Here is an 87238-nt window from a genome sequence, read left to right as displayed (position 1 = left end):
GAGGGGTTCATTTGGAGACGGATATAGAAGGTAAGTCTGTTTTGTTTAGTTATGATGGGAAGAATATTCATCGGAAGTATATTTAAAGCCACCTATTTTAGGTGGTTTTTTGTATGAATTGGTTTCTACTTTAACCTGCAAATCTGATTAGAATTTTGTCAATTCTTATTCAACATAATGGAAGTTTAGTTGCATTAGAAATGTTAATATAAAGTATTGAAATTAAAAGAGTTTATAAATAATAAAAATGGAATCCACACGCATAAAAGTGTGGATTCCATTTTTATTTGGATCATTAAATTTTATTCGATTTGTTTATCCTTATACTTTCGTACGGCAAATGTCACGATAAGATGGAGTTACAAATGTAAACTCATTTGACTAATATACTTTCTTAATATAGTAAAGATAATTAAAAAATACGTAAATATTTTTAAGGTGAATTATCTTAATATTTTTTATAATTTGAATAGAGCGAGTACTACTTGCTTATTTTTTAAACTATCCTTGCATCGAATGATCTACTATCACTAATTTCAAGAAAATAGGAGGAGGAATAATTTTGAAGTTTATTGGTTTTTTGGCGGTAATTCCTTTTATTGGATTTCTAGGAGGAATTCCTTTTGTGAATAAAGTTAACCCTTATATTTTGGGAATGCCTTTTTTTCTTTTTTGGATTGTAATATGGGTGGTTATTACATCGGGAATTATGGCGATTATATTTAAACTAGATCCTAAAAATAGGAGGGAAATTTAGTAATGAATGTCGCACTTCTTATTATCATTGCATCTATAATTTTTGCACTTTCAATTGGCATTAGAGCGCGGAAAGGTAAAGATATGAACCTTGAACAGTGGACAGTTGGGGGTCGAGGTTTTGGTACGATTTTTATCTTTTTGTTAATGGCAGGGGAAACGTATTCGACTTTTACCTTTTTAGGAGGAAGCGGTTGGGCATATGGTAAAGGTGGCCCTACTTTTTATATATTAATATATGGTACATTAGCATTGATTATGTCGTATTGGTATGTTCCAGCTATTTGGCGATATGCAAAAGAAAAGAAGCTATTGTCACAATCGGACTTCTTCGTTAGTAAGTATAATAGTCCATATTTAGGTGTCCTTGTGTCAATTGTGGGTGTAGTCGCTGTCATCCCATATCTAGTTCTTCAATTGAAAGGTTTGGGCAGTATTGTTTCAGAGGCATCTTACGGAGCGATTTCTCCAACAGTAGCAATTTGGATTGCAGTTATTGTTCTTACCATTTATGTGATGGTCTCAGGAATCCATGGTTCTGCTTGGACAGCAGTTGCCAAAGATATTATGATCCTAGGGGTTACCGTATTTTTAGGAATCTATTTACCGCTTCATTATTATGGTGGGTATCATCACATGTTTGAAGCAATCGATACAGCGAAGCCAGGGTTTTTAACTTTGCCTAGTAAGGGATTAAGCATATCATGGTTTATCTCTACGGTTTTGCTAACTTCTCTTGGTTTCTATATGTATCCGCATGCATTCGGCGCAATTTATTCAGGAAAAAGCGAAAAAACGTTCCGCAAAAATACAATTATTATGCCACTATATCAGCTTATCTTACTCTTTGTGTTCTTTGCCGGTTTTGCCGCAATTCTTCAAATTCCTGGTTTGAAGCCTGATGAGGTTGATCTATCTTTATTACGTCTCTCTAAATTAGCTTTCGACCCATGGGTAATGGGAGTGATTGGCGCTGCAGGAGTACTCACAGCATTAGTGCCAGGTTCGATGCTATTAATGTCTGCGGCTACTTTGCTGGCCAAAAATGTATATGGAGTATTTGTACCTTCAGCTACTGATAAGCAGATTGTAAGTTTGGCTAAGTATTTAGTACCTGTAGTAGCTCTTGTTTCATTATTTTTTACGTTTAATAGTGGTACGATTGTCGCATTATTATTAATGGGGTCCAGTTTGGTTACACAGTTGTTTCCAGCTATGATATTTAGCTTAATGAGAAATAATTTTGTAACGAAGCAAGGGGCATTCGTGGGAATCATTATGGGGGTTGCTACGGTAGCATACATTACCCTTTCACAAAGCACTATTGGAACACTGTTTCCTTTACTTCCACAGTGGGTGAAGGATATAAATGTGGGGATAATAGCACTTACTATAAATGTAATAGCTATGACCGCTGTCAGCGTAGCCACAAAGAATAATAATGTTTCTAAAATGAAGAATGATGAAATTGCATCGTGAGGTTAAAGGTTCAAATTCACATTTAACTTAACGGAAAAGGATCTATTCGAGAAAATAAAGTGCTTAGACTTGACCAAGTTTAAAACATAATCCTTTCACAGAAAATAGAGATCCTTTCGTTTTTTAAAACCGCACAGAGATGTGCGGTTATTATATTTATTCTTTTAGGACATGAACATCATAAACCCTGTGTTCCTTCTTAAGTATGTTTTTAACGTCATTTGAACATTATGTGCATTGCGAATCTCCAAATTAGAGCAACAACAATTTCGTATTCCCAGCTTAGATTATCAAACTAAAAAGTTAATAATTAGGTAATACTTTTTTCGTGATTTAGAGTCTGATAGTTCATTTATCCGCAACTACTTAACTAAAGAACTCGTAATGAGTGTGAAAATCATAATTTTTCAGTGACTTGTAGTCCTGTTTAACTACGTTTTAACTTTCATTTACTGTGGTGAATTCAAGAATGTTCTTTTATTTAGGATAATTTGATTATCACTAACTAAATTGCTAAAATAGAAATATTACAATGTGTGTAAGGCACATTAGGAGGTAACAAAAATGGAACAAGGTAAAGTAAAATGGTTTAATGCAGAAAAAGGATTTGGATTCATCGAACGTGAAAATGGAGATGATGTATTCGTTCACTTTTCAGCAATTCAAACTGATGGATTCAAATCATTAGATGAAGGGCAAGCAGTAACATTTGAAGTAGAACAAGGGCAACGCGGTCCACAAGCAACTAATGTTAAAAAAGCATAGTTAACTCAAAGAAGTCGGATTCTATCAAGTAGAATCTGACTTTTTTTATATATAAAAAACCCTTATTCATAAATAGAAAAAGGGTAAAATCTCACGTGGATCTTGATAAAGAAAATGGTTTAAAGTATTATAGCCCAAATAAAATGAATATACAAATATCTACAAAATATCATTTAAAGAAGATAGTAGTTTGTTAAAAATAGATTAACTTGTTCAACTAAGGATTAGCTAGTTGAACAAGAAATTAAAATTTATTGTCTTATTCGGAAAATCATTCGGACTTTTATTACTTATTTTTAACGTTATATTCTATGGAGATTAAATTAATAATTCCTACAAAAATTTGTAATTTAATTGAAGTTACAGGAGATAACCTCTATTGTATCGAATTAATATAATATTAGAAGGGAGATTAGAAAATGAGTAAAGAGAATCTATTAAAGAGCCTTCGACTTGCAACAAGAGGAAATTTCTTTTTAATCAACATTAAAAACTCCTTGGAAAATGATACAAATATGATTGAAAAACTGGCTAAGGAACTAGAGCTAGATGGATTAATTAAACTAAAAGAGTGCACACAGCTAGAAGATTCACTCTTTTTAAGTGGAATACTTAAATATGCATCCAGTTAAATTGGATGCTTTTTTGACGTTGAATAAATCAAGGATATTAAATAGATATAAAATGAACATTACTGAAGGACTCAATATATCACATTTGGTGTATTAAGTTATCATTTATTTAATTTTATTATTAACATATATTATTAATGGAATTTAAAAGGTGTAATAATAGCATAGAACTAAAGGGGCTTTACTATTTACTTAATATAAGGAGTTTTGTTTCATACACGAATTGAAAATTTGAAATTCTGAAATCTTCATTAACGTAAGTTTAAATTATTATTTCTTACCCAAATAATAGCTCTTTGGCCTGAATTTCTGGGATCCCTTTGACTAATCCAAGTTCGCTTATAAATATTTTACTTGCGTTACTTAACATCTGTTTTTCACTTGAATTAAGAGGTTTTTCTTTATCTATGCGCATTAAATCACGTACTACTTCAGCGCCTTCTTCAATATTACCTGTTTTCATTTTCTCAGTATTTAGCTTAAATCTTTGTTTGTAAGAAAGAGAACGATCAGATTCTCCACTATGAAAATTTTTTAATATGTTGTCGAGCGTATATGAATCAACGACCATTCGAATTCTGGAATTATCCATTTTCGAAATTGGAATCATTACTTCCATCTTTTTAATGAGTAATCTTATAATAAAATACTGTTGTATTTCACCTTGTACTTCTTTTTCTTCGATAGATTCGATTACACCTGCACCTTGCAAAGGATAAAAAATATTATCACCAACTTCAAACATAATCTATACCTCCATTTAATTACTAACCTATATAAGCATAACACTTAAAACTTTTTTGTCAAAACAATTATTATATAACCAATAAATAGGTCGTGTCAATAAGTTTTTAGAAAGTGCTTTCATTTTCAATATTGATTACAAAAGACAAAAAAGAGTTACTTAGTTGATTCATGTTGTTCAGCTAAGTGTCAGATTAGTTGCAAAAGGTATAGATAGAAATTAGTTAAATTGAATATATTATAGGTTAAGTGAGGATTACAATTTATGAAATTAATTTGCAAAAAGTGCAATATTGAGATTTCTAAACATGTAACTAAATTACAAGATTTAACACTGAATGAGAAAACTGGAACAATAGGATATGACTTAATAATCACGAAATAGGAACCGAAATTCAGACTATATGCGACGATTTATATCTTTAGATTCTAATTTAGTTAAATTCATTTAACAACTTAGTCAAAATCAAATACAACTAAACGCATGCGTTGTTGCATAAGGAAAACTGACATAGGAATAAGTAAATGACATCGTACGAATGGAAAATAAACAGCAATCTTCCAAAGGATAAATTTAATGATAAAATAAAACCAAATATGAATGTGAAGGAAAGAATAGAATGTATCGAATTGCTTATGGAGAAAATAAAAATCAATTTGGAGACTTAAGGTTGCCTTCAGGTAATGGCCCTTTTCCTGTTGCAATTATTATTCATGGAGGTTTTTGGCGAGAACAATTTAAGCTAGATCAATTGGATAAATTTGCAGAAGATTTAACAGCCCGAGGTATAGCCACTTGGAATATTGAATATCGTCGGGTTGGGCAAAAAGGAGGAGGTTGGCCAGGTACTTTTCTTGATTGTGGTCAAGCGGTAGATTTTGTTCGAATTCTTGCTGATTCCTATCCACTTGATTTACAGCAGGTTTTCACGATTGGACATTCTGCTGGTGGGCATCTAGCCTTATGGACTGCTGCAAGACATCAACTGCCTCAAAATAGCATTCTAAAAAATACCAAAAATCCATTGATGTTGAAAGGTGTAATTAGTCTTGCGGGAGTATCCGATTTGGACCTTATGTACGAAATTCATCATCTAAAAGAATTGAATACAGAAGTAGGAGAAAATCCAACACGCGATCTAATGGGTGGACCTCCAAATAACCTTCAAAATAGGTATAAAGAAGGATCACCAATTTCTCTCTTACCCATTAGTCTACCACTTGTCCTTATTCACGGTTCACTAGATATTCATGTGCCGATTCGTATTAGTATGGAGTTTGCAAAAGCTGCAAAAGCTGCAGGTGACAATGTTATTCTTAATACCATCCAAGACGCGGACCACTTTAAAATCATTAATCCGAAATCGGATGCATGGCATGTAGTTATAGAATCAATATTAAACTTGTTAAATGAATAACTAATCTTAAAATAAGGAATTTAACATAAATTAAAAAGATAAAACATGGGAAAATGTTAGAAATCAGCTAGTTGTTAGTAGGGTAAATGGCGGATTCCCATATATTGTTGTTCAAGAGGGCGATTATTTAAAAAATGGGGAGCTTTATTTAAAGCATTCCTATGAAAATATGGAACTTGATGTGAAGTATGTTGAGAAAGTAATGCCTTATATTCATCAGTTATGGGGTAGAGGAGTTCATTTGGAGACGAATATAGAAGGTAAGTCTGTTTTGTTTAGTTATGATGGGAAGAATATTCATCGGAAGTATATTTAAAGCCACCTATTTTAGGTGGTTTTCTTAATGGATTAGGAAGTTTAATGCGAGCATCGTATAAATTGGAAGGAAATGTGTAAAGTATAAAATGATTAAGGAGAGTTATATAACTTTCTTTTTCTAGAAAGCTCCTTAAAGTTAACAGTCTAAGATGAATGATTGAATAATAAGTTTTATGGTTAATAATTCACCTTTTTTAAATTTGTATGCTCAACTAGTACAGATTTGTTAACAATTAGAATGAAGTATTTTAATTTAGCATAAATTTGATAGTAATGTTACGGAACTTTTGCGAGGGGGATTTATAATTGAATATAACAAATGGATTAGTTATCCTTGGATTCGTATTTGCTGCCTTAGTACTTTTAGTTTTGATAATAGGTATATTATATTTGTTTATTATTGATCGTAGACAGAAGCAGCATCCAATACTACGTAATTACCCCGTAATAGGACGAGTAAGGTACTTCTTAGAAACTATTGGACCGGAGTTACGTCAGTATTTATTTAACAATGACTTAGAAGGTAGACCTTTTTCTAGGGATGAATATGAGCATATTGTCAAAAAAGCAAAATATAAACGAGATGTCCTTGGGTTTGGGTCTAAAAGAGATTTTGAAGAAAAAGGATATTATATTAGAAATACGATGTTCCCAAAACTGTCAGAAGAATTAAAAATGGACCAAGAAATAAACGTTACAACAAACCGATATTTATTGATAAATGAGCCTTTATTTACACAGAAGGAAGAACGATTAGAAAAGAATGAATCACTTGCATATTTGTTGGATGATAGTGATGCAATAGTGATCGGTAAAAATACAAGGTATCCTTTTATCGTAAAAGGTCAGATTGGTATGTCAGCGATGAGCTATGGCTCCTTAGGTGAAAATGCTATTACTGCACTCTCAGAGGGGTTAGCAATTGCGAAGGGGACATGGATGAATACAGGTGAGGGTGGTTTGTCGGAATACCATCTAAAAGGTGGTGTTGATATTATCATGCAAATTGGCCCAGGTTTATTTGGAGTTAGAGATAAAGAAGGTAATTTTAATTGGGATGCATTGATAGAAAAAAGTAAAATTCCTGAAATAAAGGCTTTTGAACTGAAACTAGCTCAAGGTGCTAAAGCACGTGGTGGGCATATTGATGGCGAGAAGGTAACAGAGGAAATTGCTAGGATCAGAATGGTAGAACCATATAAATCGATTGATAGTCCTAATCGTTTTCGAGAGTTTCAAGATTTTCCTACTTTGTTTGACTTTATGGAACAAATCCGAGAACAAACAGGAAAACCTGTAGGAATGAAAGTGGTTATTGGAAGTAGTGATGAAGCTGATGAATTAGCAAAACATATAAAAAGTACTGGGAAGAGCCCTGACTTTATTACTGTAGACGGTGGTGAAGGGGGGACGGGTGCAACATACCAAGAACTGGCGGATAGTGTAGGGTTGCCAATTAAATCTGCATTACCATTATTGGATCATGCTTTAAGAAAATATGGTGTTCGTGACCAAGTGAAAATAATAGCTTCAGGGAAATTATTTTCTCCAGATCGAGTAGCAATTGCACTAGCAATGGGGGCTGACCTTGTTAATATCGCAAGAGGGTTTATGATTACGGTTGGTTGTATTCAAGCATTAAAATGCCACTCCAATGCATGTCCAGTCGGTGTGGCCACAACAGATCCTGATTTACAAAAAGCCCTTGTCATTGATGAAAAAAAATATCGAACAGCGAATTATCTAATTTCAATGCGCGAAGGTTTATTCCGATTAGCTGCGGCTGCAGGCTTGGATTCCCCAGTCCACTTTCAAAGCGAACATGTCGTTTACAAAGATGAGAAAGGGAAAGTGTGGTCTCTTAAGGAAATTTATCAATCTATGGTAGAAAAAGCAGAATAAAGCCTGTTACCAAGTTTTTTAGACTCTTATTTTCTATAAATTCCATAATGATTATCCAATATGAGTTTCGTTTTATTCTTCTAAAGAACAAGCATGTAGAGAATTTGTCTACATGCTTGTTCCATTTACGGATATTATATACTAAGCAATTTGTTCTACTCTACACTTTTGGCAAAGTGGATATTCAGATAAAAAAGAAGTCATTTTTTGCTTCATTTCTTCAAATGAAATACCGTAATAATATAAAGTTGTATGTTCTGTACCTTCCCAATAACTATAAAATCGACCAGAACCATTTAACAGTTCATCAATTTTTTCAATTACATAATTAATATCACAGTTTTGATACACTTCTTCTGACAATTCGGTACCATTTAAATATAAAGATAGACCTTCAAGTGTTCCAACAGATTGTTCGAACCCATCGGCTAGCAGAAAAGAACCCTTTGGTACGCCAATACGATCAATAATTTGCAGTAGTTTATCAAAGTTTTCCATTTTGTTATCTTTAAGAAGAATTTCTATATCGCAAAATTCTATTTCGCCTGTTTCCTGTTGCATCGTTCCACCACCATCTGTGGTTCCACATTTACTAGACTCTAAAGCTTCGTTAATAGGGTCCTCGAAAAACTCACCGCGGTCAATAGGTAGTAACCGTGCATTAAGTTGCAATGTTAAATGAAATTTTTTATTTCCCTTTTTTTTAAATACATCAAACAGTCCCATTCTTACCTCCACAAACTTTTAAATTTAAACGAAATATATAGCTCATTTTTTTCACCTTTTCATATTATAAACTTTTGCTTAAGTAATTGAAGAATAAAAAAAGAAAATCCTAAAGGGAAAGAATGTTGCCAATCTACTGACAGTGTTGAGGTTCGTGAGCTAGAATCGGACAGGCTTTAGAGACAAATATTGAAAATAAGTCTATTATTAAAGCCACCTTTTTAAGTCTTTTTGTATGAGTTATTATCTAAAATAAATTAATTACCTCGCTGATCTAGTAGATTATTTGAATAAAGACAGGACTACTTAAACTGTTAATAGAATAAATAAATATGAGTTAACTTTAAGTAAAAAAGGAGCTGTTTTCATGGGAATGATCGCTCGAAAATATAAAACTATTTTCTTTTTTTGATTATCATCGTAAATTTACTCTATATAACTGTAGATAATACAAAAATAGAAAATATTATTTCAATTGTAACTCTTGGCATCGCAATAATACTTTATTTTATAAAAACAAGATATGATAGGAAGGTCGTTAAAAAGAAATGATATAAATCGTATTCAGTTTTTTTTGTTTAATCATAATCACATCACATTTTTTGCCACTAAGATTAATGCAACTCTAACATTAATAGCAATTATAAACGCAGAAAAGGGATAGCTAAATGCAATCCCTTCATCTTAATTTGGCTATAAAAATTCATTGCTTGAAGAAAGTTGCTATCTGTTTTTATTAAGTGTCTTCTTCACTTTTATACTCCAAAATATCACCCGGCTGACAATCCAAAGTCTTACAGATCGCTTCTAATGTTGAGAAGCGAACAGCTTTTGCTTTTCCATTTTTCAATATGGAAAGATTCGCCATAGTAATTCCAACCCTCTCCGAAAGTTCTGTTAGGCTCATTTTCCTTTTTGCCAACATCACATCTACATTTATGATAATCGCCATGATAGTCACCTCATATCGTTAAATCATTTTCTGATTTTATATTAATAGCTTCTTGTAAAAGTTTTTGAAGAACTGCAGCAAAAACAGCGATTACCATGGAGGCGAAAATAATGACAAAATCCATTGGCATGACACTAGGTGGGTCAATTTTTTTCGCCATCAGATAGTAAAGTGGCATACCTAGTAGGTACAAGGCACTGATCGTAATGGCACAGTATTTTATTTTTTTTAAGGCCTCTACTGATAATTCCGAGAACGCTTGGCTTTTATCAATATAGCCTAACAGTTTAAAAGCTTGATACAGAGCAAAGTAAAAAGGGATCGTTGCTGCGTATATATCAATTAAAACAAGCGATTTCATATAAGTAAGATTTGGATACAAATCTCCAGCAAAATTCGCGAATTTAGGCACCAAAAATACGCACAATGCAAGAACTGGGATTCCTATAAAAATAACAGCTATTTTTAAAAAGAGTGTCGTAGCTTTTTTCATAAAGCACCTCGTTAATTAAATTTTCCACAAAATAAATGATAGGTTGATTTTATCACGTGTCTTATCGTTTTTCAATAAATCATTATTGTTTTTTATTATATTATTATTGATATTAAATATTCTATTGATTTTAGAAAAAACATATTATATTAAAAATACCGGGTTCTTTTGAAGGGATAAAAATTAAAAAAGAACGATACCTCATTTGAATAAAAAAACATCAAGCAAAATAAAAAAATGTATTTGTTTAAGAGAAATAATTTGCAGAAGAGAACTCAAAAATTATAGAGAAAGTGTAAAATTCCCCCGAATTACAAAAATTGATAGGTTAGATATAATTAATTTGTTACTGCATTTATAAGTTAATTAGAACTATATGGGGATGAATTTGATGAATCAAAAAAACATAGTAATGATGGGGACTAAAAAAGAAATTTTAGTAGATATAAAAAAACTATATCGGATTAAGCCTGTAACTTCGATCATGGTTACAATTTTAATCGCTTTCATGTTGGTGCTATTAATAGGAACTGCTATGGCCTTTGGGGAAAATATAAAATCAAATTATTTGGGGGCTTTTAGCAATTTGTTCTTTTTATGGAACGTAGGATTTGGTCTATTTCAATTAATTTGGCGATTTTCTACCTCTCGAAAGATAAATAAATTGCTATTTCCTAAACTCGAACAGTTTATAAATGAAAGTGATGAAAAAAGTTACGAGGAAACTGAAATAGAAGTATATGAAATAGTTAAATCAGCATATAGAGGCTACACAGAAAAGTATAATAAGCTTAATAAAATTTACTGGTTAAGTATAAAATTGAGTGTTATTTTGACTCTTATCGGAGCAGTAATAATTTTGCTTTTTAATTTGAGGTGATAATTGATGAAGAAAAATATTGTAACAATCATTATGTATGGGCTAGGTATAGTAGGTTTGATCATGACATTATTTATTGTTTATATGAATTTTGATCATCCATTTGCCATTAAATTTGTATTTGGTTATGTAATTTTTCTTGGTTTATTCCTCATTTATGTCTTAGCTTTAACATTAATAAATTTAAAAAATATAAAGTGGATTGATATACGAAAAAGGTTATATAAATTTATTATTACTTTAGGTATAAGTAGTTGTATTGTATTTATATTTTTATATTTAAAACAGCCTTCAGAAATAAATTTTGATAGTATTTTATCAACGTCTATATCTTTTTCATTTGTTTTTATTTTTTCGGATTTACCATTACTGAGAAAAAAATAAAATATGTGTTAGTTGAACATTGCGAATACTGCTATAGCGGTCTTTTTTTACAGTTTAGAACAATTAAAAATGTCTAGTAAATTTAAAGAAAATGACTTTACTACACCAAAACTGGGTAATGAAAAAATTCGCCGATCAGTTGTTTCTTTGAAATTATTATTCTGAAAAAACTGTTGACAACTCCGTTTCTCATCCGTATAGTATTATTTATTATAAAAAATATTCAGAAATGTTTTTCAAAACGCAAAGATCAGGAGTAGTAAAAGATAATTGTTCGGTTAAGAGAGCTGCGGGTTGGTGCAACGCAGTCCAATGATACTTTGAACTTGCCTGGGAGTGGTAAAGCGAAAGTTTAGATGTAATCTATTCTCGAGTTTTAACGATTGACCTTCGTTACAAGGTTTTTAAAGTAGGGTTCGTAAAGAGCCAATGAGAGTGGTACCGCGGTGAGCTTAAGGCATGTCGTCTCTTTTTTCATTTGATTATGAAGAAAGAGACGATATGCCTTTTTTGATTTTTTAGGAGGTTAGGATATGGAAAAGGACAAGCGTAATTTACAAAGGACAATGACTTCAAGGCATATTACGATGATGGCGTTAGGAGGTGCCATCGGGGCTGGTTTATTTAAAGGAAGTAGTTCAGCAATTGATATGGCAGGCCCATCGGTACTAATTGCTTACTTGATAGGAGGCATCATTCTTTTATTCATCTTGCAAGGTTTAGCTGAAATGGCGGTGCGTAATAGCGGTGCAAGAACGTTCAGAGATCTTGTCCAAACTATTTTAGGAAAGTATCCTGCCTATTTCCTTGATTGGATTTATTGGAAAATGTGGGTATTAAACATCACGGCTGAATCAGTTGTTGCGGCCATTTTCATTCAATATTGGTTGCCTAATTATCCAATCTGGATGCTGGCATTAGCAGTTTCTGTGTTAGTTACAACAATCAACTTGCTATCTGTAAAGGTTTTTGCCGAAACGGAGTACTGGCTTGCATTAATTAAAATTACCGTCATCATTGTATTCATAGTGGCTGGCTTAATATTGCTACTTGTGAATTTTGGTGATCATAAAGCAGTCGGTTTCTCTAACTTAACTGACCATGGCGGATTCTTTCCGAATGGACCAAAAGGTTTGATCACGGCAATGCTAGTAGTAATTTATTCATATGGTGGTACAGAAATAATTGGAGTTACATTAGCAGAAACGAAAAATCCCGAAAAAGTGGTTCCAAAAGCCGTTCGCAGTACATTGGTTAGAATCATCTCTTTCTATATCATTCCATTTTTCATTATCGTTAGCTTAATTCCTTGGAACAAAGTAAATGGGGTTCCTGAAAGTCCGTTTGTGATGGTATTTAAAATGATCGGAATTCCAGGCGCAGACCATATTATGAACGCCGTTGTTTTAATAGCTATTATTTCATCCATGAACTCTGGATTGTATGGTTCATCCCGTGTTCTGTATACGCAAGCGGTGGACGGTCGCATTCCGAAAGTCTTTTCAAAATTAACGAAGAAAAAAGTTCCTGTTTATGCAATATTAATGTGTACTTCCACATTATTTGTCGGTGTGCTGATTTCTTTATTTGCTGGAAGCAAGACATTCGATTTCCTGATGGGATCACTGGGGTATACCGTATTATTCATTTGGTTGATCATTGCCATTGCTCATTTGAAATCACGTAAACAGCCAGCTGTAAAACCAAGTGCCTATTCGGTTAAATGGTTTCCGTATACGACATGGGCTGCGATAATTGCCTTAGTTATGATTCTAATCGGAATCATTTTCACGACACCTGCAATCGTAACGATTATTACACTTTGCATATACATCTTTATTACTCTAACGTATGTATGGAAGAATCGTCTCCACAAAAACTAGTAGAAGTGATTATTAGTAATATTTAAAATAGATTGATTGCTAGTAAGCCTTGAGGATGTTAATGCATTAATACACTTATTTTAGACTTATACTTTAATAAACTGGTGCTTTACTTTAAATAATGATGTAAAGTGGGGTAGAGGAATACAGTAGAGAATAAGTCTGTGTTGTTTAGTTATTATGGGAAGAAGTTCAATCGAAAGTATATAAAATACCACCTCTTTAGAGGTGGTATTTTTTTCTTCATCGAACAAAAAGTTGAAGCCATTCTTGTTCTGTATGTAGTCTCCCAATAACCTGTTCAGCTTGTTAATAATCTTAGATATTCCAACCTTTTTCAAAAGCATAAAAATCCAATATTTTTTTGTATTTTTCACCATATCTCTCTAAAAGTTCAGACTGAAGATCTTTTTCAATATGCTGCATGATTAGATCATGGTAAAAAGCAGTCTTTAACATTCCAACAACTGATGGATGGTCAGTCTCTAAGGCAGTGAGTTTTGTTGAATTTCCAAATCCACCAATTAAAGCTTTCTTTGAATCGCATAAGATTGAAAAATTTCTTAAATTAGAGATACTCCAATCTTCACTTCGTAAATGGACAAAAATGTTCTTAAGCGTTGTTTTACATTCTCCAATTGTAATGAGAATCACATTGACACCTCTATTTTCAGCATCAATTAAGTCATCCTCAAACCAATGTAAATCTTCTGACCAAATGTCTATTACAATGAAATCTTCTGCATTGGCAATAATTCGACGAATAGTTGTACTTAGTTGCTTATCTCCTTGCCAGTTATAAAAAGAAGGAGCAATTATAGTTGGAGATTTTAATTGGTTTACTAATACTTTTGTTACTTGTTCAAATTCTGATTGTAAATGTTTTGTTAATTGTTCAATAGGAACAGCATCGTATCGAGCCGGATCTCCTTCTATGCATCTACAAGCACCTTTGTCCGTTAATGATCTCAAAGCAGAATAAACATTAGTACGAGAAACCGACACTCTTTTAGCTACTTCATAACCAGAAATTCCAGGCTCCTCATGTAATGCTAAATAACAACGTGCTTCAAGGTCAGATAATCCTATTTTTTTTAAAAGTTCAACCATATGTACCTCCTTTTACAATATATTTATTTTTTGTTGTTAATTGTATATGAGTATATCTAAATACTACTAGATTGAACAAAATAATCAAGCTATACAACGATTCATAATTTTTAAGTTTTTAATCTTTATATGAATGCTTCATGATTGAATAGATTTGTTTGATGTGTAGTAGTATCGGAAAATACTCCTGTTGTTAAAATAAATATTGATAATATTCTGAAAAATAACTATAATACATTTTATAAGAGTAGTATTATGTAATACTACTTAATTTGAAGTTGTTTTTAATTTGTATTCAAATGGAAAAAGGAGGAGAGAAGTGAGTTTAATAATTTAAATGAATCCTTAGGTATCCAGAGAAATGGAGGCGTTTACATGATAGTTGATAGTGAAATAGGTAAAACAAAAAAGATACATTTGAATTATGGTGATGATCAGTGGCAATATGGAGAATTGCGTATTCCTGAAGGTCCAGGACCACATCCTGTAGTTGTCGTTATTCATGGAGGATTTTGGAAATCGATATTTGCGGCAGATTTAATGGATGCCGTTGCGGAAGACCTTTCAAAACGTGGACTAGCAACTTGGAATATTGAATATAGACGGGTAGGCAATAGTGGGGGTGCTTATCCTGGTACTTTAAAGGATGTTGCTAATGCTACAGATTTTTTAGAAACAATAGCCGAACAATATTGCTTAGATTTATCAAAAGTGGTTGCAATGGGCCATTCAGCTGGAGGTCAGCTAGCTTTCTGGTTAGCGGGGCGTTATCGTTTACAAGAAGATAGTATATTAAAAACTTCCAGTGCTCCCCTATTACTTAAAGGTGTAATTAGCTTAGGCGGCATAATTGACTTAGAACTTATGAATAACCTAATCAATTACAAACAAAAAATAGTAAAAAATATGAAAATAGATAACCCAGTAACTGACTATGTAGGTGGTACACCAATTGAAGTGCCTGAAAGATATGTCGAGGTTTCACCAGTTCAATTGCTTCCGTTAAAAGTTCCCCAAGTATTGATTCATGGTGATTTAGATGTAAATGTTCCAGTAAAATTAAGTGCCCTATATAAAGAACTTGCTGAAAAAGCAGGTGATCAAGTTAAGATGATTACGTTACCTAATGTAGAACACTTTGAAATTATTGATCCAGATTCAAAGGTATGGGACGGTATTGTTAATGAGGTTAGGAATTTATTGAAAGATTAAAAAAATAGGAAAAGCCAATAAAGGAAGGGGAGTAATAATAGATGTCAAATGCAGTAAGGAAAGTATGGGGATATAAATACGTTATACTGTTTATCGTTTGGCTACTATATATAATCAATTACTTTGATCGTGTGGCAGTGTTAACTTTCTTACCATTTATACAAAAAGATATGAATTTAACACCAGTCCAAGTTGGACAAATCGCTTCTACCTTCTTTTTCGCGTATGCGATTGGTCAAGTTACTTCAGGATTTTTAGCTGATAAATTCGGACCCAAAAAGGTCATGAATGTTGCCATAATTGTATTTACCTTAGTAAGTGTAATCACTGGATTTGTCAAAAATTTTACTCAGTTTATTGCTTTGCGAATAGGTTTAGGGTTCGGGGAAGCGCATCATTTTCCACCTTCGGCTAAAGCAATTAGTAATTGGTTCCCCTATTCAGAACGCGGTAAAGCACTTTCAATATTTAATACATCCAATTACGTTGGCTTAGCACTTGTACCGATTGTCTTAACTAATCTCTCTGCTTCTTTATTTCATGGTCAGTGGAGACCGATATTCTTTACATTAGCCATTCCTGGTGTAATTGGTATCTTACTACTTTGGTTATTCTTTAAAGATACACCTGAAGAAATGTATAAAAAAGGCAGAATAAGTAAAAGTGAATTAGACTTTATAAATCAGAATAAAGGGGCAACTCTACAAGTAACAACGAAGGAAAAAGTTAACCACAAGATTTACTTGAAAGATCGTACCTTCTATGTAATTTGCTTAATGATGTTTTGTCAAATCGGTATTCTTTGGGGATTCACAACATGGCTTAGCACTTTCTTAGTCCAACAACACAACTTTAATATTAAGGAAATGGGGTTTGTCTCAGCATTACCTCCAATCATTAGTATCATCAGTATTCTAATGGGTGGTTGGTTGATGGATAAATTTAACAAAATGAAGCCAATTGCTCTAATTGCTTATATTGGATGTATTCCCGTGCTTTGGATGCTCGGATCTGTTAGTAAGGGAAATACACCAATGCTATTAACTTTACTATTGGCTTCAGGATTTTTTGTTGCATTTAACTCCGGTTCTCTTACAGCTGCACTTCAAAAAAGATACCCTAGTGAAGTTGTCGGAAGTGTAACGGGAATAGTTAATGGTTGTGGTCAGTTGGGGGCATTTCTAACCCCGTTAGTAGCTGGTTATCTAATAACTGTTCGTACAGGTGGAAGTTTTGATTTCACTAAAGTATTTATATTTTTCTCAGTCCTTGCAGCGATCGCAGCAGTAAGTGCTCTTTTCCTAAAAGAAAAACCAGTCCAAACAAATGAAATCGTTAAAAACGCTGTAAATAATCAGATTGTATGAAATAGATTTTAGTTTAATAAACAGCAAAAGTAGAGGTGAAATATCCCGTTATGCAATTAATTAGCGAAGGTATCGAAAAAATGAAAGGATATGGCATTTATCAAGTAACAATTCCATTACCTTTCTGGAATGATAATGTTCATTGTTATTTAGCACGTAGAGATGGAATGTGGACAATCATCGATACGGCAATGGATCGCAATGAAACGCGCCTGGCCTGGAATGCTGCGTTTACTGAATACGGAGTCGAACCGAATCGTGATGTTGAGCGTATCTTGATAACACATCATCACCCTGATCATTTTGAATACGCAAGACAATTACAACAGCAAACTGGAGCGAATGTTTTTCTAAGTGAGAAAGAACAAGTAGTCGCACAGAATAGTCTAGATGCAGAATCTTTTTCAAGATTTTATTTATCAGCAGGCATGCCACAGGAACTAATAATGCAGCTACAACCTGTAAATACATCAGCAAATAGATTTCCAAACAACATGTGTACCATAGAAACAAATAGACTATATCCAATTGGTGAGCTTCTTTTTGAAGCCATACAAATGCCAGGTCACTCGGATGGACATATCTGTTTTTATAATAGTGAGGAACAGATTCTTTTGTCAGGAGATCACTTTACTAGAGAAACGATTCCTTATATTTCATATCATGGCTACGGAAATAAAAATCCATTTAGCGAGTATCTTGAAACATTAAAACAGATGCAATTAATGAAAATATCATTAGTTCTACCAGGACACGGTCCCATTTTTAATGATGCACAAGTGCGAATTAACGAATTACTTCATCACTATGAAGAACGAATTGGTTTCGTACTCGAGCAAATTACAGGAGAGATGAGTGCATATCAAGTATCAAATACTTTACTTCCAATGAGGTCAAATGTGCTAGAAAAATGGATAGCACTAGGAGAGACAAATGCCTATTTAAGTTATCTAGTTGGAAAAGGTGAAATTCGTGAATATAAAGATGGGGTTCAAAATAAATATGTAAGATCGTAAATTATATATTCAGAACTGATAAGTACACCTAAGTGTATGAATTTCTTAAAATACGTTGGAAACTTTACACTATATTTCTATTAAATTTAGAAGAATATTTAATATCTTTTAGAGAAAGAAGACTGGGCAATTTATTTGCACATCTTCATCAGGGGAGAACTAAATCTAGATTCAAATTAGGCAATCGAATTGAATTAGTATCTGAGACAGATTGTAATAAAAGTAGAGAGAAGCTAAAAATTTTAGCTTCTCTTTTTTGTTTTTTATTTCAAAATGTTTTGTCAGAAAAAAATTAATTTCGATGTGTTTGTTATATTGAGAAAAGTTTAATTAAGTATCTGGAAGTTTTATTCCGGCTTTTCCAAGTCGATTTAGGAAAAATAAGATTTTCTTATTAAAGTTTTTCAATTATTAATTTTACCTGAAAATTCTGATTACGTATAATGAAATCAATAAATAGGGAAGGGGATAGAAAAAAGTCGAAAGTTGGTAGATTGTGCGTTCTTATTAATGAAAAATCGAACAATTTCTATCAATATAAACAAAATATTTATAGGGAGATTGGTGAAATGGGGAAAAAGAGTAAAGTTTTAAAAAGTTTTACTGTTTTAGCATTAACATCGAGTTTTATATTAGGTTCACTTGGACATGTAACCCATAATACAAAAGCAGCTAGTCCGAGGAATGTAGATGATATTCTTGCAAATTTATCTTCTGAACAAAGAGCAGCCCTTAATCAACTTTCAACAAATGAAGAGACTGGTCTTCAAATTTCTTCTGAGACTGATTTAAACTCTTCAGATCAAACAAGTGTCATAGTCGAGTTTAGTAATAAACCGTCAAAGGTTGCACAAATCGAAGCAAGTGTTGAAGGTCAAACTTTAACTGATTCTGAAGCTAATAAGCTAGTCGATCAGGACCATGAAACGTTTTCAAATGATGTAAAGAACATATTAACGGGCGATCATAATAAAAAAATAGATTATAAGATTAATCGTTCATATAAACATGCATTTAATGGTGTCTCAATGAGTTTACCGGCAAATCAAATTAGAAATCTATTGAAATCAAAAGCTGTAAAAACGGTTTGGAGTAACGAGAAATTTTCGATTGATCCTCCTGCAAAAGATAGTGAACAGTTAAGAACTGATGAAGCAAAAGTAGCGAATTATACACCATATGATGGTTTAGATCGTTTACATGCGGAAGGTTTTACTGGTAAAGGAATAAAAGTCGGAATTCTTGATACCGGAATGGATTATAACCACCCAGACTTAAAGGATGCATACAAAGGTGGATATGATTTTGTTAATAACGATAATGATCCAATGGAAACGACGTATACGGATTGGGTGAAGGCTGGAAAACCTGGGTCTCAAAATGGAGCGGATTATTATACTGAACATGGTACACATGTTGCTGGCATTATTGGTGGACGTAGTGTAGCAAACAGTGAGTTTAAAACAGTTGGCGCAGCTCCAGAAGCAGACCTATATGCTTACCGAGTACTTGGCCCAGGTGGTGGTGGAACAAGTGAGGCGATCATTGCCGGAATAGATCGAGCAGTACAAGATGGTATGGATGTTATTAATATGTCGCTAGGTGCTACAGTAAACGATCCACTATTTGCAACTTCGATTGCTGTAAACAATGCAGTATTGAGTGGTGTAACAACTGTTGTAGCTGCAGGTAATAGTGGCGATAAAATGTTTACACTAGGTTCACCAGGAGCTGCTGCATTAGCATTAACTGTTGGAGCATCTTCAATTGCCCTTGATGTTTATCAATATGCAGGTACACAAAATGGAAAGAATTATACAGTAAGGCAGCTAGCGAGAAGTTATAAAGATGATCTTACACAATTAAAAGGGAAAACATTCCCATTAGTGGACGTTGGATTAGGAAATACGTGGGAATTTAGCGGGAAAGATGTAAAAGGAAAAATTGCTTTCATTAAACGGGGTTCGATTGCATTAATTGATAAAATCAAAAATGCAAAAGCAAATGGCGCGGCTGGAGTACTTATGTACAATGATGAAGCAAATAAAGCTGAAGGGCCAATCCAATCATTCTTAGGTGAGTCAGCTGATGCAATTCCTTCATTTTCTTTATCAAATGATGAAGGTTTAGCGATACAATCTGCATTGAAATCGGGCATATCAGATTTCACATTCGGTGATTTTTCAAAGGTGCAAACAGCTTCTGATGAATTAGCTATGTTCAGTTCAAGAGGGCCAAGTCGTGTAAACTACGATATTAAACCAGAAGTAACAGCACCTGGTGTTTCAATTCTTTCAACAGTTCCGTTTTATGTTAATGATCAAACAGTAGATGGAACACATACAGACGATTATAAATATGCGTATTCACGTTTATCAGGTACTTCAATGGCTACACCATATGTAGCAGGGGTATCGGCATTATTACTTCAATCAAATAAAGATCTTAATCCAGAAGATGTTAAGTCGATTTTAATGAATACAGCAGATCCGTTATCTAAAGATTATAGTGTATTCGAGGTTGGAAGTGGACGTGTAGATGCGTATGAAGCTATTCACTCAAATGTTGAGTTAGAAGTTAATGACAAAACGCCTACGATTATTAATGGAAAACAAAAATCTATCAAAGAACTAACAGGGGCAATGAGCTTTGGATCTTATGGATTTAATGGAGAAGACATTTCTGACTCTAAAACTGTTACATTAAAAAATCGTAGTGAAAAAGCAAAAACATTTAATGTAAATGTGAAATTCCAAACAGGTTTAAGAGGGTCAAAGGATGAAGCAGTAAATGGAGTAACATTAGAGGGACCAACTTCAGTCAAATTAAATGGTATTAACCAAAAGTCGATTAAGTTTAACTTAAACATTCCGAAAACAGCTGAAAAAGGAACATACGAAGGGTATATTACTTTCACGAATACAACAGATCCGACTGAAACATACCAAATTCCATTTGGTGGACGAGTTGTAAACGAAGGTATTGATAAATTTAACGCTGATAACCCTATGTTTGGTACAGACATAGCATGGCCTGAAAATGCATATCCATTTTTGGATATTACATTCACTTTAAAATCACATATGAAGACACTAGACCTTGTATTACAAGATCCAACTACGGGTGAGGATCTAGGACTAGTAGGATCATTTAATGCGATGGCAGTAAATGAAAATCAAGAGTATTATACTCGTGCATTTAATACAATTTACTACCCATTTACAGGTGATCCGAAAAATCCAATTAGCTCTCAACCAGCATTTGCAAAAACAGGTCACTATAAATTGAGACTAGTTGGTACAAACGATCAAGGAAAAACATTCTCGGCGGCGTCTGATTTCATTTATGAAGTTGGTGCACCGACAATGACTTCAAGTTTTGATTCGTTAGATCAAAAAGTAATCGAAGTTAAAGATAGTCAATTTGATTCGAATGGACAATTCCTATATGACTTTAACATTAACTTACATGATCCGGAAACAGAAGAAGCAACTCGCTTAGGCTTACCAGTTGATCAATCAAGCAATTCTGTTGTTGCGTTTTATAACGGTGGATATCCTTCTAACCCAGTCCCAACAGATAAAAATGGTAATTATACGGATGAAATTGTTGTGAGAAAACAAGATGCGCCATTACAAGTACAGTTTTACGGGTTTGATGCAGCAAGAAACTTTAATGGTAATGCTTCTAATATGTTAAGAGTTGTTTTTGTTAAGGAAAACTTACCTTATTTCTACTTAAAAGCAAATAAACAAACTGTTACAACAGGTGATAGTGTAAACTTTACCGTTCGTTCGAATCATATGAAAAATTTAAAAACGACTAAAATTACAATGTCAAAAGATACTTATGCTTCAGTTGAGAATGTAGTCGTAAATGATGCAGTTAAAAAGTATGGTGATGCGAACGTTAGTGTAGGGTCTACACCATCAAGTTATACTTTTACATTTAATTATTTAGGTGATAAAGCATTACCAGAAGATTTACCTTTATTTAATTTTGACTTGAAAACTGCATCTAAGTGGTCGACTGATAGCCCTTACTGGTTTGGTATGAATGCTTCAATAATTGATCAGTCGAATGTTGAGACGAAAAATATTTACTCTTACATGGAAAGCTATAAAGTAAAAACAACGTTTTCTAGATTAGAGGGAACAGCAAGAACACAAGGAACTTCAACGGCTACAGGTGGAATCAATTATGCAATTGACCAAAGTAAAATCGGTGCAAAAGTAACGGTTACTTCTTATGACGGAAAAATAGTCATTGAGTCTCCAATTACAGATCGATATGGTGGCTATATAGTTGATGGACTTAAAGCTGATAAAAATCCTTATACTCTACAAGTTGATGTACCAGGTTACTTTACGATGAACCAAAAGTTTGAAATGTACAGTGATGTTCGTGGTGAGATCGTTGGAAAACGACTTAAATACAACTTACCAATCGCTGCAGCTGGAGATACAAATAAAGACAATGTTATCGATATCTTTGACGCTTTAGCTGTGCAAACATATTGGGGTACAAATAAAGCTTCAGCAGATTTTAACTTTGATAAAGTCGTAGATGCAAAAGACATGAACTATATTGTTCAAAACTACGGTTTACAAAATCCAACAGTAGAAAATGCACCAAAAGCGAAAATATCATATAAGGGTGCAACATTAGACACAGTATTAAGTCAGTTAGGATTAAAGTAAAGATTTCATTGTTGGTAATTATTATGAATAAGAGAAGCTGAAGATTTCGGCTTCTCTATAGAAATAAAGAACATAATTTGAGATTAGAAACTTACATTATTTTAATCTAGTGAATTATTTGTCAGAATATTCAATGGAAAATTGCAGTTTTATGAAACTAAGATAGATTGAACTTTCATTTAATTTCAATTATAGAAAACTGGAATAAATTCTGAACTAATTCGATCAAGATAAAACACAATGAACGTAGGAGGACTGGAAATGGGGAAAAAGTTTACAAAGAAGAAAATTGTAAAAAATGCTACAGCGATTACTTTAGGTGTAGGTTTAATTTCTAGTAGTTTTCATGCTTCAACTTTTCATTCGGTAAAGGTAAAGGCTGATACAGTTAACACGAAGGCAGAGTCAGTTTTAGCTAATTTAACAACAGCTCAAAGACAGGCTTTAACAGAACTTTCTAAGAATGAACAATCTGGATTGTTTTTAAATCCAGATGTTAATCTAAACAGTTCGGAAGATGTTTCAGTAATTGTACAGTTCAACCAAAAGCCTCATAAAGTAGCAGTACTCGATGCTGCATTAAAAGGTAATAGCTTGTCAGATACTGAAGCTAAAAGTTTAGAAGATTCAGATCATGTTACTTTCGATAAGGACTTGCAATCACTTTCAAAAGATGATGGAAAGACATATAAAATTAATAGAAAATATAAAAATGCTTTCAATGGAGTCGCATTGAAGATCCCTGCAAATAAAGTAAAAGATCTTCTAAATTCAAAAGCAGTTAAGGCAATTTATAGCAATGAAACTGTTAAGGAAGATATTCCTGCAGAAAAAGCAGAAGATTCAACTAAAACACAAGGCCAAGGTATGGCCGACGAGCGTTCATATCTACAAATTGATAAATTGCATCAAGAAGGATACACAGGTAAAGGAGTTAAAGTTGCTGTACTAGATACAGGAGTTGATTACAATCACCCTGATATTAAAGGTGCTTTTAAAGGCGGATATGATTTCGTTGATAATGATAATGATCCGATGGAAACGACATATGCTGATTGGGTAAAAGCTGGTAAACCTGGTGGAAGTTCTGGTGCAGCAAATTATGAAACTGAACACGGAACACATGTGTCCGGAACGATTGTAGGACAAGGGAAAAATGCTAGTGAATTTGCAACTACTGGAATTGCTCCAGATGCAGACCTTTATGTATATCGTGTACTTGGACCTGGGGGCAGTGGAACGACGGATGGCATCTTAGCTGGAATCGATCGAGCAGTAGCAGATGGAATGGATATCATGAGTCTTTCTTTAGGTGCTAATTATAATGACCCAATGTATCCTACTAGTATCGCAATTAACAATGCAGTTTTAAATGGAGTAACAGCAGTTGTTGCAGCTGGAAATGCAGGTAATAAGATGTATACCGTAGGATCACCTGGTACAGCAGCTCTAGCATTAACAGTTGGTGCTAGCAGTGTACCAATTACGACACTTGGAGGAAAAGGATCAATCGATAATGTAACGGCATCTTTACTTTTGATGGCAAAAGGCGCAGGTGATGATGTTTCCAAATTAAAAGGTGTAACAAATTCGGTTGTAGATGTAAATCTAGGTGAAGCATATTCTGGTAAAGATGTTAAGGGAAAAATTGTTCTAATGAGTCGTGGAACTTACACATTAGATTCTAAAATTGCGGTTGCTAAATCACAAGGTGCTGCAGCCGTTCTTATGTATAATGACAATCCAACTGAAGGACAAATACCGACCTTCTTAGGAGATGGTGTAAATTTCATTCCAACGTTCTCTCTATCTAACGCGGATGGACTTGCTTTAAAGCAAAAGCTACAATCAGGATCTGTTAACTTTACATTCACTGATATAGGTGAAGCGAAAACTCAGGGAGATACATTAGCAGACTTCAGTTCAAGAGGTCCTTCACGTGTAACTTATGAAATTAAACCAGAAATTACGGCACCTGGTGTAAGTGTACTATCAACCGTTCCAGGGTTTATTAATAGCCCAGATAATCCGACTGATTATAAAAATGCATATCAAAGAATGTCTGGTACATCGATGGCAACACCATTCACAACTGGAGTTGCAGCATTATTAAAACAAGCACAACCTGATTTACAACCTGAAGACATAAAGGCAATTTTAATGAATACTGCGGATTCTTTAAGTAAGCCTTATAGTGTATTTGAACAAGGTGCTGGACGAATTGATCCTTATAATGCAATTCATTCAACAATCGAAATTAAAGTCAAAGAAAAGACGCCAACAATTATTAATGGAAAAGAAAAACAAATTAATGAAGATACAGGTGCACTTAGCTTTGGGAATGTAGCGTTTAATGGGTCAGACTTTGCAGATACACGTTCAATTACGTTAATGAACAGAGGAGAAAAAACGAAAACGTTTAATGTAAAAGTTAATTTCCAATCAAATCTACGCGGTTCAAAAGATGCAGCCGCAAACGGTGTAACTGTTCAAACGGACTCATCGATTACTCTAAAAGGAATTAGCCAAAAGAAAACAAACATTACATTAAATATTCCTAAAACAGCGGAAAAAGGGATTTACGAAGGATATGTAGTGTATACAAATAAAGATAATCCGTCAGAAACATATCGAATTCCATTTGGTGTTCATTATGTTGATCAAGGGTTTGATTACTTTAAGCTTTATAAAAAATCAGTGCCTGAATCGATTATTCAAAGTAGTCAAAAATGGAATAGAACTGATGCTGCTAACTTTGCCTTAAGATCACATATGAGATCAATTGATATAGTGCTTTCTGATCCAAAAACGGGTAAAGATCTTGGAATCGTTAATTCGTTTGATGGAGTTGGATTTGATGAAGGGGTTGATATTTCACTTCCATTCGTATATTGGGGCTACTACTTCCCATTTACAAATGATCCGAATAATCCAGTTGATATGAACCCAGACAATGTTGTAGTGCCAAAAGCGGGGCAATACGTATTAAAAATGATTGGTACAGATGATAACGGAAAACAATATACGATCAGTCAAGATTTATTTGTGGATGGTACCAAACCAAAATGGGATGTTCATGTAGAAGGAGAAGTACCAGGAAAACAAATCGTTGAGTATAAAGATGGACAAGCTACACTTGGTGTAACCGCGCATATTTCAGATGACAATGTCGCAGTAAAACAAGCTGCTGGAATCACTGCTGATCAGTCACAAAATCAAATTTTGCATTTTTATAATTCTTATTTACCAACTGGAAATTTAACAGTTGATAAAGATGGCAATGCTTCAGATGAAATCGCAATGACGCCAAATTCGCAAGTATTAAGTGTGAAATTTGAAGGAATGGATGAAGCGACAAATGGCTATATGCAAAGTCAATATTATTTCGTAAATGAACATACACCATATGTATATGGTCAGCCAAATGGTCCGACAAACCATAATCGAGTAATTGCTAAACCGGGAGACACATTTACAATTACATTAACAGCAAATAATGTTAGCAAATTGAAGCAAGCTAACTATAAGTTTGCAGATACAACAGGTACAAAAATTACAAATATATCTTTAAATCCGGAGGCACAAAAGCTTGGTGGAATACTAGATGTTAAACAAACATCATCAGGAGATTTGACATCATCTGACGTTACAGTTAACTTTGATGCAACTACTGGAGTAGCTGGTGATATTCCAATGGTGGATTTAACAATTCAAGTCCCAAAATCGCTAACTCCAGGTAATGCCATATCATTTAGTACAATTGTATCTAGCAATGTTACATCTAAGTTTACAAATGTAGATAATGTAACTACTATTCCTTTTACAAACATAGTTCCAGTCGATCTATTAAATAATCAAACAGAATTCAAAGGGTATATACATGCACAAGGGTTTTTAGATGCAAAAGGTAATTATGATTATTCAAAAGATTACTCAAAGATTTCGCCAAATTTAACAGTAATTGATCGTAATGGGAAAGAAGTAAAAACAAATATTGTCGTAAAAAATGGAACATTTGATATTACAGGAATTGATCCATCAAAAGATGACTATACATTAATCCAAGATATTCCAGGGCATTTTACGACATATTATACAAGACTAAATGCCTATAATGCTCTAGACGATAATATTTATGGCGTAAATTATAGAGTAGGTACAGAGAGCACTCCATATGCTACTGCTGGAGATGTAAATAAAGACGATGTAATCGATGTGATGGACGCATTAGCGATTCAAACATATTGGGGTACAAATAAGCGCAGTGCAGATATTAACTTCGACGGTACGGTCGATGCGAAAGATTTTGCATTTGTTGAAAAGAATTACTTAATGCAAAATCCTTGGGTTGTAGCTCCTCCAAAACCAGTTAAAAAATATAAAGGTAGTACTTTAGAATCAGTTAAGAGTCAATTGGGTATACAATAAAAGTAAGCCTGTTCTCTAACTTTGAGAACAGGCTTTTCTTATGATAAAAAATATTCTTAAATAATAACTAGATAAAATTCGTTCAAATAGTGGTAAAATACTAATAATTGTATATGAAGGAGAAGCGTATGGATATCAACAGTACAAATATTTACAACATGAATATACAAAAATTAGAGTATCTAGTTGAAGTTGCAAAAACTGGTTCCTTCTCGATTGCTTCACAAAATTTATTCGTGAGTCAGTCCGCGATTAGTCAATCAATTGTTAGTATCGAAAAAAAACTAAATATAAAATTATTCGAGCGAGCAAGAGGTGGAAATAATGTTCTTCCTACAATTGAAGGAGAAAAGATCATTAAATTAGCGAGTGAGATCATTCTAAAATATCAAGAACTAATTCATTCAACACAATTAATTAATGATAATGTGACCGGCAATTTAAAAATATCTTCAGGACCAGGGTTTACTACACAACTTTTAAGTCCAATTTCAACGATTAAGGAAGAATATCCTAATATCACAATCGATATCTTTCTAAAACCAGCCCTTGAAATTGTTGAGGATGTACTAGAGGGACGTAGTGATATAGGCATCGTACCACTTACTAATCATATACTAGAAAATACCGAACATCTAACTTATCAAAATTTATTCGTAGCTAAAATGAAGTTATTAGTAAGTAAAAAGTCTCCCTTAGCAAAAAAGTCATTTGCTACGCCACAAGAAATCGTTAAAGAAACACTTATTGTTTATAATGGTGTGTATATTAAATGGTTTAAAGATAATTTTTATAAAAAATTCGGCGATATGAAGGAATTATTTACATCTACAAATGTTGAAACAATTTTTAGAGCTATTAATAATAACTTAGGTGTCACATTTGTACCTTACTTCACTGGTATAAATTATACTCTTAATGAAGATGTTAAGTTAATAGATATAGTAGATTACGAAGATATAGAAATCCAATATGTGTGTTGTATGTCTAGTAAAAAAAGATATTCAAAAATATTGGAGAATTATATAGAGAAATTAAAAGAAGAATTTAATGCAGAATGATTTTATATCCAAAAAGAAGGTTAATTCAGTAACCTTCTTTTTAGTTTGTTTCAAAGAAAATGTTTCTTGTCTGATTTATGATTTATACATCTACCTTAAAGAGATGGAGTGATAAACAGGGGTTCTTGAATTTTATCAACCGCAATGCTTTAGTTGAATCTTATTCAAATATGTACGGGTTCCCACTAATGTTTTTTCTCATATCATCTGTCACTTTAGTTTCATCATTCTTTACATTTGTTTTAATTTGATCTTCCTGATTCGTACTTTCCACTAGATTACTTCCATCATAAAATATTGGTTTCTTTTCCATTTCCATTTTCCTCCCTGAATTCAAAAAGAGTGACTTAGTATAGAAGCCACGCCTATTTTTTTATTAATCTTTCATTTTTAATCTCGATTACTAACGTTAGAAGTATCTTCTTTTAGATAGGAATATTCCTTTTTTAATATTTTTCTTAATTAAGAACAATAATAATTATATTTGTTAATTATTTATAAAACTACTACAGTTTCCCAAAAATTGATGGAATTACCTTTTGGTTTTCTTAACTTTGTATTAAGTATTGCTTAATTTTATGTTAATTACATTAATTTCTTCTAATATTTAAGAGGAATACAATCATCCATTAAATAGAAAGTGTGGAGGGAGGAATAAAAATTAACCGATAAGGCGTGGGAAAATATAACAGACTATCTTGTTGTATATTGGGGTAAATGCTGATTCCCTGATATCGTTGTCCAAGAAGATTAAAAAACGTTCAGCCCTATTTGAAGAATTCCTATGAAAATAACATCATAGAGAATCCTAACAACTAAAATAGTATAAAAGAATCATCTAACAAAATAGTATTTTAGCTTTCTATCCAAAAGTGTCAGAATAGTCTATAATTATGGTCGTAACCTGAATTCAACCGAAAATATAAAAATGCTAAAGCTCAATTAATAAGGAGGTAAGTAATTTGGAGGAATTAATCTCACAGTTGGTTGATAATATGGAAGAAGATTTGATCAATGTTAGGCGTAATATCCACTGTTTTCCGGAGATTGGATGGACGGAATTCCGAACATCATCTCTTATAGCAGATTTCTTATCAGAATTGGGTTTTGAAGTAAAAGTAGGAAAAGAAATCATTGTACCTGAATCTAGAATGGGTGTGCCAGATGAAAAAACAATTCAGGAAGCGAAGGATCGGGCAATTTCATTTGGTGCTAATCCTTATTGGATTGAGAAAATGGAGGATGGGCTAACTGGTGTTGTAGGAGTTTGGGATACTGGGCGAATTGGCCCAACACTTGCCTACCGATTTGATATTGATGCATTAGAAATTTCTGAGGACAAAGGAACAAGTCATGTACCATGGAACCAGAATTTTAGTTCGAAAGTAGAGGGCTGGATGCATGCTTGTGGTCATGATGGTCATATCGCTATTGGGTTGGGATTGGCACAGTTGGTTTCTAATATGAAAGAGAAGCTGGCAGGAAAAATTAAACTTATCTTTCAACCTGCTGAAGAAGGTGCACGTGGTGCGAGGGCAATGGTTGACGCTGGTGTCTTAGAAGATGTTAATTATTTCTTTAGTGGTCATATTGGTGTAACTGCAACTAAACAAAATCAACTCGTTTGTAGCGTAACTGACTTTTTCGCATCGACTAAGATTGATTTAGAACTGGAAGGTGTGCAGGCACATGCAGCATTAGCACCGCATGAAGGTAGAAATGCAATCCTTGCTGCATCTACAATCACTTTGCAATTGTATGCAATCTCACGTCATGGCTTAGGAGATTCCAGAGTAAATGTAGGCGTTATTCAAGGTGGAGAAGGTCGAAATATTATCCCGGGCCATGCTAAGTTAAAGTTTGAAACAAGAGGGACGACAAATGAGGTTGACCAATATATGAAGGATGAGTCACTTCGTATCATTCAAGCAGCTGCTCAAATGTATGGGGTTAAGGAACAAACAGAAGTAGTTGGCCGTTCAATTTCAGCAGTATGTGATTCAGATCTTGCAAACCTTGTATACGGTATTGGATCAAAAGTTAAACAAACGAGTGAGATTGTTATTTCTCAGCCTTTTCTTGCTTCTGAAGATGTAACTTATATGATGAAAAGGGTTCAAGCGAATGGTGGAATGGCTACTTATCTATTGTTTGGAACTGAATTGGCGGCAGGTCATCATAACTGTGCATTCGACTTTAACGAAAAAACAATTCCGTTTGCAGTTGAAGTTTATGGCAACATCCTAATTCATTTAGCAGGATATTAATATAGAAAGAGAGGAGAAAAGAATATGTTTTTTCTTGCATTAATCAGTTCCTTTTTGAATGCAGTGAATGCGCTGTATGCTAAAAAAATAACATTGCAAATGAAAGATAATAATAGTTTTATCGTGACTTCTTTTCTAGTCGTTACTATACTACTTGGCTGTGTAATGCCGTGGTATTATTCATTTTCTGCTACCCCAGTTTCAATGGGTCTGTTATTAATTGTAATTTTATTAGATACAGTGTCAAATGTATCATTTTTCTTAGCGTTAGGACGAATAGAAGTATCTCAACTAGCAGTGTATACTGCGCTGACACCATTATTTACGTTTATTCCAAATAGCATTTTGCATGGATTTGATATACATATTTTAATACCGGTCCTGCTTATTGTTCTTGGTGTGTATTTTCTAAATATTAAAGGGAAAAACTTGTTGTCTCCAATAGTAGAAATTAAAAAGCCTGGAAATTTGTTTGGGGTTGCAGCAGCAGTATCTGCTGGACTCAGTATGGTTCCTACTCAACAGCTGCTTGTTCATGAATTGATCAATGCTCCTACACTTTACTTTTTTAGGGCTACTGGAATTGCACTAATAATCTATTTGTTATATCGTCCGAAAATTTGGTATCCTGGACTGAATAAACATCTTTCAATGCGTGGTGTACTTGCAATTGCTCAATGGATCGCACTGTTTGCTGCTTTAAAGATGGCCGATGGGACTCTAGTTGTAGCTTTAGCCTATACATCGCCAATATTTGCTTTAGTTTTAGCTCGAATTTATTACAAGGAAAAAATTACAGCGGCTAAGTTGATTGCCTGTTGTATTACTATTTTAGGAATTTTATTTATCATAGAATAGTGGAGGAAAAGATGAAAAAAATCCGTTTAGGTCTACTTGGATCGGATGATTCAATTGACGTTATTCAATCTGTTATAAAGGAATACCCTGAATTTGAATGCGTTCCGATCATCTATTGGAGAGAAGAGGAGATTGTTGACCTTCTAAAACCAATTGCAAATAACTTTGATATTTGGCTCTTTTCAGGTAAGGTTCCGTATGCAATAGCAAAAGAATGGGGTGGCATTTCTAAACCGATGTTTTTTACTCCACATACTGGACCGAGTCTCTATAAAACTTTATTACAAATATTCTATCATAACGAGATTGCAATGGAGCAGATCAGCTTTGATAACTTCCAAATGGATGAACTGAAAAGCATTTTGGATGAAGCAGAAATTAAAGCAAATGATCTTTATCTGAAATATTATGAAGGAGAAATTGATGCAAAGATACTTGCCGGATACCATTATGAGTTATGGAAAAGCGGGAAGACGAAAGCAGCAGTTACATGTTTGCGATCTGCACATATTGAACTTGAGAAAATGGGTGTCCCAGTTTATCGAGTACTACCTGCTAAATCAGCTATTGATTCGGTTCTAAATTTAGCGCTTAGAACATATGAGATGTTGCATTTTAAACAAAGTCAAATTGCAGTTCAAATGATTGAAATCGACTCGTTTTTTGGATTGGCGAAGGATACTTTTTCTACCGATGAAATGTATAAAATTGAAATTAAAATGGCTGAGAAGTTACTAGTATACGCCAATAAAATTCAAGGATCACTTAAATCCGCAGGTCCTGGTAGATATGTCATTTTTACAACACGCGGACTATTACAGGATATAACGAATGAGTTTTCTGTTATTCCGAATTTGGAAGATCTGGAAGAGTTAAAGAAAGAAGTAATTACTTGTGGTATTGGAATCGGCAAAACGGCTTACGAAGCAGAAATTCATGCAGGTAGAGCTTTATTTCATGCTAGAGAGCATGGAAAAGGAAGCTGGATGGTTGCTCTCGATAATCAAACGATTGCAGGTCCGTTAGGAAGAGAAGAAAGTATCACATACTCCTATGTTTCAAAAGAACTACAGGAAATTAGCGAAAAAACTTCACTTAGTATTTCTACACTAAGTAAACTAGAGTCAATTCTTCGAAAAATAGGAAAGAGTGAGATTGGAGCACATGAGCTGGCACAGTATATGCAAATCATGCCGAGGAGCGCTCGTAGAATATTAAAAGAATTAGAGGAACAAGGAATTGCTCAGGTGATTGGTGAGGAAACGCCTTATTCACGTGGAAGGCCAAGGAACATTTATAAAATTATTCTGTGAAACGGTAAAGAATGAATTTACCGTTTTTTTTTTATTTCATATTAAATATTCTGAATATTATTACTTAACAAAATAAATAATTAGTGATATAGTTATGGTCATAGCCATAAATAGACCTTAAATAAAGATTAAATGGGAGGAAAAATGATTAATCAGGACCGATTGTGGAATCGCCTTATGGAGTTAGGAGCCATAGGAAAACGAGAGTCTGGAGGGATTACTCGTTTGTCTTTTAGCGAAGAAGAGAGAAAAGCTAAAGACTTGGTTACTACTTATATGATTGAAGCAGGATTAAATGTATATGAAGATACTGTTGGAAATCTTGTTGGACGTAAGGAGGGCAATAACCCAAACGCACCGGTTGTCTTAGTGGGCTCACACGTTGATTCTGTATATAACGGTGGGAACTTTGACGGACCACTTGGTGTTCTATCGGGGATTGAAATCCTACAAACGATGAACGAGCAGGGAATCACAACAGAGCATCCAATTGAAGTGATTGCATTTACCGATGAAGAAGGAGCAAGATTTAGCTTTGGCATGATTGGCAGCCGTGGAATTGCTGGAACGCTCAAACTAGAGGATCTTCAAAATAAGGATAAACAAGGGATTACGATAGCGCAAGCAATGACAGATGCTGGATATGATCCATTATTAATTGAACAGTCAGTTAGAAGTAACGGATCAGTAAAAGCCTATGTGGAATTACATATTGAACAAGGAAAAGTGCTTGAGAACAGTAATTTATCAGTTGGTATTGTTACAGGAATCGCTGGCCCGTTATGGCTTAAATTCATAATTGAAGGAAAAGCAGGACATGCGGGGACAACGCCAATGAATGATCGTAACGATGCCTTAGTTGCTGCATCTCAAATTATTCAACTAATAGAAAAGGAATCATCTAAGACAGGTTCAACGGTTGGAACAGTTGGTCAATTGCAGCTGTTTCCAGGAGGAATCAATATTATTCCTGGGAAGGTAGAATTTACTTTGGACCTCCGCGATGTAAATGAAGAAATTCGTGATCAGGTGGAAAATCGAATTTTAGAAGGGTCGCAAATTTTATGTGAACAACGCGGCGTAGGATTACAAATTGAAGTACTGCAGCGTATTAAACCATCATTATGCTCTAATGAAATTCAGGATATTGCAAAATTAGCGTGTGAAAAAACTGGTGTGGAAACATTATTCCTACCAAGTGGAGCTGGGCATGATTGCATGCAGCTTACAAGTCTATGTCCAATTGGGATGCTTTTTATCCGGTCAAAAGATGGCATTAGCCACAATCCCGCCGAATGGAGTTCAAAGGAAGATTGTACAGACGGTGCTAACGTACTTTATCATACCGTACTTCAGTTATCAAATAATGAATAGAGGAGGAAACAATAATGCAAACAATAGCATTAGACAAATTAGTAGAACAAACAAAAGAGGAAGTAATTGCGTGGAGAAGACATTTCCACCAACATCCAGAGTTATCTTTTCATGAAGAAAAAACAGCTCAATATGTGTATGAAACACTTCAATCTTTCGGAAATTTAGAATTATCACGTCCAACTAAGACAAGTGTTATGGCTCGACTGATTGGGTCGCAGCCTGGAAAGGTGCTAGCTATTCGCGCTGATATGGATGCTTTACCGATCGAGGAGGAAAACACTTTTGAATTTGCCTCTGAAAATCCAGGTGTGATGCATGCTTGTGGGCACGATGGTCATACTGCAATGCTTCTAGGCACGGCAAAGATTTTAACTAGTTTAAAAGAAGAGGTTAAAGGTGAAGTTCGCTTTTTGTTTCAACACGCTGAAGAATTGTTCCCTGGTGGTGCCGAGGAAATGGTACAAGCTGGTGTAATGGATGGAGTAGATATGGTAATAGGCGCACATCTTTGGGCTCCTATGAAACTAGGAAAAGTAGGAGTAGCGTATGGCCCGATGATGGCTGCACCGGATACTTTCTATATCACAGTAGAAGGTAAAGGTGGACATGCAGCACTTCCTCATGACACGATCGATTCAATTGCTGTTGCTGCCCAGGTTGTAACCAATCTTCAACATATCGTTTCAAGAAATACAGATCCACTTGATAATCTAGTTTTATCTGTTACTCAATTTGTAGCTGGTACAACCCATAACGTAATTCCAGGATCAGTTGAAATATGCGGAACTGTTCGTAGTTTCGATGCTGAACTTAGAAAATCGGTTCCTGCACTTATGGAGCGAGTTGTAAAAGGAATAACGGAGGCACATGGTGCACAATACAAATTTAAATATGAGTTAGGATACCGCCCAGTTATCAATAATGACGAACTTACGAAGGCGATCGAAGAAACTGTTCTGGAAGTGTTTGGTGAAGAGACTCTTGAACTAATGAAACCAAACATGGGAGGGGAAGATTTCTCTGCTTACCAACAAAAGGCACCGGGCACTTACTTCTATGTAGGAGCGGGAAATAAAGAAAAAGATATCGTCTATCCGCATCATCATGCTCGTTTTACAATAGATGAGGAAGCATTAGAAATTGGTGTAAACACATTTGTTCATGCTACATTTAAACTTTTAGATTAATAGTTTTTGATTAAGTAGACTCATTTAAATGACTCTACTTAATCTACCTTTTAATATTTCTGAATTTTTGAACTAGTATAAATTTAACATTGGAAGAGGGGAACAATTTTTGAAGATCTATCATTTATTAGCGCTTATTCCATTTATTGCTATTCTCGGTTTTTCATCTTGGGCAAATCAGGTTGATCCATATGTATTAGGAATGCCATTTCTTCTTTTTTGGGTCGTGTTATGGACCGTTATTTCAACACCAATTATGTGGATTATCTACAAATTAGATTCGACAAGTAAGGAGGGCAGATAAGATGAATAGTGCATTAATTATAATATTTCTCTTTCTAGCAGTATCAATCTTTCTAGGGATTCAAGCTAGGAAAGGGAAGGACATGAATCTTGAGCAATGGAGTGTTGGAGGAAGAGGATTTGGTACAATTTTTGTCTTTCTTCTTATGGCTGGTGAAATCTATACAACCTTTACATTCCTAGGTGGAAGTGGTTGGGCGTACGGAAAAGGAGGACCAACTTACTATATCACTGCTTACGGCGCACTTGCTTATATTATGTCTTATTGGTTGCTACCAAAAATTTGGAAATACGCAAAAGAAAATAATTTAATGTCCCAACCGGACTTTTTCGCAAGTAAATACAAAAGTAAAGCCCTTGGAGTTTTAGTTTCACTTGTTGGAGTAGCTGCTGTTATTCCTTACCTGGTTCTACAATTAAAAGGTTTGGGGAGCATTGTTTCAGAAGCTTCTTATGGATTGATTTCACCAACTGTTGCGATTTGGATCGGTGCAATTTCTGTAACAATATACGTGATGATATCTGGTATCCATGGATCTGCTTGGACTGCAGCATTAAAGGATATTATGATTCTAGTTGTTGTACTTTTTCTAGGAATCTATCTTCCTTATCATTATTATGGTGGGTTTCAAGCGATGTTTGAAGCAGTTGATAAAGCAAAACCAGGTTTTCTAACTCTTCCAAAAGAGGGATTAAGTGTATCTTGGTTTAATTCTACAGTTCTTTTAACAGCTATAGGTTTTTATATGTGGCCTCATACATTTGGCTCTATTTACTCAGCTAAAAGTGAAAACGTATTTCGTAGAAATGCTATTATAATGCCTTTATATCAACTTGTATTGCTTTTTGTGTTCTTCGTAGGATTTGCAGCTATTCTTCAAGTTCCTGGATTACAAGGTCCAGCTGCCGATCTTTCTTTATTAAAATTAAGTAAACAATCTTTTAACCCATGGTTTGTCGGAATCATTGGAGGAGCAGGCGTATTGACTGCAATCGTACCTGGTTCAATGATTTTAATGGCATCTGCTACATTAATTTCAAAAAATATTTATAAAGTGTTTGTACCTTCTGCTTCAGAAAAGCAAGTTGCTACTTTAGCTAAATACCTTGTTCCTGCTGTTGCTCTATTCGCAGTTTATTTCACATTTAACGGTGGAACTTCATTAGTAACCCTGCTTTTAATGGGATACAGTCTAGTTACTCAACTATTCCCAACTCTTATCTGTAGTTTAATGAAAAATAACTTTGTAACGAAACAAGGAGCATTTGCTGGTATTCTTACTGGAGTTGCAACAGTTACTTATGTGACTATAAGTAATACAACAATTGGAACATTATTCCCATCACTGCCTCAATACATTAAAGACATGAATATTGGTGTTATTGGTTTAGTTGTAAATCTTGTATTTTTAGTTGTTGTAAGCTTACTTACTAAAAATATTGCGGTTCAAAGTAAGAAAGAAATTGTTGCTTAGTTTAGTATTGAATTGAAACAATGGTGTATCGGGTAAAGTCGGAACCTAGTTTTGACGGAAACATGGAGCAAACCAAATAATATTTATTAAAATTAAAGCTTGTAGACAATGGTAATGTCATTCGTCTACAAGCTTTTTTTGATTTCAGTTGAAAATTAATTTAATCACACCTTTTTTGCAGGCATGTATAGAAATTTCAAGGTGGGACAACAAAAAAATAGTGAACCATATCACTTTAAGCTACTGTGAGTTAAGTAGTAGTAAGGGGAAATGTAAAAAACTACCAAAAAAGTTAACAGAGTTTTCAAATTCCCCAACCGAAATCTTGTTTTCAGAATGATATTCTAAAAATGATATTAGATATTTTTAACAATCCTAGAAGAAAGTTTACCAGTTTTATAGTAATTCTATTAAAATATTTCACATGTTAAAAAAATCTAGTAATAGGTGTTTTTAGAAAGGTAATAAAAAATTATGATTAAAAAATACTTTATCAATAAAGATTTCTCTTTCTTATTTACAGGAAGACTTTTAACAAATATAGGAGATAATCTCTATAATGTTGCGATAATGTGGCTAGTTTACGAATTAACTAACAATAGTTTTTATACCGGTCTTGCAGGAGCACTAGCGTATTTGCCAGAGCTTTTGGCTGTATTTGTAGGTCCAATCGTCGATAGAGGAAATCTGAAGAAAATAATTGTTTTAAGTGAAATTTCACAAATGCTGTTAATTGGTAGCATACCAGTCCTGCACTATATGGATATTTTAAATGTTTACATATTATTGGGTATTATTACTTTAGCAGCAATTTGTATACAGTTTACATATCCTGCGGAAAGTGCTTTGGTTCCTGTTTTGGTAAAAGACAAAGACTTAATGCAAGCAAATGCTCTAATGAACCTAGCTTATCGAGGATCTTCATTAATTTTTAAAAGTCTTTCAGGAGCAATTATTGCTTTAATTGGTACAGTTAATGTTTTTTTAGTAGATGCTTTTACATTTTTAATAGCGGCGGTTTGTTTTTGTTATATCAAGACAAATAAATTGAAAAAAATTAAAGGATTGGAAAGGGCTAATAAAACGAGTTTCAATTTAGAAGGGTATAAAACTGATTTAGTTCTTGGCTTGAAATTTTTAAAAAATCCAGTATTATTTCATTCGAAATTTCCAGGGATTTTAGCAAATTTTATGTTTGCGGCAGCTATAGTAGTTTTGCCTGAGTTTAGTAGAAAAATGGGTGGAGTTTCCTATTACGGATTTTTTCTTGGTGCCTATTCTGTTGGTACTTTAGTGGGTTCCTTTTCTTTCAAAAAGATAGCTAATTACAAAACAGGAACGATCTTATTTATGAGTCAATTGGCAAATGGATTTCTATGGATAACTTCTATAATTTCTATGATTTATGGTTTAAATTACTTATGCCTCCTATTTGTATTTTTATCAGGTATTCCCAGTGGAATATGTAGTAATGCTAGCGTGACAATTACACAAAAAGTAACACCGAATGATATGTTAGGAAGAGTATCTAGTGCAGTAGGTACATTATTAACCATTGGAATGCCTTTAGGTGCACTATTTGGAGGTTATATGGCAGGAATTTATGGGGTACAAATTGTTGTAATGTTGAACGGTATTGGTAGTGTTTTATGTGGCATTTATTGGTTAATTAATAAAACGATTAGAAATTTACCTTCTTTGAACGATTTTAATAATGACGAATCTATTAAACAAACAACTAGTTTATGAATTTCTACCACGGTTTTAAAAACTGTGGTATTTTTGCGGGTGTACTCTAAGAATTTTTAAAATACAAACGTCTTAGAATGTTTTTTAACATTCTAAGACGTTTATCAAATGAAATTACTTCTTAAGCATCATGTATATGTTTTAATAGCGAGCTTAATTTTATATTAGCTTTTTTTATAGATAACTTAAATAGATAAGAAAACACTTTAAATATACTATATCCAATTAACGTTCCTGTAAAATTAAATATGACGTCATTAATATCAACAACTCTATCAGTATAACCATTAAGTAGTCCAATAAGCCCTTGCAATGACTCAATTATGACTCCTATCAATAATCCTGCTATGGCTATTTTTTTAAATGTACCTTTTGTGATAAAAGGAAGTCCAAAACCAAACGGTATTGTCATTAAAACATTAAGTAATGAAATCCTAAAGTCTTGTTTTGTAAGATTTATAAGAGGAACCAAATTCATGTTTCTGAATACATGTTGCCCAATTATATCCCTAAGATGTTGATATGCCATGATTGGAAATTGGGTATAATTTATAAGAGAACATAAATAGATAAACATAATAGAAAAAAAGAATAAATAAACAATATCTTTTTTGAATTTTACCTTTAAAACAAACAATATCATTAATAATATAATTATAGATCCATACAATATCCAGCCAGTATCAAAATCTATCCTTGTTTCCCTCATTTTAGAGAATCTCCTCCAAATCAAACCATTATTACATCTTGACAATACCATACTTTTTTATTTTCTTTCACTACTTATAAGTCAAAATTTAGAAGCTTTTGTGAAGAATATTCTTCAGGAGTAAGCTTTTAAGAATTAGTCAGAACTAACTAAATAGAAACTAGTAAACCAAATCCCCTTCTAAAAACATAGAAGGGGATTATTTATTTTTAAACGCTCCAAAATTAACCTAAGCTCGCTCTCCATTAAAAAACTTTGATTTCTTTTAAGGAAAATTTAAGGTACACAATCCAAAATGACCTTATCAAAAGAAATTAGGAGGAGTAAAAAAAGTATATAAAACAAACTCTGGTATTCGTAGTAAGAGCAATCATTTATTAGAGGGAGTATGTTGTATAAACGAAAGACAGGCCCTGTTTTTAGGTTCGCAAGGATCGGGATTTATGTGAATTAGCTCAAGATTAATTAGTTATAAATTAATCGAATCAATCTCAAAATGGAGAGGAGAAAGGAAATTGAAAAAGTGGGTTATTATTTCAGTTATTGTTGTAGTAGTAGGGGGAGGTAGTGGTTGGTTCATATATAGTAAGAAGAATAATCAAACCCAAAGTGTTATGGCGACAGCACAAACAATAACGGCGCAAAAAGGGAAGTTAGAGGTAGCTGTTACTGGTTCGGGTTCTGTAACAGCAGTGACTGACCAAGATGTTACAGCGGCAGATACGAAGCAGATTGTGGAAAGTGTAAGTGTTACTTCTGGAGAATCAGTAGATAAAGGTGACACACTTGCAACTTTTGAGAATGGTGATGTTGTGACGGCTCCAAAGGATGGAGAAATCACAAAGGTTTACGCGGTAGACGGTAATGGAGTAACACAAGGAAAAGTACTATTTCGTTTGGAAGATGAAGATGGTATAACTTTACCGATTACAAGTGAAGACAGTGGTAGTACCTCTGGAAATTCTAGTACTGGAAATACTGGAGGAAGCAGTTTAGTAGCAGATTCGGTGAGTGTGAAGGAAGGCGATGTTGTAAAAGCTGGAGCAACGCTTGTAACTTTTACTGATGGAAGCATTCTACAGGCACCGGTTTCTGGGACAATTACAAGTCTTGACGTTAAAAGCGGCGATTCAGTGCAAAGTTCAGCGACAGTTGCACATATGACAAATTACAGTTCTTTGGAAACAACAATTAGTGTTGATGAATTAGATATAACAAAGGTAAAAGTTGGACAGTCAGTAAAAATTACAGCAAGTGCTTTTGAGGGGCAAACATTCGATGGAACTGTTTTGAAAGTATCAAATGAAGGAACATCAACAAATGGAGTTTCTACATTTGATGTAACTGTAAAAATTAAAAATCCAAAAAGTTTAAAAATTGGCATGTCAACAGAAGCGAGCATTTCAATTCAAAGTAAAGAAAATGCGTTATACGTTCCAGTAGAAGCTGTGTATAAAAATGGAAATGAAAAATATGTACTAGTTCCAACATCTACTGACGATTCTAATCAATCTACAAAGAAAGTTACTGTGAAAACTGGTATCACGAATGATACGAATGTAGAAATTACAAGCGGACTAACAGAAGGAGAAGCTGTTGAAATACCTAGCGTTCAATCTAGAGGTAATTCTTCTGGTGGATTTATGATGCAAGGCGGCGGATTCCAAGGTGGCTTCTCAGGTGGAGGATTCTCTGGAGGCGGTAACTTCGGAGGAAGAAACTTTGAAAGAAATCAAACTGGTGGCGGACAAGGAGGGAAATAATGACTATGCATGAGCCCATTATTCAAATTAAAAACATGACGAAGATGTATGAACTTGGTGGAGAAACGGTAATGGCTCTTCAGAGTGTATCCCTCGATATCCACAAGGGCGATTTTATATCAATCATTGGCCCATCTGGTTCAGGAAAGTCAACATTTATGAATATGATCGGATGTTTAGATTCACCAGATACTGGAAAATATTTGATTGATAGTGAAGACGTAGGGGAAATGAAGAGCTCGCAACTAGCGACGATACGAAATGAAAAAATTGGATTTATCTTTCAAAATTTTAATCTTATTCCTAAGCTATCAGCGGTTGAAAATGTAGAACTTCCACTCATTTATAGAGGATTGAAAACAGCTGAAAGAAGGGAACTTGCTCTTTCAGCGTTAAAAAAAGTAGGACTTGTTGATCGGGCGAATCATTTACCTACTCAGTTATCAGGGGGGCAACAGCAGCGTGTCGCAATTGCGCGCGCCCTCGCTGGAAACCCTCCAATTTTACTAGCAGATGAACCAACTGGTGCTCTTGATAGTAAAACGAGTCAGGAAATATTGGAGATTATGAATTTATTAAATGAACAAGGACATACGATTATTCTCATTACACATGATTTAGAAGTAGCAAAACAAGCAAGCCGTGTTGTTCGAATTCACGATGGCCAGCTGTTCGAGAATGGAGGCGAATGGTTTGCAGACACTGAAAATGGCGCTTAAAAGCATTAAAGGAAATAAAGTAAGAGCGTTCCTGACAATGCTTGGTATTATTATCGGTGTATCCTCCGTAATTGTTATGGTTGCGATTGGGCAAGGATCAACGAAGGAAGTACAAGATCAAATTGGAAGTTTAGGTACAAATGTCCTTACTGTAAGTGTTACAGGCTCAGATGTTACATTCAAAGAAGATGATGCGAATCAACTTGAGAAAGTCAATGGAGTAGAAGCAATTGCTCCGACTGTCTCAGGAAGAGTAACCGTAAAAAATGGAGAAACGAACGCACAAGTTTCAATGACAGGAACAACTTCTTCTTATTTAAAAGTTAGAGATTTAGAGCTACAATCTGGTCGATTTATCGCAGACTTAGATAATGATAACCATTCAAAAATAGCTGTACTTGGCGCAACAACTGCGCAAACATTATTTGGTTTTGGAAATCCCGTTGGTCAATTTGTTAAGGTCAATGGTACATCTTACAGAGTTGTTGGGGTTCTTGAATCTGTTGGTAGTTCGTTAGGTTCAAGTGGAGACAGTACAATTATTGTTCCCCTTAGCACTGCACAACGCTTAGCATCTACAACTTCAATTGGGTCAGTATATGTTAAAGTAGAAAATGAAGATATGGTTAACTTTACAAAACGTAGAATTGAACAAAAAATGTTTACGATAATTGGTGATGAAGATAGTTATAGTGTGTCTAGTCCTGAAGATTTAATGGAAACAGCTTCATCTGTTAATAAAACAATGACATTAATGTTAGGTGGAAGTGCTGCAATCTCACTTATTGTAGGCGGTATCGGTATTATGAATATTATGCTTGTATCGGTTTCTGAGCGTACAAAAGAAATTGGTATTCGAAAAGCAATTGGAGCAAAACGTGGAAGTATTCTTCTTCAGTTCCTTATTGAATCAATGGTATTAAGTTCTCTTGGCGGAATTATAGGCGTAGGACTTGGGGTAATAAGTGCTCAAATATACACAGTAGCAACAGGAACGACAATTGCATTCTCTGTTCCAGTTATGCTGTTATCATTTGTATTCTCTTTATTAGTTGGAGTAGTATTTGGTGTTTTTCCAGCCAATAAAGCGTCTAAGCTTGATCCGATTCAAGCCCTTCGATATGAATAAAAAAAGAAAGAGGATATCCCAAAATGATGGGGCATCCTCTTTTTATGTTTTTAAATCTGATACTTTTAAGGTTATTTCAAACGATTATTCGAAAACATTCTGTTGGGGGGAATTGATTTATTTAAAAAGACTAGTAGTTTTTGATTTTATCAACATGAGCTAACTGGCTATTTATTTTGCTTGAACTAAAGGTGTTCCGCCTTGAACTGTAACCCAACCAAATTTTTGTCGTGCATCCATTTCCATTTTCTTTAATAACTCTGGAGTGAGTGAATCTGCTAAAATTTTATTTGCTTTAGCATCTGCTTCAGCATTTAGAATTTTTGTTTGGTTTTCGATTTTTGCTTTTTCTTGGTCAGCTAATGCTTTTTTGACATTTAGTTCAGAAGTTGCTAATTGTGCTTGTGACTGCGCCATACCAGCAGGCGAACCTACATGTGTAAAGCCAAACGTACCGACTTCAATACCTTGCTTTGCTAGTTCCGTATCTAATTCAATATTAATTTCTTCGGTAATATCAGCTTGCTTTGAACCTTTAATGTCATTCCAGCTATATTTATGAGTGATTTTGTTTACAACATTTTTCATTGTCGGTTTAACGATATTATTTTTGATGTAACTAATATCTTTTCCACCTACTGATTGATAAAGATTAGCTACATTTTTAGTTGAAATTTTCCACGTTAAATTTGTATTAACCGGTAGTTCTTGTTGATCTCCAGTACCGACAGACCACGCTTGATCAGTATTGCCACCTTCGTGTTTATCATCTGATAAAACTAATGATTGTGTATATGTAGGATACTCCTGCACTGAAACTCCCCAACCAGTCCAATGAAAACCTTGAGGTACTTCAGTAATTTGTCCACTCATATGCTTCTCAATCCCAATGCTACCAACACTAATATGAGACATACCGCCGATCGTATAAATAATGCCTCCTACGATAATGACCCCGCCTACAACAAGACTTCTTAAGCCTTTCACTCTTCATCTCTCCCAATTTCTTTTTTTATTTTTTGAATACGATTATCAAATAATCTACCAATCTTAATAAAAACCTTATAAAAAAGTAGGAAAAGTACAGCACCAATAATAACAACTAAAATTCCGAATTGATAAAAGAAAACCATGTTATTCCCCCAATTGTGGTCGTTAGTTTGTTTTCTATCTTTCATTTCTTATATGCAATTATAGAATGGTTTAAGCCATATTAATAATTAAAATTTGCTAAGAAATATTGGGGGATTTCTGGTTTTTTTAGTTAAATTATTTTTCCGAATTATAGAAGTATTAAGACGCAAAGAATTTGAGAAAATAACCCACTTTCAATAAGAAAACTTACACGAGAAACCATCTGTTTTGGGAGGTTTTTACTTTCAAAATGTAATATACATCAAGTTAATTTCCAAAATATGTACAAAACACCCAATTTTTTTACGATTGAGCTAAAAAAGTAAATCAAAAATTGATCAAAAAAGGCGAAAATAACCCAATATGAAATCAGCAGGAGTTGGACCCAAATTGTAGAATGATTTCTTATTGAAGTGGGAGTAATTTATATTTGTTCAGTTAGTTTTAAGGAGGGGATGGTTAAATTAAAAAAAGATTTATTCGATGAATCATTGCATCACGATAAAATCATAGGAAAACTAAAATTGATATTTTTTTTCAAAATTAAAATTACGTCAACACTCAATATAATAAAGCTAGAGAAAAAGAAGAGCATCAAGTTTTTAGGAGGGGCTAAATGAATATCGAACAGTTAAGACATCTTTTTGAAGTATTAGAAAGTGGTTCCTTTGTAATTGCAGCAAAGAAATTCGACCTTAGTGAAACTGATATTAAAGAATCAATTATTAGTTTAGAAATTGAACTAGGAGTAAGATTAATTGAGTGTGATATGGATTCAAGAGTGATCCCCTCATTTGAAGGACTACAAATTATTCCAATCATAAAGGATATAGTTTTGAATATAAAGGAACTGGAAGAAGAAATTAAAGCATTTAATAATAAATCTTCCGTTAATCGCAATTTGATGTATGACGTAAGTATTTTATAGAATTAAAAAAGAAGGCTTCATTTAAGGAGCCTTCTTTTATTCTGTCTCAAATAAGACTTTTCCCGTCTTAGTAGTATCATAATCTCCTATGGAATCGATCTCAGATTGAAACTGATGGGAAGATAAGATATCTTTTACAATATTTATGAGATGTGCATTTTTAGCATTTTTTAAAATAACTAGGTCATACTGTTCTGTTATTAAAGGAATAAAATCAATTCCAATCATTTTAGCAGCCTTTTCAATTCCGACTCCGACATCTCCTACCCCTGTCGCAACGGCAGCGGCTACACTTAAATGATTATTTTCTTCATGCTCATATCCTTTTATGTATTTATAAGAAATATCGTTGATTCGCAGTTGTTCGTCTAGTAGAATTCGTGCTCCTGAACCTTTTTCCCTATTAATGATTTTTACATCTTCCCGGTTCAAATCACTCCATGAGGTAATATTTAAAGGGTTACCCTTTTTAACGTATAAGCCTGCTTTTCTGGAAAGAAGATTCATTAAAATATAAGGATTGCCCACTAAAATTTTTTTTAGATATGGAAGATTATATTCACCTGTATCTCCATCAAACAGATGTAAACTAACGATGTCGCATTCGTCATTATACATTGAAATTAGGCTGTTTAAGCTTCCTGTAAAGGATCTTAACGATTTATAAGTTGAATTTTTCTCAATATGTTTCCCAAGAATATCTAAAACTAAGTCTTGTCCACTAATAACTATATTATTGGTTTCTTTTGGATTGCTTCTGTGAGGTTCGAAAACAGAGGCAGATAATGTAGTAGGCTGATTTGTTTTATGATTTTTTATATAATTATCCAAGTCATTTGCTGCAATTCTCATCTGTCTTCCCACTCGGAACACAGGTAATTCGCCTTTTTTTACAAGGTCATAAATGGTTAATTTCGATACTTTTAAAAACTGTGACACTTCTTCAATCGTATAAGAAAGTTCCATCGTCATTTACATCCCTCCAGTCTTTATTTTACCCTAAGGCATTTTAAAAAGTATATTCCAAATAATTTTAATGAAAATTTAAAAATTTTATTTCTTAATTAGATATAACTAAATATAATTAGATATAACTGGATTTAATTTAAAACACGAAAGGCAGATGAATGATGAAGAAACTTTATTCTTTAATTTTTTCGATGATGTTATTAGGACTAGTTGTATCTGGTTGTTCAACTAATGACCAAGCTAAAAAAACAACTGACACGAAACAAGAAGTTTCGCAAAAGAAAGTAGAACTGACTATTTCAGCAGCAGCTAGTTTGCAAGATGCACTAAATGATATTAAAGCAAATTTTGAGAAGTCTAATCCTAATGTGAAAATTAATTTTAATTTTGGTGCATCAGGAGCACTACAACAACAAATTTCTCAAGGAGCACCGGTAGATCTTTTCTTCTCGGCAGCAGAGGACAAATTTAATAACCTAGTACAAGAAGGACTAATTGATAAGAGTCAAGGTAAAGATGTGGTTGGGAATGAATTAGTGCTAGTCGTACCAAAAGATTCAACTAAAGCAATTAACTCATTCGAAGATATTACGAAGGCAGATAAAGTTTCAATCGGTACTCCAGAAGCTGTTCCAGCTGGACAATACGGTAAAGAAACATTAGAAAACTTAAATATCTGGAAATCTATTGAAGGAAAAGTAGTATATGGTAAGGATGTTAGACAAGTACTTTCATATGTTGAAACAAATAATGTAGATGCAGGTATTGTTTATAAAACAGATGCATTAACTTCTTCAAAAGTAAAAATTGTAGCGACAGCAGCTGAAAATACACATGATCCAATTATTTATCCATTAGGTGTAATTAAAAATAGTAAACAACCTAAAGAAGCTCAATTATTCTATGAATATCTTCAAAATGCTGAATCGATGAACATTTTAGAGAAGTATGGGTTTAAAGGACTGTAATTAAGTCAGAGCATATTATTGATATCTAGATCGATGATACACTGTGACGACTAGAACAGTAGTGAAATCGGACTGTAATAGTAAAAAATAAAACCTGAGCAGATTACGTTAAGTAGGCTGTTCAGGTTTTTTTCTATATGTTGCTAATACATTTAGTCAAGGAAGCCGGGAGATATTTGTGAAAGGAGCAACAAGCCCGTCGGTGAAACCATCAAACAAGAGTGCAATACTAAATGCGAACTAATCATTTCATTTGGAAGGCAAATGTTCCAAACCATCAGTGTGTAAATTCTTTTATTGATATATTAAATAGTTTACGATCTCTTTTCCCTTTTTGCCCAATTAGCCAATACCAGTTTTGACCAATATAAAAAGAGTTCGCTACTAATTGCTCAATATACTTTGAAATAATATCTTTTATTTTTTCTTTTTCAATTTTATTTTTGAATGATAGAGCAACAACGAAATATGGCTTTTCATTGTCAAACTCAAGTAATTGAAGGAAGTATTTACCACCTTTTCTTTCATTAAATTCTTCCAATACATGATCTATGCTTTTTCGTACGTCAATATTGTATTTAGTTGCATCATCCCAATTTGTTATTTGAGCGTCATTTAATGAAACGGTTAAGATGTAATACATAGCATACTCTTTAGGATTAAATTTTAATTTATCAAATTTATATTGATATAATGGTGGAACAACAAATTTTTCATAGTCAGCAAAAAAATCTTCAGTCATATCATATACCTACTTTTTAAAAATTTTGAAGTTTGAATTGTCATCTAAATGTTTTATATATCGAACTTTTTATTTATAGTTTTTCCTAATCTTTCCAAAAATAGACAAAAGGATAGTGAAGAAAAAATTAGAAAAATAAAAAAGTGAAGGCTTTCTCAATGAAAGCCTTCACTTTTTCAGTGGTCTCCCTCGTCGGTTGGCAGACACCATATTTAGCTTTTTTCCAAAATCAAAAAAGAGAAACCCCGAAATGGACTTTCCCTCATGAACAGCTATACGATATGCTGACTACCAAAAACATTTTAGCAGTTTACAGTATGATAACTCTGCTTAGAATTAAACCCGAGTTTGTTGCTTTTTAATTTACTTACTAAGGCCAATGCAACCACCAAGCAATGGTAAATAGATTATGGCATTATGAATATTTTTAGATATTGAGTTGGTACAAAATTTATTTGTTTATCATTTTTCAAGATTCCCTAAAACTTTTAATTCTAACTAAAAAAATCCCTTTAAGTAGATGCTATGGTAAAACAACCTCTACTTAAAGGGGGATATATAGAAAGGGGATTATAACAATTTAAAATAGATATTAACACTCGTTGCTAATAAGTTTTCCTTGTTCAGTTAGTTTTATAAGCGCAGCATACCCGATTCCTTTTTTAATAACTGTCGCCATTCCTTCATTTACAAGTAAATTTAATAATTTAAGCTCGTCTTTGTTTAATTTTGTATAACGATAATAACCATTGCCAATTTTGTGCATTAATCTTCCTTCGCTTGTCATACCTAAAACAGTTGTCATGCTGATTCCTTCTTTCGAAAGTTGATTAGATTGATTTTTACATAACTATCGTATATTGTTCGTTAAGATTTGTCTGTGGATAATTTGTGAAAACTTTAACAAACTTTTAATTGAAAATTTAATGCTTAATAGTAAACAGAATAGACTTGTAAGAAATTGGAAGGATAAACGTATTTTCATCCCGCCATACTATTTTTGTGTCAAAAAAATGGAGGTGTGGGTATGTCATTTCAAAATCGTGGTATTGGACATCCTGAACATCATGATGATCCAAATAAATTACATATTATCGCTGTAAGAAAAAATGGCGATGGTGATATTACAGATGTAAAATTTCAAAACGGTGAAATTGTTGGAATTGAGCAAGCAATTGCAATGGCAGAACTTGAACAAATTGAAGATGTTAACACAGGATTAACGCGTGGTGAGAATCCACATAAAACACTTCGTTCGTATCCCGACGGAGATCCAACGAATAATTTAAGTAATCTCCCTAATTTTTAATTTTTTATATCTTTTATATGACGATGAATGGTGCACGAGTTTTCGTGTGCCTTTTCATTTTAATTAAGGAAGTATAAATTGGCAGCGGAGAAGAAAAAACGACGCAGTTTCCAATTTTAGGAATTAAGTATAAGTGCAACTACCCCTCTGTCTTCGCCAATCGGTGAGTTTTCTTTATTTGAGTAATTTAAAGGAAAATGGAAATTTTAATTAAAGAAGACAAAAAATACCAATAAGGTTGGGAACCAATTTGAAAAAAGTATATTTATTTCTTTCGCTAGTGTTTTGTTTAGTAATCGGAAATTATTTAGTTGCTTCAAAAAATACTGTTAAAGGTGAAAGTAAATCATCCCTGATCTATCAAAATGATAAACCAAATAAAGTAACAGAAGACCTTCGAGCATTATATAAACAAAAAGCAAAAGAAGGTAGAACTGCAACGTTAGAGCAAAAACGAATTGAAATTGAAAAACAAATAGTGCCGACTCCTTCGAATATTAAAATAAAAGGAGAAACAATTGAAGGGACAAAAGCGGAATGGTTAATACCGGACAAATCTCCCGAAGATAAAATTGTTTTTTATGTACATGGTGGAGGGTGGTCTAGAGGTGGGTTAGTATATTCAAGAAATCTAGGAACAATCTTAGCAAGAGAGACAGGCTATAGAGTATTAACAATTCAGTATAGACTTTCACCAGAAAATCCATATCCTGCAGGTTTAACAGATGTTGAAAAGGTCTATAATTCTCTAGTCAAAAAATTTGGTCCGAAGTCAAAAGTTGTAATTGTCGGGGATAGCGCGGGTGGTAATTTGACATTTGCATTATTAAATCAATTAAAAACGTTAAATGGAAAATATCCGTCTGCTGTAGTTGGAATCTCTCCGGCGACTGACTTAACGAAAGAAAGTCAATTATACACCTCTGATTTTGATAGTATTCACGCAAATTATCACGGAAATGATATTAATATTATTGATACATATGTAGGAAATAATGATCGGAAAAATCCTTTAATTTCACCTTTATATGGTGATTTAAAAGGCCTACCACCAATGCTTATACACGCTGGTGCAAGGGAAGAGCTATTGGACGATATTTTAGCATATGCTGCTGAAGCGAATTTTCAAGGTGTAGAAGTGACATGTAAAGTCTGGAGAGGTATGTTTCATGATTTTCAGTTAATGGACAAGGCTTCACCGATTAGTAAGCAAGCGAACACTGAAATTGCGCAGTTTATAAAACAACAACTTGGAACATAGAAAGTGGTTTATTTCTGTTAATTAATGGCATTTTTCCATCAAAGGAAAGATGTTTTTTTGTGTAAATATTGATAATAAGACGAATTTCAAGAGAATATTAGATTTTCTTAATTTAATATTAATATTTCTAATTTTATTAGAAAATTCTGATTATGTATACTAATAATAGTAAATGGGGAAGGAGCTCGAATAAGGTCGAAATTTAACAAATTATCCGTATCTAGAACACATCTTGTAATGGGACCTGATCGAATTCTATCAAAATATTATATTTTGTTTTCAGGATAACTGGATAAATGGGGAAGAAGTATTTATAGAAAAATTTTAAAAAATGTGGAAAGAATGTTGTCTTAATACAAAGAGAGGGCAATAGATCCATAAAAATGCGATTCACTTAAATTTTGAAATCAAAGTAGTAGACAATTTCCCAACAATATTAACAAACAAGAAAAAAATAGTAAAACAACAAACAAAAAAATAATTGATGAGGGGAACAACGGAGAATGAAGAAAAAGCAAACAAGCAAACTGCTAGTAGGCGCACTTACTGCTAGTTTCGTATTTTCACAAACTCATATGTTCAATGTATTTGCACAAGGCCCAACTAAATTAGATGGTGCTGTAGAAAATCTTAAATCTAATGTAGAAAGCAAATTGAATCTTACTGCGGAACAACGTCAAGCTCTTAAAAACATTGACAAGTTCAATGCACGAGGACTTCATTTAGCGGATGACGTGGATTTAGATAGTTCAAAAACTGTATCAGTGATCGTTGAGTTCAAGAACAAACCAAAGAAAGTAGCTATGCTTGAAGCGGCTGTAAATGGACAAACCCTATCTTCTTCGGAAGCACAGAGCGATGTAGACAACGACCATGCAACATTTAAAACTGATTTAGAAAATGCATTTTCTTCAAAATCAGACGGGACGTACAAAGTAACTCGAGAATTCAAAACCGCATTCAACGGAATAACACTTAAAGTTCCTGCAAACAAACTTCAAACGTTAGTTCAATCAGGAGCTGTTAAAGCAATCTACAGCAACCAAACTGTCCAACTAGATGAGCCTAAGTCGCCTAATTCGGAATCACTTAATACTGAAGGAAGCACACATGGAATGGCAGCTGAACGTTCTTACCTTAAAATAGACCAACTTCACAAAGAAGGTTTTACTGGTAAAGGCGTTAAAGTCGGTATCCTTGATACAGGGATTGACTACAACCATCCTGACTTAAAAGATGCTTACAAAGGTGGTTATGACTTTGTTGATAATGACAACGACCCAATGGAAACAACTTATGCTGATTGGGTAAAAGCTGGTAAACCACTTATCAATGGTGGAGTTGATCCATACTATACTGAACACGGAACTCACGTAGCAGGTACAATTGCTGGTCGAGGAAAAGCAAATAGCGATGTTTCAACTTTAGGTATTGCTCCTGATGCTGATATCTATTCTTATCGTGTACTTGGCCCTGGTGGTGGCGGTACATACGATGCAATTATTGCTGGTATTGATAAAGCTGTTCAAGATGGTATGGATGTAATCAACCTATCTTTAGGTGCAGCTTACAACGATCCATTAACACCTCAAAGTATGGCAATTAACTATGCTGTATTAAGTGGTGTAACAGCTATCGTTGCTGCAGGTAATTCTGGCGATGCAATGTACACTGTAGGAAATCCTGGTAATGCAGCTTTAGCATTAACAGTAGGTGCAAGTGATGTACCAACAACGATTCCGACAATGAAAGGTCATGATGACACTGTAAACTTCGACATGCAGTTAGTAGCAAGAGGATTTTATGACAATATCGCATCATTAGCAAATAAAACATATCAAATTGCACGTATTGCTGCACCTGGTGCATCTTACAACTATACTAATTTAGATGTTACTGGCAAAGTAGTACTAGTTGCTCGTGGTGCAACTACAATCAACGATAAAATCTTACAAGCTAAATTAAAAGGTGCAGCGGCAATCCTGATCTACAACAACGACACGAATGGTTATATGCCATTCTATTTAGCAGAAGGTGCGGACTTTATCCCAACATTTAACTTAACAAATGCTGATGGTCTTGCATTACAATCAAAAATTTTAAGCGGTAAAACAGAATTTACTTTTAGCGACTTAGCTCAAATCACAACAAAAGGTGATGAGTTAGCATCGTTCAGTTCTCGTGGACCATCTCGAGTAACGTATGATATCAAACCAGAAGTTACAGCTCCAGGTGTAAGCGTACTATCAACTGTTCCTGGATTTGTGCATAGCCCAGATAATCCAACTGATTACACATATGCATATGATCATATGTCAGGAACATCAATGGCAACTCCATTTGTAGCAGGTGTTGCAGCATTGTTAAAAGGAGCTAATCCCAACTTACAACCAGAAGATATCAAAGCGCTTTTAATGAATACAGCTGACCCATTAAGCAAGACTTACTCTGTATACGAAGTTGGTGCAGGTCGAGTTGATCCAATGCAAGCATTACACGCATCAACTGAAATCAAAGTAAAAGATACAACACCAATTATGATTAATGGAAAATTAAAAAACTATAAAGAAACAACAAGTTCTTTAAGTTATGGTAATGTAGCTTATACTGGCCAAGATTTAGTTAATACTCGTAAAGTAACAATTGAGAACAACAGTTTAACACCAAAAACGTTTGATGTGAAAGTGTCATATCAAACAGACGCAAGAGGTTCTAAAGATGCAACGAAAAATGGTGTATCTGTTTCCTTTGACAGTTCATTCAAAGTGCCTGCATACGGTAAAGTAACAAAGGATGCAACCTTAACTATTCCGAAAACGGCTGAAAAAGGAATCTATGAAGGATATGTAACGTACACAAATCGTAGCAACCTAGCTGAAACATATCGTGTTCCATTCGGAGTTCACTTTGTTGAAGAAGGAATTAAAGAAGTTACTCTTTCTCGTAACTCGATTTCAAATGACCGTAATCAGTTTTCTATGGTTACGGACCCAGGAATAAATGCAACGATGACATTAAATTCTCATATGAGATATATATACTCAATTCTAACTGACGCAAAAACAGGTGAGGATTTAGGACTAGCGAATTCATTCGATGGAATGTCTTTCGAAGAAGGTAAACCAATTCTTTTCGTTCCGTTCTCTGGATACATCTTTCCGTTCGCTGATAGTACTCACCAAACTATTAATAATGTGGCTACTTTACCAAGAGAAGGTCATTACAAACTAAAACTCGTTGGTGTAAATGATGAGGGGAAAGAATTTGTTAATTCACAAGATCTATTCATTGACAACACAGGTCTTGATAAATTCGAAGTGAAAGTACCAGGCGAAAAAGAAGGTAGCCCATTCGTCGAATTCAAGAAAGGTGACAAGACAATTCCGGTTACTGCTTCTATCCATGACCAAATGGTCGATCAAATGAGAGCGGCTGGTATCAATGTTAATCAAGGTACAAATGGACTTCCTTATTCTTGGAACAGCAACAAAATCACTGGAAAGCTAAATCTAGATGAAAACGGAAATGGTGCAGACGAAATCGCATTAACTGCACCAATCACTCAAATGATCTTTGTTGGTGGCGACCAAGCAACATTCGCTAACGCTCAGAAAACATACTACTTTGTTCAAGATGATTACTCATATGTATACGGTCAACCACAAGGTCCGACTCGTTACAATCAAATGATTACGCATTATGGAGATACAAGAACAGTTACGCTAACTGCAAACAATGTAAGCAAAGTAAAACAAGCTAAATATAATTTAACTGCAGACTCAATTGATACAAAGGTTTTAGACGTTAAATTAACTCCTGAAGCGCAAGCATTAGGCGGTGTATTAACGACTTCAACAACAGCTGGAACTCAAACAGCTATCAACACTAGTGTTACTGTTACATTCGACGGAACAAAAGAAGTAACAGGAGATATTCCAATGGTCGATGTAACATTTAAAATTCAAAACCCGCAAGTCGTTAAACATAATTCAAGTTTAAAATTTGACGGCTCGCCACAATTTACAAATATTGATGGTGCCGTATCAAGACCTATAGGTGTTATGGCAACAATTGTTATTTTACCGAAGTTCTCTTCTCAAAGTGGATATGTATATGCTCAAGGTTTATACAAGAATGGTAAATTCGATGACTCTAATACTAGAGACTACACTTTAACTGGAATGAAGGCGTACATTCTAGACAAAGATGGAAAAACGTATCCTGGCACAATCTCTAAAATCGGTCAATATTTTGTAAGTGGACTACCACTTACTCATGATGATATGACAGTTGTGTTTGATGTTCCTGGACACTTTACTACGTACACTGATTTCCATGGTTTATATGAGAATATAGAAGGTGAAGAATACGGAGTAGCTGGTTACCTTGGCTCGGATGTTAATAAAGCAATTGGCGGTGACGTTAATAAAGACAACGTAATCGACATTCTGGATGCACTTGAAATACAAACATATTGGGGAACAAACAAGCGTAGTACAGACATCAACTGTGACGGTACAACAGATGTAAATGACTTTGCATATGTTTACTATAACTTTGGAATGGGTAACCCAACAAACCCAAATGCAAATCCAAAAGCTAAGAAAACTTATAAAGGTCAAACGTTGGACAGCATCATCGTAGAATTAGGGTTAAATTAATTTAATTGGTAGCCTAAACAGCTTTAGAGTTGTTTAGGTTACTAGAATTACTTAATGCAAAACTCTTGGGTGCAGCATCTCCAAAACCAGTTAAAAAGTATTAAGGAAGCACTATAGAGTCTATTAGAACTGATTTAGAATTACAATAATGTGAAATGGCCTGTTCTCTAATTGAGGACAGGTTACTTTTTTTATTACGTTCAGATTCTAAACTATTTTAAGTGAATGCCTATAAATGAATTAATAAATAGCATTTTCCATCAAAAGGGAAGATGCTTTTTTGTAAATAGAATAGTTCGATTTTTCTGAAGGTATAAGATTTTCTTATTTTAATATCAATATTTCTAATTTTATTCGAAAATTCTGATTATGTATACTTAGAATAGCAAATGGGGAAGGAGCTCGAATAGGGTCGAATTCTGATAGATTATGAGTTTCTTTAATTGTAGAAGGGACGATCTTGAAATGGACCCAATTGAATTCTATCAAAATAATATATAGTTTGCAGGAGGACTGGAGAAATGGGGAAGAAGTACTTACAGAAAAAAATAGTAAAAAATGCGACTGCACTAACTTTAGGGGTAGGTTTAATCTCTAGCAGTTTTCACCCTTTAAATTTTAATTTATCATCAAAAGTAAAAGCGGCAACTGTTAATACAAATGCAGAAACGATTTTAACTAATTTAACTGCAGCTCAAAGACAAGCATTAAATCAGGTATCTAAAAATGATCAATCAGGTCTATTTGTAAGTCCAGATGTCAACTTAGATAGTAATGAAAATGTGTCAGTAATTGTTCAATTCAATCAAAAGCCTCATAAAGTAGCGGTACTTGAAGCTGCATTAAAGGGAAATAGCTTATCTGATAGTGAGGCTAAAAGCTTAGTAGATACTGACCATGCTATATTTGATAAAGATTTAAAGAATTTATCAAGTGAAGATAATAAAAAATATAAAGTTAGTCATGAATATAAAAATACATTTAATGGTGTTTCAATTACGATACCTTCAAATAAAATTAAGTCACTTTTAAAGTCAAAAGCAGTTAAAGCGATCTATAGTAATTCAGTTGTAAAGGCTGAACAACCTGTAGCAGAGGCAGCTCCTTCGAAGGAAGCAAGTGGCAAAGGTATGGCTGAGGAAAATGAATTTTTAAACATAAATAAATTACATGAAGAAGGCTATACAGGTAAGGGCATAAAGGTTGCTGTACTTGATACAGGGGTTGACTATAATCATCCTGATATTTCACCTGCTTATAAAGGCTATCGAGCACAAGCAGGAGTTGATCCTAAAACGATTAATCCAAATTCTGTAAAAGGTTGGGACTTTGTTGATAACGACGCTGATCCAATGGAAACTACATATGCGGATTGGGTAAAAGCTGGAAAACCAAATCCAACTAACAATGGTTCTGATTATTATACAGAACATGGAACACATGTATCCGGAACAATAATTGGACAAGGTAAAAATGATAGTGAATATGCAACAAATGGTATTGCGCCAGATGCAGATCTATATGTATACCGCGTTTTAGGTCCTGGTGGAAGTGGAACGACAGATGATATCGTTGCAGGAATCGAAAAGGCAGTAACGGATGGCGCAGACGTTATGAACCTATCACTTGGTGCAAATTATAATGATCCGTTAACTCCAGAAGCAATTGCGATCAATAATGCTGTCTTAAGTGGTGTAACTGCCGTTGTTGCAGCTGGAAATTCAGGGAGCGGTATGTATACTGTGGGCAATCCAGGAAATGCACCTTTAGCTCTAACAGTCGGGGCAAGTGATGTTCCAAGTGAAATTGCTACGATGAAAGCAACAGTAGGTAATCAATCTTCAGATTTACGATTAATAGCGTCTGGTTTTGATAGTGATTTAAATACGTTTTTATCACCTAGCCAATCACTTCAAATCATTAACGTTGGTTTAGGAACTTCATCAAATTATTCCGGTGCAAGTTCACGCATTGATGGAAAAATTGCTTTGATTCAGCGAGGTTCTAATACGATTAACGATAAAATCTTACAAGCTAAAAATCGTGGTGCTGCTGGCGTTATTATTTACAACAACAATGCAGCAGAAGGCCATCTACCTTTTAACTTAGGTGAGAGTACAGATTTTATTCCTTCATTCTCAATGACGAATGCAGATGGTGTAGCTTTAGCGCAAAATATTCCAGTTAACTCAACAAGTACAATTACATTTAGTGACTTAGGAAAGGTAACATTACCTGGCGATAACTTAGCAGATTTTAGTTCTCGCGGACCATCACGAGTAACATATGACATTAAACCAGAAGTTACAGCACCTGGTGTAAATGTATTATCAACTATACCAGGATTCGTTCACAACCATGATAATCCATCAGATTATAAATATGCTTATGAAAGAATGTCAGGTACATCAATGGCAACACCAAATGTTGCGGGAATCTCTGCATTACTTTTACAAGCAAAGCCTGATTTACAACCAGAAGATGTAAAAGCAATCTTAATGAATACAGCTGATCCTTTAAGTAAACCTTATAGCGTATTCGAAGTCGGTGCAGGACGAGTTGATCCGTACAATGCGATTCACTCAAATTTTGAAATTAAAGTAGAAGAAAAATTCCCTACAATTATTAACAATAAAGAAAAATTAGTCAAAGAAAATTCAGGAGCGATTAGTTTCGGAAATGAAGCTTTTGAAGGAAAAGATATAGTAGATACTCGCTCGGTTACGTTGTTTAATAAAGGAGAAAAAGCCAAAACATTTAATGTGAGCGTAAAATTTAATACGAATTTACGTGGTTCAAAAGATGCTGATGCAAATGGTGTCACACTTCAAACAGATTCAACGATTACTTTAAAAGGAATTTCTCATAAGAAAACAAATGTAACGTTATCAATACCCAAAGAAGCTGAAAAAGGGATTTATGAAGGTTATATCATTTATACGAACAAAGATAATCCATCGGAAAGTTATAAAGTACCGTTTGGTGTTCACTATGTAGAGCCTGGATTTGATAGCTTTACACTATATAAACGCTCAGTTCCAGCATCTGTTAGACAAAGCAGTCAAAAATGGAATCGCGGAGATGCAGCTTATATGAGCTTAAAATCACATATGAAAACAATTACCGCGGTCATTTCTGATCCAAAAACAGGTAAAGATCTAGGGGTAATTGGTACATTTGATGGAACAACAATGGACGAAGGTGTACAATATGCGATGAATTACTTCTACAGTGGATATTACTTCCCATTTACGAATGATCCAAATAACCCAATTGGATTAAGAGTAGATCAATTGGTATTCCCAAAAGCTGGCCAATACCAATTTAAACTAATAGGGCAAGATGATAATGGAAAAACTTATACAGCTACACAAGACTTCTTTGTTGATGATACAAACCCTAATTTCGATGTACATGTCGATGGCGAAGTACCTGGAAAGGAAGTTGTTGAATTTAAAGACGGACAAACTACTGTCGGCGTAACTGGACATATTTCAGATGATAATGTTCAAGTAAAACAAGCAGCTGGAATGAATACTGATCAAACACAAAATCAAATTTACTATACTTACAACGCTTGGTTACCAAATGGAATAATGACACTAGATAAAGACGGAAATGCATCAGATGAAATTGCGATGCTGTCTAACGGTATTTTGGGTGTTAAGTTCGAAGGGATGGATGAAGCAACAAATGGTGGTGGTCAAAAGCAATATTACTTTGTAAATGAGCATACACCTTATGTTTCAGTTGAGCCGAATCATGCAACGATTCATAATGGTACGATCGTAAAACCAGGTGATACATTTACTATGACTTTAAATGCTAACAACGTAAGCAATCTAATGAAAGCAAACTATAAGTTTTCTGATGCACCGGCTACAAAAATTACAAATATTGCATTAAATCCTGAAGCTAAAAAGTTAGGTGCTTCATTAGATGTTAATCAAACTACTTCAGGAAGTACAATTTCATCCGATGTGAATGTGAACTTTAATGGAACTTCAGGAGTAAATGGTGATATACCGATGCTAGACTTAACGATTCAAATTCCAGAAACAGTAGTACCAAGCCAAAATAGCACTTGGGACTGGACTGGCGTAAAATCAACATTTACAGATGTAAGTAATGTAACATCTAACCCATTTTCAGTTGTATCCTCTATCGGTGTCTTAAATAATCAATCAGAATTCAAAGGCACTATTGGAGGAGAAGGACTATTAAAAGCGAATGGTCAATTTGATTATACAAAAGATTTCTCTTTATCTTCTCCAACAATTACGATTGTTGATCATAATGGAAAAGCAGTAAAAACAAACGTCGTAAATAAAAATGGACAGTTTGATATTTTAGGAATTAAACCATCTAAAGAAGATTATACACTTATACAGGATATTCCTGGACACTTTACTACTTATAAGAACTTTAATATTTATGAGAATAGTATTGGTTCGATTGAAGGGGGACCATACGGAGTTTTCTTTAACTTAGGTTCAGATTTGGTAGCGACAGCAACTGCTGGAGATGTTAACAAAGATGATGTAATTGATGTAATGGACGCATTGGCAATCCAAACATATTGGGGAACAAATAAGCGTAGTGCAGATATTAACTTCGATGGTATTGTCGATGCAAAAGACCTAGCATTTGTTGAAAAGAATTACTTAATGCAAAATCCTTGGGTAGCAGCACCACCAAAAGCAGTTAAAAAGTATAAAGGTGCTACTTTAGAATCAATTAAGAGTGAATTAGGATTACAATAATATTTTGAGATTTTATTTTCACAATTGTTGGCCTGTTCTCGAAGCTTGAGAACAGGTCTTTTTAATTATATTTGTAAAATATCAAATATAGAAAAAACGTTTGTAGTATACTAATAACGTTAGTAGAAGGAGAAGAATATGAATATCGAAAAATTAGAATACCTTGTTGAAGTTGCAAAAACAGGTTCCTTCTCGATTGCTTCACAAAATCTTTATGTGAGTCAGTCCGCTATTAGTCAATCGATTGTCAGTATCGAAAAGAAATTAGGGGTAAAATTGTTCGAGAGATCTCGCGGTAATAGCGCTATTCTTACGAGCGAAGGAGAAGAAATAGTTGCGACTGTAAAAGAACTATTTATAAAATATCAAGAACTAATCGAAAAAGCACAAATCATTAATAATAACGTGAATGGTAAGCTGAAAATATCTACCACACCAGGCTTTTTTGCAGTGCTTTTAAAACCAATTTCTTCTATTAGAGATGACTATCCTAAAATCAATATCGAGATTTTCCAAAAGCCAGGACAAGATATTATTGAAGATATTTTGGAAGAGCGAAGTGATATCGGTGTTTTACCATTTATTAAGCATTTACTAGAAAATAATGATCGCCTAGTTTATCACAACCTATTTGAAGCAAAAATGAAATTAATGGTAAATAGAAATTCCCCACTAGCAGAAGAGGCTTTTGTTACACCACAACAAATTTTAAACGAAACACTGATTACTTACGATGGGGAATTCATTCATTTGTTTAAAAAACTTTTCTATAGACAGTTTGGTGCAATGAAGGAGTTATTTACAACTACTAATACTGATACTTTGAAAAAAGCGATCGAAGAAAACTTAGGAGTGTCATTTGTTCCTGCATTTAATGGAGTTAATTATAATTTGAGCGATGATGTGATATTACTGGATATTATTGATTACGATGCTGTAAATCTTCAATATGTATGGATCATGTCGAGTAAAAAACATTGTTCAAGGATGATTAAAGATTATATATCGAAATTAAAGGAAGAATTAAATTCATGATATGGAAAAAAGAACCATCCAATAAGNNCTTATTGGATGGTTCTTTTTAATAGCAAATAAGACTTTCCTTTTTTATTTCATTTTTGAATTTAAGAAATTTGAAATTTGATCAATATCTCTTTTTGTAAGGATAGGATCGATGGTAATGACAGGATGGACAATTTCCCCCTCAAGCAGAAAATCAGAAATAATAAATTCAATGTTTAGTTCATTAATTTTCTCTGATTCAAATTCACCAAGGTTTGGTGGAATAAAATCAATTTGATGACTAAAAGCTTTATTTAATTTCGTTTCTATATAACGATGCGCGCCTGGACCATTACTTGTTAATAACAAAACTTTCTTCTTTGAGAATGCAGAGTTTATTAAGGAAGACTGTACATTTAAGGTTAGTTTAGCAATTTTATCTTTTGTCATATCAGGGTATGAATATGTTTTAGTCCAGATTTGTAAAGCATCTTTTACTTGATTGAATAACTCTGGATAATGTTTTATTACATAACGATCTAGCGAATAGGATGGTTCCTTTTTATCAATTAAATGGATTATTGTATATCTTTTATATTGAGCTTGAAGCGTATAAAGAAATTCTTCGTCTTCATTTAAAGGAATTCCGATTTTTTCTTCTAGTAATTCAACTAAGTAATAAAGTTTTTTATAATTTGTGTCTTTAGAACTTCTGTATAAGGAAAGAAATTCGTTTTTGTCTATTTCTTCAAAAGCATAATAAGGTAGTGTGGAAATTAATAAAGTAAAGGCAACTCGTTCATTCACCGAAATATGTTTTCGATATAAATGCTCTAGCTTCTCACAAATTTCATTAGAGATTTGGTAAAAATCAGAGGCTAAAATTATTGTAATATTTTGATCAGTTAAATCTAATTTAGCTTCTTTATCAATCCTATAAAGCATTGTTCCAAGTAAATAAACGAAACTTCTAGTTGTTGAAGGATATAAAAATAATTTGTACTTTTTTGTAGTCGTAGTAACAATTTCTTCTATCTCTTTATACGAAAAGTCTTCAAGTGGCCAATTTTGATTCGAATGAGCAAATAAGGCATTTAGGATATCTCTACATAAAAGTCGTATTTCTAATTCTCTTCCAACGATTTCAAGCGGTCCGCGTTTTAATTTCAAATGATAAGATTCCAATAATTCCTCAACTCGATCAAGTATTGAATAGACAGCTGGTTGCTGTGTAAATAGTGCATTTGCAAGCTCAGCGATACTTTTAATTTGTTTAAATTGAATGAGCATAATAGCTTGAAATTTCAATGAATTTTTTACAAAAAGTGAACGGATTTGATTAATTGATGAAGAAATTGGTTTATTTATATAAATTCCTTTCCCTTTGATTGTTTCAATTTGCCATCCTTTTGGTAAGTTCGAGTTAATTGTCTGTAAATCATTTCGGATTGTCTTTTCGGTACATAATAACTCACTTGCCAGTTCCTCTGTTTTAAACCACTTATCTTGCTTACTTAAAATATCAATTATTTGTAATTTACGCTTAGTTGATTTATCCATTTCAAATCCTCATAAACTTTGAGCTTTTATTTTTATTATTGCTTTTAATGCTCTGTCTTAATTCAATGAAGAACAGCTTTTCATAAGATAACTGTGAATTTTTTATGAAAGTAAGTTATTATTTTTACCGAAATCAAAGGTAAAAAACATCATGGGAATCACTTTGCTACAACGATATAATGACATCGTTGAACAACAAAAATAAATTTTAAGGGGTAAAGTGATAATGAAATTTACTAAAATCGCACTTGTTATTGTAATTGGAATGACATCATTAGTTGGAGCAGCTCACTCAACTTTTGCGGAAGGACCATCTGTAGGTAATTCAAAAGCAGCTATAACATTTGTTGCTGGCTCAGGTCCAGTTACACCGGTAGATCCTACAAATCCAACTGAACCTTTAGTACCATCGGGTCCTACTGATCCAACTGATCCTCCTACAGGAAATGCAGGTTCATTAACATTAGATTATGTTTCATCAGTTGAATTCGGTTCAAATGAAATTTCAAATAGAACAGAAGAATATTCGTCTAAATCTAAAAAGCCATTTATTCAAGTAACAGATCGTCGCGGTACAGGAGATGGATGGTCGGTAATTGCTAAGGCAAGTAAATTTACTAATGGAATCACAGATTCATTACCAGGAGCAGTTATAACGTTTAAAAACGGTTCTACAGTTTCTATAAGCAATGGTACTTCGCCTGAAGTAAATAATACAATCACCTTAAATACAGATGGAATCACAACAGCGTCAGTTGTTTCAGCAAAATCTGGTACAGGCTTAGGGACATGGGTAACTAGGTGGCTTGGTCCAAGCCCAGAAGAAAATGATGGAAGCTTAAACGATAATGTCACTTTAACAATTCCGGCCGGCTCAGCAACAGTCGGTAGTCATGAGGCAACAATTACTTGGACATTAACGGATGCTCCAGGTTTATAATAGATAAGTTTTCAAACAACAAAATGTAGAGACTTTTTATTAAGTGAACGGATTATGTATAAGTAAATTTTACTAAAAAAGTATAGGTGAACTGTAAATAATAGAAAGTCTCTAATTTTAAGGAGGAATATTAAAAATGGATATTAAACGTCAAAAATTACTGTTAATTTTTTCAGCAATTTTACTGACTCTTGCGTTTATCCCTTTATCTGTAAAGGCTGAAAATGATATCGATTTTTCAGTAAGAGCTAGTATTCCAACTAATCAAATTGATCATTTGAAATCCTACTTTGATTTGAAAATGACTCCAGAACAACATCAGGATCTTAAAATCGAAGTGTTTAATAATAGTAAAAAGGAAGAAACAATCGAAGCGAATATTACTTTTGCTACAACAAATGATAATGGTCTTATTGATTATTCAGAAACAGATCGCAATAAAGCAGATAAAACCTTAATTTATCCATTGACTGAACTTGTAAAAGAGACTCATAAAGAAGTTGTGATTCCATCTGGCAAATCAAAGGTAGTTTCATTTTCAATTACAATGCCTAAAGATGAATATAATGGAGTTATTGTAGGAGCAGTACACTTTAAGAAAAAAGCAGAAGAAGCAAAAACAGACTCTGCAGATAAAAGCATTCAAATAAAGAATGAATATGCATATGTAGTTGGAATTAAATTGACTGAAAATACAAAGGAAGTTAATCCGGATTTACACTTGCTAGAAATTAAACCTAAATTAGTGAATTATCATACATCAATTGCTGCGACTATTCAAAATAGTGAAGCCTCAATTGTGAAGGATATGAGTATTGATGCAAAAATTTATAAAGAAGGTACAAGCAAAATCTTATATAGCTCAAAAAAAGCTGAGATGAGTATGGCACCTAATTCAAATTTTGATTATGCAATTGATTTAAATAATAACCCCATTGAACCTGGAACTTATCGATTAAAGATGAAAGCGATTATTGGAACTCAAGTTTGGGAATGGGATGAATTATTTACAATTGGCAAAGAAGCAAAGGAAATGAACAATAAGGCTGTTGAAATCAAGCAAAACAATTATTGGATTTATATCGGAGGTGGAGTACTACTTTTAATTGGATTGATTACTTTAATTATTTTCAAAAAAAGAAAAAAGGAAAAAGTACAATCGGAAAATCCAGAATGAGTTTGAAAGGGTGAAAGTAATGATCCGTTGCCTAAAGAAATTAATTTTAGTCTCCTTCATAACAGTTGTATTTTCTAATCAACTTAGCCTAGTTACACTTGCTGAAGACAACGGAATTGACGCGTCTGACATTACTTCAAATGAGTTAACAGAAAATGATGCCCAAACTCCTACAGATGAATCTTCTGAGAAGGATACTTCAAGTGAATCTGAAACACGAGCTTCAGCTGTCGATGTTTCAACTTTTGCTCAATTTAGAGATGCAATTCGGAATGTAAATATAACAGAAATAAATATTATGGATGATATTACAGATGCTCCAGCAGGATATGAAATCCTAGTACAAGGACATGATATTAAAATTTATGGTAATAATCATAAAATTGATTTAAATACAAGCTGGATTCGTCTTCAAAACATCACAAATGCAACACAGTATAATTTTTCAGTTGAAGATGCAACTTTAGTTAATAGAACAGTATTTGCTTTTGTTCAAACATATTTTAACGATTATAGAAGTGAATTTTGGTCACTTTCTTTTAAAAACATTACGACGAATCCGGAAATGGAACGATTAGCTGCTGCTTCTAGAAGTAACTTTACATTCGATGGAACGAATAAAGTTTATACAAGAGCAGAAAATGTTTACACAGGCGGAATGACATTTTTGCCTAATTCAACATATGAAGGTTTTATTAGTTTTTACGACTATTCAATTATTTGGTTTCAAGATGGAGTTAGTTCAACAGGAATAACTAGCCATCAATTTAATGTAAAAGAAGGTGCTACTGTTAAATTAAGAAGTACAACTAATGGTGCCACTTATCCAGGGATTTTTCAGTATTATGATTCGATTAATATAGCACCTGGAGGAGTATTAGATGTAGAAAAACAAGGCGTTTCAGTTGCATTCCATCAAGATAAATCGTCATTAAACATTGAAAAAGGAGCAACGTTTAAAGCCTCAAGTTTAAGTACAGGAAGTAATGTCATCGGAATTGATGCAAGACGATATTTAGCTAAAGATATTTTGATTAATGTAAAAGAAGGCGGAAACTTTTTTGTAGTTGGTAATAGTACTTCACCGATTATAAATTTAACAACTACTGGATCAAAATTATTATTATCAAAACCAGCTTTGTACGATATTCGAAATAATAATAATCTACCTAGTAATAACGGCTATGCGGTACAACTTGGAACAGGTGCTACGTTTGAAATCGCCAATTCAGAAGTAAATGCATGGACAAAAGGAACGAATTTAGATAGTACTCCATCATATAGCTGGGATTATGCAAGTTTAACTACTGATTCAAGTGGCATACCGATATCTGCAAGTGATCCTACTATTGAAACAAATTATAAAGGTAAAACTTTTTCCAGAATCTCTGGAACAAATATGAATCCAGTTATTACATTAAATGAACTGACGAACGCTGATAAGAAGCTATCAGGTAAAGTTACTTTGGCTGGTATTACAGCAGGGGATGGACAAGTTAGCTTGAAAGTTTCGAATAATGAAGATGATAAAATATGGAATGTTACAACGAATTCAAATGGTGAGTTTGTTATTAATTTAGATAAATTTTATAAAGAAGATACGGTATTTACAGCCGTAGTTCTTAAAGAAAATGTTCCAATCGATGAAACTCAAATTTCAGTTATAGTAAAAGACGTTACTCCTCCTACTCCTGTAACGATCAATAATCCAGTTACTGTTACTAGTCAAAAAATAAGTGGATTAAGTGATGAACCTGGAGCAAAAGTAACAGCTACACTGAATGGTCGTGAATTAGAATTATTGGAAGAAATAAAAGTCGATCCAGATGGTAAATGGGAAATTCCTTTAAATAGTCCACTTGAAGAAGGCGATATGATACAAGTCTTTTTAACAGACAGGAATAATAATAAGAACCCGGAAACCGATACAGTTTATCATGATGCAACATTTAAAGCAGCAACAAAAACAACAGTTACAAAGCCAGAAATTCCAATTTTAAAATTTGATAAAATCCCAAATACGATTAATTTTAAGACGACTTCAATTACTAGTTCGGAAACTTATGTTTTAAGAACTGATACTAGCTTAGGAATGTCGGTATTTGATTCAAGAGGATCTGGTAGCGAATGGACGATTAGAGCATCGATTGACGAACCGTTAACATCTACGTCTAATCCTAATCATAAAATGATAAATGCTTTAGTTTTTGTCGATCGTTTAGGCATTTCAACTCCTTTAAATAATAATGAGTTATTAGTTTTCCAACAAACTACTGGTGACGATCAAATTACGCATGTGGATTGGACAGATAATAGAGGGATATTAGTAAAAACAGATTTTAGTGATGTATATACAGAGAATTACGCGACAACAATAAATTGGACTCTTACAGATGCTCCATAAAAAACTCTATATTTAATATCAACCACTCTATAAAAGTGGTTTTTTATTTTGAAATTTGTATAGTGAAATAACGTAAAAAGTATATTAGGAAAATAAAAAAAGGCTCATTTCTTTATTGAAATGTTACCTTTTTTTATCAATATGAAGTAATTTCAGATCTCAAAAAGTTGATAAATTGTTTTTCAACTTTTGATAAAATCTTCTTTTTTGAAGTAATGACGCCAAGAGTTGAGTTTACATGTTCGTAATTTATGATATCGACTTCAACGAGTTCACCATTCAATATATAAGGATGATTTTTTATTGAAAAATTTGGTCCCCATGTAATAGCACTACCATTTAATATAGCCCTTAGTAATTCCTCAGTATGATTGGAAGAAAATAAAATCGTTAATTCTCCGATGTTACGTTGGAAGTTATGTGTAAACCATCTAATATAATCACCGTTATATAGAACGAATTTCTGCTGAAGTAATTCTTCTGGTGTTATTTTTTTTGAAATTGCAAAAGGCGAGTCTTTTTTTACATATGCTTTCATTTTACCATCTATTAATTCTTCGCAATTAAACTCCTCTAACTCTTTTGTAATCCCTTCATAAAAACAGATAATCCCAATATCCACTTGATTTTTTTTTACGATTTCAATTGTACGCTCAGTAGTGCTTTCTAAAATGTCTATATGTAAATTCAAATGTTGATCTTTAAATTCTACTAATGGTGTCAATAAGTAATTAACAAATGCTGGCACCATTGAAACTCTAAGTTCACTGATTTGGGTATCTAAACTTTTTTGAGCTATTGCTTTTATTTCTGTGTATTTTAAGAGGATTTCTTGTGATTTTCCCACAATTTTTGCCCCATCTACTGTTAAACTAGCGCCTAATCTAGAGCGATTGAAGATTTTGATTCCTAGCTCTTCCTCTATTTTAGTGATTGCTTGACTTATACCGGATTGACTTACATGAAGATTTTCTGCAGCGATTGAAATCGACCCTGTTTTAGCCACTTCCACTAAAATCTCTAGTTTTTCTAAATGCATTAACGTGACCACCTTTATCCTTTCGTACAACGAAAAGAACTTTTCTGAAATAGTAATTTTGTTTCTTTTTTTACTTCACAATTCGTGAAGTTATCTTTAAAAAATGTAAATTTACTTAATCATTTTGCAATTATAGAATTGGTTTTAATAAATAGTATTCTTCTAAAGTTTTAATCAAGTACATGAGAATTATAAAAATAATATTAATGTTGAACTAAATCGTTCAATTTTTCAAGCGCTTTCTTAAATTTAGAAAAATTTCTCAATCTACGATGCTTTATTGTTCAATTTGATCGTTGTCTAAAATAGGGAGGCTAAACATGTTAGTTGGGGAAATTATCAAGTATTATCGAGAGAAAAAAGGGATCAGTCAATCTAAATTGGGTGAAGGTATTTGTGGTAAAGCGTATATTAGTAGGTTTGAAAGTGGAAAAGTTACATTATCTCCTGAAATTATATACAAATTAGCCAATAAATTAGAAATTGATATTAATAAAGAAATTGAATCTTTATATCTTATTGAAAAGCACTTGAATGATTGGAATCAGGCAATCATAATGCAAAGGACAGCACAAATTGAAGGCATTAAATTGGAATTAGAACAAAACCCGTTTATTATGGCCTCTAAACAAGCTGCAAACTATATGCTTTTAACGGGGAGATATTATCTTCACAAAAATATGTTTAAAGAAGCAAAAAGCATAATTGAAAACGTGGAAAAAGAGTTTCCGACCTTATCAAATTATGAAAAAAACCTTCTTCTCCACATTAAAGGAATGTATTGTATTAGCACTTTTAGAACAATTGAATGTGAAGAATGTCAAACTGCAGTGAAACTTTTAAAGCAAATTAACTTAGCGGAATATAATAATGAAGAATATTACTATCACTTAGCTCTTGCGTATCACCATGCAAATGCAAAAGTATCTGCATTTACATATGCCGAGAAAGCACTGCAATTTTTTAATAAAACATATAATCATGTGAATGCTATGAATGCTCAAATCTTAATGCTAATGCAATTCGATAGTGAAAGAGATATTGATTTTTTAGAGTTAGTCGAAAGTTATAAGAATCTGATTCATAATTGTGTGATTTTAGGTGCCCAAGAAAGTAAAATAAATATTTTATATAATCTAGGAGAAGAGTTTTACAAAAAAGGGAAATATGATCAAGCTGTTAGTTATTTTGAAGAAGCATTTTTACTAACTGATAAATCGTCAATAAAATATTTAAGGCGATTGTATCATTTTACTGAAGCGTGTTTAGATGGAAAGTTATTAAAAAAAGAAATCATTTTAGAAAAAATAGACGCAGGTACGAAATTAGCAAAGAAACAATGCCAAATCTATTTTAATCTTTATAAACTATTAGGATTGAAGTGTAAAAAAAATCTAAGTCAATATTATCAATTTTTAGCTGAAGTAGTTGTTCCACAGATCATTGCAACAAATAATACTTCATTTTTTGAGCAATATGGAAAGATTTTATATAATCACCATGTCGAGCAAAAGGAATATGAAAAAGCGATTGAAGTAGACAAAAGTTTTAAATTGATGCATCAAGTATTGAATTAAAAGTCTATAGATAACGAGTACTCGTTGTCTATGGACTTTTTTTGTTCGAAGAAAATGATATTTATAAGAAAATTTTAAAATTTATAAGAAATGTTTATAAACATTAGCCGAGAAATTTGTCGAAATACGCTATTTTTATCCAATAAACCCTTTGATAAAGGTGAGTTATAACCCGATTGATAAAAGAGTGAAAATTCTCAATAATGAAGTTAAATAAATAGACAAATTACTTGTTTATTTTTTGGGAAATATCCCAGAGTTTTGTCAAAGAAAGTGTAATTTTGTACTTCAATGTAGAAATCTACCTTGTCGTAAATTGTCTAGGAGGAAGAGTAATGGGGAAAAAGACAGAGAAAAAGTTTTTAAAAAGTTTTACTGTTTTAGCATTAACATCAAGCTTTATACTGGGCTCACTTGGACAAGTAACCAATAGTACTAAAGCAGCAAGTCCAAGGAATGTTGAAGATATTCTTGCAAATTTAACTTCAGAGCAAAGAGCAGCGCTAGAACAGCTTTCAACTAATGAGGAATCAGGTCTTCAAATTTCTTCAGATATTAATTTAAACTCCACAGACCAAACAAGTGTCATTGTAGAGTTTGCAAATAAACCGGCTAAAGTTGCTCAAATTGAAGCGAGTGTAGAGGGGAAAGCATTAACAACAACAGAAGCTGCAAAACTAGTAGATCAAGATCATCAGACATTTGCTGAAGATATTGGTCAAGTATTAGATAGTGGCAAAGCTAAAAAAGTAGATTATACGATTAAGCGTTCATATAAAAATGCCTTTAATGGTGTGTCTATGAGTCTACCAGCAAACCAAATTAAAAACCTATTAAAATCAAAAGCTGTTAAAACAGTTTGGAGTAACCAAACTTTTTCAATTGATCCTCCTAAGGAAAATGATCAATTAAAAGCTGATGAATCAAATGTTGGCAACTATACACCTTATGATGCTTTAGATCGATTACATGCGGAAGGCTTTACTGGAAAAGGAATTAAAATAGGAATTCTAGATACAGGAATTGACTACAACCACCCAGATTTGAAAGATGCATATAAAGGTGGATACGATTTCGTAAACAATGACAATGATCCGATGGAAACAACGTATGCTGATTGGAAAAAATCAGGTCAGTCGGAATTTATTAGTGGCAGTGCATATTATACTGAGCACGGTACACATGTAGCTGGAATTATTGGTGGTCGTGGTAAAGGCAATAGTGAATATAAAACTGTTGGTGCTGCACCAGAATCAGATATTTATTCTTACAAAGTACTTGGACCATATGGCAGTGGAACAACTGATGCGATTCTTGCTGGAATTGACCGAGCTGTGAAAGACGGTATGAATGTCATTAATATGTCACTAGGAGCAACTTTAAATGACCCACTTTATGCAACTTCTATTGCGGTAAACAACGCAGTTTTAAGTGGGGTGACTACTGTTATCGCGGCAGGAAATAGTGGGGATCAAATGTATACTGTTGGTGCACCTGGAGCTGCGGCGTTAGCTTTAACTGTAGGAGCGTCATCTATTGCACTTGATATTTATCAATATGCAGGTGTGCAAGATGGAAAAAACTATTCTTTAAGACAATTAGCAAGAAATTATAAAGATGATTTAACTACATTAAAAGGTAAAACATATCAGCTTGTTGATGTAGGTTTAGCCAACGCAGCCGACTTTAAAGGAAAAGACTTAACTGGTAAGATCGCATTTATTAAACGTGGAACGATTGCATTAATTGATAAAATCAAAGCTGCAAAAGCGGCTGGCGCAGCTGGCGTTTTAATGTATAACGATGAAACGAATAAAGCGGAAGGTGCAATACAATCATTCCTTGGTGAATCAGTTGACGCGATTCCTGCATTTTCAGTTTCAAATGATGAAGGTAATACAATTTTAGCAGCAATTCAAGCTGGGAAAACTGACTTTACATTTGGGGATTATACAAAACTAAAAACAGCTTCTGATGAATTAGCGTCATTCAGTTCTAGAGGCCCAACTCGAGTGAACTATGATATCAAACCAGAAGTTACTGCACCTGGTGTGTCAATTCTTTCGACTGTACCATTCTATGTAAACGATAAAACAGTTGATGGATCAAAGCCAGAAGACTACAAATATGCTTATGAGCGCTTATCAGGTACTTCAATGGCGACACCATATGTAGCTGGTGTATCTGCATTGCTACTGCAATCAAATAAAGACTTAAAACCAGAAGATATTAAATCAATCTTAATGAACACAGCAGATCCATTATCAAAAGCTTATAGTGTATTTGAAGAAGGTAGCGGCCGAGTAGATGCTTATGAAGCAATCCATTCAAATGTGGAACTTGAAGTAGTTGATAAAACACCAACAATCATTAATGGAAAACAACAATCAATTCAAGAATTAACAGGTGGAATGAGCTTTGGTTCATTTGGATTTGATGACCAAGATATCGCTGATTTACGCACAGTTACATTAAAAAACCGTAGTGAGAAAGCAAAAACATTCAACGTAGATGTGAAATTCCAAACTGGATTAAGAGGTTCTTTAGATGCAGCTAAAAACAATGTAACGCTAACAGGCCCAACATCTGTAAAATTAAATGGAATTAGCCAAAAATCAATTAAATTTAATTTAAACATTCCAAAAACAGCGGATAAAGGAACATATGAAGGTTACATCACTTTCACGAATACGGCGGATCCAACGGAAACATATCAAATTCCATTTGGTGGACGTGTAATAAATGAAGGAATCGATTCAGTTGACGCTTTACCAATGTTTTCACTTGATACAGCATGGCCGGAAAATGCATGGCCTTTTGAATCATTTACATTCTCATTAAAATCGCACATGAAAACACTGGATGTGATTTTACAAGATGCGACTACAGGTGAAGACCTAGGATTAATTGGTTCAATGAGTCCGATTATTTTGAATGAAAATCAAACTTATTATGTTACAAGAGGATTCACTGGAACATATTATCCATTTACTGGCGACTCAAAGAATCCAATTGCCTTTCAACAAGTAACTGCACAACCAGGACACTATAAAATCAAGCTGGTAGGATCAAATGAACAAGGTAAAACATTTACAAAATCATCTGATTTCATTTTTGATCAAGGTGCACCAACTATGACTTCCAGCTTTGATTCATTAGATCAAAAAGTAATTGAATATAATGATAGTCAATTTGATTCAAATGGACAATTCTTATACGACTTTAACATTAATTTGAATGATCCTGAAACTGAGGAAGCAAGTAAACAAGGTTTCCCAGTTGATCAATCAAACAATTCAGTTGTTACGTTCTATAATGGTCCATGGCCAAAAGCCCCAATTTATACAGATAAAAACGGAAATTACACTGATAAACTTGTAGTTAAAAAACAAGCTGCACCTTTACAAGTTCAGTTTTATGGAATGGATTATGCAAGAAACACAATTGGAAATGCATTTAATATGTTAAGAGTTGTCTTTGTCGATCACAATTTACCTTATTACTATTTAAAGGCAAATAAACAAATCGTATCAAATGGAGATACGGTAAATTATAGTGTACGTTCAAATAATGTTAAAAACTTAAAAACATCTAAAATTACAATACCAGTTGATCCTAACATTGCTTCAATTGATAATGTAGTAGTAAATGATGCAGTAAAGCAATATGGCGATGCGCAAGTTTCTGTAGCTGCTGTTCAAACAAATCCGTCTAATACGAACTATACATTTACATTTACTTATTTAGGGGATAAAGTATTACCAGAAGACTTACAGTTATTTAATTTCGACCTTAAAACTGCTAAAAAGTTTACGGATGGTCTTTATGGAGGATCTGCGTTCAATTGGTCTACAATGACAGCCTCTACGACTGATCAATCAGATGTAGTGACTAATAATGTCTACTCTTATATGGAAAGTATTAAATATAAACCAACCTATTCAAGATTAGATGGAACATTACGATTAGAAGGGACAATTGATCCAACAACAGGTCAATCAATTTATGCGATTGATCAAAATGCAATCGGTGCAAAAGTAACAGTTACTTCTTATGATGGAAAAACAAGTGTTAATGCACCGAATTTCAATAAGAGTGGTCAGTATATCATTGAAGGCCTAAAAGCTGACGTAAATCCTTATACGCTAACAGTTGATGTACCAGGTCATTTCACGATGAACAAACAAGTTGTTTTAGCGAACATAGTACGTGGAGAAGTGGTAGGTAAGAGATTAGCGTGGAATTTACCAACCGCTGCAGCAGGTGATGTAAACAAAGACAATGTAATCGATATTCTAGATGCATTAGCAGTACAAACTTACTGGGGCACAAACAAAGCTACTGCAGATTTTAACTTTGATAAAGTAGTAGATAAAAAAGATATGGATTTCATTGTTAAAAACTTTGGATTGAAGAATCCAACTGTATCGAATGCACCGAAAGCGAAAACTGCTTATAAGGGCGTTACATTAGATGATGTATTAACTCAGTTAGGATTACAATAATCATAGAATGAGGAGAAGCTAAATTTTGGCTTCTCTTTTTCTACGGGAAAAAATTGAGAATCTTATTGAATGCGAGTCAACCAGAAATTTTTTTATGTTTTTGACGGATCTAAACAATAAAAAATATAAGAAAAACTTATGAAGATATAAGAAAGTTTATAAACTTCTGATACGAATTGTGTCGAAATATGTAGAAAGAAGCTGTAGATATAGAGAGAATCCACCACATATAACCCGATTGAGTATTTTTAGAATATTTTCAATAATTAGATTAAGGAAGTGATAATGAAGAGCGATGAACGAATAAAAAGACTGCTAGTTTTTTAGATTCATAATTCCTCTGCTTTTAAAACATCATTTTCCGTATTATACAACAATGGGGGAAGAGTATGTTAAAGAGAACGAGTAAAAGTAAAATTGCAAAAAGCCTGACTGTAGCTGCTTTATCGTCTAGTTTTATTTTAGGTTCGTTAGGCCACATTTCAAATGTAACAAAAGCTGAAAATGCTTCAACAGCAGAATCAATTTTGGCGAAATTAACACCACAGCAAAGAGAGGCTTTACAGAAGCTTTCAACTACAGATCAATCAGGGCTTTTTCTAGACTCGAATGTAAATTTAAACAGTTCAGAAACTGTTTCAGTAATCGTTTCATTTAAACAAAAGCCTCAAAAAATTGCAGTATTAGAAGCAGCATTAAAAGGACAGGCTTTATCTGATTCAAAAGCAGCAAGTAATGCTAATGCAGATCATACGAAGTTTAAATCGGATTTAGGTTCATTATTTAAAACAAAATCTGATGGTGCTTATAAAATAAAACGTGAATATAAACATGCTTTTAACGGGGTAGCTTTAGAAGTCCCTGCAAATAAACTAAATGAATTAATGAAATCAAGTGCAGTACAAGCTATATATAGTGATGTAAAAGTACAATCAGAACTTCCAGTTGAGGGAAAAGATTCTTCTACAAAATCAACAGGAAAAGGAATGGCAGATGAACGTTCTTTCCTACAAATTGATAAATTACATGAAGAAGGTTATACAGGTAAAGGAGTAAAAGTAGCTGTTCTTGATACAGGTGTTGATTATAATCATCCTGATATTAAAGGAGCATTTAAAGGTGGATATGATTTCGTAGATAACGACAATGATCCAATGGAAACAACTTATGCTGATTATGTAAAAGCTGGTAAACCATATGGAGATACTGGCGCTGGAAATTATGTAACTGAACATGGTACTCACGTATCTGGAACGATTGTAGGACAAGGGAAAAATGAAAGTGAAGATGCTACAACTGGTATTGCACCAGATGCGGATCTTTATGTATACCGTGTATTAGGGCCAGGTGGAAGTGGTTCAACTGACAATATCATCGCAGGTATTGATCAAGCAGTAGCAGATGGAATGGATGTTATGAACCTTTCATTAGGAGCGAATTATAATGATCCACTAATTGCAGAAAGCATCGCTATTAATAATGCTGTACTAAATGGTGTAACTGCAGTAGTAGCTGCTGGTAATGCAGGAAATAAGATGTATACATTAGGATCACCGGGATCAGCAGCTTTAGCACTAACAGTTGGAGCAAGTGATGTACCAATTTCTACAATGGCTGCAAAGGGATCAATCGATGACGCAACTGCTAATCTACAATTAATGGCAAGCGGTGAAGGAGACGATGTTACAAAGTTTAAAGGGCAAACTTTACCAGTAATAGATGTAAACCTAGGAGAAGCATATTCTGGAAAAGATGTAAAAGGCAAAATTGTCCTAATGGCACGTGGAACGTATACGATGGATTCTAAAATCGCTGTAGCTAAATCTCAAGGTGCGGCGGCAGTACTAATGTATAATGATAACCCAACTGAAGGTTTCATCCCAACTTATTTTGGTGAAGGGGTCAACTTCATTCCAACTTTCTCATTATCAAATGCAGAAGGACTTGCATTAAAACAAAAGCTTCAAGCCGGATCAGCTAACTTTACGTTTACAGATATTGGGGAAGCAAAAACGCAAGGTGATAGATTAGCAGATTTCAGTTCAAGAGGGCCAGCGAGGTTAACTTACGATATTAAACCAGAAATTACGGCTCCAGGTGTGAATGTATTATCAACAGTACCAGGTTTTATTAATAACCCAAATAATCCAACAGATTATAAAAATGCATATGAGCGTATGTCAGGTACATCAATGGCCACTCCATTTACAACAGGTGTTGCAGTATTATTAAAACAAGCTAACCATAACCTACAACCAGCAGATATTAAAGCGATTTTAATGAATACTGCAGATTCTTTAAGTAAACCATACAGTGTATTTGAACAAGGTGCGGGTCGAATAGATCCATATAATGCAATCCATTCAACGATTGAAATTAAAGTTCAAGAAAAAACACCAATGATTGTAAACGGAAGAGAAAAACAAATAAATGAAGAAACAGGCGCACTAAGCTTTGGGAATGTAACATTTAATGGAAATGACAATGTAGCTGACCGTACGATCACGTTAATGAATAGAGGAGAAAAAACGAAGACGTTTAATGTAAAAGTTAATTTCCAATCAAACTTACGTGGCTCTAAGGATGCAGCTGCTAATGGAGTGACAATTCAAACTGCTTCATCTGTTACATTAAAAGGAATTAGCCAAAAGAAAACAAATATTACTTTAAATATTCCTAAAACAGCTGAAAAAGGAATTTATGAAGGTTATGTAGTTTACACAAACAAAGACAATCCAGCTGAAACATACCGAATTCCATTTGGCGTACATTATGTAGAAAAAGGATTCCAATCAATGAATCTTACTCGTCAGTCGTTCTCAACTGACCGAAATAATTTAAATAACGGATTATTTTATCCATTTTTGCTAACTAATTTCTCTTTAAAATCACATATGAGATCAATCGACGTAGTATTAACTGATGCGGTGACAGGTCAGGATTTAGGGGTTATGAATACTTTCGATGGTGTTGCTTATGATGAAAACACACCATATCAATTTGCGGCATCTGTAGGAGCATATTATCCTTTTACAAATGACCCAACAAATCCAGTTAGTACAAAGCCAGTTTTAGCAAAAGAAGGCTTATACAAAGTTAAATTAATTGGATATGATGATGATGGTAAATCATATACAGTCTCTCAAGATCTATTAGTGGATAATACAATGCCAAATAAATTTAATGTAAATGTAGAAGGCGAAAAAGAAGGCAATCCGTTTGTAGAGTATAAGGAAGGCCAAAGTTCTGTACCGTTTACTGCTTCGATCAATGACAACTCAGTTGAACTAATGAAAGCAGCAGGAATAAAAGCAGATCAATCTCAAAACACAATCGCTTATTACTATAATAGCCCTTGGTTATCTGGAACAATGCCATTAGATGAAAATGGATTTGTAAAAGATGAAATTGCAATGGATCCAAGTACACAATTCCTATCATTTAGATTCCTTGGAGGAGACCAAGCGACAAATACATTTGGTGATAAGCAATACATTTTCACAAAAGAAGGAACTCCGTATGTTTACGGTCAACCACAAGCAAAAACAAGAAATAATCGACTTATTACTCACCCAGGTGATACAAATACAATTACACTAACTGCTAATAATGTGGCTAAACTGAAACAAGCGGGATACAGCTTTACAACAAATACAGCAGATACAAATATCGTAAATATTGCATTAAACCCAGCGGCTAAGGAACTAGGTGGACAATTAAACGTAACAACGACAAACCCAACTAGTACAACTGTTAAATCAGCTGTTAATGTAACGTTTGATGGATCTAAAGAAGTATCTGGTGATATCCCAATGGTTGATGTAACGTTTAAAATTCCAGCAATAAAAGATATTGTAAATTCAAGTTTCTACAATGTAGCGACTACTCTTACAAGCGTAGACAATACAGTGACAAATCCATTTACTTATATGGTACCAATCGCAATTTTGCCAAATATCTCAGCTGTGACTAGCTATATTCATCCAGAAACATTTCAAAGAGCGGATGGAACACTTCTTCCAATAGACTTTACAAAACTTGGCGCAAAAGTAACGATTGTAGATAGCAAAGGAAATTCATACGATGCAACACTCAATACACGAGGACAATTTAGAGCGACTGGATTACCAGTTACAAGCGATGAGTTTACAGTGATCACAGATATTCCAGGTCACTTTACAACATCTGGTAAGTTTGACAGTGTATACAATACATTAGATGGATTCATGTATGGGATTGCTAAAACAATTGGAACAGAATCTGTTGATATTGCAACTGCAGGAGATGTCAACAAAGACAACGTAATCGATATAAATGACGCACTAGCAATTCAAACATACTGGGGAACAAACAAACGCTCAGCTGATATCAACTTTGATGGAACAGTTGATGCAAAAGATTTTGCTTATGTAGAAAAGAATTTCTTAATGCAAAATCCGGCAGTAGACAACGCACCAAAACCAGTGAAGAAATATAAAGGTAAAGATCTTGCAGCTATTAAGAGTGATTTAGGTATTCAATAAGCAAGATGTGAGTAGAGTAAGAAATTTATAGAATAGTTGCTAAAGGCTGTCTCATTAGTCAAAGTACTTTTGAGGCGGCCTTTTTATTTTATATGGAAGCCTTCGATGCGAACACTATGTGAGGTTTATTGATAAAGTTGTGAACTTTGTTGATATAGGGCTAGTTTTTGTTGATATATTATAATTTTTGTTGATATAAGGCTAGTTTTTGTTGATAAATAACAAGTTCGCGTTGATCAATTTAAGCGGAGCTAGTATGACAGCCACAAATACGAACGCTATGTGAACTATATTGATAAAGCTGTGAACTTCGTTGATATATGGCAAGATCTCGTTGATAAATGACGAGTACCCGTTGATAAATAGCAGGTTCTCGTTGATAAATTTAAGCAGAGTGAAAATGACAGCCACAAATACGAACACTATGTGTACTTTATTGATAAAGTTGTGAACTTTGTTGATATACCGCAAGATTTTGTTGATATAGGCCTAAATTTTGTTGATAAATAGCAAGTTCCGTTGATCTATTGCTTTTTGTTGTTTAAGTGCAGGGAATATGAAAGCGGAAACCCGAAACCCGAACAATATGTGAACTATATTGATAAAGCTGTGAACTTCGTTGATATAAGGCAAGATCTCGTTGATAAATAGGGAGTTCTCGTTGATAAAAGACGTGTACCCGTTGATAAATTTAAGCGGAGTGAAAATGACAGCCACAAATACGAACACTATGTGTACTTTATTGATAAAGTTGTGAACTTTGTTGATATAAGGTTGGTTTTTGTTGATATACCGCAAGTTTTTGTTGATATAAGCCTAATTTTTGTTGATAAATAGCAAGTTCGCGTTGATCTATTGCTAAAACGAAGCAATATCTAATTCAATATAGATGTATTCTTCCATATTTTCATAGAAGCTAGCAAAATATGAGTGTAACTCAAGACAAAATCGAGAAAAAATGACCACCCTCGTGAATTTTCTTCGTTAGTTTAGGAGATTGCCTCTTACTACACTGGGGAGGGGGCTTTCAAGCTCTTCTCATTGTAAAAATGAGAAAAAATTTCTATAGTTATCAATCGATCAATTCAATAAAGTTTTAAAAAGATAATAAAGTGCCCAATTTTCGTGGTGCTTTTAGTAGAAAAATGTCGAATAAATAGTTGGATATTGTAAAAGTATTGATTTAATTGGTATCTAATAACCCGATTGTTAATTATTTGAATATTCTAGATAATCTAATTACAAAGGAAAGGTTTAATGAAGAGCGATAATCGAATATAAAATGGCAGTATTTTAGATTCATATTTCCTCATACATTAAAAACTTTATTTTGATAACTAGAATAATTGGGGGAAGAGTATGTCAAAAAGAATTGGTAATAGTAAACTAGTAAAAAGTCTATCTGTTGCAGTTTTATCGTCGAGTTTTGTTTTAGGTTCATTAGGTCATGTATCTAATGTTACGAAAGCAGAAAATTCTTCAACTGCAGAATCAATTTTAGCTAAATTAACTTCACAGCAACGCCAAGCTTTACAAAAGCTTTCTACTACTGATCAATCTGGATTATTTATCGATTCGGATGTGAGCTTAGATAGTGTAGAACCAGTTTCTGTCATTGTTTCATTTAAACAAAAGCCTCAAAAAATCGCTGTATTGGAAGCAGCTTTAAAAGGACAGGCTCTATCCGATGATAAAGCGAAAGAAAATGCTGATGAAGATCACGTCACATTTAAATCAGACTTACGTTCTTTATTTAAAACGAAATCTGATGGTGCATATAAAATTAAACGTGAATATAAACATGCATTTAACGGTGTAGCGTTAGAAGTACCTGCAAATAAACTAACGGAATTACTGAAATCAACAGCTGTACAAGCGATCTATAGTGATGCAACTGTAAAGTCAGAACTACCTGTTGAAGGAAAGGAAGCTACATCTACTTCAACTGGAAAAGGAATGGCTGACGAACGTACTTATCTTAAGATTGATAAATTACATCAAGAAGGTTATACAGGTAAAGGTGTAAAGGTAGCTGTTCTTGATACAGGTGTTGACTACAACCATCCTGACATTAAAGCAGCATTTAAAGGCGGATATGATTTCGTAGATAATGACAAAGATCCGATGGAAACAACGATGGATGATTGGGTGAAAGCTGGTAAGCCAGGTGGAACTACAGGTGCAGCAAGCTACGTAACAGAACATGGAACGCATGTATCTGGAACAATTGTAGGTCAAGGGAAAAATGAAAGTGAATATGCGACAACAGGTATTGCTCCTGATGCTGATCTTTATGTGTATCGTGTATTAGGACCGGGTGGAAGTGGTTCGACTGAAAATATCATTGCAGGAATTGACCAAGCAGTTGCTGACGGTATGGATGTTATGAACCTTTCATTAGGTGCAAATTATAATGACCCGTTACTTGCAGAAAGCATTGCGATTAATAACGCAGTACTTAATGGCGTAACTGCAGTCGTTGCAGCTGGTAATGCTGGTAATAAGATGTATACATTAGGGTCACCAGGAACTGCAGCTTTAGCGTTAACTGTTGGGGCAAGTGATGTTCCAATCACAACAATGTCTGCAAAAGGTTCAATGGATAATGTATCAGCAAATTTACAATTAATGGCAAGTGGATATGGTGATGACATTACAAAACTAAAAGGGCAAACTTTACCAGTAGTAGATGTAAATTTAGGAGAAAATTATACTGGGAAAGATGTTAAAGGCAAAATTGTCCTAATGAGTCGAGGTACTTATACGTTAGATTCTAAAGTTGCTGTAGCTAAGTCTCAAGGAGCGGCTGCAGTACTAATGTACAATGATAATCCGACTGAAGGATTTATTCCAAGTTACTTAGGAGAAGGAGTAAATTTCATCCCAACATTCAGTTTATCGAATGCTGAGGGACTTGCATTAAAACAACAATTACAAACAGGCTCAGCTAACTTTACAATCTCTGATATGAGTGAAGTAAAAACACAAGGCGATACATTAGCAGACTTCAGTTCAAGAGGACCTGCAAGATTAACTTATGACATTAAACCAGAGATTACTGCTCCAGGCGTAAGTGTGTTATCAACGGTTCCAGGATTTATTAACAATCCAGATAATCCAACTGACTATAAAAATGCGTATCAACGTATGTCAGGAACTTCAATGGCTACACCATTTACAACAGGGGTTGCCGCATTATTAAAACAAGCCAACCATAGCTTACAACCAGAAGATATAAAAACGATTTTAATGAATTCTGCTGATTCATTAAGCAAATCATATAGCGTGTTTGAACAAGGTGCAGGACGAATTGATCCATACAATGCAATCCATTCAACGATTGAAATTAAAGTACAAGAAAAAACACCAATGATTATTAATGGAAAAGAAAAACAAATTAATGAAGATACTGGAGCGTTAAGCTTTGGAAATGTAGCTTTTGACGGAAAAGATTATTCAAATTCACGTTCTGTTACATTAATGAACAGAGGAGAAAAAACGAAAACGTTTGATGTGAAAGTTAACTTCCAATCAAATTTACGTGGTTCAAAAGATGCAGCGGCAAACGGCGTAACTGTTCAAACACCAGCTTCAGTTACTTTAAAAGGAATAAGCCAAAAGAAAACAAATATTACATTAAGTATTCCTAAAACAGCTGAAAAAGGAATTTACGAAGGCTATGTAGTTTATACAAATAAAGATAATCCATCTGAAACATATCGAGTACCATTTGGTGTCCACTATGTAGAAAAAGGATTCCAAGACATGGGTCTTACTCGTCATTCTATGACAACAGACCGTAATAATTTAAGTAGCCCAATATTTAATCCGTATATAAATGCTACGTTCTCCTTAAAATCGCATATGAGATACATTGACGTAGTTTTAACTGATTCAGTGACAGGTCAAGATTTAGGATTAATGAATACTTTCGATGGAGTTTCATTTGACGAAGGTGTGCAATACACAATTTCGGCTGGACTAGGTGTTTATTATCCTTTTACAAATGATGTGAATAATCCAATTGCTTCAAAAGCGGTTTTAGCAAAAGAAGGCTTATACAAAGTAAAATTAATTGGATATGACGATGCAGGTAAAGGCTACACAATCACACAAGATTTATTAGTTGATACTACAATGCCAAATAAATTTGATATACATGTAGATGGCGAAAAAGAAGGCAATCCATTTATTGAGTATAAAGAAGATCAAAAGTCAGTCCCATATACTGCTACAATTAATGATAAATCAGTTGAAATCTTGAATGCAGCTGGTGTTAAAGCAGATCAGTCTACGAACATAATTGGCTACTTCTATAATAGTCCTTTCATGGGTGGAAAACTTACATTAGACGAAAATGGAAATTCAGCCAAAGATGAAATTGAAATGGTACCGAGTATTGCAGCATCTTCACTTCGATTCATCGGAGGAGACCAAGCGTCAAATGCATATGGTGATAAGCAATACTTCTTCGTTAAAGAGGGAACTCAATACGTATACGGTCAACCAAATACTAAAACAAGATTAAACAAATTAATCACACATCCTGGTGAGTCAAACACAATTACACTTACTGCTAATAATATAAACAAGCTAAAACAAGCGCTATATAGTTTTACGACGAATAGTGCGGATACAAATATCGTCAATATTGCATTGAATCCTGCAGCTGAGAAACTTGGTGGGAAATTAAACGTTACAACAACAAATCCAACTAGTACGACTGTTAAATCTGACGTTAATGTAACATTCGATGGTTCTCAGGATGTATCAGGTGATCTTCCGATGGTTGACGTAACGATTAAAATTCCAGTAACGAAGGATGTTATTTCAACTTCTAGCTTTAGAACAGTAACATCTACATTTACAAGCGTTGACAATACAGTGACGAAACCAATTACCTATATTGTACCAATCGTTCCATTGTCAAATTTCTCAAGTGTAATTAGTTATATTCATCCTGAAAGTTTCTCAAATGCAGATGGAACTCTGAAGAAAACAGACTTTACGAAAATTGGAGCAAATGTAACGATCGTCGATAGCAATGGAAAAACTTACACAGGTACAATGGATAGCATTGGACAGTTCTATATTTCTGGCTTACCGCTTACGAAAGAAAAATTTACAGTCATCACAGATATCCCTGGTCACTTTAACACTTACGGTAAATTTGACCGAGTTTACAATATAATGGATGGCAATATGTACGGAATTTTTAAGCGAATTGGTGTGGAAACAATTGATGATGCAACTGCGGGAGATATTAATAAAGACAATGTAATCGACATTAATGATGCTCTTGCAATTGAAACATATTGGGGAACAAACAAGCGCTCAGCTGATATCAACTTCGATGGAACAGTCGATGCAAAAGATTTTGCATTCGTAGAAAAGAACTACCTAATGCAAAACCCAGCTGTAGACAATGCACCAAAACCAGAGAAGAAATATAAAGGTCAAACAATTGATACGATTAAGAGTGAATTAGGCATTCAATAATTAAGTACTGAGGAAAATCCACAAGGAATAGTTTGCTTCCTTGTGGTTTTTTGCGTGAAATGAGTGGGAATTCCGTTTGTTATGGGCGAATCTGGACCCTATTTAGGAGTTGATCAGCGAGTTTTAGTGATTTCTCTGAAAAGAGCGCTTGTTATGTACGAATCTGAACCCTATTTAGGAGTTTATTAGCGAGTTTCAGTGATTTCTCTGAAAAGAGCGCTTGATATGTACGAATCTGAACCTAATTTAGGAGTTTATCAACGAGCATCAGTGATTTATCAACGAAAATGAGCTATAAATCAACGAGAATCAGTCATATATCAACGGAGTTCACAACTTTATCAACAAAGTTCACGCAGTGTTCGTATTTTTCAATTTCAAAAAAGGATCCATTTCCTGGTCCAATCCACTTATGCACAAAAAAATCGTGTTATGAACAAAAAACTATGGAATATGCACAAATAATCCAATTTATGCACGAAAATCATTACTTTATGAACAAAGTTCACAACTACATCAATAATGTTCACGCAGTGTTCGTATTTTTATCAGTTAATCGTTAAAGTAAAATAGTGGCTCAAAAATCAAAACTGAACCAAATAAAAAAAGGGATGTCCACAAGTTAGAAACCTAACTGAGACATCCCTTTTATGTGCAATTGAATTCTAAAAAATAACTTTAAGGCGAAGCAAAAAATTTATTAATCGATCGATATCCAATCTTGAGACCATTTCATTAATTCCTTAATAACTGGCTCTAAAGCAAGGCCTTTTTCTGTTAAAGAGTATTCGATTCGAACTGGAGTTTCAGGATAAACATGTCGCTTTACAATTCCTGCTTGTTCTAAATCTTTTAATCTTTCCGAAAGGACGCGCCCGCTAATTGGTAATGTTGATTCGATTGTACAAAATCGTTGTGTTCCAGAAAGAAGTTGAAAAATTATTAGAATTGCCCAGCGTTTACTAATTAATTCTACGCTTTTTTCAAACCGAGGGCATAATAAAGAAAAATCCATAAAAAACCACCTCACCTATAACCATATTATAACGAAAATAGTATGAATAACAAGCTTACTATACATAAATTTATTACTTGACGTAAGTTATTTACTAAATTAAACTTACTTACATAAAGTAACTAGATATTTTTTTACGAAAATAAATAATAGGGGCAATATCATGAATGTGAATACAGAAGTATGTATTGTAGGTGCTGGACCAGGTGGAGCCCTATTAGCATATTTACTTGCAAAAAATAATATTTCAACAGTTTTAGTGGAACGACATAATGGAATTGATAAGGAATTTAGAGGTGAACATTTAAATTCTGAAGGCGAACAAGTATTAAAAAAACATCGTCTATATGAAAAGGTAAAAGAATACGGTTTACTGCTTATGGATCGTGTTGAATATTGGAGCGAGAACAAACTAATTAAAAGTGTTTTTCCGCCACCAGATTCTGAACATGTTGGTATTCATGTTCCACAAAACCATTTGCTTAATGTTATTTTAAAAGAAGCAAAAAAATATGATAACTTTCAGCTTTTAATGGGTACACGTGTATCAAAATTAATAGAAGATCAAAATGGACGCTATGTTGGTGTAAAAGCAATTATGAATGATACTGAAATAACGATCAATAGTTCAATCATAATAGGTGCAGACGGACGATATTCTACAATCCGCAAATTAGCCAATATACCAACGGACATTATTAAACATGGATATGATTTACTTTGGGCTAAAGTTCCTAGACCTGTTAGTTGGGACCCAACTGTTAGACTAACATTAATTAATAACCAACAGCTAGCTTTATTTACTCAAGCGGGAGGCTATATTCAAATTGGATGGAATATTGAAGAAGGCTCTTTTACTAAGTTAAGAAAAAATTCTTTTAAACCATTTGTAAATCAGCTAGTCGAGGCTTTTCCTGAACTGACTGAAACGGTCGAGAAACATATAAATTCCTGGAGCGATTTTGTATTATTAAATGTTCAAAGTAGCCGAAGTAAAACTTGGGTTAAAGATGGACTAATCATTATGGGAGACGCTGCACATACGATGAGCCCTACTGCTGCTCTTGGTGTAAACATTGCAATGAAAGATGCAGATACTCTGGCGGGAATTATAATAGAAGCAGTGCAAAATAAGGATATTAGTACATTTAATTTGAAGAAATTTGAAGATGCTAGACGAAAAGAAGTTGAACGCTTGCAAGAGCAACAACTATTACAAGAAAGTTCATTTAAACATAATTTTGATGTAACTTTATAATATAATTTGATGATTTGAGTAGATTTTAAAAAATAGCTAGTAAATGATGTAATGAATTTGGAGGAAACTTAACATGATTAACGAAAAAGTAGTTTCATTATTAAAAGAGAAAATTAATGTAATAAAAAATAACGATAAATCAATCTATTTAGTTGGACCTATTAAACTGCCAGTAAATTTAGATGGGGAAACGGTTCTTTTCCAATGGTATAGTTGGCTTCGATGTGAAGATATAGAAGGTGATTTTTGTAGTGATGGATCATACAACACGGAAAAAATTATTAGTAAATTAGCTTCTTCAAACTTAGCAGAAATGCAACAATCAAGTGTACTAGTTTATGGTGATTTTGAGAATTCGGAGGAAGCTTTAATTCGAATGCATAGTATTTGCCACACTGGTGATATTTTTGGAAGCAAACGTTGTGACTGTGGATTCCAATTAAAAGAAGCGATGAAAATGATTTCTTCAAATGAATCAGGAGCTTTATTTTATTTAGCAAATCATGAAGGAAGAGGAATCGGTTTATTTAGCAAAGCGATGGCATATGTTCTTCAAGAGCAAGGATTTGATACGGTTGAAGCAAATGAAGAGTTAGGTTTCGTGGATGATGCAAGAAACTATGAGGATGCGATTCGAGTATTAAAAACGCTTCGCTCAAAACCGGTTACTTTAATTACAAATAACCCTCGTAAATTGGATGCTCTTCAAAGCTCTGGAGCTAATGTGTCTGGAAGAATTCAATTATGGGGAGACAAATCAAAGTATAATGAAAAATACTTAGAAACTAAAATTGTTCGTTCGGGTCATTTTAAGGGAGGACGTTCGCATGAGTAATCATGAATTTTATATGAACCTAGCGATTCAAAATGCAATGGCGACGAAAGGTCAGACTGATCCGAACCCATTAGTTGGTTCTGTTATCGTAAAC

At 33.8% G+C, this 87238-nt stretch carries 58 protein-coding genes, 1 pseudogene and 1 other annotated feature (1 of these 60 only partly in view); of the genes and pseudogenes, 44 read left to right on the top strand and 15 right to left on the bottom strand.

From position 1 onward, the window contains the following. The first annotated feature begins 562 nt into the window (after positions 1-562). The 4 genes from CN601_RS15700 to CN601_RS15685 all read left to right on the top strand — a co-directional run bounded on the left by CN601_RS15700 (position 563) and on the right by CN601_RS15685 (position 3632). Positions 563-757 carry a DUF3311 domain-containing protein gene (locus tag CN601_RS15700; protein ID WP_098116963.1) on the top strand — a complete coding sequence of 65 codons (195 nt, stop codon included), beginning with the start codon at positions 563-565 and terminating at the stop codon, positions 755-757. Positions 758-759: 2 nt separating this feature from the next. After that, positions 760-2235: a sodium:solute symporter family protein gene (locus tag CN601_RS15695; RefSeq protein ID WP_098171579.1), complete on the top strand. Its 1476-nt coding sequence runs from the start codon at positions 760-762 to the stop codon at positions 2233-2235. Between the two features lie 564 nt (positions 2236-2799). After that, positions 2800-3000 carry a cold-shock protein gene (locus CN601_RS15690; protein WP_088011873.1) on the top strand — a complete coding sequence of 67 codons (201 nt, stop codon included), beginning with the start codon at positions 2800-2802 and terminating at the stop codon, positions 2998-3000. Between the two features lie 419 nt (positions 3001-3419). Continuing rightward, the gene (locus CN601_RS15685) at positions 3420-3632 is read left to right on the top strand and encodes a hypothetical protein (RefSeq protein WP_098116965.1); all 213 of its coding nucleotides are present in this window, start codon (positions 3420-3422) and stop codon (positions 3630-3632) included. 277 nt (positions 3633-3909) lie between these two features. Here the strand turns inward: CN601_RS15685 and CN601_RS15680 are convergent, their stop codons facing one another. Then, positions 3910-4377, bottom strand: a complete 468-nt coding sequence (locus tag CN601_RS15680; RefSeq protein WP_142317359.1) for a CarD family transcriptional regulator — start codon at positions 4375-4377, stop codon at positions 3910-3912. A 619-nt stretch (positions 4378-4996) separates the two neighbouring features. Here CN601_RS15680 and CN601_RS15675 point away from each other — a divergent pair. From CN601_RS15675 to CN601_RS15665, 3 genes and pseudogenes are all read left to right on the top strand, one after another. Beyond that, on the top strand, positions 4997-5794 hold the full coding sequence (locus CN601_RS15675) for an alpha/beta hydrolase family protein (protein ID WP_098171578.1): 798 nt from the start codon (positions 4997-4999) through the stop codon (positions 5792-5794). A 37-nt stretch (positions 5795-5831) separates the two neighbouring features. Next, positions 5832-6110, top strand: a pseudogene (locus CN601_RS27555) (stage V sporulation protein R); the annotation flags it as partial. A 308-nt stretch (positions 6111-6418) separates the two neighbouring features. Next, positions 6419-8014 (top strand): FMN-binding glutamate synthase family protein, encoded by a 1596-nt coding sequence (locus CN601_RS15665; protein ID WP_098171577.1) that lies wholly within the window; start codon positions 6419-6421, stop codon positions 8012-8014. A 141-nt stretch (positions 8015-8155) separates the two neighbouring features. Here the strand turns inward: CN601_RS15665 and CN601_RS15660 are convergent, their stop codons facing one another. From CN601_RS15660 to CN601_RS15650, 3 genes are all read right to left on the bottom strand, one after another. After that, complete coding sequence (locus tag CN601_RS15660) at positions 8156-8740, bottom strand: hypothetical protein (RefSeq protein ID WP_098171576.1); 585 nt, start codon at positions 8738-8740, stop codon at positions 8156-8158. Positions 8741-9476: 736 nt separating this feature from the next. Further along, positions 9477-9692 carry a helix-turn-helix domain-containing protein gene (locus CN601_RS15655; RefSeq protein ID WP_098116970.1) on the bottom strand — a complete coding sequence of 72 codons (216 nt, stop codon included), beginning with the start codon at positions 9690-9692 and terminating at the stop codon, positions 9477-9479. Positions 9693-9702: 10 nt separating this feature from the next. Next, positions 9703-10185, bottom strand: a complete 483-nt coding sequence (locus tag CN601_RS15650; RefSeq protein ID WP_098116971.1) for a DUF2975 domain-containing protein — start codon at positions 10183-10185, stop codon at positions 9703-9705. Positions 10186-10576: 391 nt separating this feature from the next. Between CN601_RS15650 and CN601_RS15645 the strand changes: the two genes are divergently transcribed. From CN601_RS15645 to CN601_RS15635, 3 genes are all read left to right on the top strand, one after another. Next, positions 10577-11065, top strand: coding sequence for a hypothetical protein (locus CN601_RS15645; protein ID WP_098116972.1), 489 nt, complete (start codon positions 10577-10579; stop codon positions 11063-11065). Between the two features lie 6 nt (positions 11066-11071). Continuing rightward, positions 11072-11449 (top strand): hypothetical protein, encoded by a 378-nt coding sequence (locus CN601_RS15640; RefSeq protein WP_098116973.1) that lies wholly within the window; start codon positions 11072-11074, stop codon positions 11447-11449. Positions 11450-11686: 237 nt separating this feature from the next. After that, positions 11687-11922 (top strand) — a binding site (T-box leader). Between the two features lie 60 nt (positions 11923-11982). Then, positions 11983-13332, top strand: a complete 1350-nt coding sequence (locus tag CN601_RS15635) for an amino acid permease (protein ID WP_098171575.1) — start codon at positions 11983-11985, stop codon at positions 13330-13332. 318 nt (positions 13333-13650) lie between these two features. On the opposite strand, the gene CN601_RS15630 is transcribed toward CN601_RS15635, so the two are convergent. After that, positions 13651-14442 (bottom strand): TrmB family transcriptional regulator, encoded by a 792-nt coding sequence (locus CN601_RS15630; RefSeq protein WP_098116975.1) that lies wholly within the window; start codon positions 14440-14442, stop codon positions 13651-13653. Between the two features lie 375 nt (positions 14443-14817). Between CN601_RS15630 and CN601_RS15625 the strand changes: the two genes are divergently transcribed. The 6 genes from CN601_RS15625 to CN601_RS15600 all read left to right on the top strand — a co-directional run bounded on the left by CN601_RS15625 (position 14818) and on the right by CN601_RS15600 (position 28226). After that, positions 14818-15654, top strand: a complete 837-nt coding sequence (locus CN601_RS15625) for an alpha/beta hydrolase family protein (protein ID WP_098171574.1) — start codon at positions 14818-14820, stop codon at positions 15652-15654. 41 nt (positions 15655-15695) lie between these two features. After that, the gene (locus CN601_RS15620) at positions 15696-17021 is read left to right on the top strand and encodes an MFS transporter (RefSeq protein WP_098171573.1); all 1326 of its coding nucleotides are present in this window, start codon (positions 15696-15698) and stop codon (positions 17019-17021) included. 50 nt (positions 17022-17071) lie between these two features. Next, positions 17072-18037: an MBL fold metallo-hydrolase gene (locus CN601_RS15615; RefSeq protein WP_098171572.1), complete on the top strand. Its 966-nt coding sequence runs from the start codon at positions 17072-17074 to the stop codon at positions 18035-18037. 569 nt (positions 18038-18606) lie between these two features. Then, a complete protein-coding gene (locus tag CN601_RS15610) occupies positions 18607-22737 on the top strand; it encodes a S8 family serine peptidase (RefSeq protein ID WP_098171571.1) in 4131 nt (1376 codons plus the stop codon). Positions 22738-22998: 261 nt separating this feature from the next. Continuing rightward, complete coding sequence (locus CN601_RS15605) at positions 22999-27165, top strand: S8 family serine peptidase (protein WP_179865572.1); 4167 nt, start codon at positions 22999-23001, stop codon at positions 27163-27165. Between the two features lie 128 nt (positions 27166-27293). Further along, on the top strand, positions 27294-28226 hold the full coding sequence (locus CN601_RS15600) for a LysR family transcriptional regulator (RefSeq protein ID WP_179865571.1): 933 nt from the start codon (positions 27294-27296) through the stop codon (positions 28224-28226). 160 nt (positions 28227-28386) lie between these two features. Here CN601_RS15600 and CN601_RS26975 read toward each other — a convergent pair whose 3' ends face one another. Continuing rightward, positions 28387-28539 carry a hypothetical protein gene (locus CN601_RS26975; protein ID WP_179865570.1) on the bottom strand — a complete coding sequence of 51 codons (153 nt, stop codon included), beginning with the start codon at positions 28537-28539 and terminating at the stop codon, positions 28387-28389. A gap of 649 nt (positions 28540-29188) precedes the next feature. Here CN601_RS26975 and CN601_RS15595 point away from each other — a divergent pair. The 8 genes from CN601_RS15595 to CN601_RS15560 all read left to right on the top strand — a co-directional run bounded on the left by CN601_RS15595 (position 29189) and on the right by CN601_RS15560 (position 38755). Continuing rightward, complete coding sequence (locus CN601_RS15595; RefSeq protein WP_218923242.1) at positions 29189-30493, top strand: amidohydrolase; 1305 nt, start codon at positions 29189-29191, stop codon at positions 30491-30493. 24 nt (positions 30494-30517) lie between these two features. After that, positions 30518-31351, top strand: coding sequence for a DMT family transporter (locus CN601_RS15590; protein WP_098116981.1), 834 nt, complete (start codon positions 30518-30520; stop codon positions 31349-31351). A gap of 11 nt (positions 31352-31362) precedes the next feature. After that, positions 31363-32664: a transcriptional regulator gene (locus CN601_RS15585; protein ID WP_098171568.1), complete on the top strand. Its 1302-nt coding sequence runs from the start codon at positions 31363-31365 to the stop codon at positions 32662-32664. Between the two features lie 144 nt (positions 32665-32808). Continuing rightward, a complete protein-coding gene (locus CN601_RS15580) occupies positions 32809-34038 on the top strand; it encodes a Zn-dependent hydrolase (protein WP_098116983.1) in 1230 nt (409 codons plus the stop codon). Positions 34039-34052: 14 nt separating this feature from the next. After that, entirely contained in the window at positions 34053-35228 is a 1176-nt protein-coding gene (locus tag CN601_RS15575; protein WP_098171567.1) for a M20 family metallopeptidase, read from the top strand. A gap of 109 nt (positions 35229-35337) precedes the next feature. Beyond that, entirely contained in the window at positions 35338-35532 is a 195-nt protein-coding gene (locus tag CN601_RS15570) for a DUF3311 domain-containing protein (RefSeq protein WP_098171566.1), read from the top strand. Between the two features lies 1 nt (position 35533). After that, a complete protein-coding gene (locus tag CN601_RS15565) occupies positions 35534-37006 on the top strand; it encodes a sodium:solute symporter family protein (RefSeq protein WP_098116986.1) in 1473 nt (490 codons plus the stop codon). 474 nt (positions 37007-37480) lie between these two features. Beyond that, on the top strand, positions 37481-38755 hold the full coding sequence (locus tag CN601_RS15560) for an MFS transporter (protein ID WP_098171565.1): 1275 nt from the start codon (positions 37481-37483) through the stop codon (positions 38753-38755). Between the two features lie 121 nt (positions 38756-38876). On the opposite strand, the gene CN601_RS15555 is transcribed toward CN601_RS15560, so the two are convergent. After that, positions 38877-39464 (bottom strand): VanZ family protein, encoded by a 588-nt coding sequence (locus tag CN601_RS15555; protein WP_179865569.1) that lies wholly within the window; start codon positions 39462-39464, stop codon positions 38877-38879. A gap of 515 nt (positions 39465-39979) precedes the next feature. Here CN601_RS15555 and CN601_RS15550 point away from each other — a divergent pair. From CN601_RS15550 to CN601_RS15540, 3 genes are read left to right on the top strand one after another with little or no spacing between them, the layout of a single operon-like run. After that, positions 39980-41227, top strand: coding sequence for an efflux RND transporter periplasmic adaptor subunit (locus tag CN601_RS15550; protein WP_098171563.1), 1248 nt, complete (start codon positions 39980-39982; stop codon positions 41225-41227). Between the two features lie 5 nt (positions 41228-41232). Continuing rightward, on the top strand, positions 41233-41946 hold the full coding sequence (locus CN601_RS15545) for an ABC transporter ATP-binding protein (protein WP_098117330.1): 714 nt from the start codon (positions 41233-41235) through the stop codon (positions 41944-41946). Next, positions 41936-43075, top strand: coding sequence for an ABC transporter permease (locus CN601_RS15540; RefSeq protein WP_098171590.1), 1140 nt, complete (start codon positions 41936-41938; stop codon positions 43073-43075). The genes CN601_RS15545 and CN601_RS15540 overlap by 11 nt, the downstream gene beginning before the upstream one ends. Before the next feature lie 171 nt (positions 43076-43246). Here the strand turns inward: CN601_RS15540 and CN601_RS15535 are convergent, their stop codons facing one another. Together CN601_RS15535 and CN601_RS26970 are read right to left on the bottom strand one after the other, a co-directional pair. Beyond that, a complete protein-coding gene (locus tag CN601_RS15535) occupies positions 43247-44062 on the bottom strand; it encodes an SPFH domain-containing protein (RefSeq protein ID WP_098116989.1) in 816 nt (271 codons plus the stop codon). Next, on the bottom strand, positions 44059-44208 hold the full coding sequence (locus CN601_RS26970) for a hypothetical protein (RefSeq protein ID WP_172445867.1): 150 nt from the start codon (positions 44206-44208) through the stop codon (positions 44059-44061). The genes CN601_RS15535 and CN601_RS26970 overlap by 4 nt, the downstream gene beginning before the upstream one ends. Before the next feature lie 617 nt (positions 44209-44825). Here CN601_RS26970 and CN601_RS15530 point away from each other — a divergent pair. Then, the gene (locus CN601_RS15530) at positions 44826-45137 is read left to right on the top strand and encodes a LysR family transcriptional regulator (protein WP_098116990.1); all 312 of its coding nucleotides are present in this window, start codon (positions 44826-44828) and stop codon (positions 45135-45137) included. Positions 45138-45173: 36 nt separating this feature from the next. On the opposite strand, the gene CN601_RS15525 is transcribed toward CN601_RS15530, so the two are convergent. Further along, positions 45174-46109 (bottom strand): substrate-binding domain-containing protein, encoded by a 936-nt coding sequence (locus tag CN601_RS15525; RefSeq protein WP_098171562.1) that lies wholly within the window; start codon positions 46107-46109, stop codon positions 45174-45176. A gap of 158 nt (positions 46110-46267) precedes the next feature. Between CN601_RS15525 and modA the strand changes: the two genes are divergently transcribed. After that, a complete protein-coding gene (gene modA / locus CN601_RS15520) occupies positions 46268-47074 on the top strand; it encodes a molybdate ABC transporter substrate-binding protein (protein WP_098171589.1) in 807 nt (268 codons plus the stop codon). A 277-nt stretch (positions 47075-47351) separates the two neighbouring features. Here the strand turns inward: modA and CN601_RS15515 are convergent, their stop codons facing one another. Together CN601_RS15515 and CN601_RS15505 are read right to left on the bottom strand one after the other, a co-directional pair. Beyond that, complete coding sequence (locus CN601_RS15515) at positions 47352-47816, bottom strand: hypothetical protein (RefSeq protein ID WP_098116993.1); 465 nt, start codon at positions 47814-47816, stop codon at positions 47352-47354. Positions 47817-48408: 592 nt separating this feature from the next. Beyond that, positions 48409-48621, bottom strand: coding sequence for a hypothetical protein (locus CN601_RS15505; protein ID WP_098171560.1), 213 nt, complete (start codon positions 48619-48621; stop codon positions 48409-48411). Between the two features lie 222 nt (positions 48622-48843). On the opposite strand from CN601_RS15505, the gene CN601_RS15500 reads away from it, so the two are divergent. The 5 genes from CN601_RS15500 (at position 48844) to CN601_RS15480 (ending at position 60845) form a co-directional block, all read left to right on the top strand. Next, positions 48844-49125 carry a DUF3892 domain-containing protein gene (locus CN601_RS15500; RefSeq protein WP_098171559.1) on the top strand — a complete coding sequence of 94 codons (282 nt, stop codon included), beginning with the start codon at positions 48844-48846 and terminating at the stop codon, positions 49123-49125. Positions 49126-49375: 250 nt separating this feature from the next. After that, positions 49376-50386, top strand: coding sequence for an alpha/beta hydrolase (locus CN601_RS15495; protein ID WP_179865568.1), 1011 nt, complete (start codon positions 49376-49378; stop codon positions 50384-50386). Between the two features lie 503 nt (positions 50387-50889). Next, positions 50890-55047: a S8 family serine peptidase gene (locus CN601_RS15490; RefSeq protein ID WP_098171557.1), complete on the top strand. Its 4158-nt coding sequence runs from the start codon at positions 50890-50892 to the stop codon at positions 55045-55047. A 521-nt stretch (positions 55048-55568) separates the two neighbouring features. Next, on the top strand, positions 55569-59810 hold the full coding sequence (locus CN601_RS15485; protein WP_098171556.1) for a S8 family serine peptidase: 4242 nt from the start codon (positions 55569-55571) through the stop codon (positions 59808-59810). Positions 59811-59948: 138 nt separating this feature from the next. Then, the gene (locus CN601_RS15480) at positions 59949-60845 is read left to right on the top strand and encodes a LysR family transcriptional regulator (protein WP_098171555.1); all 897 of its coding nucleotides are present in this window, start codon (positions 59949-59951) and stop codon (positions 60843-60845) included. A gap of 72 nt (positions 60846-60917) precedes the next feature. On the opposite strand, the gene CN601_RS15475 is transcribed toward CN601_RS15480, so the two are convergent. Then, a complete protein-coding gene (locus CN601_RS15475; protein WP_098171554.1) occupies positions 60918-62372 on the bottom strand; it encodes a BglG family transcription antiterminator in 1455 nt (484 codons plus the stop codon). A 226-nt stretch (positions 62373-62598) separates the two neighbouring features. Here CN601_RS15475 and CN601_RS15470 point away from each other — a divergent pair, with 226 nt between their 5' ends. The 3 genes from CN601_RS15470 (at position 62599) to CN601_RS15460 (ending at position 66893) form a co-directional block, all read left to right on the top strand. Beyond that, positions 62599-63312 carry a WxL domain-containing protein gene (locus CN601_RS15470; protein ID WP_098171553.1) on the top strand — a complete coding sequence of 238 codons (714 nt, stop codon included), beginning with the start codon at positions 62599-62601 and terminating at the stop codon, positions 63310-63312. Positions 63313-63448: 136 nt separating this feature from the next. Continuing rightward, positions 63449-64489 (top strand): WxLIP family cell surface protein, encoded by a 1041-nt coding sequence (locus CN601_RS15465; RefSeq protein WP_098171552.1) that lies wholly within the window; start codon positions 63449-63451, stop codon positions 64487-64489. 19 nt (positions 64490-64508) lie between these two features. Then, positions 64509-66893 (top strand): pectate lyase-like adhesive domain-containing protein, encoded by a 2385-nt coding sequence (locus CN601_RS15460; RefSeq protein WP_098171551.1) that lies wholly within the window; start codon positions 64509-64511, stop codon positions 66891-66893. Between the two features lie 136 nt (positions 66894-67029). Here the strand turns inward: CN601_RS15460 and CN601_RS15455 are convergent, their stop codons facing one another. After that, on the bottom strand, positions 67030-67932 hold the full coding sequence (locus CN601_RS15455; protein WP_098171550.1) for a LysR family transcriptional regulator: 903 nt from the start codon (positions 67930-67932) through the stop codon (positions 67030-67032). Positions 67933-68252: 320 nt separating this feature from the next. Between CN601_RS15455 and CN601_RS15450 the strand changes: the two genes are divergently transcribed. From CN601_RS15450 to CN601_RS15435, 4 genes are all read left to right on the top strand, one after another. Beyond that, positions 68253-69509 carry a helix-turn-helix domain-containing protein gene (locus tag CN601_RS15450; RefSeq protein WP_098171549.1) on the top strand — a complete coding sequence of 419 codons (1257 nt, stop codon included), beginning with the start codon at positions 68253-68255 and terminating at the stop codon, positions 69507-69509. Between the two features lie 335 nt (positions 69510-69844). Further along, positions 69845-74014 (top strand): S8 family serine peptidase, encoded by a 4170-nt coding sequence (locus CN601_RS15445; protein WP_098171548.1) that lies wholly within the window; start codon positions 69845-69847, stop codon positions 74012-74014. 389 nt (positions 74015-74403) lie between these two features. After that, on the top strand, positions 74404-78537 hold the full coding sequence (locus CN601_RS15440; RefSeq protein ID WP_098171547.1) for a S8 family serine peptidase: 4134 nt from the start codon (positions 74404-74406) through the stop codon (positions 78535-78537). A 1359-nt stretch (positions 78538-79896) separates the two neighbouring features. Continuing rightward, a complete protein-coding gene (locus tag CN601_RS15435; protein ID WP_098171546.1) occupies positions 79897-84036 on the top strand; it encodes a S8 family serine peptidase in 4140 nt (1379 codons plus the stop codon). Positions 84037-84736: 700 nt separating this feature from the next. Here CN601_RS15435 and CN601_RS15430 read toward each other — a convergent pair. Next, a complete protein-coding gene (locus CN601_RS15430) occupies positions 84737-85051 on the bottom strand; it encodes a winged helix-turn-helix transcriptional regulator (RefSeq protein ID WP_098117011.1) in 315 nt (104 codons plus the stop codon). A 163-nt stretch (positions 85052-85214) separates the two neighbouring features. On the opposite strand from CN601_RS15430, the gene CN601_RS15425 reads away from it, so the two are divergent. From CN601_RS15425 to ribD, 3 genes are all read left to right on the top strand, one after another. Continuing rightward, positions 85215-86309 carry an FAD-dependent monooxygenase gene (locus tag CN601_RS15425; RefSeq protein ID WP_098171545.1) on the top strand — a complete coding sequence of 365 codons (1095 nt, stop codon included), beginning with the start codon at positions 85215-85217 and terminating at the stop codon, positions 86307-86309. Between the two features lie 73 nt (positions 86310-86382). After that, the gene (locus tag CN601_RS15420) at positions 86383-87144 is read left to right on the top strand and encodes a GTP cyclohydrolase II (protein WP_098171544.1); all 762 of its coding nucleotides are present in this window, start codon (positions 86383-86385) and stop codon (positions 87142-87144) included. Then, positions 87137-87238, top strand: partial view of a bifunctional diaminohydroxyphosphoribosylaminopyrimidine deaminase/5-amino-6-(5-phosphoribosylamino)uracil reductase RibD gene (ribD, locus tag CN601_RS15415; RefSeq protein ID WP_098171543.1) — the 5' end (the start) only. The gene runs 996 nt beyond the window's last position; the window shows 102 of its 1098 coding nt (coding positions 1-102); its start codon is at positions 87137-87139; the stop codon falls past the right edge of the window. The genes CN601_RS15420 and ribD overlap by 8 nt, the downstream gene beginning before the upstream one ends.

The sequence above is a fragment of the Bacillus sp. AFS017336 genome, assembly GCF_002555445.1.
Lineage (GTDB): Bacteria > Bacillota > Bacilli > Bacillales > Bacillaceae_G > Gottfriedia.
Note: the sequence above shows the minus strand (reverse complement) of the source record. Positions and strands in the feature narration are given on the sequence as shown.

Excerpts from the sequence above, each read along its gene's own strand:
- CN601_RS15630 (WP_098116975.1), bottom strand. The coding sequence starts at position 14,442 with ATGGTTGAACTTTTAAAAAAAATAGGATTATCTGACCTTGAAGCACGT.
- CN601_RS15590 (WP_098116981.1), top strand. The coding sequence starts at position 30,518 with ATGTTTTTTCTTGCATTAATCAGTTCCTTTTTGAATGCAGTGAATGCG.
- CN601_RS15430 (WP_098117011.1), bottom strand. The coding sequence starts at position 85,051 with ATGGATTTTTCTTTATTATGCCCTCGGTTTGAAAAAAGCGTAGAATTA.
- CN601_RS15490 (WP_098171557.1), top strand. The coding sequence starts at position 50,890 with ATGAAGAAAAAGCAAACAAGCAAACTGCTAGTAGGCGCACTTACTGCT.
- CN601_RS15650 (WP_098116971.1), bottom strand. The coding sequence starts at position 10,185 with ATGAAAAAAGCTACGACACTCTTTTTAAAAATAGCTGTTATTTTTATA.
- CN601_RS15580 (WP_098116983.1), top strand. The coding sequence starts at position 32,809 with ATGATTAATCAGGACCGATTGTGGAATCGCCTTATGGAGTTAGGAGCC.
- CN601_RS26970 (WP_172445867.1), bottom strand. The coding sequence starts at position 44,208 with ATGGTTTTCTTTTATCAATTCGGAATTTTAGTTGTTATTATTGGTGCT.
- CN601_RS15470 (WP_098171553.1), top strand. The coding sequence starts at position 62,599 with ATGAAATTTACTAAAATCGCACTTGTTATTGTAATTGGAATGACATCA.
- CN601_RS15610 (WP_098171571.1), top strand. The coding sequence starts at position 18,607 with ATGGGGAAAAAGAGTAAAGTTTTAAAAAGTTTTACTGTTTTAGCATTA.
- CN601_RS15655 (WP_098116970.1), bottom strand. The coding sequence starts at position 9,692 with ATGGCGATTATCATAAATGTAGATGTGATGTTGGCAAAAAGGAAAATG.
- CN601_RS15485 (WP_098171556.1), top strand. The coding sequence starts at position 55,569 with ATGGGGAAGAAGTACTTACAGAAAAAAATAGTAAAAAATGCGACTGCA.
- CN601_RS15600 (WP_179865571.1), top strand. The coding sequence starts at position 27,294 with ATGGATATCAACAGTACAAATATTTACAACATGAATATACAAAAATTA.
- CN601_RS15625 (WP_098171574.1), top strand. The coding sequence starts at position 14,818 with ATGATAGTTGATAGTGAAATAGGTAAAACAAAAAAGATACATTTGAAT.
- CN601_RS15645 (WP_098116972.1), top strand. The coding sequence starts at position 10,577 with ATGAATCAAAAAAACATAGTAATGATGGGGACTAAAAAAGAAATTTTA.
- CN601_RS15695 (WP_098171579.1), top strand. The coding sequence starts at position 760 with ATGAATGTCGCACTTCTTATTATCATTGCATCTATAATTTTTGCACTT.
- CN601_RS15690 (WP_088011873.1), top strand. The coding sequence starts at position 2,800 with ATGGAACAAGGTAAAGTAAAATGGTTTAATGCAGAAAAAGGATTTGGA.
- CN601_RS15660 (WP_098171576.1), bottom strand. The coding sequence starts at position 8,740 with ATGGGACTGTTTGATGTATTTAAAAAAAAGGGAAATAAAAAATTTCAT.
- CN601_RS15675 (WP_098171578.1), top strand. The coding sequence starts at position 4,997 with ATGTATCGAATTGCTTATGGAGAAAATAAAAATCAATTTGGAGACTTA.
- CN601_RS15575 (WP_098171567.1), top strand. The coding sequence starts at position 34,053 with ATGCAAACAATAGCATTAGACAAATTAGTAGAACAAACAAAAGAGGAA.
- CN601_RS15515 (WP_098116993.1), bottom strand. The coding sequence starts at position 47,816 with ATGACTGAAGATTTTTTTGCTGACTATGAAAAATTTGTTGTTCCACCA.
- CN601_RS15435 (WP_098171546.1), top strand. The coding sequence starts at position 79,897 with ATGTCAAAAAGAATTGGTAATAGTAAACTAGTAAAAAGTCTATCTGTT.
- CN601_RS15505 (WP_098171560.1), bottom strand. The coding sequence starts at position 48,621 with ATGACAACTGTTTTAGGTATGACAAGCGAAGGAAGATTAATGCACAAA.
- CN601_RS15475 (WP_098171554.1), bottom strand. The coding sequence starts at position 62,372 with ATGGATAAATCAACTAAGCGTAAATTACAAATAATTGATATTTTAAGT.
- CN601_RS15440 (WP_098171547.1), top strand. The coding sequence starts at position 74,404 with ATGTTAAAGAGAACGAGTAAAAGTAAAATTGCAAAAAGCCTGACTGTA.
- CN601_RS15615 (WP_098171572.1), top strand. The coding sequence starts at position 17,072 with ATGCAATTAATTAGCGAAGGTATCGAAAAAATGAAAGGATATGGCATT.
- CN601_RS15525 (WP_098171562.1), bottom strand. The coding sequence starts at position 46,109 with ATGACGATGGAACTTTCTTATACGATTGAAGAAGTGTCACAGTTTTTA.
- CN601_RS15555 (WP_179865569.1), bottom strand. The coding sequence starts at position 39,464 with ATGAGGGAAACAAGGATAGATTTTGATACTGGCTGGATATTGTATGGA.
- CN601_RS15540 (WP_098171590.1), top strand. The coding sequence starts at position 41,936 with ATGGCGCTTAAAAGCATTAAAGGAAATAAAGTAAGAGCGTTCCTGACA.
- CN601_RS15460 (WP_098171551.1), top strand. The coding sequence starts at position 64,509 with ATGATCCGTTGCCTAAAGAAATTAATTTTAGTCTCCTTCATAACAGTT.
- CN601_RS15635 (WP_098171575.1), top strand. The coding sequence starts at position 11,983 with ATGGAAAAGGACAAGCGTAATTTACAAAGGACAATGACTTCAAGGCAT.
- CN601_RS26975 (WP_179865570.1), bottom strand. The coding sequence starts at position 28,539 with ATGGAAAAGAAACCAATATTTTATGATGGAAGTAATCTAGTGGAAAGT.
- CN601_RS15545 (WP_098117330.1), top strand. The coding sequence starts at position 41,233 with ATGCATGAGCCCATTATTCAAATTAAAAACATGACGAAGATGTATGAA.
- CN601_RS15680 (WP_142317359.1), bottom strand. The coding sequence starts at position 4,377 with ATGTTTGAAGTTGGTGATAATATTTTTTATCCTTTGCAAGGTGCAGGT.
- CN601_RS15425 (WP_098171545.1), top strand. The coding sequence starts at position 85,215 with ATGAATGTGAATACAGAAGTATGTATTGTAGGTGCTGGACCAGGTGGA.
- CN601_RS15620 (WP_098171573.1), top strand. The coding sequence starts at position 15,696 with ATGTCAAATGCAGTAAGGAAAGTATGGGGATATAAATACGTTATACTG.
- CN601_RS15455 (WP_098171550.1), bottom strand. The coding sequence starts at position 67,932 with ATGCATTTAGAAAAACTAGAGATTTTAGTGGAAGTGGCTAAAACAGGG.
- CN601_RS15445 (WP_098171548.1), top strand. The coding sequence starts at position 69,845 with ATGGGGAAAAAGACAGAGAAAAAGTTTTTAAAAAGTTTTACTGTTTTA.
- CN601_RS15685 (WP_098116965.1), top strand. The coding sequence starts at position 3,420 with ATGAGTAAAGAGAATCTATTAAAGAGCCTTCGACTTGCAACAAGAGGA.
- CN601_RS15560 (WP_098171565.1), top strand. The coding sequence starts at position 37,481 with ATGATTAAAAAATACTTTATCAATAAAGATTTCTCTTTCTTATTTACA.
- CN601_RS15480 (WP_098171555.1), top strand. The coding sequence starts at position 59,949 with ATGAATATCGAAAAATTAGAATACCTTGTTGAAGTTGCAAAAACAGGT.
- CN601_RS15605 (WP_179865572.1), top strand. The coding sequence starts at position 22,999 with ATGGGGAAAAAGTTTACAAAGAAGAAAATTGTAAAAAATGCTACAGCG.
- CN601_RS15530 (WP_098116990.1), top strand. The coding sequence starts at position 44,826 with ATGAATATCGAACAGTTAAGACATCTTTTTGAAGTATTAGAAAGTGGT.
- CN601_RS15585 (WP_098171568.1), top strand. The coding sequence starts at position 31,363 with ATGAAAAAAATCCGTTTAGGTCTACTTGGATCGGATGATTCAATTGAC.
- CN601_RS15465 (WP_098171552.1), top strand. The coding sequence starts at position 63,449 with ATGGATATTAAACGTCAAAAATTACTGTTAATTTTTTCAGCAATTTTA.
- CN601_RS15450 (WP_098171549.1), top strand. The coding sequence starts at position 68,253 with ATGTTAGTTGGGGAAATTATCAAGTATTATCGAGAGAAAAAAGGGATC.
- CN601_RS15500 (WP_098171559.1), top strand. The coding sequence starts at position 48,844 with ATGTCATTTCAAAATCGTGGTATTGGACATCCTGAACATCATGATGAT.
- modA (WP_098171589.1), top strand. The coding sequence starts at position 46,268 with ATGAAGAAACTTTATTCTTTAATTTTTTCGATGATGTTATTAGGACTA.
- CN601_RS15565 (WP_098116986.1), top strand. The coding sequence starts at position 35,534 with ATGAATAGTGCATTAATTATAATATTTCTCTTTCTAGCAGTATCAATC.
- CN601_RS15420 (WP_098171544.1), top strand. The coding sequence starts at position 86,383 with ATGATTAACGAAAAAGTAGTTTCATTATTAAAAGAGAAAATTAATGTA.
- CN601_RS15640 (WP_098116973.1), top strand. The coding sequence starts at position 11,072 with ATGAAGAAAAATATTGTAACAATCATTATGTATGGGCTAGGTATAGTA.